This window comes from Rhodococcus antarcticus (genome assembly GCF_026153295.1).
GTDB classification, from domain to species: domain Bacteria; phylum Actinomycetota; class Actinomycetes; order Mycobacteriales; family Mycobacteriaceae; genus Rhodococcus_D; species Rhodococcus_D antarcticus.
Map to the genome: position 1 here is coordinate 1,254,002 of NZ_CP110615.1, position 115,343 is coordinate 1,369,344.

Here is a 115,343-nt window from a genome sequence, read left to right on the forward strand (position 1 = left end):
GACCACCCGCCGGGCTTCTGCGCGATGCCCCGACCGTGCAGGTAGGTGCCCTGGATCCCGTTGGCCACGATCACCGCCGACGCCAGGGGCAGCGCGGTCTTCGCCATGCGCTCGCTGAAGAACCCCGCCACCCCCGCGACGGCACCGACCGGACCCAGAGCCACCGGGACGTACATCATCTTGTTCCCGAAGCTGGCGCTGTCGTGCTCGAAGAAGATCTCCACCGCGGTGACCAGCGACCCCACTGCCGTCAGCGCGGCGAGGCTGCGCTCGAAGCGACCGGTCCGCACGTTGCGCACCATCCGGTCGATGCCGTGCTCCACCCCGTCTGCCGTGTCCCGTGCTGCCATGGTCGCCTCCGGTGATCGCTGCTGGTGGGTTCGGTCCGCGTCCGGCGCACTCTATCCGCAACGGTTGCGACTACGCAATGATTGGTCGCGACCCAGCGCGACCCAGCGCGACCCAGCGCGACCCCCCGTGGGCAGGTCGGGGCCGGGTGGTCGTGAGTGGCAACGGCCCATCCGTGCAGTGGTGCCCCCGGGCCGCCAGGGGAGCGTCCCGTCGGTGAGCCCTCGGGTCACGTGTCGACCATGCGCAACGATTGCGCCAGCGCAGTGCTATGTTGCCGATATGTCTGGTCCTCCCTCTCGGCCTCGCCGGGCGAGCACAGCCGCGCGCCGCACGGAGGAGGTGGATGCGGTGATGCTCGCTGCTCGCGCCCTCGTGGCCGTGGCCGCCCGCTCCGTCGTCGAGGTCGAGGCGATCGTCTCGATGTCCCAGCTGCGGATCCTGGTGCTGGTGGCCACTCGCAAGCAGGTGAACCTGGGTTCGGTCGCCACCGAGCTGGGTGTGCATCCCTCCAACGCCTCCCGCGCGTGCGACCGACTGGTGGAGGCCGGGTTGCTGCAACGGCGGGACTCCACGGCCGACCGGCGCAACCTCGTCCTCGAGCTCAGTCTCCGGGGCGAGGCGCTCGTGAGGTCGGTCGTGGAGAACCGGCGGGCGGCGATGCAGGCGATTCTGTCCAAGATGAGCACGCAGGACCGCGTGGAGCTGACCCCGGCCCTGCGGGCCTTCGCCGCCGCGGCGGGCGAGAACCCTGCCGACGCCGGCGATGCACGGCTCTGGCTCACCTAGCCCGGACTGCTCTGGTGCCCCACGGGGCACCCTGCTCGACCGTGCACTCTCAGTGCGGCCGGGCGTGGCGTGCGCCGACGGCGCCGGCCACTGCGAAGGCTGCGGCGATGGCAGCATCCAGCAGCGCAGCCGGTCGGCGACGGGTGTCGACGGCGGCGAGTGCGAGCATGCTGGCTGCGTGCAGCCCGTCGACGCCTGCGCCGACGCCCAGCACCGCTGGAGTGGGTGAGCGCATCAGGAGGCCGGCCTGGAGCACCTGCCGCGCGGCGAGGACCCGGGCGACCACCTCGGCGCGGTGGTCCAGGGGCTTGCGGAGGATCCGGTCGGCCACCAGCCCAGGGGCAGCCAGCTGCAGCAGCCCCCACCCGGCGCGGACCACCTGCAGCACCTTCACCGGCGCGCCAGGGCCACACCCACGGCGGCGGCGGCTGCCCCCGCGACCGCCCCGATCACACCGTGGTGCTGGGACAGCCACAGCTGCTCGCTGCGCGAGACGGCCTTGTCGTCGAAGGCACCGTGGGCGCCGTAGTCCTTGCCGTCCGGGCCGTCGGCGGGCTCCCAGAGGTTGACGGCCTGTTCGGGGGAGCGGTCCTGGTCGGTCTGCTGGGAGCTGTACCCGGTGCGGGCGAGGTAGCGGTCGAGCAGGCCGGGGGCGATGGCGTTGGCGACGAGGGTGCCCATCGTGCTGGCTCCGACCCAGTACTCGCGCCGCTGAGGGTGGTCGGCGGCGTGCAGCACACCCCGGGCGGCAACCTCGGGCTGGTAGATCGGGGGCACGGGCTGCGCTCGCTTGGGCATCCGGTTGAGCACCCAGGAGAACTGGGGGGTGTTCACCGCGGGCATCTGCACCATGGTGACGTGGACGTTGGACTTGTCGTGCAGCAGCTCGCAGCGCAGCGCCTCGTGGAAGCCCTGGATCGCGTGCTTGGACCCGCAGTAGGCGGTCTGCAAGGGGATGCCGCGGTAGGCCAGCGCGGACCCCACCTGCACGATGGTCCCCTTGTCGCGAGGGGTCATCCGCTTGAGGGCGGCCATGGTGGCGTAGACGAAGCCGAGGTAGTTGACCTCGGTCACCCGCTTGTACTCCTCGGGCGTGATCTTCTCGAACGGGGAGAACACCGAGGTGAACGCCACGTTCACCCAGACGTCGATGGGGCCGAGCTCGTTCTCGACGCGCTCGGCAGCGGCCTCCACCTGGGCGGGGTCGGCGACGTCGGTGGGCACGACCAGGGCCCGGCCGCCACCGGCCTCCACGTCGCGGGCGGCACCGGCCAGACCGGCCTCGCCGCGGGCGAGCAGCGCGACCGAGGCGCCGCGGGCGCCGAACGCGGCGGCAGTGGCGCGGCCGATGCCACCGCTGGCTCCGGTGACGACGACGACCTGTCCGTGCGGGGGGGTGCTCATCGGTACGTGCTCCTCAGGAGGTGGGATCGGGAAGGGGCGTGGTGCTCGGGTCAGGAAAGTGGTGGGGGAGTGGGCACCCGTCCGCCGGTCAGATGCCGGCGGCGTTGGCGTAGAACTGCTGGTCCTCGCGCCACCCCCCCATGCCCATGCCCACCTGGTCGATGTCGTGGACGAGCTCGATCCCGACCACCCACTTGACCATCTTGAAGCCGAGCTGGGTCTCGACCCGCAGCCGTACCGGGGCGCCGTGGGCGACCGGCAGCGGCTCACCGTTCATCTCCAGGGCGAGGATGGTCTGGGGCTGCTGAGCCAGGTGGATCGGGATGGAGCCGTAGAAGAATCCGTACCGACCCTCGGCCTCGGTCAGGCCCTTGTCGTCCATCGCGTAGAACACGATGTGGCGGGCCTCGGCGGTCGGCCGGACGTGCGCGAGGACATCGGCCATCGGCACCCCGGCCCACTGGGCCACCGCCGTCCAGCCCTGGATGCAGTTGTGCTTGACGGTCTGGCTGGTCTCACCCAGGCCCCGCAGCTCCTCCAAGGAGAGGGTGGTGGGGTTCTCCACCAGGCCGCCGACGGCCAGCCGGTAGTCCCGGAACTCGGTGGTGACCATCTGGTCGTAGTCCTCGCCGACCGGGGGGTAGCCGTTGACCCGGTGGTAGGGCGAGATGTCGGTGGCTGCGAGGTGCTGCCGCGACGTGAGCGAGCGGGAGATGACCTTCTCGAAGGGGTTGACCACGAACCCGAGCAGGCGTTGCGTCCTGCGCCGGTACCGCAGGGAGAACCAGGTGATGACGACGTGGAACAGCAGGACCAGGAACAACCCGGCCAGCCCGACCCCGACCGTGAGGGCGCGGCTACCGTGCCCGGCCAGCACGATGAGCACGAACTCGTCGGGCAGGTTGTGCACGATCACCATGAACACGTGCAGCACGGTGAACGCTGCGAACGCGCACAACCCCAGGAAGTGCACGCTCCGCGCGCCCTGCTTCCCACCGAACAGCTTCCCGAACCACGGGAAGCGGGCGAGCACGGTCGGGGACATCGCCGCACCAGAGGCGATCTGCAGCGGGGCCAGCACGAAGATGAGCAGGAAGTAGGTCAGCTTCTGGGCGGCCTCGAACGGCTCACCCGGAATCCTCGGCGGAATCTGGAAGCTCAGGTAGGTGCCCACCGCACGGAGCGAGTCCGGAACGATCGACCAGTGGGTGGGGACGAGGTAGTGCCAGTAGCCGGTGGCGAACACGAGCACGACGTACACCAGCCCGGTGAGGATCCAGAACTGGACCGTCATGAAGTGCCAGTGACGCCCCAACCCCAGGTTCTTGCGACCCGGCAGCGCCACCACCGGCGACCAGGACTCCTCCTCGTCCAGGCTGGACCACGGCTTGCGTGAGTCCGCCCCGTACATCTTCTTCGAGAACCGTGCCCATTCCCGCCCCGGCGGACAGTTGTCGTCCCAGTACAGCTTCGGGAACGCGGAGAGGACCTCCAGGCCCGATCGCATCAGCAGCAGCAGGAAGAACAGGTTCAGGAAGTGGGTCACCACCACCCACCACGGGAAGAACGACGGCACCGCAACCTCCTCGTCCGGGCACCGGTCCGTGATCCGCGGCCCCGCGTGCTGACGCCCGCACCGACTCGATCGAGCCGCAATGGTTGCGCCATCGCACAGTGTGCCACACACTGTTCGAGACGCGGGAACGAGACCGCGGTCGTGGACGGCGGAGAGGACAACGGCATGACGCACCACCGCAGCACTGGCCCGACCGCGGTGCAGCAGGACCCGCTCAGCGCCGACGCCCGGCTCACGCAGCTGCGGGCGGACCTGCTGGGCGGGTTCGGTCAGGGCGCTGACACCGAGCAGGTCCAGGCGCACACCCGCGACCGCCCACCGGCGGACGCCGCACCCCCGCTGTTCGAACGGGCACGAACGGCGACGACGGAGGCCCCGATGACCTACGGCGGGGGATCCGGCGGCCGGCGCGTCCGCTCATCACCCAAGGCTGCGCTGGGTGGGTTCCTCCTCGGGGTGCTGCTGACCCTGCGCCTGCGGCGGTCCGCCTCGTGACCCCACCACCCTCGGGCCAGCAGCTCGAGATCACCCACGGCGACCAGCGGGCCACGATCGTCGAGGTCGGGGGCGGGGTTCGCACCTACACCGCCGGCGGCAGGGACGTGCTGCACCCCTACGACCTGGACGCCATGTGCGACGGGGCGCACGGCGCCCCACTGATCCCCTGGCCCAACCGCCTGGCTGACGGGCGCTACACCTTCGACGGCAAGGACCACCAGGTCGCGCTCACCGAACCCGACAAGCACAACGCGATCCACGGTCTGCTGCGCTGGCGCTCCTGGCAAGCCACCGAGCGCGCCGCCGACCGGGTCGTGATGGCCACCGTCCTGCACCCCATGCTCGGGTACCCGTTCACCCTCGCCGTGCAGGTCGAGTACGCCCTTGGTGCGCACGGCCTGAGCGTGGTCACCACGGCCACCAACGTCGGTGACACCCCCTGCCCCTACGGACACGGCCAGCACCCCTACCTCTCACCCGGACGGGGCACCATCGACGCCTGCACGCTGCAGCTCAGCGCAGACACCCGGATCCTGACCGACCGGCAACGGCAGCTGCCCATCGGCAGCGAACCCGTTGCCCGCACCCCCTTCGACTTCACGACCCCGCGACAGCTGAAGAACCTCGAGGTCGACTCCGCGTTCACCGGGCTGGGTCGCGACGCCGAGGGGAAGGCCTGGGTGAGGCTGACCGGCACCGATGGCGCCACCGCCGCGCTGTGGGTGGACGAGACCTATCCCATCCTCGAGCTCTACACCGCAGACACCTTGGCGCCGGCGCGCCGTCGCACCGGTCTCGGTGCCGAACCCATGACCTGCCCGCCCAACGCGTTCCAGACCGGCCAGCACGTCATCCGGTTGGACCCTGGACAGTCGCAGACCACGACGTGGGGTGCGAACCTGAGCTGAGGTCGCTCGACCTCGGCCTCCCCGTGGGCGCGGGGGCTGTCACTGTCGGTCGGCTGCTCCTCCGTCAGCGGCTGTGCACCGGCGGCGCTCTCGTGAGGCCTCGGCCAGGTACCGGAAGTGCACGTCCTGAGCAGAGGGGACCGGGACGGTCACCGAGCGGGTGCCGTCGTCCTGGGTGCGAGGCCGGTGGGGTTCTGCCCACCGAGAGCTGCACGATGGTCTGCGGGGTGGGCGTGTCGTGGTGTGCTCACCCCGCGGCGCCCTCCAGGACGGCAGCGGCCATGCACCCCTCCGACCCGGGTGCGGGGGGTCAGGCGGGCAGCGAGTACCCGATGACGGTGTTGAGCACGACGGCGACGGTCAGGTACATCAGCCACACCCCGGTGACGGTGTGGAAGAAGCCGATGGCGCGGACCGCGACGGGGCCGACCTGCAGGGCCACGAAGAGCTCGGCGAGGTAGACCAGGAACAGGCCGGTGAACAGCAGTCCGACCGGCCACGCACCCCCGTGGTAGAACACGAACGCACCTAGCGCACTGAGCACCATGAATGCCACCGACATGCCCGCGTTCGGCCGGTCGTCGTTGCCGCGGTAGCGGTTCCAGCCCAGCACGAACCAGTGGATGCCGTAGGCGCTGAACGCCAGCGCAGCCATGTAGAGGGCCTTGTCGTTGGTGAACACCGGGAACCAGGTCAACCCGACGAACAAGATGACCCCGGTGACGAGCTGGCAGAACCCGGCCAGCCAGATGCCCCAGAAGCCGGCGGCTCGGTCGACGGCCGCGTCTCGCGGCGGGAAGCCGAGCAGCTCCATGGGCCCCCAGACGAGGTAGCCCGTCCCGAGCCCGAAGAACCCCAGGGCCAGGGGCGGGAACATCGACGTCACGAACACGGCAGCCTCCTCGCGGGCCCGTGCGGGCGGCTTTCGCCCGGGCACCACCTCAGGTGTACGACGGTTGTCGCGCCCACACAAATCGGAGCGGCACTTCAGGCGCGGGTGTTGGCCTGGCCGACCATGAAGTGCGCTTCCGCAGCCCCTTCCGCAGCCGCAGCCGCAGCCGCAGCCGCAGCCGCAGCCGCAGCCGCAGCAGCTGCGGTGGCGGTGGGGACCCTTGGGCGGCTGACGGCTCGCACCGGGTCGGGATGGGCGATGTCGCAGGTCACACGGCCCGGAGGGACCTTTCCCGGCGTGTACGTTGATCTTGTTGAGACCTCAGCCAGACCCGGACCACGTTCGTCCTCGCGGACTCGTGGGAGCACTTGCTCTGAGCCCGGGCGTGATCGGTGACCTTCCCCTGGGGAGTCACCTTGAACACCAGCTTGATCACCACCGCACCTGTCCGTGTCCTGGTCGTGGACGGTTGGGAGGTCTACCGCCGCGGGGTCGTGCAGTCCCTCGTCCACGACGACACCGTTGACGTCGTGGGCGAGGCGGGCACCGTTGCCGAGGCCGACGTGCTCGTGCGGTCGCTGCAGCCGGACGTCGTGCTGCTCGACGCCCGCCTGCCCGATGGCAGCGGGGTCGAGCTGTGTCGCCGCTTCCAGGCGACCGCGCCGGCCACCCACTGGCTGTTCCTCACCTCCGACGGGGTGGGCATGGTCGGGGCGGCTGATGCCGGCGCCATCGGGCACCTGTCCAAGGACGTGCACCGCGTGGAGCTGGTCGCGGCGGTGCTGCGCGCGGCGTCGGGAGGGTCGTGGGACCCGGTGTGCGGCGGTGTCCACACCGTTGCCGAGGTGGTCACTGCGCTCGAGGTGGCCGTGGCGTCGCTGACGGGGAGGGAGTCGGCGGTGCTGCGGCTGATCACCGAGGGGATGACGAACCGGCAGATCGGGGCGGAGCTGGTCCTGTCGGAGAAGACGGTGAAGAACTACGTCTCCTTGGTCCTGTCCAAGCTGGGGGTGGCCCGGCGAACCCAGGCCGCGGTCCTGGGGGCCGACGCCCGCCAGCTGCTGCTCGCCACCGCCGGCTAGCCAGCCCGACCAGCGCACCGACGGGCGGGCCTGCTCCGGCCGCCAAGGCGGGGGCGGGTGTTGTCGGCCCAGGTCGTGGTGCCTCGGTCGACGGGCAGGGCGGCCCCGAGGACGAGGACGCCGAGGACCCCGAGGTCGAGGACGACTCCGGTGGCGGCGGAGGGGCCTGCCCACAGCAGCACGGGTGTCGAGGTGAGGGCGGCGAGCAGGGCGAGGGTGCGCCAGGTGCGCAGCCGGGCCTCGAGCAGGGCCCCGGCGCTGATGTAGGCCAGGCCGGCGACCACGGATAGTCCGGCGGTGACCACACCGGTGACCGACCCGGTCTCGGGGTGCAGCCCGGCGTCGTGCAGGGGGCCGGGCTGGGCAGTGCTCCAGAGCAGGCCCACCGCGGCCAGGTGGGCGGTGCCGAGCAGGACCAGGGTGGTCGCGGAGGCGGTGACGACGATTCGCCACCGTGGGGTGAGGACGGGCCGGAGGGTCGCTGGGTCGGGGGTGGGGTTGGTGCCCCGCAGCGTCACCGTCGGTGTGGTGGTCATGGGGTGCGCGATGGGGTGGTGAGGTAGCGGGTGGGGTCGCTACCGGCGCGGGTACCGCTGGCGATCCAGGCGGCGAACCCGGTGGGGGTGGCGTTGTGGTGGTGCTGCAGCTGGGTGAGGGTGGTCTGCCATGCGCGGCCGAGGTCCGGGTCGCTCCAGCGGGCCAGCGACGATGCCTCGGGACTCGGGGGCAGCACGAGCAGCGACCCGGAGGGGGTTGGTGGGCCGGTAGGGGTGTCGGGTCGGGGGCGGGCGGCGTGCACCTCGTGGCCGACGACGGCAACGGTGGCGCCGAGCAGCAGCAGCGGGAAGACCGCCCCCGGCCCCCACAGCACCAGGATGGTGAGCCCGGCCAGGACGCCGGCGGTCACGGCCAGCACGTCCCGTCCGTGGCTCACAGCCCGGACCGGGTCGAGGTCGACGTGGTGGTGGCCATGGGTGCTCCTTGGCTCGGTGTGTCGTGCGGGGTTGGGGCCGTGACGGAGCCACGTGGCTGCCGGGCAAGGGGGGTGGCCCAGCGGGGCGGGGCTCAGCGGGGGCCGGCGGGGTCAGGCTCCTCAGGGGGTGATGTGCAGGAGGTTGTGGACGTGGGTGACGCCGGGGGTGGAGTAGGCGGCGTCGTCGGTCTGGCGGTACTCGGTCCAGGAGCTGACGTGGCCGGTGAGCTCGATCGTGGTGCCCTCGGTGGTGACGGTGATGGTGCGGGCGTCGGTGGTGGCGTTGCGCTGGAGGGTGGTGGTGATGTGGGCGGTGGCCTTCTCGGCGATGAACGGCTGGTCGGGGGTGAGGGTGACGAGGGTGCGGACCCCGGTGACTCCGGCGATGGCTTCCACGGCGAGGACCGCGGCCTGGCGTTGGTAGTGCCAGGTGGTGGTGCCGGTGAGGGTGATCCAGTGGTTGGTCACCTCGGCGTTGATGTTGTCGGCGCCCGGGGAGTGGGTGAGGGCCGTGGTGGCGTCGCGGGCGAGGTCGGTGTCCGGGCGTGTCCCGTGGGGGTGCTTGACGACGATCTCGTCGAGGATCTCGGACGTCAGCTGGTGGGCGGTGGGGTGCGGGGGCCGGGTCATGGGTCCACCGTGGTCCGGGGGGATGGTGGACGGCAGTGCCGTGCGGTCCCTTCCGGGGGTCCACAGGTCCCGTTCCGGGCGTTCACCGCCCAGCGGTGACCTGCTGGGGGTCCGAGGACCCTGGCCGGGGCGACCGCACGCCAGCCACCGTCGGTGCACCGTGGAGGGGGTCCCGACCCGGGGACGGATGTCCGGGGTGTCGGGGCCGTGGATCGGGGTCTTCGTGGGGATCGTGCTGAGCCTGGTCGACGGCCGGCGACCACCCCCGACCCGCTCATGCCGATGCGGTCCGGCGAACCACCGGGCGGCGGGGGAAACGCCTACTCCGTGACGGTCCACCCGCCCCAGTCGTGGCGTGGGGGCACGGGCATGTAGAGGGTGTTGCCGAGGTGGTCCCGGGCCGGTCGGTGGGCTCGGATGTCGTGCACGAGCCGGTACTCCATTGGTCCGGTCCGGCCGGGCAGCACGACCCGCGCGGGCCACGAACCGTTCTCCACGCGCCGCCACGTGTGCCCGTGTGCCGGCCCGCAGTAGGCCTTCGCCCACCCCGTGCCGGCGGTGGACCCCTTCCGCGGGCGATCAACGGCCGGGGCGTCAGCATCGGTGCCCGGCCGGGAAACGTCGAGGATCGTCACGACGCGCTCGACCTCCGACGGTGTCGCACAGGCTGGGTGCGGCGACCGAGAGCCTCGCCGAGGGGCTGGGGGGCCACGACATCGCGGCAACCGGTGGGCATGAACCAAGCCTGGTCGCGGCGTGGGGGAGCGGGTCAGGGGCCAACGTCCCGGACACACGGGACCACAGGGCAGTCACCCACCCCGGCAACCGCCCGAACTGAGGCACGTGGTCGACACCGAGGTCGCGCTCCAGAGTGCGGAGGGGCGTCAGGGCCTCGCCCCGTTGCCGTGGAACGAGCGGCCCGCGACGAGCTCGTGCTGCTGGTCGCCCTTCGGGCGCGGTGGGTCATCGCGGTTGTGGGCTGTCGGTGGTGGCGTTCGCCTGGGGGTGTGGGCGAGCCCGGCTCGGAGGCTGTGTTGCTCGTTGCGGAGAGCGGGCCGTGGACGGTGGTCGTGGTCCGTGCAACCCTTCGGGGGACCCCGACGACCGTGCAGGGCTGAGCGAGAGCGGCGGCACCTCATGGCGCACCCCCCGAACGACGGCACGCCCGGGCACGACGGACCGGAGCCCGGCAACGCCGAGGTCGAGCCCGTGGAGCGGACCGAGCAGGATGCTGCGCAGGAGCAGGGTGAGGACGACGACCTGCGGGCGGCGACGGCGGGGCTTGCGGCCCTGGCGTCGGGCCGGATGAGCCTGCCGGCGCTGCTGACGCGGGTGGCGGAGTTCGCGGTGCGGGCCATCCCCGGTGCTGACGGTGCCGGGCTGACCCTTCTGGAGGCGGGCAAGGCCGACACCATCGTGGCCACGGCGGAGTTCGTGCGGGCGGTCGACGCCATCCAGTACGGGCTCGGTGAAGGCCCGTGCATCCTGGCCGCCGCGAGCGGGGCCACCGTGCGGTCGGGGGCCTTGGGTTCGGACCCGACGTGGCCCCGGTTCGGGCCCCGGGTGAGCCACCTCGGGGTGCACAGCGCCCTGTCCCTGCCCCTGGTCGGGTCGGAGGGGGTGCTGGGGGCGATGAACATCTACGCCCACCGCCCCGACGCCTTCGACGACCGGGCCGCCGAGCTCGGCGAGCTGTACGCGGTGCCGGCGGCGATCTCGGTGCAGAACGCGCAGGTCCTCGCCCAGGCCCTGGCCCTGGCCGCGCAGCTGGAGACCGCCCTGCGCAGCCGGTCGGTCATCGACCAGGCCATCGGGGTGCTCATGGCCCGCTCCGGGTACAACCCTGCCCAAGCCTTCGCCCGGCTGCGGGCGATGAGCCAGCAGGAGAATCGCAGGCTGGCGGTCATCGCGCAGGGCATCGTCGAGCAGGCCGCCAGCCGGGCCCGCGCCCAGCACACCGACGACTGACCACCCCCAAGCCTGACCACCCCCAAGCCTGACCACCCCCACGTACTGAGCACCTCGCTGGCTGAGCCCCGTCACCCCGGGTTCACCCCTGCGCACCCCTGGTGGGTGGTCGGGCGTACCGTCGCGGTCCTGAGTCCGGTGGTGCGGGTACCGACCCGCACCGGGACTCGTACCTTGCATCCCGCGGTCTGCCGGGTGCGGGGACCAGGCACCACGATCACGGCGTCGTCGGAGCGTCTCCCGAGGTTCCTCGTGGATCTCTCCCGTGCCCTGGCCAACGAGCTGGCCGTGCTGACCGGAGCCCTGGACGACCCCGAGGTCGACCTGCAGGAGCTGGTGCACCGTCTGGGTGCAGTGGTCGGGGTGTCGGTGTCCTCGTTCCAGGGGCTGCGCCTGACCGTGGTCGTCGACGGGTACCCGTTCACCCTCACCGCCATGGGTCGAGGCGCCGGTGGCACCGGCCCGGTGGTCGGGGCGTCGGTCCTCATCGCCTTGGCCACGGCGACCCGGCCGGGTCCCCGCAGCAGCGTGGTGTTCTACGCGGGCACGCCCGGGGCGTTCGTCGACCTCGCCGCGGACGCCGCCCGGCAGGACCCAACACCGGGGGCGGTGATCCTGGACGCCCACCTCGATGATCCTGACGGGGAGCACCCGGTGTCGGGTTCGTCGGGGTGGGCGGAGATCTCGGTGATCAACCAGGCCCTCGGGGTGGTCATGGGTGGGGGGCGCACCCTGGCGCAGGCCCGGGTGGTCCTGGACGCCCGGGCGGCGGTGTCCGGGCTCGGCATCGTGGTGACCGCGGCGGCGGTGGTGGCCGCGGCGGCGACCGCGCCCCGGAATTCACCACACGACGTCGACGGCGGCGGGGGTTCTGACCGTGCGGACCTCGACGACGACGACCCCGACGGGGTCGTCGCGGGACAGAGCCCGGACCCGCGTTGATGGGGTGCTCGTCCTCTTGCGCGGCACCATCGATCTGGCCACCCCGGTCGGACGTGGTGGGTTGCTCTGGTGAGGTCATCTCGCGACGAGATGATCGACATCGGAGGGTGTCGCAGCACCGGTGCCTCACGGGCGACCCAGCGACCGCGTCGCCTGGTCCTCCCGGGGGTGACCGTTGCACGACGGGCTGCCTCGCGGGCGTGGTGCGAGCAGCGTCAACCGCCCCCGATCCGAGTCGTGAGGGCCGGACGTCCACCGGCCCCGTCCGGCCGCAGAAGAACCGCCCGGAGGCCGTAGCTGTGCTCGGTCGGCCTCGGCACCCGCGGAGTCCGTGCCCACGGTCCCGTCGGCCGGGGACCTTCGGCCCGGGACACGACTGCCCACCCTGCCTAGCGTCGGTCTGGTCGGGGTACCCGCCCCGTACCGCCCCAGCCCAGGAGCAGCCGTGCACACCTCGCCCACCCCGATCCGGTTCCTGCGGTGAGCCGGGCCCGGGTCGTCGCGACCGTGGTGGCTGCTGTCCTCGCTGGGCTCGCTGTCCTGGTCCTCGGGGGGGTGCGCACGTTGGCGCCGTCGGTGCTGCTGGGTGTCACTTTCGCTGTCGCGCACGAGATGCGGTTCGCTCGCACCACACCGTCGGCCCACACCGGCCCGGGCGCACTGCCCGAGTCACCACCGCCCCCGCCGCTGGCAGGGACGTCGCTGGTGCTGACGGGCGGTGTGGACGTGCTGTCGCTGGACCGGTGGAGCGAGCAGGAGCTGTGCCAAGCCTGGCAGCGCACCTACGTCCAGCTGCAGCGGCACACCGACGCGGCGTGGACCGAGCACCTGGCGCAGACCCGGTGCACCTACCTCGACGAGCTGCAGCGCCGCGACCCCAATGGGTTCGCCGCCTGGATCGCCAGCGGTGCCCGCGCGGCCAGCGACCCGATGCGCTACCTCACCACCAGCCCACCCCGCAGCCCATGAGCACCCGGTGGCGACCCTCAGCGGGGACCTCGTGGCCCGCGCGGGCCGCCGCCCGCACGTCCCACTCCTACCCGCACGCTGAACGGAGCTCATTCTCATGACCCACCTCCTGGTGCTCGTGATCCTCTGGGCGACCTACACGGTCGCGAGGCTGGTGCTGCGCGCTGAGGACAAACCCACTCCCACCCCCGCGCCCGCACCACGCAGGGGTGCAGAACGGGGTGAGGAACCCGCCGAGGCCGCCAGCCCGGGCGGGCTGGCGTGGACCGCGGTCGATGACCGCCAGCTGACCCGTCTCCTGAGGAGCTCCGCTGCGCGTTCGACCAGGACCGGGAAGCGCGCATGAGCACCCGGAGCGAGATGTTCACCGCCGCCCACGCGGAGCTGGAGTACTCGATGTCCCTCGGTGTCTTCGAGCGCTACGCCGCGGCGCAGCGCGCCGTCGACCACCTCGCCGATGAGGGCTTCCCGGTGCAGAACGTGGAGATCGTCGGTACCGAGCTCCGCTCCATCGAGCGGGTCACCGGGCGGCTGACCCGCGGCAAGATCGCCGCGGCCGGTGCCCTGTCCGGGCTCTGGATCGGACTGTTCGTGGGGATCGCGTTCAGCCTGTTCAGCACGCAGAACCAGCTCGGCTTCCTGCTCACCACTCCGCTGCTCGGGGCGGTGTTCGGGTTGGCCTGGAGCCAGCTCGGCTACAGCACGGCCACCCGGCACGGCACCCGCGACTTCTCCTCGGTCAACCAGGTCGTCGCCACCAAGTACGAGGTGCGCGTGGAGCACGCGCACGCGGCCCGCGCACGGGAGGTCCTGGCGGCGATGCCGCGGGAGCCGGCGACCTGACACCTCCCACCCCCATCGCCGGACCCCGCCCACGGCCGGGTCGGCCACCCGTCCGGCGCCCACCAACACCAGGAGACGATGTTCCATGACGAGCAACGACGACACTGCCACCCTGTACACCCTGGGTGACCGCGGCCAGAGTGTCGATGGACTGGTCAACGACGTCCGCGGCCGCAAGGTCACGGACGCCGACGGTGAGGGCATCGGCAGGGTCGCCGACCTCCTCGTCGACGACCAGGAGCGCAAGGTCCGGTTCCTGGTCGTCGAGCACGGCGGGTTCCTCGGCTTCGGGGAGACCACGACCCTGATCCCGGTCGACGTCGTCACCAGGATCACCGACACCGAGGTCACCATCGACCAGTCCCGTGACCGGGTCGCAGGGGCGCCGGGCTACGACCCGGACCTCGTCGACGACCGGCCACATCACTCCAGCGTCTACGGCTACTACGGCACCACCCCGTACTGGGGGGCGGGCTACGCCTACCCCGGCACCTGGATGTGACGCGGGGTGGGGCGCCTCGTGACGAAGTCTCTGGCCTGGGCACGACGACGGTGGTCAGGGCCCTCCCCGTCGTCGACTCCGCGGTCCGAGAGAGATGTTGGAAAAACGACCCGGCCGGTGGGACCGACCCACGAGTGCGGTGTGGACCTGGGGTGCGGCGACCGCGGCGGGTAGACCACCGGGCAGGTCGCTGAACAGTCGGGCCAGCTCGGCGGTGGTGCGGGCGGTGGCGGCCCGCCCGGAGCGTTCCTCCAGCTCGGTCAGGTCAAGGCGGCCCTCGCTGAAGTGCCGACCGAGCGCGCTCACCGCGCGGTCCCGGTCGGTGGTGCCGATCCGCATCCCGGCCGCGTCGTCCACGCCGTTCACGCTAGCGCGGCCTCCGTGTCCTGCTCAGGGTCCTTCGCCTCTACGTCCGGGACGTGGTGGTGAGACAGGACTTCGGCACTGTCGCGCGGACGCCCCTGTGGGTCGCCTCGCCCCGTTTGGTCTGCGAGCTACCAGCCGAGGGTGCGCAGGTGCTCGTCATCGATCCCGAAGTGGTGACCGATCTCGTGGATCACGGTGCGGCGCACCTGCTCCACGACCTCGTCCTCGGTGCGGCAGATCGCGCAGATCGCGTGCCGGAAGATCGTGATGCGGTCGGGCATCACCGCCGAGTACTGCGACGTGCGGGCGGTCAGCGGGACGCCTTGGTAGAGGCCCAGCAGCTCCAGTGCGGTTGAGTCCTGGTCGACGGTGACGGCGACGTTGGTCATGACGGCGCCGAGGTCGGCCGGGAGCCCGTCGAGGGCGTGGCTGACCATCTGCGCGAACGGCTCGGGGTGCACGAGGACCACAGGTCTAGCGCCTTTCGGTGTGTCCGGATTGCAGCTCGTCGGGTCGGGCGTGCCGATGACTCAGCACCGCCGCCGCCGGTACCACCTGGGTCAGGACGGGGTTCGAGCTGGATGCGGGCGTCACCCTCGGGGTGTGCTGGCCGACGACCTTGCGCAGCGTGGTCTGGGCGATCTGGTCGATGGCGGAGTGGACGTTCTCGGTGGCGACCACGGACTTCACGGCGTCGACGACGCGGAAGTAGGCGACGGCGGAGACGTCGACGCTGACGTTGTCCCGGGTGATGATCCCCTGGGACTGGATGGGCATGGTGACGATCCGCAGCGAGACCCGGTGCAGCACCGGACGATCCGCACGGCCAGCGCCAGCACGACGACGACGAGCGCGATGACGACGATGGTGGAGGCCGTGGTCATGGTCCGACCCTGCTCCCGGGGGGCCGGTGCCGGCAGAGGACAACGTCCCGGCGGTGGGCGTCACGTTGTCCTCCAGCTCGAGCAGCGTCAGTCCCGTCCCGGCGGGGCAGTGACGGCGCACGCATCCCCACACACCCGTCGGGGTAGATGTAGCCCGGCCCCAGTACGGCTTGGACCTGGGACGGGGTTCGCTGGGGGGTGCGGTGTGGTCGGATACCTCGTGAACAATCCCCTCGTGTCCGGTTCGTCCGCGCTGCTGGTGGCCCAGTCCGACCCCGGTGCGCCACGGGTGTTCGGGGTGACCCTCGTCGGGTTGAGCGAGACCACGGCGGTGAAGGTGGGCTTCACCGCCGTGCTGGTGGCGGTGGTGCTGGCGCTGCGGTGGATGGTGCTGCGGCTGTTGCGCCGCACCCTGGGTGGGGATGTGGGGGATCCGCGCCGGTTCTGGGGTCGCCAGCTCGTGCAGGTGGGGGTGGCGGTGGTTCTGGTGCTGGGGGTGTTCTCGATCTGGGTCACCGCCGGCACCAATGTCAGCACCGGTCTCGGTCTGGTCAGCGCGGGGTTGGCGTTCGCGCTGCAGCAGGTGATCACGTCGTTGGCGGCCTACTTCGTGATCCTGCGGGGCGACACGTTCGGGGTGGGTGACCGGATCACCCTGGGTGGGGTTCGGGGTGACGTGGTGCGGTTGGGGTTCCTGAAGACCACGATCATGGAGATGGGTCAGCCACCGGCGGTGGCCGGTGGGGACCCGTTGTCCTGGGTGCACTCCCGGCAGTACACCGGCCGCCTGGTGACGGTGACCAACGGGGTGATCTTCACCGAGCCGGTCTACAACTACAGCCGCGAGTTCCCCTACCTGTGGGACGAGATCGTGGTGCCGGTGGCCTACACCGACGACCGGGCCGCTGCGGAGGACGCCCTGCTCACCGCGGCCCGCACCCACGCCCTGGTCGAGGACGAGGTGGCCGCCCGGGCGTGGTCGGCGCTGCGCGCCCGGTACGCGGTCGCGCCGGCGTCGATGGAGCCCGCCGTGTACTGGCGGATCACCGACAACTGGCTGGAGCTCTCCGTCCGGTTCCTCGTTCCGGCCCGCGGTGTGCGCGAGGTGAAGGACGCGATGAGCCGGGACATCCTGGGTCGCCTCGACGCCGCCGGGGTCGGTATCGCCTCGGCCACCTACGACATCGTCGGCGTGCCACCGCTACGGGTCCAGCGGGCACCGCAGGCAGGCTGACTCCGCGGCGCTGCTGCTCCGCGGTCGCACCGGCCGCTGGGCTCAGCGCTGGTGGGGGCGTGAGCGAGCGAGCTCCTGCGCCAGCACGCGGTACACCTGCGCGTTCCAGGCGAGGGCGATGTGACCGCCCCGGACCTCGATCGTGCGTGCGCCGGGCAGGGAGCACGCGGTCGGCGCCACGATCCCGTCGTCGGGGGTGAGCACGCAGGTCAGGGGTACGGCCCGCGACTGCTGCGCCGCCACCCCCCGGGCGTAGGAGCAGTCGCAGGCGGATGTGAAGCAGCCACGCCGACGCGACTCCGGGTGCAGGCCGTACTCCAGCCGCCGGGCGCCGGTCACTGCGAGATTGGTGAGGACGGAGATGTCGTTGTTGTCGGCGAGTGGACTGCCGAGGGTGATCACCTGCGAGACCCGCTCGGGACGCAGCCCGGCGAGCGCGTTGCCCAGCAGCCCGCCGCGGCTGTGGCCCACGACGGCCACCGGCTGCCCGGTCCTCTCGTGAAGCCGGTCGAGCCGAGTGTGCAGGCCGTCAAGGATGCGGTCCGCACAACCCACGTTCCAGCGAATGCCCGAGAGCTCTGCTCGGTAGCCCCGCCGCCGGAGCCAGCGCGCCATCGTGCCCAGAGACGCGTCTCCGGCCATGAAGCCGGGGATCAGCAGCACCGGCCGGCCCTCGCCGTCCGCAACGCCCTCGCCTCGCCACACCGGGTCGGCGAGGAGCGCGGCGAACTCGATGGGCCAGCCGTACTCGCGCAGGGGATGGCCCCACCACCGACCAGCGGGTGAGGTCCCGGGTGCCGACCCAGCGTCTCGGGGTGTGGACCCGGGCCTGGCCACCTCCTGCGGTTCAGCGTCGTCGACGCCGACCGTGTTCATGATGGGGCACCGGTGGGCTTGGTGATCGCGCGCTTGAGGATCTTGCCGGTGGCGCCCTTGGGCAGGTCGTCGAGGACCCAGACCGCCCGCGGGTACTTGTACGGCGCAACCCGGGCCTTCACGTACTCCCGGAGCTCGTCAGCGCTGACCTCGGCTCCGGGGCGCAGCGAGACGGCCGCACCGACCTCCTCCCCATGAGTTGGGTGGGGGAGTCCGATGACCGCGGCCTCGCGCACGGCAGGGTGCTCGTAGAGCACCTCCTCGACCTCCCGCGGGTAGACGTTGAAGCCACCGCGGATGATCAGCTCCTTCTTGCGGTCGACGATGAAGTAGAAGCCGTCGTCGTCGACGGTGCCCAGGTCGCCGGTGGCGAACCAGCCCTCGGCGTTGATCGCCTCGGCGGTCGCCTCGGGGCGGTTCCAGTACCCCTTCATCACGTTGTGGCCGCGAATGCAGATCTCGCCGACCTCGCCGGGGGGCGAATCGGAGCCGTCGTCGTTGACGAGCTTGAACTCGACGCCGGGGATCGGGGTCCCGATCGAGCCGACCTTCGCCTGCTCGACGCGGTTGAAGCTGGCCACCGGCGAGGTCTCGGAGAGCCCGTAGCCCTCGATGATCTTCGCGCCGTAGGTGGCCTCGAACGCGCGCACCACCTCACCCGGCAGTGCCGCACCACCAGAGGAACACAGCCTGAGGCTGGCGGCCTTGTCGGGGTTGGCGCCCGGGAGGTTGGCCAGAGCCGTGTACATCGTCGGTACACCTTCGAGGATCGTCACCTGGTTGGCGGCGATGGAGTCCAGCACCACCTGGGCGTCGAAGCGCGGGATCAGAACTAGCAGTGCGCCGGCGGCCACGCTCGCGTTCAACCCGCAGGTGAGCCCGAAGACGTGGAACAGCGGCAGGCAGCCCATGATCACGTCCTGCTCACCGATGGTCATCAGGTCCTCGACACAGACGCGCAGGTTCCTGTCGAGACCGCCGTGGGTCAGCTCTGCGCCCTTGGGTGTCCCGGTCGTGCCGGAGGTGTAGAGGATGACCGCGGTCTCGTCGGGTTCACGCTCGAGGATGGGCGCCGGCTCCTGGCCGAGGAGCCCGGGCAGGACCGAGGCGTCGACGACCTCGACCCGGCAGCCCTCGCTCGCGTGGGCGGTGTCCTCCGCCGAGGCCGACTCGTGCGCCCAGAGCAGCACCATGCCGGAGTCAGCCGTGTAGTGGGTGATCTCCCGTCCCTTGAGCAGCGGGTTCATCGGCACCACGACGGCACCCAGGCGCAGGGCCCCGTAGAACAGCACCGGGAACTCGAGCAGGTTCGGCACCATCACACCGACCCGGTCGCCCGGCTGCACACCGAGGGCGGCCATCTTCCCGGCGGCACGGCCGGCCAGGTCGTCGAGCTCGCCGTACGTCAGGGTGGTCGCGCCAAGCCGTAGCGCTGGGCGGTCGGGGAACGTCGTGGCGCTCTGCGTCAGGTTCTCGGCGAGGTTGGTCATCGCGCTGCTCCGTCTGGTTGTTCGAGTATCGCGAGGGGGGACGGTCCGGTGATCACGTGGCGAGCACGCCGCCTTCGACCGGGAGAGTGATCCCGGTCACGTATCCGCCGGCGTCGCTGGCGAGGAAGAGCAGGGCGGCGCCGATCTCCGCGTGCCTGCCGAGGCGGCCCACCAACGTGCGCGGGATGACCACCTGCTCGACGTACTCGTCTCCGAACTGATCGGTCATCTCGGACTCGAAGTAGCCCGGCGCGAGCGCGTTGACCCGGATGCCCTTGCGCGGGCCCCACTGCTGGGCGAGGTCGCGGGTCAGCCCGATCAGGCCGGCCTTGCTGGAGGCGTAGGCCGCCTGGGGAAGGCCCATCGTGGTGAGGCCGAGGACGCTGCTGATGTTGACGATCGAGCTGCCTGGCTGCATCACCTTGCCGGCGGCCTGGGCCATCCAGTAGCAGGCGTTGAGGTTCAGCTCGATGACCGAGCGGAACTGCTCGGGGGTCTCCCGGGTCGCGGGTACGGCGGTCCCGACGCCCGCGTTGTTCACCAGCACGTCAACCCGTCCGAAGGCGGCCATCGCCGCGTCGATGAGCCCCTGGCAGTCCTCGGGGCTGGTCACGTCGGTGCGGACGGCGATGGCCCTGCCGCCGAGGGCTTCCACCTTGGTCACGGTGTCGGCGAGCTTGTCCTCGCGCCGCGCGCCCAGGGCGAGGTCGGCGCCGGCCTCGGCCAGCGCGAGTGCGAAGGTCACACCCAGACCGCTGGATGCGCCGGTGACCACCGCGACCTTGCCGTCGAGCCGGAAGCTGTCCAGAAAACTCATGTCAATCGTCTCCCATCATGTCTGCCATGCCGACTGCGCTCAGCGCGTCAAATGTCTGCTCAGAGAGGTACGCCAGCATGATCAGGTCCTGCAGCTGGCCGTTCAGGTCCCGGAAGTGGTCCCGCAGCAGGGCCTCACCGGTGAAGCCGAGGTCCAGGAACATCTCCGTGATCCGCTCCTGCGCCGCCGGCACCTCGACGACCACCTTCAGCAGGCCCGACCGCACGGCGTGGGCGACCGCGTGCTGTGCCAGCTTGCGTCCGATGCCGCGCCCCCGCGTCGCGGGGTCGACCACAAGACGGAGCTCGGCGACGTGGTTCGACCAGCTGGTCAGTCTCAGCAGGGCCGCAACACCGTTGACGGTGCCGTCGTCGTCGACGTCGACCCAGCGCTGACCTGGGGCGGCGGGCCAGGCCCCCAGGGCCGCAGGCGTGACGTCCTCCTTGATGAAGGTCAGGTCGCTCTCGGGCAGCCGCCCGAAGAAGGCTGTGAGCTGCTCGACGTGCCCGGGGGTGAAGTCCTGGATGCTCACGACCTGTCCTCGCTCTGCTTCTTGAGGAAATCGATGATGACGGGGAGCGTGTTGCGGGCTGCGCCGCGACCGACCATCAGGCCGACGTGGCCGGCGTCCAGCCGTAGCTCCTGCTTGTCCTCGGACCCGATCAGCCCGAGGAGGGGGGTGGCGGCGGCCGGCGGGATGATGTGGTCGCGCAGCCCGAGGACGTGCAGGAAGGGCACGGTGATGTCCGCGAGTCGTACATGGTCACCGCCGAGGAAGACTCGGTCGTTGATGAACGCGTTGTCGGTGACCAGTCGCTTGAACTGACGGGCGACTCCGCCGGGCAGCGGCACCTGGTCGCTGCCCCATCCGGCCATGGCCTGGTAGGCGGTGACGAACTCGTCGCTCCACAGCTTCTCGAGCAGGTTGACCCGGGAGGTCACCTCACCCACAGGAGCGAGCGCGCGAAATCCCTGGGCGATCACCCCGGCCGGGACCATGCCGTCGACGCCCAGCACGTCCTCGAGGTCGGTGCGAGCCAGGATGTCGGTCATCGGTCCGCACTGCTGCAGGTCCGCCGGCGTCGTCAGAACGGTGAGGCTACGCAGCGGCGAGTCGGGGTGGTGCGCGGCGTACAGCGCCGCGAGCACGCCACCGAAGCAGTAGCCGAGCAGGTTCACGCTGTCGCCGCCTGACAGCTCGCAGACCCGCTCGATGGCGGCAGGAATGTAGGAGTCGACGTAGTCCTCGAGCTGGTTGGCCGCGTCACGCTCGTCAGGGACGCCCCAGTCGAGCATGTACACGTCGAAACCGGCCCCCACCAGCTGTTCGATGACGCTGTTGCCGGGGCGCAGGTCGAGGATGTAGCTCTTGTTGAACAGGCTGTAGAGGATCAGCAGCGGGGGCTTCAGGGAGTCCTGCTCGCTGCGGTAGTGCCACAGCTCGGTGCGGCCGTGACTCCACACCACGTCCTTGGGGCTCAGCCCGACGTCGGTCCGCTGGATGCCGGTCGCCATCCGGATGCCGTTGCGTGCACGCAGCGCGTTGCGCTCGACCTCGCGGCGGACGCGGTCAATCGTGCTCAGGCCGGGAATCGACACCATGTCGCTTCGCCTCCTTCCGTGCTCGCTGGAGCTCGAGGGACAGCAGCCGCACCTCGCGGTCGAGGGAGCCGACCTGCTGCTTGAGGCGCTGCATGTCTGTGCCCGCGGGGAGGTTGACCGCGTGCCAGGCCCGTGCAGCGACCTTGTCCAGCTCGGTGCGGACAACCTTCTGCACACCGGTGAGCAGCGCAGCTGCTTGGGCGAACCCCTCGGAGTGGGTGAGCTCGTTGGCCAGCGGTGTGGCCAGCTTCTCGACCTTGTCGAAGAGGCCACGAGGTCCCGGAAGACCCATCACGCACTCCTGCGATGAAGGTGGGCCGGCCCACCGGCCAGTCCGGCGTGGTTCGGCTCGTGCCGAGCTCGAGGTCGGGCTCGAGGCTCTCCAGCAGCTTCCGCGCCGCGGACGGGCTCTGAGCGACCCGGAACGCGGCCAGCGGGTGGGCATGCGTCTGAGGCTGTTCGGCGAGCAGGGGGAAAAGCGGTGTCTGACCCAGGACGTGTCTCACTGCCGCCAACGGATCGCATCCGGAGGTTCCCCGCCTGCCGGTCGGCTGAGGTGTCGGGACGTGACAGAGGTCTCATGGGATGCGACACTAACCTCTCGCGTCATCGAGTTGCCGCCAATCCCGTACTCCGGTTCCTCGCATCATGGTGGACCCGGCCCTCTCCCGAGTCGCCGAGGAATTGATGGAGGGTTGCATGGCCCACCTGGGCAGCTCGGGGCCGCAGTCGTGCCGGTGAAGGTGCTGTGGAAGGAAGGCAGGACGATCCGCGACCTCGTGGAGCTCCCGAGAGGTCCGAACGGCATGATCGTCGAGCGGGCGACCACACCACCGAAGGCAACGTCATGACCGGCCGCGACAACATCGGGCGTTCACTGTTCACCGACTACCTCGGCTTGCAGGACGAGCTCACCGAGCAGGAGCTCGACTATCTCGAGCGGACCCGCCGCTTCGTCGACCACGAGGTGCTGCCGGTGATCGGCGACTACTGGCAGCGAGCCGAGTTCCCGTTCGAGCTCATCGCCAAGATGGCCGAGCTCGGTATCGTCGGTGACGGGATCGAAGGCTACGGCTGCCCCCAGATGAGTCCGACCGCGTCGGGGCTGATCAACATGGAGCTCAGCCGCGGCGACGGCAGCCTGGGCACCTTCTTGGGGGTGCAGTCCGGGCTTGCGATGCGGTCGATCGCACTGCTTGGTTCGCAGGAGCAGAAGCAGCGCTGGCTGCCCGGGATGGCCGCCCTCGAGGTGATCGGGGCCTTCGCCCTCACCGAACCCGAGCACGGCTCGGACTCGGTCGGCCTCGAGGCCTCGCTGCACCGCGACGGCGACGCCTACGTCCTCTCCGGCCGCAAGCGGTGGATCGGTAACGGATCGATCGCCGACGTCGTCGTCGTCTGGGCCAGGGACACCGAGGATGGTGCCGTCAAGGGCCTGCTGCTGGAGAAGGACACCCCGGGCTTCCAGGCCGAGGTCATGCTGGGCAAGGGCTCGGTCCGAGCTGTCTGGCAGGCCGATCTCACCTTCACCGACGTCCGTGTCCCGCTGGACAACAAGCTGCCTGGTGCCAACACGTTCAAGGATGCCAGCGTGGTCCTGGCCTCGACCCGGAACTCGGTGGCCTGGGCCGCGCTCGGGCACGCTGTCGCGGCGTACGAGGTGGCGTTGACCTACTCCAAGGAGCGGATCCAGTTCGGCAAGCCACTTGCGACCAAGCAGCTCGTGCAGGACAAGCTCGTCCGGATGCTGGCCGAGGTCACCACCATGCAGCTCTACTGTCTGCGGCTGGCCAAGCTGCTCGAGGCCGGCAAGCTGACCGACACGATCTCGGCTCTGGCGAAGATGAACAACACCCGCAAAGCCCGCGAGGTCATCGCGATGGCCAGGGATCTGCTCGGTGGCAACGGCATCCTGTTGGAGAACCACGTCATCCGGCACATGGCCGACATTGAAGCGATCTACACCTACGAGGGAACCGCCGACATCCAGACCCTCATCGTCGGTCGGGAAATCACCGGGATGAGCGCCTTCACCTGAGGTGACGGCAACATCCGCGAGCCGCCATCCACAAGGGAGTCCTGCCATGTCGAACCGCGAAGGCCGAACGGCGGCCGTGATCGGCGCCGGAACGATCGGGCTGTCCTGGGCCACCCTCTTCGCCGGTCACGGCCTTCGGGTGCGGGTCAACGACCCGAGAGCCGACCTCGAGGACACCGTGCAGGAAACCGTCCGGCAGTTCGCGGCTACCTTGCCCGGCGGACCCTACGACCCAGAGGTGCTGCTGGGACTGATCGAGGTGCAGCCCGACCTCGAGCAGGCTGTTCGTGGTGTCGACATCGTGCAGGAGAACGGCCCCGAGGACATCGGCGTCAAGCGCGAGCTGTTCGCCCGTATCGAGCGGGCCGCGCCACCCGGGGCGATGCTGCTGTCGTCGACCTCGGGACTGATGCCCACCGACATGAGCGCCGACATGACCGACCCCGGCCGGCTTCTGGTCGGACACCCGTTCAACCCGCCGCACGTCATCCCGCTGGTCGAGATCGTGCCGGGACAGCACAGCTCGACCGCGGCGGTCGATGCAGCGGTCGCCTTCTACACCGAGCTCGGCAAGCAGCCGGTCGTGCTGCACAAGGAGATCGGCGGCTTCGTGGCCAACCGGCTGCAGTCGGCGCTGTTCCGCGAGAGCGTCAGCCTGGTCCTCAAGGGGGTCGTCACCGCCGAGGAGCTGGACCTCGTGGTCACCTCGTCGGTCGGCCCACGGTGGGCGACGGCCGGGCCGTTCGAGAGCTACCACCTGGGGGGCGGTCCCGGTGGGCTGCGGCACCTGCTGGAGCACCTCGGCCCTGGAATGGCCCGCCGGTGGAAGGACCTCGGCGAGCCCGAGCTCACCGCCGAGACCATCGACCTGCTCAGCACCGCTACCGAGGCACGCTTTCGTGACCAGAGCTACGAACAACGGATGGCGGTGCGTGACCGCAAGCAGCTGGCCGTGCTGGCCGCCAGGGACGGCACCGAACCCGTCGCCGAAACGACCCCAGCGCGCCCCGTGTCAGCCGGCATCCCGCAGCTGCTCGGCGACTTCTACGGTTACGAGCAGCTCTTGCCGGCCGCCGACCAGGAGGTGCTCCTGCGGGTCCGCGAGTTCGTCCAGCGCGAGATCGCCCCGATCGCCAACGACTCGTGGTCCCGATCAGAGTTCCCGCACCACCTGGTTCCGAAGATCGCCGAGCTGGGGATCGTCGGTATCGGCTACCCCCGGCCGGACCGCCCCACCGCCAGCCGGTTGCTGACGTCGTTCATCAGCCTGGAGTTCTCCCGGGTCGACACCTCGATGGCGACCTTCTTCGGCGTCCACAACGGCTTGGCGATGGGCAGCATCGTCTTCTGCGGATCGCCGGAGCAGCAGGAGCGCTGGCTGCCGAAGATGTCCACGCTGGAGACGATCGGTGCTTTCGCCTTGACCGAACCCAACGGTGGTTCGGATGTTGCCGGCGGGCTGGAGACGACCGCTCGTCGCGACGGCGACACCTGGGTGCTCAACGGCGCCAAGCGTTGGATCGGCAACGGGACCTTCGCCGATGTGGTCGTCGTCTGGGCCCGCGACACCGCCGACGACCAGGTGAAGGGCTTCGTCGTCGAGCAGGGGACACCCGGATTCACCGCGACCAAGATGGAGGGCAAGCTCGCTCTGCGTACCGTCCAGAACGCCGACATCACCCTGACCGACTGCCGCATCCCCGAGGCCAATCGCCTGCAGGGAGCCAACTCCTTCCGCGACACCGGCAAGGTCCTGCGGCACACTCGCGGCGGGGTGGCCTGGAACTCCGTCGGCTGCATGATGGGGGCCTACGAGGCGGCCGTCGACTACGCCAAGACCCGCGAGCAGTTCGGCCGCCCGATCGGCAAGTTCCAGCTGATCCAGGACCACCTGGCCAAGATGCTCGGCAACATCACCGCCTCCCTCGCCATGGGGGTGCGGGTGGCACAGCTCCAGGATGCGGACCTGTGCACCGACGAGCAGGCTGCCCTGGCCAAGTTGTTCGTCACGACCCGGATGCGGGAGACCGTGGCCAGCGGTCGGGAGATCTTCGGCGGCAACGGAGTCCTGCTCGAGTACAACGTCGCGCGCTTCTTCAACGACGCCGAGGCGCTCTACTCCTACGAGGGCACCCGGGAGATCAACACGCTGCTGGTCGGTCGCGCCATCACGGGCTTGGGCGCGTTCGTCTAACGTCCTGCGTCTCCGCTCGACGACGGACTGATCACGCCTTCTGCTTCCAGGGAGGCAATCTCGGCCTGGCTGAGCCCGGCTTCGGTCAGGACCTCGACGTTGTGCTGCCCGAGCTCGGGGCCGACGCCGCGCGGACCGATGTCGGCACCCCTGATCCGGATCGGCATGGCCACCGTGCGGAACCGCCCCATCGTCGGGTGCTCGATCTCAGGAAACATCCCTACGGCCTCGGCGTGCGGGTCGGCCGCCACCTCGGCGACGGTCGCGGCGGGGCCCCAGACGAAACCTGCCTCGTCGAACAACGACCCCCAGTCGGCGAGGGTCCTGGTCGCGAACAGCGCATCCATCAGGTCGGTGATCTCCGACATGTGCTCGACGCGGGCGGCGACCGTCTCGAACCGAGGGTCGGCCGCCCACTCGGGTCGACCCACCACCTCGCTGAACCGCGGCCACCAGCGCGCCTCCGGCATGAACAGCAGCACCCACCGCTCGTCGGAGGTCAGGAAGCTCTCCTGCAGTGCGTGCAAGCGCTCGCGGCGCCCCGTCGTACGCGGGTTCTCCGCGTCGATGAGGGTCGCCGACAGGTCCGTGGCCATCGTCCAGGCAGCGGTGGCGTACAGGTTGACGTCGATCACCTGACCCTCGCCGGTGCGGTCGACCATCCGGAGCGCGGTGAGGACCGCGGCGAGCAGGGCCAGCGCCGCACTGTGGTCGCCCTGGGCGGGCCGGGCCCGCGGGGCCTGCGTGCCCGGCGGGGTGATCGAGTGGGTGATCCCACCGCGTCCGAAGAATGCCGTGATGTCATAGCCAGGTCGGGCGGTGTCGGGGCCGTCGAGTCCGTAACCGGTCAGGGTGGCGTGCACCAGCCGAGGGTTTCGGGCGTGCAGCGTCTCGGCGTCGAGACCGAACTTCTGCTGCCGCGTGGGCAGCAGGTTGTTGACGAAGACATCAGCGCCGGCTGCCAGTGTCTGGACCAGCGCGCTGCCCTCCGGGCGGTCCAGCGCGACGGCGACTCCCCGCTTTCCGCGGTTGTCCAGATGGAAGCTGGCGTCGATGGCCGGCACACCCTCGGGCATCGTGGGCTGCCGGGTGATGCCGCGCAGGGCATCTCCCCGCAGCGGCTCGACCTTCACCACGTCGGCGCCGAGGTCGGCCAGCATTGCGGCTGCCCCCGGGGCAGCCATCCAGTTGGCGACCTCGACGACGCGGATCCCGGAAAGCGGTGCGACCACGACGATCTCCTTCGAACTAACGGCCGGTCCACCGTGGTGGCCGCTTCTCGGCGAAGGCGCGTGGGCCCTCCTTGGCATCCTCAGTCTGCTTGATCCGCGCGGACGTCGCTTCGCTGCGCGACCAGCCCTCGTCCTCGTCGATCTCGAGCGCGGCCCGGGCGATCGCCAGGCTCTCCCGGACGGCCAGCGGTGCGTTCGCGCAGATCCGCTCACCGAGCGCGCGAGCGGTCGGCACGACCTCGTCGGTGTCCACCACGTGGTTGACCAGACCCAGCCGGTGCGCCTCCTCGGCCCCGAACCGGTCCCCCGTCATGATCAGCTCCCGGGCCCGCGCCGCACCGATGGCGCGGGGCAGCCGGAACACTCCGCCGCCGACGGCGACGATGCCCCGGGTCACCTCGGGGAGTCCGAAGGCGGCATCCCGGGCCGCCACCACCAGATCGCAGGCGAGCACCAGCTCGGTCCCACCCGCGAGGGCGAAACCGTTGACCGCCGCGATGACCGGTTTGCTGCGCGGGTAGCGCACGAACCCCGCGAAACCCCCTTTGGCCGAGGAAAGCTCAGGACCCCGACCGGCGGCGATGACCTTGAGGTCGGCCCCTGCTGAAAAGACCGAGCCGGCGCCGGTCAGGATCGCCAGCCACACGTCCGGGTCAGCCTCGAACCGCTCCATCACCGCATTCATGGCAAGGGTGAGCTCAGGGTTGATGGCGTTGCGTTGCTCCGGTCGGTTGAGCGTGATCGTCGCGATCCGGCCATCGACCTCGTAGCGAACCTCGTCAGTCATCTGCGCTCCGTCTCAGCGAGGTAGTCGTGCACCATCTCAGGGCGTCCCAGGGTGAGGTCGGTGAGGATGTGGGTGGCCGACAGCACCTCGAGCACCGGGAGGTCGGCCAACGGCGCCAGCGCGTGCTCGAACAGCTGGAGCCGGGCCGGGCCGCTCCAGGCGCCCTTGATCGTGATGTCGGTGATCTGAGAGCGGACCAGCTCCAGGATTCGCGGCCGGCGGTCGTAGCCGGGCAGGATCTTCAGCCCGTACGTGGGCTGCCCGATCTCCTCGCGGGCGGCAGCCTCCTCCACCTGGCCGTGCTTGTACCCCATCGTCGCCGTAGCCACCCGCAGCGAGCCGTAGTCGAGAGTGCCGACCAACGTGTCGGTGTCGACGTAGAGCGCAGGCGCCCCCATCTTCTTCGGGAACGCGCTGATCTCCCGTCCACTTGCGATCGAGCTGAGGCTGTCGACATACATCGCGTGCAGGTAGTCGGCGGGCTCCCCGTCGTACTCGACCCGCAACACCTGGCCGGATTCACAGAACGCACCGAGACCGGTCACGTCGGGCATCTTCATGACCTCGAAGCGGACCAACGGCTCGGCGACGGTCAGCGGCTCGGGCACCAGCTTCCGCATCGCCTCCGGGTCGGTGCGATAGGTGATGTTGAGGTACTCCCGGTCGGTGAACCGATAGGGGCCGCCCGGCGGATAGGCAGGCGCTCCGAGGGGCGTCGTCAGCTGGCGCCGGACGTCTTCGATCCGCATGTCGTCTCCCTGGCTAGAGCGTCGCCGAAGACTAGCGGTACAAGGGGTGCAGCGGTGTGGGACACCGGAACGACGCAAGGCCGTCCACGCGACCCTCCACCGGCCTCGGAACCAGGTACGCCGGTGTCACTCGTGCCGGTACTCGTGCCCGATCGGGTCACGAGGGCAGAAGTTCTGGACCACATCCGTTCAGCCGACCGCCGCCAGGAGCGGGACGTGCTTCACGGGCCGGCGGAGCCCGAGGGCCAGGGCGACGCCCGCCGCCGCCAGCGCCGCCAGCGCCCCGCCCTGGAACACCGTGTGCACCTGGACGAGCGCAGTGTCGAGCAGGGCACTGGCGTCTCCCTGGTCGGGCAGCGCAGCCACCGCCCGGTAGTAGCGGTGCAGCCCGACCGTGGTGAGCAGCGCGAGGCCCACCACCATCCCCACGGTGCGCGCGACCACGACCAGCGCACCCGCCACCCCGTGCGCCTCCGCGGGCGCGACCTCCAGGGCGGCAGCGTTCACCGGGGCGAGGGCGAGCCCCAGCCCCAGCCCCACGGCCGCTAGCACCACGGTGGCCGACACCGTCGACGCCAGGTCGGCCGCACCCCAGCCGGACATGACGAACAGCCCCACCGCGGCGAGCAGCAGTCCCGATCCCGCGACCACCCCACCGCCGAGCCGTCTCAGCGCCCACCCGCCCAGCACCGCCCCCACCGGGACCGCCACCAGGAAGCGCACCAGCACGAGCGCGGCCGTGGTCTGCGAGCTGGTCAGCGTCAGCCGGGCCAGGAGCGGGACGTCCACCACCACCGCGACCAGCGCGGCCCCCACGAGCAGGCTCACCACCACCGCGACCGCGCCGCGCCCGCGCAGCACCCCCCGCGCCACGAGCGGTGCCGCCGCCATGCGCTGCCGCAGCACCAGCGCCACCCCGGCGACCCCGCCCAGCGGCAGCAGGTACACCCCGAGGGGACCGACCACGGCCTGGGCCGGGTCCGCGGAGGAGAAGGTCAGCACGAGCGAACCGAGCGTGACGGCCAGCAGCGCGGCGCCGGGCAGGTCGGTCCGCAGCAGCACCGGCAGCCAGCGTCGGGCGGTGCCTGCGGCGAGCAGCAGCAGCCCCACACCGGTGGCGAGGCCGATGGGGGTGAGCACCCGGGAGGTCCCGCTGAACGGCACGAACGGGACGCCGAGTGTGACGTCGGTGGCGAGCACCTCGGGGGCGGCCAGGGTGAGCACCCCCAGCGCTGCGACCACGACTCCCAGCACCGGGACCCCGAGACGGAGCAGCGGCGGACCGGCCGCCCGCTCCGGGCGCGCGAGCACCCGCACCACGAGGAACAGGACGGCACCCGCGGCGGCGTTGAACCAGAAGATCGCCCGCCAGCCCGCGACCGCGAGGATCACCGCCCCCAGCACCGGACCGAGCACCGCTCCCAGCTCCTGCACCGCACCGACCACGCCGAGCGGGGTACCCCGTCGGTCCGCGGGCCACAGGGCCGCCACCAGGGCGAGCGTCGCCGGGACCAGCCCGCCGCCGCCGACGCCCTGCACGAATCGACCCACGACAAGGACGTCCAGCTCCACGGCCAGCGCCGTCACCACTGAGCCCACGACGAAGATCGCCAGGCAGCCGAGCAGGACGCGGGCGCTGTCGAGCACGTCGACGATCCGCCCGGCCAGCGGGAGCGCCGCGAGGTAGCCGAGCAGGAACCCCGAGATGATCGGGGTGCCGCGCTGCAGGGCCTCGATGCCCAGCCCGACGCCGGCCATCATGTCGGTGAGCGCGAGGACGACGACGTAGGTGTCGGCCGCGGCGAGCAGGACGGCGATCGAGCCCGCCGCGAGCAGCGCCCTAGGGCTTGCTGATCTCAACCGCTGCGCCGTACTGGTCGAGCACCAGGTCGTAGGTCGAGGTCGACCCCGGGTAGAACGGCCCCGTCAGCTCCACCGTCCGCAGCTGCGACCCGTCGGGGACCACCCCGAAGGTGACGGTGAAGGTGCCGGTGCGGTCACCGACCACGAACAGGTCCGCGACGGCCGTGCCCGGGAGCGAGCCGGAGTAGGTGCTGAGTACCTCGCTGCCCTTGCGGGTGGAGCTGCCCGCCACCGGGTCCTTGGTCGCTGTCAGCAGCGATGTGAGACCGGTGCCCTGCGCGAAGAGGCGGGCGGGGTCGGGCGCCCCGAACGTCGCGGGGTCAACCACCGAGGGCGTTGAGGCGAAGGGCAGCGTCGCGTAGACCTTGCCGTCGACGGCCACCACCTTCGACGACGCCGTGGTTCCGGCGAGCACCAGCTGCAGCGTGCCCTGGAAGGCGGGGGCGTGCGTGCCCACGCCGTCGGCGCTGACCACGCCGGACACGGTGGAGGGCAGGTTCTTGCTGGTGAGCACGAGGTGCACCGACGACGCCGCGTCCACCGTGCCGGCAACGGTGGCCAGCTCCTGCGCGGGGCCCACCCCCGGGGCAGGGGACGACGTGGAGCCGGAGCAACCGGCCAGCGCGGCGCAGGCCAGGACCAGCCCCGCCCCCACCGACGCGACGGAGGTCCACCGGGCAGCCATGTCCTCAGCCTAGGGGTCGAGGCCGGGGCCTTGCGCCGATATTGCCGGGCTGTCTCGGCAACGGTGTTTCCGGCGGTTTCGATGAAAACGTTCCGGCTTGCGGCCAGCGGTCAGCGGTCGGCGGGGGTGTGTCCGGTGTTTCCCACATGGTGAGGGTGCATGTTCATGCAGCTGTGGGATGAGGTCGTGCTCCACCGGTCGAGCTGCACGGCGTGTGGTGAACCACGAGTTGCGGCGCGGGCGAGCGGCTGTTCGCACCAGGCAGTATTTCGTGGCATGAGGTATTGCCACGGAAGTAGCGCAGGGGGATGCTCCTGGGTGTGACGCGGCCGTACACGATGCGAGCCCGGGCAACCGCGGTTGCGGAGACCCGGGACCGGATCGTGGCCGCGGCGCTCGCGCTCGCGGAGGCGACCCGGTCGGCAGACCTCACGTTGGATGCCGTGGCCGCCCGGGCGGAGGTGGGAGTGCGGACAGTGCTGCGGCACTTCGGGAGCCGTGACGGCCTGCTGGAGGCGGTGTTCGCGGCTGGTCGCGTCGAGGTGGAAGAGGAACGGCTCGCCCCCGAGGGGGATGTCGACACAGCCTTGACGGCGCTGGTGGCGCACTACGAGCGCCGGGGTGACCTCGTCATGCACCTGCTCGCCCAGGAGGGCACCGAGCCCCCCATCGACGGGTTGCTCTCGGGTGGACGCGAGCTGCACCGGCGGTGGGTGAGGGGGGTCTTCAACCCGTGGCTGGTGGGCCCTGGTGCGGAAGGCGTGGTGGACCTGCTGGTCGTGGTGACCGACGTCTACGCCTGGAAGCTGCTCCGCCGCGACCGCGCGCTGTCCGCGGCCGACACCACAAACCGGCTGCGTCGTCTCGTCGACGCAGTCCTAGCCCACGAGGGAGAGCGCGACCACCATGTCTGACACCCGCACAGCGCGCGTGCTCGTCGCCACCGCGGACCTGGGGGGCAATGCCCCCCCGGCCTTGGGCATCGCTGCCCGCCTCGCCGCGGACGGGGCTGACGTGCACGTCATCGGCCACGACCGGCAGCGGTCGGCGGTTGCCGCATTGGGACTGGGATTCACCGCCTACACCCACCCCCGTGGGTACGACGCGCGGAAGCCCCGGTCAACGCCGTCGACCATTCGGGGTCTCGCCGGGCTGTCGTGCGACAGCGGCGTCGGGGTGGACCTGCTCGAGACCGCGGCGACCCGGCGCAGCGAGGTGCTCCTGGTCGACTGCATGCTGCTGGCAGCCCTGCGAGCCGGTGCTCGGTCGGGCCTCCCCACCGTTGCGCTCGTCCACACCTTTCCCGAATTCTTCACCGGGCCGTGGGCGCACGGTCCGATCGGCGCCCTGGCCACGCTGCGGGGGCTGCGGCCGGCGACGGTGTGGGCGGAACTGGCCGGCGCGGTGACGGTGTGTCTGCCCGAGCTGGTGGGGGCGAGCACGGCCTTGGGTGGCCCGGTGGTGGGCCCCGTGTGGCAGGGCACGCCGAGGCGCGCGACACCGTCCCCGGTCCGACCGGTGGTGTTGATCAGCCTGAGCACCGTGTGGTGGTCGGGCCAGGACGCCGTCGCGCAGCGGGTGCTCGACGCGGTCGGCGGCCTGGACGTCGACGCCATCTTCACCACCGGGCCGGCACTGGATCCTGCGGCGTTGACCGCTCCTGCCAACGTGGAGGTGCACCGCTGGGCCGACCACGCCGATCTGCTGCCCGGGGTCAACGCGGTCATCGGTCATGGTGGGCACGCCACCACGATGCTGGCGCTGGCGCACGACCTGCCACTGCTGATGCTGCCGATGCACCCCCTGGTCGACCAGCCGACCGTGGCCCGAGTCGTCGCCGAGCACGGCGCCGGCCTGAGGCTGCGCCGGAGCGCCCCCGTCGAGACGATCCGGAGCGCCCTCGACCGCCTCGTCACCGACCCCAGCTACCGCATCGCCGCCGGCGATCTCGGGGCCCGGATCCGTGGTCACGACGGGGCCGCCGCTGCCAGCCACTACCTACGCGGTCTCGGCCACAACCAGGACGCGGTCCCGAACACCACGTAGTTGGTGCAGAGCAGGTGTCTCGGCGTGAGCGCACGCCGAGCGCGTGCTGCCAGCAGCCCGTTGTGAGCCGCGTGCGGGCGCCGGTTCGCGGACACCTTCGAGGGACTGCGTGTGAACCTCAGGCGCGTCAAGGTGGGCCGCGGAACCCGTTGATTCCCTTCGCGTTACGGCGGCGCTGATCGTGTGCCTCTCATCCATGGGCGACCTCGCCCAGCGCGGTCCGCGGCTGCGGGCCGCTGGTGCTGACGGGTCGGAGTTGGTCGGTGAGGTAGTGCTGGAGGGTGGCGCCGAGGATGGGCGCGAGCTCGTCGGCGGCGGCCGAGGTGATGGGTTCGAAGCGCAGCACGTAGCGCGTCATGGCGAGGCCGACGACCTGGGAGGCCACCAGGGCGGCGCGGCGCTCGGGCTGGTCGGCTCCGATGCCCTCGACCAGCGGCCGGAGGATGACGCGCAGCAGCAGGGTGCGCAGCCGGTCGGCGGAGTCCTCGTGCGACACGGCGCCGCGCAGCATGGCGAGCATTGGCCCTTGCCCCGGCGCCCCGTCCCAGACCACCAGGAACGCGCGGACGATGCGCTCGCCGAGCCCGGCCACGCCCTCGGAGAGCAGCGCGCCGACGAGGGTCGCGGGATCCATCGGCAGCTCGACGGCCGCGTCGAACAGGCCGGACTTGCTGCCGAAGAAGTGTGTCACCAGCGAAGGATCGACCCCGGCGGTACGAGCGACGGCGCGCAGCGACGTGGCGGTGTACCCCTGGGCGCTGAAGGCTTCCCTGGCCTCGGCGAGGATCGCGTCGCGGGTGCCGCTGTCACCGGGTCGTCGGCCGGAGGGCTTCACGCGGAACGCCGCCGCAGCGTGGCTGCGCCCAGGGACAGGGCCAGCAGGGAGGCGCCGGCGACCACGGCGAGGTCGAGGGCGAGGTGGCCGCTGAGGGAGGAGGTGCGGGTGAGCTCCTGCATGCCGTCGACGGCGTAGGTGAGCGGAAGGAGGTCCGCGAGCCACTGCAGCGGCGTCGCCATCTCCTGGCGCGCCGCGAACAGACCGCACAGCAGCAGCTGCGGTAGGACCACGGCGGGGAGGAACTGCACGGCCTGGAACTCGTTGCGCGCGAAGGCGGACAGGAACAGCCCCAGGGCCATCCCCAGCAGGGCGTCGAGCACGGCGAGCAGGACGACGAGGACAGGGCCGGCGCTGACCTGGAGGCCCAGGGGGCCGAGGGCGACCGCGGAGGCGATCACGGTCTGCAGCACGGCCAGCGACCCGAAGGCGAGGGCGTAGCCGAACAGCAGGTCTCCGCGACCGAGGGGAGTGGTGAGCAGCCGCTCCAAGGTTCCGCTGGTGCGCTCGCGCAGCATCGCCACCGACGTCACCAGGAACATCGTGGTGAACGGGAACAGCGCGAGCAGTGGGGCGCCGATGTGGTCGAACACCTGGGGGACGTCGTTGTAGACGTACCGCAGCAGGGTGAGCAGCACCACGGGCACCACGAGCAGCAGGGCCAGGGTGCGGTGGTCGCGGCGCAGCTGGGTGAGGACCCGACGGGCGGTGGCGAGGGTGACCGTCAGCGTCATGCGGGGGCTCCTTCGGCGATCGCGAGGAAGGCGTGCTCGACGTCGGCGGTGCCGGTGCTCGCGAGCAGCCCGGCCGGTGAGTCGTCGGCGACGAGGCGACCTTCACGGAGCAGCAGCAGCCGGTCGCAGCGGCTGGCCTCGTCCATGACGTGGCTGCTGACCAGGATGGTCGTACCGGCGCCCGCGAGGTGGCGGAACAACCCCCAGAGGTCGCGGCGGAGAACAGGGTCGAGGCCGACGGTCGGCTCGTCCAGGACCAACAGGTCGGGGGTCCCCAACAGGGCGGTGGCGAGCGATACGCGGGCCCGTTCACCGCCGGAGAGGGACCCGATGAGCTGGCCGGACCGGGTGGCCAGGCCGACCTCGGTGAGCACCTCCGAGATGCGCCCGGCCGACGCGCCGAGGATGGCCGCGAAGTAGCGGAGGTTCTCCGCGATCGACAGGTCGGTGTAGACCGCCGGCGCCTGCGTCACGTACCCGACGCGGTGGCGCAGGGCGGCCGACCCGGCGGGCAGACCCAGGACCGTGACCATGCCGGCGACTCCGCTCTGCACCCCTACCAGCGCCCGCATGAGGGTGGTCTTGCCGGAGCCGGACGGCCCGAGCAAGCCGGTGATCCGGCTGGGCTCGAGGGTGAACGACACCTCGTGCAGCACGTCGGCGCGACCTCGCGTCACGGTGAGGCCTTGAACCTCCACTGAATGCATCACACGTTGAGTTGTACACCCGTTGAATTGGCCGGGCAAGCGACACCAGCATGTTCATGCGTGACTGTCGATGACGTCGCCACCAGTGCCGGCCTCGCCCGGGCGGTGCGGACGGGCCCATCCACCAGGTCGTGGCGGTCACCGCGGCGGCGGGGGCGTCATCCGGGAGGGCCGGGCAGGCGATGGACACAATGTCACCGCCGAACCGACCCTTGTACGACTCGGTACCGCACGACTGCACGGTGGCGGTCACTGGGTTGGAGGCGTGGATGTTCAGCGCCCAGGCCCCGTGGAGGGCAGCGGCGAGCGACCATGCAACGGCCCAGCCCCAGCGGCTGCGTGTCCACCAGCGGGGCCGCTGCACCAGCTCCCTGGCGCAGGACCTTCACCCGGCCCGGCCGTTGCCCGGCGCGAGCTCGCCGTCGACGGAGGGCGGACCGGCAAGCTGCCCGCCGGGGCAGCACGGCGTCGACCTGCGGGCCCTGCTGTGCACGCCTGCGATCGTGCCAGCCGAGCGTTTCGTGGCTACGACCAGCCGGCGCCATCGGTTCTCGCCGTTGCGGTTGCCAGTCCTCAGCGCTGGCGGGTCCGGATGGTGTCGATGCGGACATCGAGCTCGAGGTCGGACCAGAGGTGCTCGGCGGTGACGGCAGGAGCCTCGAGCCTGCGTGCGAGGGCGAGGCAGACTCGGTCGCCCAGGGAGAGCCCGCGGGCGGACACCTGGGGGTACAGCTGCGCGCTGGTGAGGGCGTCCGCGTCGGTGAAGGGGAGGACCTCGACCTGGGCACGGAGCGGGTCCAGGACGGTCCTCGGGTCCCGGTCGTTGCGCACGAGGACGGTGGCGACCTCGGCGAGGTTCACGGTGCTGATCGCGGCGCCGGAGGCGATGTGCTCGACCACGGCCTCGGCCCCGGGTTCACCGAACAGCAGGGCAAGCACCGCGGAGGCGTCCAGGACCGCAGTCACGCCGACCCGGTCTCGACCGCATCGGTCGCGGTGTCACGTCGTCGATCAGTGCGGAGGTCGTCGACGGCTGAGTGCTCGAGGCGCCCGGCGAGACCGAGCAGGGCGTGGGCGGCCGACCGGCGGCTCTGCAGCCGCACGGACCCGCCGGGTTCCTCGGTGATGACGAGCTCATCGCCCGGTTGCATCTCGAGGCGGCGCCGCAGGTCCGCGGGCAGGACGACCCGTCCGCGCTCATCGAGACGTGCTTTCCCACCCGATGCGGCCATGTGGGCAACTCTACGGATTGCCCCAACCATGTTGCTAGTGGGTGACGTGGTGAAACATCATTCGGGTCCGCAGGCCACCCCGGGGGGTGGTCCCGCCGCCTCGTCGGTCGTGCGGACGTTCAGGGGCGGGCCGGGGTGGCCACGTGAGATCTGACGGCGAAGGACAGGGTCGGGTCGCTTCCCGGGTCACCGGGCCCGGGGGTTTACGAGGATCTTGACGTGGTGCTCGTTGTTCGTGATGAGCTGCTCGAACCCTTCGGTGATCAGGCCATCCAGCCCGATCCTCGCGGTGATGAACGGGGCGAGGTCGACCTTCCCGTTCTGCACCAGCGCGATGGCGGCCGGGTGGTCGTTGGCGTACCCGATGGTGCCGCGCAGGTCGATCTCCTTGAGCACCAGCGCCGGCAGGTCCACCTCGGGCTTGTGCCCCCAGATCGAGACGTTGACGACCACCCCGCCAGGGCGCACGGCGTCGAGGAGCATGTCGAGCACCGGTGCCACCGAGCTGCACTCGAACCCGACGTCGGCGCCCCGACCGCCGGTGAGGTCGCGGACCTTCTGCGCCACGTCGCCGTCGCGGGGGTCGAAGACATCGTCGGCGACGCCGGTGTCGCGGGCCATCTGCTTGCGTGCCGCGCTCAGCTCGGAGACGTAGACGGTGAGGCCCGACGCTCGTAGCACCGCCGCGGTGAGCAGCCCGATCGGCCCGGCGCCGCCGACGATCGCTACGTCACCAGCCTTCGCCCCACTGCGCACGAAGGCGTGGTGGCCGACCGAGAGCGGCTCGATGAGGGCTGCCTGGTCCAGGGGCACGTCGCCGACGGGGTGGCCCCAGCGACGCTGCACGACGATCTTCTCGGCGAGGCCGCCGCCACGGCCACCGAGGCCGATGAAGTTCATGTCCTTGGAGAGCTGGTACTCCTGGCCCGGCCCGGTGTCGACGTCGTCGCGGACGATGTAGGGCTCCACCACGACGCCCTGGCCCACCTCCAGTCCCTCGACGCCGTCGCCCAGAGCCGTGATCGTCCCGGAGAGCTCGTGGCCCAGGGTCACCGGCGCCTGTTCACCCGAGATCGGGTGGGGCGAGCCAGCAGGCGGGATGAAGATCGGCCCCTCGAGGTACTCGTGCAGGTCGGTGCCGCAGATCCCGCACCAGGCGACGTCGATGGCCACCGTCCCGGGGCGAAGCTCCGGCTCGGGGACCTCGTCGATGCGGATGTCGTGGCGGGCGTGATAGCGGGCAGCTCTCATGGCTGGTTCCTCCGGACGCGGGTGGATCATCCACGCTAGGGCTGTCCGCTGGCCGGGGCCAAGGCCCTTAGGTCCCGTGGTTTCCTGAGGCCCCACAGGTCCCCGGATGGTTTCGCTCGGCCTCCAGCAGCGACAGCAGGCGGGTGCCCTGACCGCTCGGCAACGTTGAGGACGTCGTTGTCGTAGGAGTACATCCTCGGCCTCGCGTGGTGGGTGCGGTGAGATGCCCACGACGGCCGCCAGGTGGATGTGGTGAGGGTGCCGCCCTGGTGATCCCGGTGGGCACGAGCCGTCGGGTCGTACGGACGTACGAGCATCTCGTGAACGGCCAGCTCTGGAACGCCGCGCGGGCCCGGCGGCAGCGGAAGGCGTTGGCGGAGGTGGCGTGCAGCTTCGTACAGGGGGATCAGCTTGTCGCCAGCACACCCACATCGTCGGCGAAGGTGAGCCGCGCCGCGGTGAGCTGCTGCAGCTCGTCGGCGGTGAGCCCGGGCGCCATCTCACGGACGACGAAGCCCGCGGGCGTCACATCCAGGACGGCGAGGTCGGTGAAGACCCGGTCGACCACACCGGCCGCGGTCAGCGGGTACGAGCACTGCGGCAGCAGCTTGGGACGTCCGTCCCGGGTGACGTGCGTAGTCATCACCAACACCCGCTTGGCCCCGACGGACAGGTCCATGGCGCCGCCCACGGCCGGCGGGTGCGTGAGGACGTCGGTGATCCAGTTCGCCAGGTCGCCGTGCTCGGAGACCTGGAAGGCGCCGAGCACGGTCAGGTCGATGTGGCCCCCGCGCATCATCATGAAAGCGTCGGTGTGGTGGAAGAACGACCCGCCGGGCAGCAGCGTGACCGGCTGCTTGCCGGCGTTGATCAGCTCCGGGTTCTCCTCGCCGGGTGCCGGGGCCGGCCCCATGCCGAGGATACCGTTCTCGGAGTGGTAGATGATCTCCTTGTCCGGGCCGACGACGTCGGCCACCAGCGTCGGCATGCCGATCCCGAGGTTGACGTAGGACCCGTCGGGGATATCAGCGGCCACCCGCCGGGCGACGTCTGTGGCGGACAGTGGCTGGATCACGGCATCTCCACGCGGACGACCCGGTCGACGTAGATGCCCGGGGTGACGATGGCCTCCGGGTCGAGGTCGCCGAGCTCCACGAGCTCGTCCACCTGGACCACGGTGAGGGCGGCGGCTGCCGCCATGGTGGGCCCGAAGTTTCGTGCCGCGGTCCGGTAGACCAGATTGCCCCAACGGTCGGCCCGGTAGGCCTTGACCAGGGCCACGTCGCCGGGCAACGGTTCTTCGAAGACCTGCCGCCTTCCACCGAGCACGCGCACCTCCTTGCCCTCGGCGAGCAGGGTGTCCGCCCCGGTCGGGGTGAAGAACCCGCCCAGCCCCGCCCCGGCGGCCCGCATCCGCTCGCTGAGGGTGCCCTGCGGCACCAGCTCCAGCTCGATCTCCCCGGCCCGCCAGAACTCCTCGAACCAGATCGACCCCGCCGAGCGGGGATAGGAACAGACAATCTTCCGGACCCGGCGATCTCGGATCAGCGCGGCGACGTCGCGCTCACCGCTGCCGGCGTTGTTGGTGACGATGGTCAGGTCGCGGGCGCCCTGGTCCAGCAGGGCGTGCACCAGCTCGACGGGCACCCCGGAGTCACCGAAGCCACCGACCAGCACCGTGGCGCCGTCCTTGATGCCGGCGACCGCGTCGGCCAGTGTCGACACACGCTTGTCGATCACCGTGCCTCCTGCTCCTGCTCCCACTCGGCCGGTACCCCCTCACGGCCGAGTCGAGCAGCTACGCGCGGACGTCGGGAGGGGGGTCGTCGGGGCAGCGTCTCACAACCCGGCAGCTCGGATTCCCCTGACCCGCGCGGGGATCAACGAAAGTGACGTGAGGCGGGTGTCCTCCGGTGCCCATCGCGACGTCGTGGGGTAGGGCTGGAGGTCTTTGCACCAGGCCGGTGTCGGTGCTCCCAACGGAGACAAGCCCTGGTAGCGCATCCCTTCCAGAACACACTGAGATCACTCGACGGACGGGTTACCGTTGCGACGAGGTGTTCCCCGCCGCTTCCGCGTTGGAGGGTCGTGGTGGTGTTCGGTGGAGGGTTTCGTGCATGCGGACCGCGACGAGCAGGCCTGAGGTGGCGGTGATGATGGCGACGACTGTGATGGCGGTGCGGAGCCCGAAGCTGTCGGCGAGGATCCCGCTGAGGACAGCTCCGACGGCGAAGCCACCGTCACGCCACAGCCGGTAGACGCCGATCGAGCGGGCGCGCCAGGTGGGGTGGGCGACGTCGCCGATGGCGGCGAGCAGGGTGGGGTAGACCAGGGCGGTGCCCGCCCCGAGCAGGACTGCGGCCATCGCCCAGGGCCAGAAGGTGGTGGCCGTGGCGAACAAGACGAGTGCAGCTGCTTGCAGCAGCATTCCGCCGACGATGAGCCACTTGCGCCCGTAACGGTCGGAGGCGGCCCCGGTGACGAGCTGGCCGGCGCCCCAGACTGCGGGGTAGAGGGCGGCGAGGACCCCGATCCTGCTGACCGACAACCCGGCGCTGGCGAACAGGATGGGAAACAGTCCCCAGGCCAGTCCGTCGTTGAGGTTGTTGACGAGCCCGGCTTGGCTGACCGAGGACAGGGCCCGGTCGCGGAAGCTGGTGAGCAGGAAGACCTGCCGGGTGCTCAACCCCGCGGTCAGGACCCCCCGCGGTCCGTTGTCGCTGGTGTTGCGGTCGCGGGCTTCGAGCTGGGCGTGGCCGAGGGTTTCGCGTACCCGCAGGGTGGACAGGCCGAGCCCGAGGGCGGCGAAGGCGATGCCGAGGTAGAACGGGGTGGGGCGCAGGCCGTAGGTGGCGGCGAGGTAGCCGGTGGCCAAGGCGGTGCCGGCGACGGCGAGGTAGCCCGAGGCTTCGTTGAGACCCATGGCGAGCCCGCGGCGGGTGGGCCCGGCGAGGTCGATCTTCATGATGACCGTGGTGGACCAGGTGAGGCCTTGGTTGACGCCGAGCAGGACGTTCGCGGCGACGATCCAGCCCCAGGACGGAGCCCAGATGAGCAGCAGCGGCACCGGTATGCCGATGAGCCACCCGGCTACCAGCACGGGTTTGCGTCCGTGGCGGTCGGCGAGGCTGCCGGCGACGACGTTGGTGGCGGCCTTGGTGAGTCCGAAGGCGACGATGAAGGTCAGGGCCGCGGTGTAGCCGGTGAGGTGGAAGACCTGCTCGCCGAGCAGGGGCACCACGGTGCGTTCCTGGCCGAGCATCCCACCGACCAGGGCGTTGACCGCGACGAGCAGCGTGAACTGGGCGAGGTTGGCGTGCAGCCCGAGACGGAGCGGGGTGCTGTTTGACTCCTCGGCTGGGTGGGTTGCCGTCCTTGGGTGGTTCATGGTCCGGTTCGCAGGGGGTTCCCGGTGGTCGCTGACCACTCGTCGGGACCGCCGACGACCACGGACACCGGTCGGTGGTTGGTCCGCTCGAGCAGGCTCGCTGCGGTCATGGCCCGTTCCCCGTGGCCGCACATCACCACCTCAGGGGTTTCGGTGACCGCACCGGTGGGGCTGTGGGGGATCTGGTCGGCCAGCTCACCGAGCTCGAGGTGGGTGGCGGTCGGGATGTGTCCGGTGACGTACTCGCCGTGCTGGCGGACGTCGAGCACGGTGCGTGAGTCGAGGTCCTCGGCGGCGAGCAGGGTGGTGGTGGTGACCGGCAGTCCCGCCTGCACCCAGTCCTGCATCCCACCGTCGACCTCGCCGGCCAGCTGCTCGACGCCGACCTTGAGGGCCTGCCAGAGGATCTCCTCGGGGTCCTGGTCGGGGTCGCGGACGAACAGCACCGGGCGCTGGGCGTCCAGGACCCATCCGAGCCACGTCGCGAACTGCGGGCGCAGCGCTATGGACACCGCTCCCGGGATGTGTCCGGCTGCGAACGCGGACACCGGGCGGACATCGACCAGCTGCACCCCGTCGCGTAGGAGCATCTCGGCGTCGGTCACCGGGACCGGGCGCAGGTGCGGGGTGGGGCTGAGCAGGCGGGGACCACGCCGGTTCAGCTCGGGTAGCCGGCCGAAGTACGGGGGGTAGGTGCCCAGACGGGACACCAGCTCGGTGACGAACGTGTCCTCGTCGGGGACGGCGAGCAGCGGGTTGGTGGCCTTCTCCCGGCCGATGGTCGAGGTTCGTTCGGCCCCGGGCGGGGCCGCGCAGAACGACCCGGCACCGTGGGTGGGCCACACCGCGGTGGCGTCGGGCAGTGCGAGCAGCCGCTGCAGGGAACGCCACTGGGCCCGTGCGAGCTCCTCGGTCCGCCCTGGCCCGGACAGATCCGTGCGGGCGGCGGAACCCACGATCAGTGAGCCCCCGGTGAACACCCCGACCACGGTCGACCCATCAACGAGCTCGAACGCTACGTGCTCGTCGGTGTGCCCTGGGGTGCTCAGCGCCCGCAGGGTGAGCCCCCCGAAGTCGACCTCGTCGCCGTCGGCGAGGCCTTCGTGCGGGAACTGCCGCCCCCCGGTGGCCGAGGCCACAAGCCGCGCCCCACCGGCAGCGAGATCCCGCGCCCCGGACAGGAAGTCGGCGTGCAGGTGGGTGTCCGCGGCGAACGCCACGGTCAGGCCCCGCCGCCGGACCGCCTCGTGCAGGGCCCGCAGGTCCCGGGTCGCATCGACGGCCAGAGCACGCCCCTGCCCCAGGTCCACCAGATAGGCGCTGTTGCCCAAACCCTCATCCACGAGTGGGATGACCAGCTGTCCGCCGCTCATCACACCTCCAATCCTCAAGTAAGTTCTTGAAGAGTGCTCCTGCCGGAGTGGTAAAGTCAAGAAAATTATTGAGGAGGTGTCGTGGTGGGAGACCGCCCCGCGAAGAACGACCTGTTCGATGCTCTGGCGTCGGCGGGCAAGGCTCTGGGCAACGGACGACGCGCCGAGCTGGTCGATGTCCTTGCCCAGGGGGAGCGGTCGGTGGAGGAGCTGGCGGCGGAGATCGGGCAGAGCGTGGCGAACACCTCGCAGCACCTGCAGGTGCTGCTCCGCGCAGGCCTGGTTCGCACCCAGCGGCAGGGAACCCGCATCTACTACTCCCTGGCCACCCCGGAGGTGGGCACGTTGTGGGCGGCACTGTGTCAGGTCGCCGCGGACCACGTCGGCGAGCTCGACGCCCTGGCCCGCGCCTACCTGGGCGACCGCAGTGAGCTCGAGACCATCAGCCGTGACGAGCTCGTGGACCGGCTGGCCGCCGGGGACGTGATCGTGCTCGATGTGCGCCCGACCGCGGAGTACCACGCCGGGCACATCCCCGGGGCCCTCTCGGTGCCGATCACCACCCTGGACCAACGGTGGCAGCAGCTGCCCGCCGACACCCAGGTGGTGGCCTACTGCCGGGGCCCCTACTGCGTCTACGCCGACGACGCCGTCCGGCTGCTACGCCAGCGCGGCTACCAGGCCGCCCGCCTCGACGACGGCTTCCCCGAGTGGACCCACGCCCGGCTGCCCGTGGAGACCGGTGCCGCGTGAGCACCCTGACACAAGACGCCCGACCGCGTGCCCGGCGCGTGGCACCGGGCACGCTCACCACCCGGGAGAGGCCACGGCTTGATGATGAACGCCAGCGGATCCTTCGGACTCCTCGGGTTCTCGATGATGCCGGGCGTTGTTGTGGTCGTGGTTCTCGGTGGGATCTGGCTGTACCGCCGCCTCGAGGTAGGACCCCCACAGCGCGGGGCCCTCGACGGCTCCTGGGACGCGAGCACCTCCTCCGGTGACCCGGCGGTGAGCCGGCTGCGTGAGCGCCACACCGCCGGCGACATCGACGACGAAGAGTATGAGCGGCGCCTGTCTGCACTGACCTACTGGCGGTGACCTACCGGCATTGGACGGCCTCGGGGTCATGCCGGCGCCGCGTCTGTCCCTGCTGCACTGTCGACGGCCAGGTCACGGTCGGCGCTCGGCCACTCAACATGCACCCACGGGAACGACCGGAGACCGTACGTGTTCCGCTGTTGCGGTCCCATCGGGCCAGGAGCAGGTCGCGGGGGCCGGGACGCCACCGGCTGGGTGGGGTGTGCGTTCACTGCATCTTCACCGCCTCGATCTAGCGTCGGTGCGAGGTAGGGCAGCTGGACGGAGCTTCGGCTCCCCGAGCGGGGTGCTGGTCGAGTTCGGGGACCGCTCCTGACGGGCGGGGCGGCCGGGGCAGGAGAAGGGGTGGGTGACGGTGACGGCACCGGTGGTGTTGGTGGTTGATGACGAGGCGAAGATCCGTCATCTGGTGCGGGTCTACCTCGAGCGCGAGGGCTATGTGGTGGTGGAGGCTGCCACGGCGGTGCGGGCCATGGAGCTGGTGGGCACCGCTGATCTGATGATCCTGGACCTCGGGCTGCCGGACCGGCCGGGGGAGGACGTGGCCCGCGAGGTCCGCCGCGACCGGGACATGCCGATCATCATGCTGACGGCAAAGGCGGGGGAGGCGCAGCGCATCGCTGGGCTGCGGTTGGGTGCCGATGACTACGTCACGAAGCCGTTCAGCCCACGGGAGCTGGTGGCCCGGGTCGCGGCGGTGCTGCGCCGCAGCGGCACCGGTGCTGACCCCGCCGCAGCGCAGCAGCCCGTCTCGTTCGGTGCTGGTGTGTTGCGGATCGACGGTGAGCGTCGGGAGGTGCGTGTCGACGACAGCGTTGTGGTGTTGACCCGCACCGAGTTCGATCTGCTCACCGCGCTCGCCGGGCGCCCGGGTCGGGTGTGGTCGCGCCCGGAGCTTGTTGCCCGGGTCCAGGGCGGGGGCGGGGAGTATGGCGCTGAGTACGACCCGGCTGATCGCACCGTCGATGCGCACGTGAAGAACCTGCGCCGCAAGCTGGGTGACAGCCCGACCGTCCCACGGTTCGTGGCCACCGTGGCCGGGGTCGGCTACAAGCTGGTGGTGGACCGCGATGGGTAGAGCTGGGTTCCGCCCGGCGCGTTGGCTGCTGCTGGGGGGCCGCTTCGCCCGCCGCCTCACCCTTGCCTTCGCCGTGACCGCGCTGGCCGGTGCCGCGTTGACAGCGATCGTGGTGAACCTGGTCTTCGGTGCCCGGTTCGGCACCTACGTCGACAGCCAGCGCCAGGCCCGCGAGGACCAGGTCGTGGGGCTGCTGACCGGGGAGTACCAGCAGGCTGCGGGCTGGCAGGTCGCCTCGTTGGACCGGCTGGGGTCCGGGTTGGTGATGTCGGGGGTGGACGTCTCCCTGCTCGGTTCGGATGGCACCCCGATCTGGTCGCTGTCCCAGGCTGGTGCGGACCCGGCCATGCGAGCCATGCACAACCAGATGATGGGGGTTTCCGCCCTCGGGCCCGCCGTCGCGCGGCCGGTCATCGTGAACGGCCAGCAGGTCGGCACGGCGCTGGTGCGGGTGCCGCAGGCTGTGGTGCCGGCCGCTGACGCGGCGTTGCGCACCTCGGTCAACCAGGCGCTGCTCGGTGGGGCCCTGGCCGCGGGGGTGGTCGCGCTGGGCGCCGGGTTGCTCATCGCGCGGGGCATCACCGCCCGGGTCCTGGAGCTGACCGCGGCTGCTGACGAGCTCGCCGCCGGTCATCGTGACCGGCGTGCACGGGTGTCCTCGGGCGATGAGATCGGTGGGCTCGCCGCGTCGTTCAACACCATGGCCGAAACGGTGCAGCGGGAGGAGGAGCTCCGCCGCGCGTTCGCCGCGGACATCGCCCACGAGCTTCGGACCCCGCTGAGCATCCTGCAGGGCCACCTCGAAGCCGTCCAGGACGGGGTCGTCGCCCCGGAACCCGAGGTGATCGACTCGCTGCACGAGGAGGCGCTGCGGCTGGGTCGCCTCGTCGCGGACCTGGAGACCGTCGCCGACGCCGACGCCGCCGGCTTCACCCTGGACCGGCGCGAGGTGGCCCTGGCCCCGCTGGTCGCCGACACCCTGGCCGGGCTGGGAGCTCATGTCGCCGAGTCGGGCCTACAGATGCGCAGCGACCTCGCCGAGGTGAGCGTGGTGGCCGACCCGGTGCGGCTGCGGCAGGTGGTGACCAACCTGGTGACCAACGCGACGAAGTTCACCCCGACCGGTGGCACCATCACCGTCACCTTGGAGGTCCGCGACGGGCACGCCGAGCTCGTGGTGGCCGACACCGGGGTGGGTATCCCGGCCGAGGACATTCCCCGGGTGTTCGAGCGGTTCTTCCGGGGTGCCACCTCGACCGGTCGCGGCTCGGGCATCGGGCTGGCCGTGGTCGCCGGACTGGTCGCCGCGCACGACGGGGAGATCTCGGTGACCAGCGACCCCGGACACGGCAGCCGGTTCCTGGTGCGCCTGCCCGTGATCGCACACAAATCCCATCTCAGGTTCACAGGATCTCCATGACCGGGACCTACCGTCAGGGGTGTTCGAGCACCACCCCCAATCGATGAGGAGTGACCACCATGAAGAACACGCGGACACGCACAGGTCTGGCGGCCGCAGCAGCGACAGCAGTGCTGGGCCTCGGCCTGATCGCCGGCGCCACGAGCGCCTCGGCGTCCCCGGCGCCTACCCCGCCGAGCTCGACGGACACGCAGCAGCAGGCCCAGATGGACACGCTGATGACCACGATGATCGCGAAGCTGCCCGCCGACCAGCAGGCCGCCGCCCAGCAGATGCACGACCAGATGTGTCGTCAGATGACGAAGATGATGTCCGGGGCCGGCGGCATGAGCGCCATGATGAACGGCCAGCACGGAACCGGCGCCATGATGGGCAGCGTCGGCGGCAGCAACAGCGGCCCAGGAAACAGCGTGGGCGGCAGCAACGGCTGAACCCGTCAGGTCCCGAGCTCAGCAGTGCCACCCGGGTGAGACAGTCGCACGCACGAGAACGTGCAGGTCGGCGGGTCGGCGGGTCGGCGGCAGAGGGCAGCGAGGCCCGGATCACCAGTCCGGAGGGGTCGTTGCTCGGGTTCGAGCACTGGCACAGGGTTCAGCGGACCACGCGTTCCGCTGCCGCATCGTACTGGTGCTGCGGACACCGTGGTGCGTGGCCAGCCGCGATCAACGGTTGTAGGCGAGTTCGGTAGCCCCCAGGGTGCTGTCGAGGAGGAGGTTCGATGATGTTCTGGTACGGCAATGATGGTGGCGTCGGCAACGGGTGGGGCTACCTGCTGATGGGTGTTGGCATGCTGGTGTTCTGGGGGCTGGTCATCGCGGGTCTCGTCGTGGTGTTCCGCCAGCCCGAACGCCGTGACCGGGTCGCGGGGGGCATGGTCGCATCGCATCGCACCGCCCAGCAGCTGCTCGCTGAGCGATTCGCCCGCGGGGACATCGACGAGACCGAGTTCACCGGTCGCCTCGCGGCCCTGCACGGTCAGAAACATCTCTGACCCGTCGCGCTGGACCGAACCAGGACCGCTGCACCACGGGCGGCTGAAACCAAGGTTCAGGCTGGGGTTGCCGTCGGGGTCAGTGGGCGGCGTGGTAGGCCCGCGTGACGGTGGTGGACAGTCGGCCGCGGTCGGACACGGTGTGTCCGTTGGCCCGTGCCCACTCCCGGATGGTCGTGGTGGGGCGAGGTCCTGGTGTGGCCCCCGGTGTGGGCCGGCGGGTCCTGCTGGTCCCCGCAGTGTGGCTGCGGCGGTGAGCTTGCTTCACCCAGGGGGCGAGGTCGCCCCGGAGCGCGGCAGCGTTGTCGGGGGAGAGGTCGATGCTGTAGGCGGTGCCATCGAGGCCGAAGTGGACGGTGTGCACCTGGTCGGTGGGGAGCACTGCACCACTGACGTCGTCGGCGAGCTCCGGGTGGGGTCGCGGACGCCCGCTGGGGGTTCCCCGGTGGGGGTGGTTGCTGGTGGTCGGGAGGATGACCGTGGCCAGCGTCGTGGCCAGCTGCCTCACCGCGGACAGGCCTATGGCGGCAATCGTGTTCATGAGAGGAGTCTCCCAGGCCACAGCGCCGGCCGTGACCGGCGGGGATGTGGAGCCCGGCTGCGCCCGTCGGTGGTCGTCGGCGCCCCCGCGGGCCCCTTCCCGCCGGGGCTCTCAGTGTGGCCGGCACTCCCCACCCTCGGCTGTGGAACGTCGCTGGTGCTTGTTGTCCTCGACCTGTACGCGGGTCCTTCTTGCACCTCGTGCGGCGTGTGGTGGGCGCGGGTCGGGTCAGGTGACGCGAGGGCTGGTCTTGGTGGTGCGTGCAGTGCGTAGGTGGACTCGCAGGGCGGTGGCGCTGTCACCGAGGGCGGTGACGATGTTGGTGCATGCCTGGTCGGTGGCAGTGGTGATGGTGGTGAGGTCGGCGTGCGGGTCGAGGATGATGGTGAGGGCGATGGTGCGCCGTCCGCGGTCGTTCAGGGCCCTACCGCTGGTGGTGCGGACCCCGGGGGTGTCCTGCACCGAGGCGGCGGCAGCGGTGGCGAGGGCACCGAGGTCCACGGTGAGGCGTCCGGCGGTGGTGCTCCCGGCCATTCGGACGTCGGCGACCTTGCTGCTGGTGATGTGGGCGGTGATCCATCGCAGCGCCAGGATGACCAGGACGACACCGGTGGCGCCGGTGGCCCATGGCCACCATCCCGCGGTCGTGGCGGCGGTCAGCCAGGGGGCCCGCAGGGTTCCGTGCAGCTGGCTGAGACGTCCGCTCTGCCAGACCACCGCGGTCACGCCGAGGGCGACAAGGGCGAGGGCGAGGACGAGGACGAGGACGCGGTCCAGGACGGTGAGGGTGCGGCTCACGTGTTCCCTCCGGTGTATCGGGTGGTGACCTTCACTCGCGGCGGGGGCTGCAGGGTGCGGAGGCGGTGGTGGAGGGCGGCGGTGACGGCGTCGGCGGTGGGGGTGCCGTCCTGGGCGGTGGTGGCGACCCGGACGGTGACCGTCCTGCGGGTGGCGGTCGCGGTGGCGGTGACGACCCCGTCGATGGTGTCGGCGGCGTCGTGGGCGAGCTTCGCCACGTCTGCCGGGCGCATCCATGCCCCGGGTGTGCCCTCGACCCGCACCTGGGTGCGTCTGCGGGGGCGTAGCGCCCCGAGCAGGACCCAGAGCCCGAGCAGGGTGGCGGCGAGGCCGGCGGGCAGCATCCACCCCTGGGCGGTGAGCCCGTCGAGGTAGCTCGCAGCGGTGCGGGTGTAGGAGCTTCCGTGCAGGGCGCCGGTGGCGAGCAGGGCGTCCCGGATGCCCACGACGCCGGCGGCGAGGACGAGCACGGCGAGCAGGATCGCCCACCGGGACACCGCGGGGGCGCGGGTAGGGGTGCGCCCCGCCCTCGGCTGTACACCGTCGGCTGTCGGGGACGCGGCTGCGTGCCGGGGTGGGGTGGGGGTGCTCACTGGACCCTCCTGCCCTGGTGGGGCTGCTCGGCGGGGACGATGGTGGTGATGCCGACGTCGATGGCGTCGACGGTGAACCCGACCAGTGTGGTGAGCCGTTCGGTGACGGCGTCGCGGACGGCGGCGGCGACGGTGGGCAGGGACTGTGGCCAGGTGACGGCGATGTCGATGCGGGCCCGGATGTGGCCGCCGGCGACGGTGACGTCCGTGCGGGGCAACCCTCGTCCGGTGACCCGGTCGAGGCCGCTGGTGTGCCGCTGCACGCCGGGGATGGAGGTGGCGGCCACGACGGCGATGCGGTCGATCACCTTGTCCTTGACCACCAGGGACCCGCGTTGCCCGGGCTCACGCCGCGCCAGGGCGTCGGCGGTGTCGGTGAGCTCAGCCACGGCCCTTGCCCCGCAGCAGGGCGTTGAGGTCGATGTCACCGTCGCGGGAGGCGCCGATGACGTAGCCGACGGTGCCGAGGACCAGGGCGAGCAGGAAGCCGGGGAACCCGCCGATGACGGCGGCGATCGCCAGCAGCAGACCGGCGATGAGCCCAACGGTGGAGGAGGTCATGAGGTAGTCCTGTCTGTGGGGAGGGGGAAACGGGGGCGGGTGGTCCTCGGGGTCATCGGGGCGCTGGGCGGCGGGTTGTGCTCGGGGGCAGCCCAGCCACCTCGGCCGGCAGACCCGGACCGTGTTGACAGCGTCGAGGTTGGCCTCGGTGGTGCCACCCCGGGTCGGGGTGGGTACGCGTCAGTGCGGCCCGACGCTGCGCCCCTGGCTTGGGACTGGGTGTCCCTCGATGCCCGCATCAGCGTTGTGTCGAGGGTGTCGACCCGGCGGGGGCCTTGTTCTCGGCGGGGGCGATGTCCTCGACGGTGACGTGGATGGGGGTGGGGACCATGCCGGTGAGCGCGGCCCGGACCGCGGCGGCGGTGAGCCGCACGTCGCTGCCGTAGAACACGGCGAGGTGGACCTCGGTGCTGTCGTGCTGGAGCCGGATGCCCCGCACCCGTCGCCCGGGCAGGTACGTGGCGGCCTCCCCGAAGAGCCCCCCGTGCAGTCCGGCAACACCGGGCACGGCGAGGACCACGGCAGCGACCTGGTCAACCAGCTCCACCCGGACGGGTGCGGGTGGCTGGATGCCGTAGGAGGTGGGGGTGGCACCCGCCGGTGCCGGCACCACTCCCGTCGGGACGGGGCCCGGTGCGCTGCGCGGGGGGTGGGGGTCGGTCACTGCACCCGCGCGGGGGCGGGGGTGGTGTCCTCGTCGCTGCTCTCGTCGGCGAGGAAGATGTCGTTGACGGTGACGTTGACCTCGGTGACCTGCAGCCCGGTCATCCGCTCGACGGACTCGATGACGTTGCGGCGGATACCGGCGGCGAGGTCGGCGATGGACACCCCGTAATCGGCGACGATGTCCAGGTCGATCGCGGCCTGCTTCTCCCCGACCTCGACCGACACGCCCTGGGAGTGGTTGACCCGGGCCCCGGGGATCCTCTCCCGCAGGGCACCGACCGCCCGGGAGGTGCCACCACCGACGGCGTGAACACCGGAGACGTCGCGGGTCGCGATCCCGGCGATCTTGGAGACCACGGTGTCAGCGATGGTCGTCTTGCCCTGGGCGCTGACCAACGCCGAGCTGGAGGAGGCGGACAGATCCTTGGTGGAGGACGAGGCGGGGGTGGTCATCAGCGATGAACCTTCTCTCTGGGCTGTCGGTGGGGACGGGTCGGCACGCCACCGGCCACTATGATCCACACCACTTCTTACGGTGTACCGGTTCCAGGTCGTCCCTGCCCAACGATGGGCCACGGGGCCGGTAACCGGGGGGTCCTGCCCAGACGGGTGTGCTCGCCGGTGGCGGGTGCTGGCGGCGGGGCACGGCCTCGGCGAGGCGTTACCCCTGGTGGGGAGTTGCCCCTGGTGGTCGTTGCCCCTGGTGGTCGACGTCCTCGGTGCAGGCCACGGGGTGGTCCTGGCCGCGGGAGGTCACGTCGTCGTTGAGGGCGTGGGTGAGCAGTTCGTGCTCGTGGCTGGGGATCTCCCGTTCCTCGCGCAGCACCTCGGTGAGCCAGCCCATGGTCATGGTCGCGCCGACGACCGCACCGTTGAGCCCGGTCCCCCTGCCCACCGCGGAGTCGTTGCGCCCCTGTGGTCCCGTCCGGGAACCTCAGCGGCGTTCAGCCTCCGTACAGGTGGGGGCGGGCACGGTCGTTCTCAACGGCCTGCAGAGCGTGGGTCGGTTCGGGAAAGGACCCCTTCATGAAGCTCAACAAGCGGATCGCTGTGGCGGCACTGGGTGTGCTGGCCGTGGGGGGCATCGGGGCGGGTGTGGCGAACGCCGCCACCACGACCTCGCCGGCACCGTCGACGAGCGTCTCCGGCACCGCCACCCCTGGTGACACCGCCGACGCCCTGGGTGGTGCCGACGTGCAGGAGGGTGACCAGAACGGCCCTGACGTCGCCGGTGCGGCGGACATCCCGGAGGCCGGGGACACCGCCGCCGCCCCCGGTGCGGTCGATGGTGGCAACACCCAGCAGGGTGACCAGAACACCCCGGACGCCCCGGGTGCGGCCGAGACCGCGGACACCCCGGGCGCCTGAACGTCACAGGTCACCTACCCGGGTGAGTCGACGATGTCCTGCGCCGGCATCGGTACCGGGTGGGTGAGTGGCCAGCAGAAGGGCCGGGCAGCGGATGCTGCCCGGCCCTTCTGGCTGTCCGGACGGTGGCCCGTACATCCAGCAGGAACACACCACCGGGCCTGAGACCCTCGGGCGGCCGCGGCTCAGCGTCGGGGTACCTCGACGAGCTTGAGCGTCGCGACCCCACCCGGACCTGGTTGTTGAGGCGACGGTGAGGACGGGTCGGGTGTTGGGTCAGTCGTCGGTGACGGGGTTGAACGCCTCGGTGGTGAGGTTGCCCAGGAGGGTGTGCGCTTCGGAGGCGCGGGAGCGTCGGTGTCCGCCGGGGGTGCGGTTGGAGCCGAGGCGGCCGGTGCTGGCCCAGGGGAACAGCGCTCAGCGGGCTGAAGGGTGGCGACCAGACGTGGCCAACCGCCGGAACCGCGCCGGGTGGCCGGCGGGGGCGAGGACGCGCAGCCATCGAACTGAGGAGTGGTCGTGACCGGCGGTCGTCGCGACGCACCTTCGGTTGGACCCGCCGCTGCTGTCAGCGCAGCCCGTCGGCCCGTTCGGTGGTGGGTTCCGCCGCCGGTAGGGGTCCGAGTCGGGTGAGCTGGGTGACGTGGGCTGGGGTGAGCTCGTCGAGGGTGGTCACGCCGAGCAGACGCATGGTGCGGGCGACTTGGTCGGAGAGGATCTCGATGGTCCGGTCGACGCCGTCGCGGCCGCCGGCCATCAACCCGTAGAGGTAGGCCCGGCCGATGAGGGTGAAGCGGGCGCCGTGGGCGATGGCGGCGACGATGTCGGCGCCGTTCATGATCCCGGTGTCCAGGAGCACTTCGGTGTCGGCGCCCACCTCGCGCACCACGTGGGGCAGCAGGTGGAACGGGACCGGTGCCCGGTCGAGCTGACGGCCACCGTGGTTGGACAGAACGATGCCGTCCACCCCCATCGCGGTGAGCTGTTGGGCGTCCTGGACGTTCTGCACCCCCTTGACGACGAGCTTGCCCGGCCACTGCTCCTTGATCCACGCCAGGTCCTCGAAGGTCACGGTGGGGTCGAACATGGTGTCGATGAGCTCGGCGACCGTGCCGGACCAGTGGTCCAGCGAGGCGAAGGCGAGCGGCTCGGTGGTGAGGAAGTTGATCCACCATGCCGGGCGGGGGATCGCGTTGAGGACGGTGCGAGGTGTGAGCGCGGGCGGTATCGACATGCCGTTGCGCTTGTCGCGGAGTCGGGCGCCGGCGACGGGGACGTCGACGGTGACCAACAAGGTGTCGAAGCCGGCGTTGGCGGCCCGGTCGACGAGGACCATCGACCGGTCGCGGTCCTTCCACATGTACAGCTGGAACCAGTTTCGTCCGTCAGGGTTCGCTGCCTTGACGTCCTCGATCGACGTGGTGCCCATGGTGGACAGCGCGAACGGGATGCCCGCCGCGGCGGCGGCGGTGGCGCCGGCGATCTCACCTTCGGTGTGCATCATCCGGGTGAACCCGGTGGGGGCGATCCCGAAGGGTTGGGCGACCGGGCCGCCGAGCACGGTGCGGCTGGTGTCGACGGTGGACACGTCGCGCAAGATCGAGGGTGTGAACTCGATGTCCTCGAACGCTTGACGGGCACGGGCGAGGGAGATCTCGGCCTCTGCTGCGCCCTCGGTGTAGTCGAAGGCCGCGCGCGGGGTGCGACGTCGGGCGATGTCGCGGAGGTCCTCGATCGTCAGTGCGGCCGCCAAGCGCCGCTTCTTCGCATCCAGCTCGGGGACCTTGAACGTCAACAGCGGCGCAAGGTCACGGCGGTTCGGGAAGCGACGCTCAACCATGACCTCTTCCTATCACCCCGAGCTGCCCGGCAGCACCGAGGTCCCTGCTCGACCAGGTCGGAGGGGCACCGACCTTCGAGACGGGCACCGATCGCGACCTTCACACCGTGTGGGTGTGTGCTTCCGCCTCCGGGTCCTCCCGTTGGGTGTTCAGGAGCAGCTCCTCGACGACACCAGCCTGAGGACCAATGATCCCCTGCACCCTCGGGTGCCGTGAGACCACCGAGGGCCCGACGTTGCAACGAGACGCGCTTGGATCCCGGTTTGGCCCGGCCCTCTACGACCTGTTCTCGGAGCAGCTCGCCTCCCTGTTCGAGGTGGTTCAGAAGACCCACGAACGGTGGTGCGACAAGGACGAGCCTGCCGAGCACGAGCGGGGCCGTACCTTGCGTCGCGCCCGGGAAGCGGAACGCCTCGCGGAGATCGCCTCCCAACAGGCAGCACTCATGTCCGTGCAGGCAGGACGGTCAGAGTCCATCGCAACGCAGGATGCAGGACTCGACCGGATGACGTCCCGCAAGATGCTCGCTGAACGACGAACCAAGCGAGGCCGCGCCTGGGCGGGGGTGGTTATTGGCTGGGTTGTGGGACCTGACAGTCGGTGACCTGTGGGTTGACGCCGAGGTAGTTGAGGGGGCCGGCGAGGATGGTGATGGCGATGGTGCCGGCGGTGGCGCAGTTGGTGGGGGCGTTGTCGAAGTAGTGACGTTGGCCCGCGGCAGCTGCGCCGATGATCAGCCAGATGATGACCAGCAGGCCGAGGAGTCCACCGCGTCGCATGATCACCCTCCATGTTCGGGCTGTGTCCCCGGTGCGGACGCACGGCGTGGGTCCGCACCCGGGGCTGAGAACATAGTCGCTGGGAGGTAGCGGCGGAAGTGGGTGGGGTCGCGCGTGAAGAGTCCTGCCGCGTGCGGGCCGTGGCCAACCATCGGTCGTCACAACCGAGGGTTCCGACGAGGACCTGTGGAACAGGTCGTAGCTGCGGCTGGGTGCTCGAGCAGCGCGCCGGTCCGGGCATTCAACCCGGGTGGGAGTGAGCGGGTCTCCCGTTGCGCCCCTGGCCGCGGTGATGTCACCGGGCGGTTGCAATCGCACCTTGGTGGGCTTGTCGTTCTATACCTCAGGCGTCCGAGGCGGTAGGAAGATCCTCACCAACCCGCACCCACGGGCTGGTTCCTGAACGGAGGGCACCTCAATGATCACCCTCGGTGTGATCCTGCTCGTGGTCGGGTTCCTCATCAAGATCCCGATCCTCTACACGATCGGCATCATCCTGCTCGTCATCGGACTCATCCTGCTCGTCCTGGGGATGGTCGGTCGTGAGGTCGGCGGGCGTAAACACTTCTACTGATCGGCCGGGCGATCCCCAGCACCCCAAACAGCCCCACCCCGACGACCGGGGTGGGGCTGTCCCGTGCTCGATGGCCCGCGCAGGGCGCCGTGCCAGCAGAAGTACGGCACGACGTTCGTCGACACCATCAACAACCAGACCAACCCCGCCCTGGTCAACACGTTGTCCGCGGTCCGCGCGAAGGCCCCGCACGCCAAGGTGGTCATCCTCGGCTACCCGCAGATCCCACCTCCACCACCTCCGCCGGGCATGACGCCTGCGCCGCGGCTGGGACACGGTGGATGGAGCCCGTGACCAACCCCGCCCGCTTCGGCCACCGCCGACCCGAACCACCCGCGCTACCCACAGCGGCCTGGGTCAACCAGCCCAGCCGGGAGGCCCTCGTACAGAACGACTAGACCCCGACTGTCTCACCGGCCTTGACACGTTCCGCCCGTGCAGGGCCTTAGGCGTCGTAATCGCTGAGCGGTAGTGACACATGGCCCTGTCCGGTGGAGTCCGGTTGACCGATCGTGTCGGGTGAGGGTGTAGCAGGGAGGGGATCGTGGATGGCCGTGACAATCGCCGAGCAGCTCGTCTCGGTGCTGGTACAGGCAGGGGTGCAGCGGGTCTATGGACTGGTAGGCGACAGCCTGAACCCGGTCGCGGACGCGGTGCGGCGCAGCGGGGGCAGCGGGCGGGGCGGTATCGACTGGGTGCACGTCCACAACGAGGAGTCGGCCGCGCTCGCGGCAGCGGCCGAGGCCCTGCTGACCGGGCGGTTGGCGGTGTGTGCGGCCAGCTGCGGGCCGGGCACCATCCACCTTCTCCAGGGCCTGTACGACGCGCATCGGACCGGTGCTCCTGTGCTGGCGATCGCCACTCACATCCCGCAGGCCCAGATCGGCAGCGGATACTTTCAAGAGACCCACCCGGAGGCGCTGTTCGCCGAGTGCAGCCACTACTGCGAGCTGGTCAGTTCGCCCTCTCAGATGCCGCGCATCCAGCGGATCGCCCAGCAGCACGCCCTGGGCCTGGGTGGTGTGGCTGTGCTCGTGTTGCCCGGCGATGTTGCGGCCATGACGGCTGCGCACCCCACGGGGTCCAGCGACGTGGTTGCCGGTCGCGGCCGCACCGTGCCCCTGCCCGGGCAGGTCGTCGAGCTGGCCCGCCTGATCGAGGAGGCGGCCTCGGTGACGCTGTTCTGCGGTGCCGGGGTGCGGGACGCCCGTGAGGAGGTCCTCGCGCTCGCCGAGCTGGTCGGCGCCCCGGTGGGTCATGCGCTCGGGGGCAAGGAGTGGATCCAGTGGGACAACCCGTTCGACGTCGGGATGAGTGGGCTGCTCGGCTACGGCGCCAGCTACCAGGCGTGCCACGAGGCGGAGCTGCTGGTGCTGTTGGGCACGGACTTCCCGTACGGCGACTTCCTGCCGCAGGCGCGCACGGTGCAGGTGGATCGGGATCCGAGCCGGCTGGGGCGGCGGACGGTGCTGGAGCTGGGGGTGGTGGGTGACGTTGGGGAGACGCTGCGCGCGGTGTTGCCACTGATCTCCCGCAAGCCGGACCGGAGCTTCCTGCACGGCATGCTCCGCCGGCACGCGAAGGCCCTGGAGCACGTGGTGAGCGCCTACACCCAGCACGTCTCCGCCCGCAGGCCGATCCACCCGGAGCACGTGGCGGCCGAGCTCGACGACCTGCTCGGCGAGGATGCCGTGGTCACCGTGGACACCGGCATGTGCAACGTGTGGGCGGCCCGCTACATCACCCCGTCCGCGCGCCGCCGGGTCATCGGGTCCTGGAAGCACGGGACGATGGCTAACGCGCTGCCCCACGCGATCGGTGCGCAGTCGGCGTTCCCGGGCCGGCAGGTAGTGGCGATGTCCGGTGACGGGGGTCTGGAGATGCTGCTCGGTGAGCTGCTCACGGTGGTGCAGAACGGGCTCCCGATCACCGTGGTGGTGTTCAACAACGGATCGCTGGGCATGGTCCGGCTTGAGATGATGGTCGCGGGGTACCCGTCGTTCGAGACTGACCACGGTCCGGTAGACCACGCGGCGATTGCCCGTGCGTGCGGTTTCCACGCGGTGCGGGTCGACCACCCAGATGATGTCCGAGCAGCCCTGCGCGAGGCGTTGGCGCACGACGGGCCGTCGCTGGTGGACGTGGTGACCGATCCCGACGCCTTGAGCCTGCCGCCCATGGTCACCGGAGAGCAGGTCAAGGGGTTCGCGCTGGCCGCGGGCAGGACGGTGCTCCAGGGCGGGGTGGGCAAGATGCTGGATGTGGCGCGGGCGAACCTGCGCAACATCCCGCGCCCGAGCCAGCTCGGACGATGAGCGGCCCGGACTCGGCGCATCGAGTCATGGTCCACGGGTGAGGCGCAGTTGGGGCGACCCCCCGGGCGGAGGGTCGGGATGGTCGGCGAACCACTGGTCGAGCCACGCAGCGAGCTGCAGGTGCACAACCGTGCGGGGGGGTACGGCTACTTCTTGGTGGCCTTCTTCGCCGTCGCCTTGGTGGTGGTGCTGTCGGCGACCTCCTGCTTGAAGGGAGTCCCGACCTTGAAGCCCACCACCCGGGTCGCGGGCAGCTGCACCTTGTCTCCCGAGGCCACCGCGTCCCGTACCTCGGAATGGGTGGCGCTGAGGGTGGCCTCGACCTGTGCGCGGGGGAGGTCGGTCGCGGTGGCCACGGCGAACGCATTCCGGGCGACGGCGCGCCCGGTGGTGTCGGTGAGGGTGGCGAGACCGCTGAGCGTGGAGGGTCCGTCACCATGAAGGCGCGTGAATGGCATGAGGACGGACGACGCGACCCGGGTGTCGCCGACGATCGGAGAGAGCCATCCCGGCAGCGAGGCACCCCGGCTCGGACGACCGGGGTGAGGACGCCATGACAGATCAGGTGGCGCCGTCCGTCCCAGCTCTCGTCACCCCGCCGGCGGGGCTGACGGCGGACCAGGTCGCCGATCGGGTCCGCGGCGGGCGGACGAACGCCTACGCGGTGAGGACCAGTCGCACAGTGGCGGACATCGTGCGAGCCAACGTGCTCACCGTGTTCAACGGGCTGCTGCTGGTGCTACTGGTGGTCATCCTCGCGACGGGGCGCTGGCAGAACGGGTTGTTCGGCCTGGTGATCATCGCGAACTCCGCGATCGGTGTCGTGCAGGAGCTGCGGGCGAAGCGGACCTTGGACCGCTTGCAGGTCGTCACCGCACCGACAGCCCGAGTGGTGCGGGCGGCCGTGGTGCAGGACATCGCGGTGAGCGCGGTCGTCCTTGACGACCTGCTGGAGCTGCGGTCGGGTGACCAGGTACCCGTGGACGGCGTGGTCACGGTGTCGGCGGCGCTGGAAATTGACGAAGCGCTGCTGACCGGCGAGTCCGAGCCGGTGACCAAGCAGCGTGGTCACGACGTCCGGTCGGGTTCGATCGTGGTCGCGGGACACGGCCGAGTCCAGGTCACCGCGGTCGGGGCAGACACCTACGCGGCGGGGCTCGCAGTCGAGGCGAAACGCTCGACACTGACCCACTCCGAGCTGGTCGCGGGAACCGACCGACTGCTGCGGTGGATCTCGGTGGTGATGTTGGTCGTCGCGCCGATCCTGCTGTTCAGCCAGCTGCGCAGCCCCGACAACCACGGCTGGCAGGACGCGGTCACCGGGACCGTGGCCGCCCTGGTCGGCCTGGTACCCGAAGGACTGGTGCTGCTGACGAGCCTGGCGTTCGTGCTGGCCACGGTGGCCCTCGCCCGGCAGCAGACACTCGTCCAGGAGCTGCCCGCCGTGGAAGGTCTGGCCCGGGTCGATGTCGTCTGCCTGGACAAGACCGGCACCCTCACCGAGGGTGAGCTCACCGTGGAGCGGGTGCAGCAGCTGGATGACACAACCGCGCACGACGTCCAGCAGGCGCTGGCCCTGGCCGCCGGTGATCCCGAGACCAGCGCGACGTCCAAGGCGCTCGCGGCGCACGTCGGGACCTCGACCTGGGCACCGCTCGGTTCCATCCCGTTCTCCTCGGCCCGCAAATGGGGCGCCGTCACCGTCCGCGGTCATGGGACCTGGGTGCTCGGCGCCCCCGAGATGGTGTTCCCCGACCCGCTCGACGAAGCGCAGACTCTGGCCCGGTCGGCCTCCGACGAGGTCGCCGCGCAAGGCCGGCGGGTGCTGATGCTCGCCCACTCCGAGACGGCGCTCCACGGGCCCATCAACGAGAGCGGCGAGCCCGACACGAGCGTGTCGCGCGACCCCGGGCAGCTGCCCTCAGGTCTACAGCCCGTGGCCCTGGCGGTGCTGACCGAACGGGTGCGGTCCGACGCCGCGCAGACCCTGCGCTACTTCACCGACCAAGGTGTCGCGCTCAAGGTGATCTCCGGTGACAACCCGCGCACCGTCGGAGCTATCGCGGTGGAGGTAGGAGTCCCCGGGGTGCACTCGGCGGCCGACGCCGTGGACGCCCGCGGGCTGCCCGAGGACCTCGACCGGCTCGGTGACGTCCTCGGGGAGCACAGCGTGTTCGGGCGCATCTCGCCGCAGCAGAAGCGCAACGTGGTGGCCGCGCTGCAGCGCCGCGGGCACGTGGTGGCGATGACCGGCGACGGGGTCAACGACACCCTGGCCCTCAAGGACGCGGACGTCGGGGTGGCGATGGGCAACGGGGCACCCGCCACCCGCGCTGTCGCGCAGCTCGTGTTGCTCGACAGCGCGTTCTCCCACCTGCCCGAGGTCGTGGCGCAGGGCCGGCGGGTCATCGCCAACATCGAGCGCGCCGCGAAGCTCTTCGTGGTCAAGAACGTGTATTCGCTGGTGCTGGCGGTGGCGTCGGTGGCCACGTCGAGCGCGTACCCCCTCGCCCCGATCCAGCTCACCCTGATCTCGACGATGACGATCGGGGTGCCCGGGTTCTTCCTGGCACTAGGACCCAACCAGCGCCGCTACGTTCCCGGCTTCCTGCCGCGGGTGCTGGCCTTCGCCGGTCCCACCGGGCTCATCGTCGGAGTCGCCGCCTACACAGGTTTCGGCGTGACCCGGCTACTCGACCCCGCCGCGGGGGTCGACGGTGGCCGCACGACCGCTACCCTCACCGTCCTGATCACCTCGCTCTGGATCGTGACCGTGCTAGCCCGGCCCTTCACCGGGTGGAAGATGCTCCTGGTCGCATCGCTCGCGGGGGTACTCGTTCTCGTCGTCGCGATCCCGGCTCTCGGCACGACCATCTTCCTGCTCCACCCGACCCCCAACCGGGGTCTCCTCGCCGCCGGTATCGCCGCCCTCGCCTGCCTCCTCGTCGAGGCCACCCACCGAGTCCTCGCACGACGTGTCCCGGAGCGGCCGCAGCGATCCGAGTCAACTGTCGACAAGGGGTGATGCCGTCGCCCGCTGTCGGCAGACAAGACCGGCACCCTTCTAAGGGTGGTACCGGTGCTCGAACCACCGCGGCGGGGCCATTCTGGTCACTTCGGTCCCGGGGGATGCTCCTGACGTCATCGTGGACCACGAGCGTCGACCACGGAGGAACCTAGGCTTTCGTCGAGGAAGTGATGGACGTCGCGCTCGTTGGAGCTGGTCGGCTCTGCCGCCCCGACGTCCGGCCGGTTGGGCAGCATGTGCAACCACGTGGGGGCAACAGCACGACGGAGGACCTCGACGAGTCCGGCCGGACCATCCAGCTCAGCATGCTGAGCACAGTGCTCGGCTGTCGTCCCGGTAGATTACCGGCCAGGTCATCGCGGTGGACGGTGGGCTGATGGGCCGGAGCCCGATCGCCGAGACGCGATGCCCCACGCTCCCGGCCTGAGTGGTGCTGAACCGCCGAGCACCCGGACCCGAGGACGAGCCGCAGCCACTCGCTGGGGGCCGCGGCGCCGCGGTGGGCACGTCCGAGTCCGAGCGGCCGAACCGCGGTAGGGGTGGCTTTCGGCTGCACCCCGTGGGGCTGGCGGTGGCCGCGCTGTTCGTCGCGTGGGCCATGACGCCGTCGCTGATCCCTCGCGACTGGTTGTTCCAGGGGCTGGTCAGCGGGGTCACCGGGGTGCTCGGCCACGGACTCGGGGTGGTGATCGCCGTGCTCAGCCGGCGCACCCGTCTGGCCGCGTGGCTGCGTGGCCGGCCGCGGTGGCTGCGGGCCACCGGGTGGGGGGTGCTGATCGTCGGCGTGATCGCCACGGTCGTGGTCATGACGGTCGCCGCGGCCCGCTGGCAGCGTGCCCTGGGCGCCTTGATGGGGGCCGACATCCCCACCACACCGGCCTACCTGCGCTGCGGGGCGATGCTGGTGGCGGTGTTCATGCTGCTGCTCCTCACGGCCCGCGGCCTGCGTGTGGTGGCACGCCTGCTGGCCCGAGGGTTGCACCGCTGGGTGCATCTGCCCCGGCTGCTCGCCGGTGGGGTAGCGGTAGGTGCACGCGGTGGCCTTGGACGCGCTGGTCGACGCGGCCGTCGTCGCGTACGCGAGCTGGGCGCACGGTTCGCCGACCATGCTCGTGCACGCCGCGACCGCGCCCAACGCCGTGGCCGCGGTGCTTCCCTCGCTGCCGCAGGCACTATGGCTCAGCAGCTTCGACGCCGCCTGGTCGGCGACGGCAGCAGTGTTCGCCGCCTACCGCCCGGCCGCCCCCCGACAGGTGCGCACTGAGGTGACCACCCCCGCGGACGTGCTCGCCCGCGCCGTTGCCCACGGCGGGGAACACGTCATCAAGCTCGCGGACACCGCCCTGGGCTCGCACGAACGCACCAGCTCACCCCGCGCACTGACCGCCGCGCCGGCCGCCATCGAGCTGGACGCCTGAGGCCCGCCGATCACCCACGTGCTCACCTGCGCCGAAAGGACCGGCTCCGCGTCGTGGTCACAAGGCGATCGTCACGCGGAGCGTGAACGTGTGACCGATGGGACACCGGGCACGTGTCGGGGCTGGAATCTTGCGTCGCGGCGGCTCTGGCGAAGCTCGGGTTTCGCGAGACGGGTGGGGCTGCGCGCGATGCCGTCCAGGTGACAACCTGCTCACCGTGCGAGAGTGCTGAACTGAGCACGTCGCCCACCGGAGACCCAGACGGGGGACGGCGCCACCCCCACCCCGAATGAGGAGAGCTTTGATCTACATCACCGTCAAGAAGAAGCTCAAGCCTGGCACCGCGGACGCCTACCTCGCGGCGAGTCAGGCATACACCGACGCGACCCGCGCCGAGCCGGGCAACAAGTGGTACGAGCACTACCGCAGCGTCGACGACCCCGACACGATCCTGACGATCGAGGCCTTCGACGACGCCGCGGCCGGCGAGGCGCACGTCAACTCGGAACACTTCGAGCAAGGGGTCGACGGCGACGCAAAGCAATACATCGCCGAGCGCCCTGACATCCTCTACATCGACGCCGCGGACCGCGACGGCTGGGACAAGATGTCGGAGTTCTGAGCTGATCGATGGGCGCATCGTAAGCGGCATCCCGCTCACCACGATCTCGCCACCTCCCGAGCGCCCCGGCACGAGGCCGTGTCCCCGAAGGTGCGGCAGCAGGTGATGCGGCGTGCAGAACGGCGGCAGCCCGCTGTCCTGAACCACCGGACCACGCAGGATCGCGTCGAGGTCACGGCCAGCGCGGGCCCGGTCGCCCGCCCCATCTTCTGGCTGCTTCCGCTCAGCGTCTCGGTCTCGGCGGCCAGTGACGGCTTGATCCTTCGCGACGTCGACCGGGTTTTCCTGTAGCGCACGATCGTCAGCTGAAGGGTGACGGTCGAGGCGAAGGGCTCCAACACAATTCGCCTGCACCGAGAAGCCTAGGCGAGTTGTGAAAGCCCGCTGGTGCAGCCCCGGACGTTCACGGATAGTTCACGGCGACGTACCTACGCTACGAAATATGGCTCCGGCCTGCGCCGATACCGAGCCAGTTGTGCGCGGCTTTCGAACTCTGGACACGAGTGGACGTTGGTGGACACGTCCTGACTCCTGTTCTGCACGTATTCTGCACGCTGGGCCTGCGGGCGGGTGTTCCTGACTTTTGGCGGGGCGGTCACCTTGTGTTGTGGTCAGCCGGGCTCACCCAGGACGAGCTCCCAGAGGTCGCTCTACGCCGTTCCTGGCCCGAGTCAGGGGCCGTGCGCTCGCGAACCTAGGGCGGTCGCCTGACCTGTACGCCTATCCAGCCTGCTCGTGCGTCACGTTGCTGGGTGTCGGTGATCGTTCTTGGACGCTCTGATCACGGCCGCGGAATGGTGTCTACCTGGGCGGTGTGCGACGGCCCGGTGTCCGGCGGGGCGTTGAGTGTTGAGGCGGCTACCACGTGATTCGCCCGCTGGTCAGCCTGCTGCTGACCGGAGGTGGTCAGGCGGGACGGCTTGTTCGGGGCGCCCACCAGTACCGGGCCCGAGGCCAGCGTGACTGCACCGTCCTGCAGGACTCACCCGGGTGGAACGAGCAGGGGCCGTCGGTGAGTCCTTCCTGTACGTCGATGTCCGCGCCGACGCCGCTCCCGACGTTGCCACCGCCTGCCGTCTTGCAGCAGGCTCTCATCGGCCCTACACCGTCCTCACAAACAGCACCCGGAGAACCACCATGGACCAACCCCGATGACCGCCCCGGCACCCCAACCGCTGGCCCGGGGTGAGGCTCCCTTCGACATGTCCGGCATCGAGCGGGACGCGACGGGTCTGGCCCACTACACCGGTCTGCCAGCATCGTTGACGGCGATGCTGCGTGCCAGCGTCGACCGCAACCCCGACGGTGAGGCCCTGGTCGAGGTGGTCGGCCCGCGGTTGACCTACCAGCAGCTGTGGGACCGCGCGGCCCGGGTCGCCGGTGGCCTCGTCGCCGCAGGGGTAGGTCGGGGCGACCGGGTGGCGAACTTGCTGCCCGCCGGTGTCGACTGGGTGCTGGGGTTCCTCGGCACCCAGCTCGCTGGGGCGGTCGCGGTGCCGGTGAACACCCGCTTCGCCCCACCGGAGGTCGACCACGTGCTCACCGACTCCGGTGCGGCAAGCGTGCTGCGGGTGGGCGAGCCGCTACCCGACGGGGAGCCGTTCGTCGCCGAGAATCAACAGCCCGGTGACCTTGCCGCCATTTTTTACACCAGCGGCACCACGGGGTCGCCCAAAGGGGCGATGACCAGCCACGAGAACTTCCTGTCCAACGTGGAGACCGCGATCCGGGTCATCGGGGTCAACCGGGCGGAGGGGTCCACGACCCGGAACCTGGTGTCGGTGCCGTTGTTCCACGTCACCGGGTGCAACAGCCAGCTGCTCGTCCAGCTCGCCCTCGCCGGCACGACCGTGGTGCTGCCCACCTTCACCGTGACAGCGTTCCTGCGCACCCTGGTCCAGGAGCGCATCGACACTTTGGTCAGCGTCCCCGCTATCTACGCCCTGGCCCTGGCCCACAGCGACCTCGCGACGGTCGACGTGGGTGCGGTCCGTCAGCTGACCTATGGTGGCGCCCCGATCGCACCGGCCCTGGTGCGTCGCCTGCAGGACACGTTCCCGGCCGCATCGGTCGGAAACGGGTTCGGGCTCACCGAGACCGCCTCCATCGCCACGTTCCTGCCCCACGACTGGGCCGCCGACCACGCCGACTCGGTCGGGTTCGCCGCCCCGGTGGTGGACCTGGCCCTGGAGGCGGTGGACCCCGACACCGGGGTGGGTGAGCTCCTCGTCCGCGGCCCCAACGTCGTCCTGGGCTACTGGAACAACCCCGACGCCACCGCGGCGGCGTTCGACCACGGGTGGTTGCACACCGGGGACCTGGCCCGCGTCGAGGACGGGCTGGTCCACGTCGTCGACCGGGCCAAGGACATCATCAACCGGGGCGGTGAGAACGTGTACTCGGTGGAGGTGGAGAACGCCCTCGCCGGGGCACCCGGGGTGGCCGACGCCGCGGTCGTGGCGGTACCCGACGACGTCATGGGCGAGAAGGTGGGCGCCGTGATCGTGACGGCAGCGGGGACACCGTTCGACGCCGAGGTGGTCGTCGACTACCTGCGCGAGCGCCTCGCCGAGTTCAAGGTGCCCCAGTTCTTCCACGTCCGCACCGACCCGCTGCCCCGCAACGCCGGCGGCAAGATCCTCAAGCGCACCCTGCGAGACACCACCCCGTGGGGACCACCAGTGCACGGCCGGTAGAGGTCGGGAGAAGCTGGACAGGTGGGCTGCGGCCCCGGCAGGACTGAGGTGCACCCCATCGACTTCTCCACCGGGGTGCGCGATGGTGGCACGACGATCGGTCCCCAGGGTGGTGACCGACTTCCTGGAGGAGGTCGCATGGCGCAGGTTGCTTCGGTTCGCGGTCCGGTGGACACCGCTGAGCTGGGTTCCACGCTGATGCACGAGCACGTGTTCGTGCTGAGCACCGAGATCCTCGAGAACTACGGCGGCGACTGGTGGGACGAGGAAGCCCGGGTGACCGACGGGGTGGAGAAGCTGACGGCGCTGGTCGAGCGCGGGATCACGACGATCGTCGACCCGACCGTGATCGGCCTCGGCCGCTACATCCCCCGCGTCCAGCGCATCAACGAGCAAGTTCCCGGGCTGAACATCATCGTCGCCACCGGGCTGTACACCTTCGACGAGCTACCGCACTACTTCGGCTACCGGGGCCCGGGCACCCTGCTGGAGGGCCCTGAGCTGCTGGCGGACCTGTTCATCTCCGACATCCGCGAGGGCATCGCGGACACCGGGGTCAAGGCGGCGTTCCTGAAGTGCGTGGTCGAGGAGAAAGGCCTGACACCCGGTGTTGAACGGGTGGCGAGGGCGGTCGCGGCGACCCACCGCGAAACCGGTGTGCCGATCACCGTCCACACCAACGCCGCCCATGAGACCGGAACCATCGCCCTGGACCTGTTCGAGGCAGAGGGGGTGGACCTGACGAAGGTGGTGCTCGGCCACAGTGGTGACTCCAACGACCTGGACTACCTGCGACGGCTGATGGACCGGGGGGCCACGATCGGCATGGACCGCTTCGGGCTGGACATGTTCAACCCGACTGCCGAACGGGTGGCGACCATCGCCGCCCTCGCGGCGGCGGGGTACACCGACCGGATGGTCCTCGCCCACGACGCGGCCTGCTACATGGACTACTTCAGCGGGGCAGCCGCGCAGGACCTGCTGAACCAAGCCGCCCCGAACTGGAACTACAACCACATCTCCGACCACGTGCTGCCCGCGCTGCGGCAGGCCGGGGTCTCCGACCAGGACATCAACGCCATGCTTGTAGACAACCCACGCCGCTACTTCGGCGGCTGAGCCACCAACCTCAGGGCTGGGCGCTCAGGTGTCCCACGGGAGGATCGTCCACCGGTCAGATCGGCGTGGACCAGCTCGCCAGACGTTCGGCGATCTCCGGAACGAGGAGGGATCCATCGACCACGTCCAGGAAGAATCGTTCGCCGACCTCGGGTGAGGGTGCGCGCAGCGCGAGGTCGTTGAACCGCAGGAACAGCTTGGTAGCCGCCCACTCCATGCGCTTGTTGCCGTCCACGAGAGCGTGGTTGCGGGTCAGTGAGTGCATCAGTGCCGCTGCCTGCACCAGCACCGTTGGGTAGGCGGGTTCGCCGAAGACGCTGGCCTGTGGCCGCATCAGCGCGGAGTCGAGCAGGCCGGCGTCGGCGATCAAGAAATCTGTGTCCTCCTCGGCCATCAGCGCAATACCGAGCTCGGTGACGTCCTCCAGGGTGAGGAAGTAGGTCACTGGGCAAGGCGGTGCAGCAGCTCGCGGTCCTCGTCGAGGATGTGCCGGATGAGCCGGGCACGCCGCTCGCCGTGCAGCATCTGTCGGATCCCGTCGATGGCGGCCTGCTGCATCGACGTGCTGTGCACAGTGGCGTAGATACGCAGGGCTTCCGTGTCCTCGTCGGTGAGCCGAAGATTCATTGCCATGTACCGACGGTACCACCCGCGGTACCATAGTTGGCTCGCGTTTCGCGCGCACACGTCATCCCTGCAGGACGTGACAGGAGTCGGCTCAATTCGCGCGGCGGTGCCACACGATGCTCCGGCCTTGGGCGATGTCCACGTGGCCTGCTGGCGTGAGGCTTACGTGCACCTGCTCTCCCCGGCCTTCCTCGCGGCACAGGATGTCCACCAGCGCCGCCGACACTGGGCCCAACGCCTGGCGGCCCCAGGCCCCGGCCTTGCCCTCGTGGCTGTGGTCGACGACCAGATCGTTGGCTCGGCGTCGGCCGCCCCCAGCCGCGACAAGCCACCCGTCCGCGAGGTGGAGCTCGTCGGCCTCTACCTGCTCGCCGCCCACCAGGGCACGGGCCTCGGCCAAGCCCTGCTCTACGCCGCACTCGGGGACCAACCCGCCTCGTTGTGGATGGCCCAGCACAATTTACGCGCCCGCGCTTTCTACGCCCGCAACGGCTTTACCCCCGACGGTGCCCACAAGGTCGAACCCTCACGGGAGCACCTGGACGGTTACCTGCCTGCACCTCACGGAGACCGGCCGCGGGCTCGATCATCGCCAGCCCGAGGCCTGGGCTTGCTCAGCGGTGAGGTCGATCGGATCGCCGTCGGCGTGGGCCCAAATCCGCACACTGACGGGGGCCCGACCCGCGTCCGGGACTGGGGCTTGTGCCGCCACCTCCAGCGGCTCCAGATGTGGAGCGTCACAGTTGATTTTCACAGGTCGAGCGCTGCAATCCGATTGCAAGCCGACCACGTCACCGTAGGTCGACCGAGGCGCTGTCCGACCGGGCTGCGTCCGACCGGGCTGAAGGAGCGCAGATGCGGGCCGTCACCGAACGTCGTGAGTTGTCGAGCATCGCCTACGGGTTCATAGCCTCGAAGGCGTTGTTCGCCGCACTGGGGGTCGACCTGTTCACCCACCTGGCCGCTGGGCCGCGCACCACCGCCGAGCTGTCAGAGGCCACCGGTATCGCGGCGCACCGGCTGGAGACGCTGCTGCACGCGCTGTCGTCGATAGGCGTGATCGTCGCCGAAGGGCAGTCCTTCACCAACGCGCCTGCGTCCCAGCGGTACTTGGTGCGGGGCGCACCTTCCGACTTCGGCGAGTACTTCCGCCTCCAGGTCGCCCAGCAGATCTACCCGGCGCTGGTGCACTTGGACGCCGGACTGGCTGGCACCGGAGTGGCGTTCGACACGTTCGCCGACCTGCTGTCGCGGCCCGAGGAAGCCCGCACGTTCACCGCCGCTCAGCACGCCGGGTCGCGCGCCGCGGCACGCGTTCTTGCCGAACGGACTCCGCTGGGGGGCGCGCGCACGATGCTCGACGTGGGGGGCGGCAGCGGGGCGTTCTCTATTGCCCTGTGCGCACGTAACCCGCGCCTCACGGCGACTGTCCTGGACTTCCCGGCCGTGCTCGACGTTGCCAGGACCTACCGTGACGAGGCCGGCCTCAGCGCGCGCATTGACCTGCTGCCCGGCGACGCCGTGCAGACGCCGTGGCCGTCTGACCAGGACGTCGTCCTGCTGTCCTACCTTCTGAGCGCGCTGGGTGACGCCGAGATCGACGTCGTGCTCGCGAGAGCGCAGACCTCGCTGGCACCTGGCGGCCTGCTGATCGTCCATGACTTCATGCTCGACGACGCCGCGCCAGGGCCCGAGTTCGCCGCACTCTGGTTCCTGCAGTACCTCGCGTACCGCAGCGACGGAGTCTCATTCTCCGCCGACGCCCTCTCCGGGCGGCTGCGCGACCACGGCTTCGTGCCTGCGCCCAGCGAGGTGCTGATCCCCGAGACGACCAAGACGATCCTGTCCAGCAAGGCATCGACATGAGACTTGCCGTCGGCCTGACCCCGCTCGAGACCAGGCGCGACGTCGTGCTGCACGTCGCCACCCGCGCCGAATCACTCGGCTACGACGCGTTCTTCCTGGCCGAGGGGTGGGGGCACGATGCGTCGGTGCTGCTGGCTGAGGTCGCCACCCGGACCAGCCGGATCTGGATCGGGACGGGCGTGCTGAACGTCTGGGGTCGCAGCGCCGCGCAGATGGCCATGCTCGCGACAAGCTTGCACGAGATCTCGCACGGACGGTTCGTCCTTGGCATGGGTGCGGGCAGCCCGGCGCTGGCCGAGGGCCTGCACGACGTGCCGTTCCGCGCGCCGGTGCTTCGGCTCGCGGCGGTGGTCCGTCAGGTACGCGCGCTGCTCGACGGCGAGCGAGTAGCGCCGGCCGGCGGTGGGCGCGGGCTGCGGCTGGCTGTCGGCCCGTCCCCGGTCCCGATCATGCTGGCCGGGCTCGGGCCTGCCGCGATCCGAGTGTGCGGCGAGGTGGCGGACAGCTGGGGACCGTTCCTGTTCCCGGTCTCCGCGCTGCAGGACGGGGTCCAGCTGTTGGAAGACGGCGCCATCGGCCGGACGCTGCCGCAGGTGTGTCCGTTCATTCCGGCGGCGGTGTCACCCGACCCGGCAGAAGCCAGGGCGCTGGCGTCATGGTGGGTCCAGTTCTACCTGACCAGCATGGGGCCGCTCTACGCCACCCGGCTGCGGCAGCTCGGATTCGCCGCGGCCGTCGACGAGGTCATGTCCGGGACCGGGCACACGCCGGAAGTCCTGCTGGACGAGCTGACGCTGTGGGGCGCCGCCGCCGCCGCCCGGCAGGGACTGGAACGCTGGCACGCTGCAGGCACCGACATGCCGATCGTCACCCTCCCGCCAAACCAGAGCGTCGACGAGCTCGACTACATCCTCGACGCCTTCGCCCCCGCCGTCGGGCCGAGCCCCTGATGTTTGGTGTCGTTCGCCGAGGTGATGGTTTTCGCGTGATCTTGGTGTCGGGTCAGGCGCTGAGCGTCGGCACAGTGGTCGGGGTGGGCACCTCCTGCTCGGTGGCGGGTCGGGGTCGGCTGCGGGTGAGGACGTCGCGGCCGAGGTAGCGGCGGCCTTCGGTCCACTCCTCGTGCTGCTCGGCCAGCACGGCGCCCACGAGGCGGATGAGGGAGTCGCGGTCGGGGAAGATACCAATGACGTCGATACGGCAGCGGATCTCCCGGTTCAGGCGTTCCTGGGTGTTGTTGGACCAGATCTGGCGCCAGATCTCCGGGGGGAGGTTGGTGAAGACGAGGGCGTCGGCGCGGGCGGTGTCCAGGCGGCCGGCGACCTTGGGCTGCTTGTTCGACCAAGGCGTCCAGGACCCTGTTGTTCTGGGCCTTGACCGAGGCTGCGTCTTGTTGGTCGTAGACCGAGTGCAGCAGTGCCCGCACCCACGGGCAGGCGTCTCCGGTGGAGCCGGATCCGGTTTTCGGGCCCGTGGGTCTGAGAACCACGCCGCGATAGTGGGTCGTGCCCCCGGATGCGTCGAGCGACCGGCGGAGATTCAGCTCGGTTACGAGGCGAAATAGCGGGCCAACGGATCGCACGGTTCCATGGGCGCTGGCTCAGACCAAGCAACACATCGAGCAACATCCGCCGGTCGTCACCTGCAACGCGTTGATTGCGATCACAGGCGATGGTTCTGCACGCATTCTGCGTAGACGACGGTGCCTGCGGATCATCACTGCAGGTCAAGCGTGGTGCGCGATACTGGGATTGAATCAGGACCCGGCCTGTTTACGGTTCTGGTGTCTGACCTGCAGAAACTGCCCCTGATCAGGCATAACGCCCCGTTGGTCGTGGTGACACTGGTGGACATGGGGTGACTCGGTTGTTCCCTCGGATCGCACGTGGATCGCACGAGGCGAGGAGTGGTGGTGGCCGGGAAGGCGAATCACCGGGGTTTCGGTTACGTCCGAAGGTTACCGTCGCGCCGGTTTCAGGCGTCTTACGTGGGTCCTGACCTTGTTCGTCACACGGGTCTGGAGACGTTCGCGGCGAAGCTTGATGCGGAGGCGTGGCTGGGTGGGGAGCAGCGGCGCCTGGCCACGGAGACGTGGGTGGCGCCGAGCCTGCGCACCGCGGAGGCGTGGCTGGGTGGGGAGCAGCGGCGCCTGGCCACGGAGACGTGGGTGGCGCCGAGCCTGCGCACCGCGGAGGCGCTGGTGGTGGTGGTGCCGGTGACGGTGGGGGAGTACGCGGCGTCGTGGTTGGCGCGGCGGGATCTGAAGCCGAGGGCCCGGGTGCACTACCAGTCGTTGCTGGACCGGCAGATCCTGCCGACGTTCGGGCGCAAGACCCTGGCGCAGGTGACACCGCGGCAGGTCGCGGACTGGCACCACACCCTGGACGAGTCCCGCCCGACGTTGCGGGCGCATGCGTACGGGTTGTTGAAGGCGATGTTCAACTCCGCGGTCGCCGAGGACGAGTGCACGGTCAACCCGTGCCGGGTCCGCGGGGCGAGCGCGACCAAACGGGTGGCGGCGGTGCGTCCGGCGTCCTTGGAGGAGCTGGGTTGGCTGGTGGCGGCGATGCCAGCGCGCTACCGGGTGATGACCTTGTTGGCGGCGTGGTGTGCGTTGCGGTTCGGGGAGCTCACCGAGCTCCGCCGCAAAGACGTCGACCTCACCACCGGGGTGCTCCGGGTGCGTCGGGGGGTGGCCCGCGCCGACGGCGTCATCGTCGTCGGCACACCGAAGTCCGACGCCGGCAAACGGGACGTCGCCATCCCCCCACACATCATCGGACTCCTCACCGACCACCTCGACCAGCTCCAGGACCGGGGGCAGAACGCCCTGCTGTTCCCCTCCGCCGGGGACCCGACCAAGCACCTCGCCCCCGCCACGTTGTACCGGGTGTTCTACACAGCAAGGGTGGCCGCGGGGCGCCCTGATCTGCGGTGGCACGACCTGCGCCACACCGGGGCCGTCCTCGCCGCCGCCACCGGCGCCACCCTCGCCGAGCTCATGAGCCGACTCGGACACTCCAGCCCGGCTGCCGCGATGCGCTAACAACACGCCGCCGCCGGCCGCGACCACCAGATCGCCGCCGCCCTGTCCGCCCTCGCCGCGGTCGAGCGGTAACGAACCGCGGCAAAGCACTCCCGGCTCAGCCCGTTCGTTTTAGGAGCAGCCTGCCCGTGTCGTGAGGCACCCTCTTACCGGACACCAAGCCGGACAAGCGCTAGAGGAAACGCGCTGATGCGCAGTCACCTTTAGGCGTCTGCTGCCCGCCCGGGCAAGCAGGCCCACACCGATTATCTACACCGAGGGCCAGGTCGGCGCCCTGCTGGCCGCCGCCGTCGAGCTGCGGCCACCAATCCGGGCCGTCACGTTTGCGGCTCTGCTGGCGCTGCAGGCCGCCACCGAGATCCGCACCGGCGAGGCGCTCGACGTCGACGTCGACCTTGGCGCCGGGTCCAGGCAGGCGACGTTGACCGTCACCTGGAAGTACGGAAGGACCCGCCTGCTGCCCTTGCACCCGACCGTCGCCGCCGGCCTGAACGGCTACCTCACCACCCGCGCGGCGCTGCTGCCGGCCGCCAAATGCCAGCACTGCTCATCAACACCCACGGGAGGCGTCTGGGCAAGGGCAGCGCCCACCCCACGTAGGAGATTCAACGGCCGCGTCGAGCACCTGCGTGGCTCAGCCCTCGGGTTCCGCAACCTCACCCACTACATCGCCCGGTCGCTGCTGAAAGCCGGCGTTCGGGCCCGTCCTGCCCTCTCGATTGTGAAGAGCCTCTGACCCGAATCCGCGAGTAGTTCGCCGAGCAGGTAGTTGATCAAGATGTTGGCCTGGTTGGGGGTCCGGGCGTGGGGGTGCTGCGCGGTGTCGCCCCGGGTGGGTGGGTTCCGGTTCCTCGGGTCGCTGGGATGGGGTGAGGGGTGTCAGCCGCTGGGGGCGGGTAGGGCCTGCAGGGTGGTCATGACCTGGGGTAGCAGGGTGTGGCAGGGGGTAGTCGCAGGGTGAGGCCGCGGGCGTGGCGAAGGGCCCGGGCGGGCACTCGCAGCAGCTGGTGGCGCAGCCGGTCAACGTGGGCGCGACCCTGCTCACCGGTGTCGATGCCGGTGAGCGCTTGCAGCAGGGTGGGAAGGTTCCCGGCGAGCACCGCGGCCCACATCCACACGGTGTTGTTCTCGGGGTGCCCGGGGGGGAGGTGGAGCCGGTCCATCAGCTCACCGACCGCGAGCACCCCCGCCGATCCGGTCAGCGAGGCATCCGGCGCCCCGAACCGCACCATCCGGCGAGCCCGCTTCCGTGGCCCGCGACTACGCCGAATCTTCGTCACCTCGGGGGTGCCTCCCCGTTCGGTCCAACCATGGCCTCAGCAACCATGATTGTCCCACCGGACAGGCACTCTCGTCATCTCACACACCGACCACGACCGCCACAGACAGCCCTGCTCGCAGATCAGGCGTGAACCGGGCGTGGCGGCCCTCGATGCGTAGTCGATCTTTCTGATGAGCATCGCTGTTGGGCGCTTGTCACACACCGACTGCGGCGGCTACGCTCCGCAAACTCGGTTCGATCGCAGTCGAAGATCGGCTCGTGCGGGGTATCTCGGGAGCGGGACATGGCGCGTCCATTTCTGGTGCCGTTCTCGGGTGCTCCAGACCAGTTTGCGGGGTCGCTTAGCTCGGCTTTCCCCGCTCGTCCCGTAGAGATCACCACCTCGGGAGATTTTTTCGACGGCACATGAGTTGACGGCACATGAATTGACGGCAGATGAATCTGAGGCATCTCGGCGCGCGTCGCCTGGGGTTTACGAGTCCGGGACAGTGGTTCCCGCTCTCGTCCCGTCGGTGCGCCCTGGCCCTGGTCGCTTCGGTCGCTACAGCACTGACCGTCGTCACCCCGGTCCAGCTGGCCGCCGCGCAGCCAGCGAACCCTGCACCGGCGCCGCAGATCACCGCCCCCGCGGCGCCCCCCACTTCACCCGCTGCGGCCCCCCAGCTGGCCCTGCGGATCGAGCCCGCCGTCGCCTTCGCGAGCAACACCACCCAAGCACAGCAGCGGCTGGATCAGCTCGTCGGAGCCCAGGTTTCTGCCCCGCAGACCGCTGTCGGGGCCGCGCCCGGTACTGCCGCTGCCGGGGCGACGTCCGGTACTGCCCCAGCCGGTCACTCGGGCCTCACTGAGGGCAGCGCCCAGGCGGCCGGATCCGCGGCCGGCCTCACCGACGCCCAGCTGACTCAGCAGCGGGTCGACGCGGCCAAGGCTGACGCGAACCGTCAGCTGCAAGACGCCCTTGAAGCCCTTGCTCGGGCGCTGTCGACCAAGAACTGCACGACCGTCAACGCCGGCCAAGGCCAGCAGGCGTCGGTCTCCTGCCCGGTCGACACGGCCGGCGCCGGCAGCTCCGGATCCACGACGGGGACCGGCATGACGGGGACCGGCACGACGGGCACTGGCACGACGGGCACTGGCACGACGGGCACTGGCACGACGGGCACTGGCACGACGGGCACCGCCACGACGGGGACCGCCACGACGGGGACCGCCACCACGGGGACCGCCACCACGGGGACCGCCACGACGGGGACCGCCACGACGGGGACCGCCACGACGGGGACCGCCACGACGGGCACTGGCACGACGGGCACTGGCACGACGGGCACTGGCACGACGGGCACTGGCACGACGGGCACTGGCACGACGGGCACTGGCACGGAGCCGATCGCCGCCGCCGCCGCCCCGGCCGCGGCTGCGACGGGTGCCTCCCTCACCGCGGGTCAGCTGGCCAGCGCGCTGGCGCAGGCAACGTCGGACTGGCAGGCGGCTGGTGGCAACACCTCGGGCATCAGCGCCAGGATCGGCGACCTGGACGGCCTCACCCTCGGTGCCACCACCGGTACAAGCATCGTCATCGTCCCGACCGCCGCAGGCTGGGGCTGGAGCGTCGACTACCCGGCCGACCCGGCGTCTGCCCACATGAGCCTGATCACCGTGCTGCGTCACGAGGTCGGGCACGCGCTCGGCCTCGATCACACCGCAACCGGCCTGATGGCCGAGTCCCTCGCGGCGGGCGACGTCCGCACCGTTGACAGCGCCCCGGCCCTCCCTGCTCCGGCCCTCGCGACTGTCCCGGCACCACCGACAGCCGCCCCCGAGACTGTTCCGGCACCAACGGCAGCCGCCCCCGAGACTGTCCCGGCACCCGCCGCCGACCCGGCCCCCTCGACCGACCCCGGCACCGGCGCTCCGGTAACCGCGATCGCCGCGGCGGACACGACGACGCAGCCCGCAACGCCGGACGCCACGACCACGGCCGGTTCCGCGACGCCCCCGGCCAGCGCCGCCACGACGACGACGACCAACTCCGTGGCGACGCCGAACACGACGACCACCAGCACGAGCACGCCGGCGACCGGCCAACCGGCCGCTCCGGTGTGGACGGTGCAGGGTGGTACTGCGACGTTGGCCGCCGCAAACGACGCCCCGATCCGCGGGACGCTCTCCTGGGCCCAGGGCGCCAACGTCGTCGTCTTCACCTCCTCGACAGGCGAGGTTGCGACACTCGGCCTCCCCGGCATCTCCGCGGTGGCCGTCCAGGGTGGTGCCAGTGACGACGCCGTCACGGTCAACCTCCAGGGTGCGCCGAGCGCGGTCGCGATCACGGTGCACGCCGGTACTGGCCTCGACTCGCTGGTCATCGGCGGAGCAACGGCAGCCGCCGCGTACCGATCGACGGCAGGCCTGCTCGAACTGCTCCGCGGCGGGCTGTCGATCACCTCCGACGGCTTCGACCAGGTCAGCGATCTCGGGTCCAGTCAGCTCACGCTGACGAGCGACGGGTCCGACCTTCACGTGGGAACCGGTGGCCCAGGCGCCGCCATGTCCGTCTCCGGGCTCAGCGGCGGCACCGTCCTCAACTTCGCGGCACCATCGGATCAGGCGCTCATCGACGCCGGCACCGGAACGATCACCGTCACCGGCGGACTCGGTTGGGCCGGCGGTTCGGCCGGGCTCACCCTGCTCGGACGTCATCTCGCGGTCGGCTCCGGAGCGAGCATCGACGTCGGCACGGGTGACCTGACGCTGTCGGCTGCCGACAGCACCGACGCGATCCGAACGGATGCGGACGCATCCGTGACCGTCACGGGCGCGAGCCTGCACGGTGGCACCATCACCCTCTCCGCGACCTCGCTCGCCGACCTGGTCGCTGCCGCTCAGCTGGCCTTCGTCCATGGTTCATCGAGCGCGCGAGCCGAGGTCATCGACTCGGTGCTGCGCGCACTCGGGGCGGTCAACGTTCTGTCCTCCTCCTGTGCGAAGGGATCGGCGATCGCCACCGGTCTCAGCGGGCACCTCGATGCCGCGCTCGACGCGGCCGTAGCCCAGGCGACGCTGCGCAGCACCTCCATCGCGCACATCGGTGGGACGAGCACCGTCGATGCGGGTGGCGCCCTGACGATCCGCGCGGTGAACCAGACCGACGCCACGTCGAGAGCGGACGCGTCCGCCGCCGATGCTGGCGCGGCCGTCGCCCAGGCACTGGTCGACCGTCTCACTCGGGCGATCCTCGACGGCCTCGGGCCGGACGGGGTTCGCGCCGCCGGTCTGGACGTGCTGGCCTCGGCGTCCGGATCAGTGGCCGCGACCTCGGTGGCGAGCCATGGCGGCGCGACCGGCAACGGCGGGTCGCTCGCACTGCTCACCGGCGGCGCCCTCGGATCCACGGCCGGGCTGCTGCCGGTCGCGGCCGTGCTGTCGCTCGGCCGGCTGAGTGGCAGCACCGATGCGACCCTGGGCTCGTCGCTCGGTCAGCTGGTCAGCCTCTGGGGTCTCGCGAGCCAGACCGTGCGCGCCATCACGAGCGACGACGTGCTCGCCGACGCCGACAGCTCCAGGTCCTCGGGTCCCGGAGCGGCGGGCGCCTTGGCGCTGGCCGATGTAGACACCGTCGCGCAGGCGGTCGGCCGCCTGCTCCTGGGAGCGCCCTCGGTCGAGGTGTCGGCCGACAACTCCGGCTCCCGCACGCGTTCGCTCGCCCAGTCCGGTGGAGGCAACGGCGGGCTCGCGATCGTCGTCAGCCGCTCGCGCACCAGCAGCAGCGTCGGGGCGAACACCACGATGAGCTCGGCATCCGGACCACTCGACCTCCTGTTGAACGCGACCTCGGACGGACGCTCCGACGCCCGGGCGAGTAGTGGCAGCACCGCCCCGGTGCTCGTCGTCCTGGTGCTCAACCGTGACACCGAGAGCGTGCTGGGCGACGGTGCGTCGCTCGCCGGGGTCCGGAACCTGACCCTGCGCACGACCACCACCGATGCGTCTACCGCCGATGCGACCGGGACAGCGTCCGGCTCAGCGGTGACGCTCTCGACGGTGAGCAGCCGAGCTCTCGTCGGATCTGGTGGTGACACGACGCTCACCGGCGACCTCACGCTGCAGGCAACGCAGGACGCGGAGGCCCACACCACCGCCTCGCAGGTGGCGGTCACCGACGCGGAGCACACCACCGACGCCCGGATCGAACGGGTGATCTCCGCCGCGGGCGCCGTGCAGATCGCGGCGACCGGCAACTCCGTCACCTCCGCTGTCACCAGCCCATGGGCGGGCGGACCACGTGTGGCAGCGGCGCTGGCCCTGCCCGCGCTCCGTTCGCTGGCCGACGCGATCGCTACCGCGCAGGGCGGGCAAGGACGAAGCTCCACCGCCCTGCCTGAACTCGGCACGGCGCCGGTCGGCTCGGTCGCGGTGAACATCGCGACCACGACGACGACCGGTGTGGTTCCCGAGGGCGTCGGGCTCTCCGGCGGTGGCCCGGTCTGGATCCCCGTCGGCAGCTCGGTGAGTGCCGCGGCCAGCGCGGGGTCCTCGGGTTCGGGCGCGGCGAACGCAGCCGGCTCGTCGATCGCGATCAACGTCGTTAACGGCCTGACCGAGGCCCGTGCCTCTCTCGAGGTGTTCAGCGCCCAGAACCTAACGGTCCACGCCGGTCGTGGACCCCCCGGCGACGACCTGACCTCGGCAACCGCGACGGCCTACCCCGGCTCCACCGCACTGAACCTCGTCAGCTCCCGCACCACGACCACCGCGCACGGTGTGACCACCACCACCGCCGACGCCGCTGGTTCGCCCGTCCCGCAGATGCCGGCCTTCACGCCGCCTGCCGGATCGGTCCTCATCTCCGCAGCACACGGTGGCACCGTCCACGCAGGCGCCGCGACCCTCAGCTTCGCAGCCGGCTCGCTGCCCTCGGACGCGTGGATCCTGATCCGCGTCCGGCCGGCGTCGCAGATCAGCATCCTGGCAACGTCCGACGTCTACGAACTGCTGGCCTTCGATGCCGCGAGCGGCGCACCGATCACCCAGTTCGCAGTGGCGCCCCGCCTGACCATCAACGTCGGTGACGCCGCTGCCTACTCGACGATCTGGTACCTGGACCCGGCCGCCGGACCGCGGCTGATCGCCTCGGGTCCGGCGGGCGCCGGTCTGGTGAGCGCCGCCCTGCCGCACTTCAGCGAGTACCTCGCCGGGTTCGTCCCGCCGCCCGCCGACGTCATCACCGCGATCGGCGCCCAGCTCGCCGCCGCGGCCGGCGCCTTCCCGTACACCAACGTGTTCGCCGCCAACCTCAGCATCGCCGGCGTCTTCAGCCTCACGACGCCGACCCTGACGATCACGTCGATGTCGGCCGACACCTCCGGCCCGACCACGCTGTACACCGGCACCGTCACCCTCACCTCCGCGGGGGCGACGATCGGTGGTGGCTTGACGCCCGCGGGTGCTCTCGGCGCGGTCACCCTGACCTATGTGCTGGCCGGGCAAGCGGCCGGCGCCGGCACGCTGACGCTCACCGCGTCCAACCTGAGCCTCACCCTCGGCTCGCTCGCCACCCTCTCCGCACCCACGGTCACGGTGACGGCGAGCTATGTCGGGACCGCCCGGCAGCTGACGATCGGGGCAGTCGGTGCGACCCTCACGGTCGGCACGGCGGCCGGCACACACGCCCAGCTGAGCAACGCGACCGTTGCCTTCGTCTCCAGGCAGACCGATCCCGCCTCGGCGGCACTGATCGCCCTGCAGGTCACCGGCACGGTGAGCCTGGCCAGCGCCGACTCGGTGACCGTCTCGTCGCCGGACTGGACGTTCGCGGTCAACGAGCTCACCGGCCTGGCCGACGCCCCGGTGAGCGTGTCGACCGGCAGCGCGACTGTCACCCTCGGACTGCCGGACACGGCGAGTGGCCTGAGTGGTTCGGGAACGTTCAGCCTCGGCAGCGGCGGCAGCATCTCGGGCAACGTCACGATCGCGGCGAGCGCCAGCGGCTTGACCGTCACGGCGAGCAACGTCAGCGCCCAGGTCTCCCTCGGTACCGCGACGCTCACGCTCTCCGGCGCCAGCGGCAGCCTGGCGCTGACCGGCAGCTCGGTCACCGGCTCCCTGACGGGAACGCTGAGCCTCACCGGCGTCGCCGGCCTGCACCTGAGCATGACCGGGTCATTGACCTTCGGCGGTGACCTGGCCACGGCCAGCACGGTCGGGGTCACGATCACCTCGGCCACTGCCACGCTCGGTGCAGGCGGCGCCTTCCTCGATGTCACCGGCACCGCGGGCACCATGACCAGGTCCGCGAATGGCGTCACCGGCAGCCTCACCGGTCAGTTCTCCCTCGGCGCGGTACCCGGTGTCGGCGCGAGCGGCTCCGGCACCGTCACACTGACCGTCGACACCAGCATCCCGTCGGTCGTGCTGAGCGTGACCGGAAGCCTGTCCGTGTTCGGCGCGCTGACGATCGCGGGCACGCTGGGCGTCACCGTCGGCTCGGGCGTCACGATCGCGGTCACCGGCCCCGGTGGTGGCAGTGGCAGCCTCACAATCGCAGCCGACGGGACGATCTCGGCCACGGCGTCCGGCACCCTGACCCTGCCGGTCACCGTCCCGGGCCTGTCCTTCACCGGCACCGGAAGCGTTGCGGTCACCTCGGGCCAGCTCCAGATCACCTCGACGGACGGCGTTCTGGCGACGCCGGTCGGCTCGGTGAGCGGATCCTTCACCGTGACCCGGGTAGCCGGCATCATCACGATCCTGGGCAGCGGCCTGCACCTGTCGGTCGGCTCGGCGTCGATCGGCGTCCAGCTGACGCTCTCCAGCTTCGAGGGGAGAATCCTGGCCGACGGCGAGCTGGCCCTGCGCGCGGTCGGCACCGTGGCCGTCCTCGGCGGCTCCGCGTTCACCGTCACCGGCAACCTCGTCGCCCAGTACAACCCGACGGACGCCGCCCTGATCCTCAGCGGCGTTTCGGTCGCCGCGCACAGCACCTCGGTGAGCGGCACCGGGTTGTCGCTGGCGTTCGGCTCGGTCAGCCTCACCGGTGACCTCAGCGTGACGCGCGATGCCAGCGGCGCCACCCCCGTCGTCAGGGTCACCGGCAGCAACCTGGCCGTCTCGATCGGCAGCGGCACCGCGCACCTGACGCTGTCGGGTGGCAGCCTCAGCCTCGTCGCAGACTCCACCGGCACCGCGCTGACCGCGGCCGGCTCGGTGGCAGTGACCGGTGGGCTCGCCGGCGTTGCCGTTTCCGGTGATCTCTCGATCGTGCGCACCACCGCGGGCGCGCTGACGATCAGCGCGACGGCGCTCCAGTTCACCCTCGGCCCCGTGACCGTCGGTGGCGGCGTCACCATCGACACCGCGAGCTCGACCATCACGCTCACCGGGGCGAGCGCGAGCATCGCCGGCCTGGCCACGATCACCGGCGTGAGCGGCACCGTCACCTTCGGCGGAGCGATCAACCTCACCGCGACGACGGCGACCGCCGCCCTCGGTGGCGCGACGCTCACCGGACCCGTCGCGATCAGCTCGACCAGCGGGATCACGATCGGCAACGGCACCACCTCGGCGACGCTGACCGTCGGCTCGCAGACGCTCACCGGGACGGTCACCCTGACGACGACGGCCGGCGTGGTCACCGTCACCGCGAGCAACATCGGCACGAGCTTCGGCGTGGCGACGATCACCGGTGGCAGCCTCGACCTCACCGTGTCGTCCGCCGGGATCGTCGGTGACCTGAGCGTCGCCAGCTGCACCATCACGCTCGGCAACCTGCCGGCCTTCACGACGGCCGCCACCGTGCATCTCGACACGACCGGCGCCGACCTCGTCGTGCGGCTGGTCATCACGGCCAGCTCGATCACGCTGCCCACCAGCCTCGGCACGATCTCGGGCACCCTGGCGATCGAGCACCAGGGCAGCACCACGGCGGTCGGCCTGTCGAACGTCACGGCCACCACCTCGGCCAGCTCCGGCGGCGTGAGGGTCACCGCAGGCAGCGGCGCGCTCGTCGTCACGGACGCCGGCGTGGCGGGCTACCTCACCGGCACGGCCACGATCTCGGGCAATACCGCCACCGTCACGGTCCGCCTGAACACGACCGGCGCAGCCGTCGACACCAGCATCGACGCCGCCGGCACCACGCTGCACATCGTCTTCGGCGCCGACGAGGGCAGCGTCTTCTCGGTCACCGTCAGCGGCAGCCTCGACGTCGGACCGGTCTCGATCGAGGGCATCGTCACCTGGACCACCGTCACCGGCGGCAACCAGGTCTTCGGCGGCACCGGCCTGACCGTGTTCTTCGGCAACGGGCCGCTCACGCTGGCGAACGGCGACCGCAACCCGCTGGCGCAGGGCCTGGTCATCACCGGTGGCACCGTCGGCATGGTCTGGAACGGCACGAGCGGCTACGCGCTGGACGTCAGCGGCGACGTGGCCCTGGTCGGCATCCCCAGCGTCGCGCTCAGCGGTGCGGTGCGACTGCGGTACAACTCGCTCGGCCCGATCACCCAGGCGATCGCGGTCGGCGCCGGGCAGATCTCGTTGACGTTCACGAGCGCCGACCTGGGGACCGTCGTCGCGACCGGCCTCACCCTCACGGTGCTCGGACAGCAGTTCACCGGTGACCTCACGTTCACCCGGGACAGCTCCGGCATCGAGGTGGCGGTGACCCACCTCCGCGCGACGCTGTCGTCGGCGGGGACGCCGTTCCTGTCCCTGAGCGGGATCAGTGGCGGCCTGCGCTTCAGCGCCGCCGGGGTCTCGACGCCTGGCGTGGCCCTCGCCGGAACGGTGACCGCCAGCTTCCCGGGTGCCGCGCTCACCGGCACCTTCAGCCTGTCGCTCGACACAGGCGCTACACCGACGTTCTCCCTCTCGGCCAGCGACGCGGTGCTCACCATCGGCGGCGCCACCCTCGGCGGCACCTTCACCTTCAACCGCCGCACCGTAAACGGTGCGGTGGTCACCGAGCTCACGATCAGCGGCGCGACGGTGACCATGGGTGCCGGCCTGCTCACGCTGAACAGTGGCGCCGGGACGCTCACCGTGGGCTCGGGCGGCCTCGGTGGCAGCTTCACCGCGACGCTCGCCTCGTCCGCGCTCGGCCTCAGCGGCGTGCTGACCGTCGACGTCGACACCGCCACTGGGCACCTGCGGGGCGAGGCGGCCAACACGACGCTGACCATCGCCGGTGGGGCGCTCACCGCCGATCTGCTCGTCGACCGGACCCTCGACGCGCAGGGCGTGGCCCAGCTGACCGTCACCGTGTCGAACGCCTCGTTCAGCGTCCCGGGCGTGGCACTGACCCACGGTTCGGGCAGCTTCACCGCGACCACCGCGGGCTACGTCGGCACCGTGTCGGGGACGGTCGCGGTCAGCATCCCGGGAGTGAGCGTCGAGGGCGCGCTGTCGCTGGCGTTCAACACCACCGCGACGACGCCCTACATCAACTTCGTCGGTACGGGACTCGCGATCGACATCGCCGGCCAGCGCATCTCCGGTGACCTCACCATGGCGAAGGACGGCAGCACCACCACCATCACGGTGGCTGGGGCGGCGCTCGACCTCGGTGGCGGGCTGCTCACGGTCACCGACGGGACGGCCACCGCGGTGGCCTCGGGCACCGCGCTGGTGAGGCTCGACCTCGGTGGCACCGTCGCCCTGTCGCTGCCCGGGTTCACCCTCTCGGGCACGGTGGACGCGAGCGTCGTCGGCTCCACCTTCGAGCTGGGCATCACCAGCGCGACGCTGTCGGCACTCGGCCTCGAACTGCACGGCGACGTCACCGTCATCAGCGGCACCGCCGCCGACGGCAGCCGCACGTTGAGCGTCACGATCAGCAACACCGACGGCGCGGTGGTTGCGGGCGGTACCAACCTGCTCTCGATCGCCGGCGCGGTCACCGTCGCCGACGGCAGCGGCACGGTCAGCCTGTCGTCGGCCGGCGTGGTCGGCAGCCTCACGCTGAGCGGCGTGACCTTCCAGGCCAGCCTCCCGTTCAGCGGTTCGGTGGGCACGCTCGCGCTGACCTTCGCGCCCGGCTCGGTGGCGGTCACCGTCGTCGGCGGCAGCCTGACGGTCGGCGCCTTCACCCTCTCCGGCAACTTCGGCGTGAGCAACGCCGGCGCGTCCACGGTGCTCGGGTTCACCAACGTCACCGTCAGCGACGGCACGAACAACATCATCACCGGCGGAGAGGGGTCCCTCGTCGTAGACCCGGACGCCAACGCCGGTGTGGCGGGCTACTTCACCGGCACACTTCAGGTCACGGGCTCGGGCGTCAGCGCCGGCGCCACCGTCATGGTTCGCGTCAACGCCACGAAGCACGCGGTCGAGAAGAGCATCCTCATCGGCGGCCGCGCCGTCGCTATCAGCTTCGCCGACCCGGGCAACCTCAACGTCTTCGAGTACACGATCTCCGACCTGTCCCTCGACATCGGCGGGTTCCTCACCGTCAAGGGCAACATCACCCTCCAGGACGTGACGCTGGCGAGTGGCCAGGCCGCGAAGGTGTTCGCCGGCCAAGGCCTGCAGGTCTTCATCGGCCAGGGCCCGGCGTTCCTCGGCGGCGGTGCGCTCAACCCGCTCGCCACCGGCGTGCTGCTCACCGACGCGACGATCGGCCTGGTGCAGATCAACGGCGCCACGACCACGTTCGCCTTCACCGCGCAGGGCACCGTCTCGCTGCTCGGCGTCCCGGGCATCACACTGACGGGCACGGCGCAGGCGCGCGTCAACACCACTGGCCTGGCGATCAACCAGATGATCAGCATCCCGGGAAGCACCGCCGACCCGGTCGGCGTGGTCTTCGCTGACACCTCACGCGTCACCACCTTCGCCCTCACCGCCGCGCACATCGGCGTGTTGGGTCAGGTGCTCACCGCCAGTCTCGCCATCGACAAGACCGCCGACGGCCTCGTCCTCGCCGCGCAGAACCTCTCGCTCACCGTGGACGGCTCGGCCTCGCTGACCAACGGTTCCGGGTTCCTCGTGCTCGGCCCGAGCGGTCTCGCGGCCCAGGTCTCCGGCACCCTCTCGCTGACGGTTCCGGGCGTCGGCTTCACCACCGGCCTGAGCCTCGCGATCAACACCACCGGTGCCGCGGTCAGCCGCACGGTGTCCCTCGGGTCGAGCACGGCGCACCTGGACCTGCCCACCGGCCCGTACCTGCGCTTCGACGGCACCGGCATGACGCTGACGGTCCTGGGTCAGACGCTGACCGCCGACATGGCGGTCGAGCGGACCGTCGACGCCAGCAACGTCCCGGTCACCGTCATCGGCCTCTCGCACGTCGGCTTCTCCATCGGCACGGGCACCTACGGCGTGCAGCTCGTCGGCGGCTCCGGTCTGCTCGTCGTCACCGCGGCCGGAATCGTCGGGCAGATCAGCGGGCAGGTGGCGTTGGCGCTGCCCGCCGGTGTCTCCGCGTCCGGTGGGCTGAGCCTCGAACTGAACACCACGTCCGGCGCGGTCCACCAGACGATCAGGGTCGGTGGATCGGACATCACCGTCGACGTCCCCGGCGGGCCGTACCTGCGCTTCGAGGCGGCCGGCCTGACCCTCACCGTGCTCGGCCAGCGCATCACCGGCGACTTCGCCTTCGACAGCGTCACCACCTCCGGCGGCGCCGCGCGGATCCGGGTCGCCGCCACCAACGTCGCCATCGACCTCGCCGGTGCGGTATCGGTGCGCAACGGTTCGCTGCTGCTGCTGATCACCCCGTCCGGGCTCGCCGGCCAGGGCAGCGGCACGATCACGGTCACCGTGCCGCAGGTCGTCGTCACCGGGTCGCTCAGCGTCCAGATCAGCACCATCGGGCACCCGGTCGACGAGACCTTCGTCGTCGCGGGCGTGCCGGTGACCCTGGCGCTTCCGGTCACCGGGCCGTACCTGCGCGTCAAGGGCACCGGGCTCAGCATCAGCATCCTCGGCCAGACGCTCTCGGTTGACCTCACCTTGACGCGGCGCACTGACGCCGCCGGACGGTCGGTGATCGACGTCGTCGGGGAGAACCTGGTGCTCGTCATGGGTGACGGCGCGGCCACGGCGACGTTCACCCAGACCGGTACGGCCACGCTGACCATCGATGCGGCCGGCCTGCGCGGCACCGTCGGGATGACCGCCGGGATCACCCTTCCCGGCGCCTCGCTGACGGGCACGCTGAGGCTCAGCTTCGACACCACGACCGGCGCGCTGGAGGTCACCGGCACGGCCATCACGATCGGCGTGCTGGGTCAGACCTTCACCGCCGACGTGCTCGTGCAGCAGGCGACCACATCGACCGGGCGCGTCGTCACGATCGGGCTCTCCGGCGTCATGGTCAGCCTCGGCGGCTTCGTCTCCCTCAGCAACGGCTCGGGCCTCATCGTCATCGGCGGGGGCGGTATCGCGGGCAGCATCGCCGGCACGCTGTCGGTGACGGCATCGAGCCTGCTCAGCATCTCCGGCCGGTTCGAGCTGGCGATCAACACTTCGAGGACCGAGGCGCAGCAGCACCTGCTCGTCGGCGGCGGGAGTGTGGACCTCGACGTTCCGGCCGGGCCGTACCTGCGCATCTCCGGCACCGGTGTCGTGGCCACCGTCCTGGGCGAGACCCTCAGCGGCGACTTCGTGCTGGAGAACAGCGGCGCGACCGTGCACGTCACCGCGGCCAACGTCCGGCTGCTGATCGGTGACGGCAACCGGGCCCTGGTCCGGCTGACCGGTGGTTCGGCCGACCTGACGCTCGGTACCGCGCTCACCGGGTCGGTGCAGGGCACCGTTGAGCTGGTCGGCATCCCCGGGGTGGCGATCAGCGGCACGCTGCGGGCCCAGTTCGACTCCGCAGCCGTCTCGCCGAACCCGACTGTCGTCATTACCGGCACGAACGTCGTCATCGGCCTCGCCGGCCTCGCCCTGACCGCCGGGCAGATCACGTTCAGCAAGGGCGCCGGCATCGTGAAGCTCGCGGTCGCCAACGGCGAGATCTCGCTCGGGGCGGGCGGCGACCCCCTGGTGCGGGCCACCCACCTCGACGGCCAGCTGACGATCACCAGCGGCAGTGGCGCCGGCGTGTACGGATCCATCAGCGGCGACGTCGCCGTGGACGTCCCGGGCGTGTCGTTCTCCGGTGCGATGAACGTCCAGGTCAACACGACGACGGCCACACAGACGGTCGGTACGGCCATCCTGGCCGCGCGGCTCTTCCAGATCACCGCCACCAACGCACTGCTCGTCATCGGCGGCCAGTCCATCGGCGGCACGTTCACCGTCACGGTCACCCACACGCCCGGCCTGGACGGCACGCTGGGCAACGCCGACGACGGCCGCTCAGTGCTCGTCACGGTGACAGACCTCACCCTGCAGATCGGCGCCATCGTCAACGTCACCGCGGCCCACCACTGGGGCGGTGCGATCCTCGTGACCAACGCGGGTGTCGCGGCCAACTTCACGGGGAACCTGACCGCGGGCGGCGTCAGCATCTTCACGTTGCCCTCGTCGATCACGCTCGCCGGCGCCGTCGCGCTGCAGATCAACACCGGCGCCAACGTGGTTGACGTCACCTACGGCGACGACGCGGCGACGCAGCAGACCCTGTCGGCCCCGGCCGGACCGTTCCTGCGCCTGTCGCTGACCTCGGCCACGCTGACCGTCTCCGGGATCGGGTTCGCCGGGAGCTTCGTCGTCGAGCGGAGTGTGCAGCCGGGCTTCCAGGCTGCCAGCGTCACGGTCACGCTGCACGAGAGCGCGATGGCGACGGGCGACCTCAACCACGACGGCTTCGGCGACCTGCTCATCGGCACGAGCGATACCGGTACTTACCACGTGCTGCTGGGCGGAGCGTCGTCCACAGCAGGCGCACCGGACATGCTGACCTACACCGCGCCGGCCTCGCTGCCGGCGCTCACCGGCGGCGCGGTCGCGGTCGCGGTGGCTGACATGAACAACGACGGCTGGCTCGACCTGATCGTCGTCGGAGCGACCTCCAGCGGCGTGGGCAGCACCTACGTCCTGCGCAACCTGGGCGCGAACGCCTCCGGTGCGTGGCTCGGCTTCGCCAACACCCCGAACGGCACCGCGGCCGGCTCGGCGATGACCCTCAGCACCCCCAACGCGACGGCGGTCACCGTCGGTGACGTCACCGGGGACGGCTTCGCCGACATCGTGGTCGGCATCAACACCACCGGAACCGCGAACGACTCGACGAAGGTGTTCGCCGGCACCGTCACGGCCGCCGCACCGTTCACCTGGACCGGAGTGAGCACCACCGCCGCCGCGACGCTCACCACCGCCACCGACGTGACCGCGCTGGCCCTGGCCAAGGTGAACAACGACGGCCGCCTCGACCTGTTCGTCGGCTCGAGCGGCGGCGACCGCTACTACATCAACCAGGGCGGCGCCGCGTCCTGGTCCGGCTTCGGCGCCAGGATCGACCCGACGACCCCCGCGCACAGCGTCGCGCTCGCCGTGGGCGACGTGAACGGCGACGGGCTCGACGACATCGTCGGCGCCGTCAACGGCGGCCCGTCGGTCGTGTACTCGAACCTGTCTGGCACCGCCTCGGCCGCCCCGTGGCTCGCCGCTCCGGCCGCCCTCGCCGCCACCCCTGCCACTCCCGCCGCGACTGGCATCGCCGTCGGCGACGTCGACGGCGACGGCCGGCTCGACGTCGTGTTGACCACGGCCACCGCGACCTGGCTTTACCACAACCACGGGTGCAACGCCTCGGGGACGAACTGCTTCGACGCCGGCACCCAGATCCTGACCACTGGCGGGCTGGGTGTCGCGATCCGCAACGTCGACACCGACGCCGACGCCGACGTCCTGCTCTTCGGCGGCACCAGCCGGGCCGTCCAGCAGGTGCCGGTCTCCTCCACCGTGATCGGCCTGACCGGCGTCACCGTGAGCCTCACACCGAGCACCGGCGACGGCTCCGGAGCCGGTGCGAGCGCGCTGAGCATCACCAACGTGCGCGGCGCGTTCGTCCTGGTCCCCGCTGTCGGCGGCACGGGCGCCGGCGTCGCAGGTACCTTCGCCGGCTCGCTGTCGGCCACCGCCGGCGGCTTCAACGCCGCCGCCACCGCCGCCGTGCGGTTCAACAGCAGCACCCAGGCGGTCGACGTGACGATCACCGTCGACGGCGACGACATCCCGGTGACGTTCAGCGGCACCGAGGTCGCGGCCAGCGCCAGCAGCCCGTTCATCGCGGTGTCGGGCTCAGGGACGATCGTCATTGCCGGCTTCATCCAGCTGTCCGGCGGCTACAGCGCCGGGACGATCACCGACGGCACGGTGTTCATCGGAAGTGGCCCGCCGTTCCTGGACGACCACACGACGCCGAACCCGAACGCCGAGGGCCTGCTCATCACCGGCGTGAACGGCACCTACGACAGCACGACGCACGCGCTCAACGCCGCGGGCACGATCAGCATCGTCGGGATCAACGGGCTGACCTTCCGCGGCACCGTCCAGCTGAGGTACGACGGCACGAACGCGAGCGTCGCAGGCAACCTGACGTTCGGCGTGCCGGGCCTGAGCCTCTCCGGCAGCTTCGGCATCACGCACAGCGCAGCGACCGGTGTCTTCACCCTGACCCTGGGTACGGGAGTGACGGTGCCCGGCGGCACGTCGCAGGCGGTGGTGCTGAACCTCGGCACGCCCGTCGGCGGCGTCCACCCGGTCGCGGTCACGATCACCACCGGCACGCTGATCTTCAATCGGGACGGCGTCATCGCCTCGCTCACCGCCTCGGTCGACCTGAACCTGCCCGGGATCATCCAGGCCGGCATCGCCGCATCGGTGCAGCTCAACACGACAGGCAGCGACGACCCGACGACCGGCGTCGCAGCCGGCACCGTCCGTGTCGTCCTCGGAACCACGCTGCACCCGGTCACCCTGACGGTCAGCACCGAGTCGCTCGTGGGTGTCTTCGCCTTCGAGCAGGTGACCGTGCCGCCGCCGGCCGGCTCGGCACCTGGCACGGCGGCGACCAAGCAGATCCGCGTCGCGGTGACCACCGTGTCGTTGACCCTCGGGCCCGTGGTCCTGACCGACGGCTCGGGCGCGATGGTGGTCACGGCCACCGGTGTGGCGGCGCGGTTCCACGGTCACGTCGCGCTGAACGTCACGGGCGTGCAGATCGACAGCTCTCTCACGCTGTCGATCAACACCGGCACCACTGACGTCTCGGCCCAGGTCGACCTCGGCGCCCAGACCGTCTCCCTCGTGCTACCGGCCGGGCCCTACCTGCGGTTCGAGGCGACCGGGCTGACGCTGACCATCGCTGGCCAGCACCTCGCGGCCGACGTCGTGATCACCAAGGCCAGCGGCACGACGAGCATCGCGCTGAGCAACGTGAGCCTCTCGCTCGGCAGCGGTACCACTCCGATCATCTCCATCACCCAGGGCACCGCGAACCTGACGCTTGCCGCCGCGGGCATCGTCGGTGACGTGGCGGGCACCGTGTCGGTGCTGCTGCCCGGTGTACAGGTGACCGGCATCCTCGCGCTGCACATCGACACCACCGGCGCCGGCATGGTCGCGATCACCGGTACGGCGATCTCCTTCACCATCGCCGGCCAGAGGCTCACCGTCGCCACGTTGTCGTTCACCCAGGCCACCGACGCGACCGGCGCGAAGACGGTCACCGTCTCGCTCACTGGTGCGGTGCTCTCGCTTCCCGGCCTGGCCGACATCACGCTCGGTGGCACCCTCGTCGCCTCGCCGGCGGGCGTGGCCGGGGTGCTCACGCTCACCCTCGGCAGCATCACCCTCGGCACAGCCACCCTGACGGGCAGCTTCAAGGTCGAGGTCAACACCGGCGCCCAGGCAGTGCAGATCGGCTCGGATCGCCTGGAGGCGGGCCCCTACTTCCGCATCGACGGCTCGCCGCTCACGCTGACGATCGGAACGGTCACCCTGGTCGGCTCCTTCGCGATCCAGCGCACCGCGTTCGGCGGCGCCAGCGAGACCGCGTTCGCGGTGTCGGGTGTGGCGCTGACGATGGGCGGCGCCGCGCTCATGAGTGACGTCCACGGGCTGCTGGTCATGGTGCCGGCGAGCGCAGGCTCGACGGGCGGCCTGGCGGCTGAGCTGTCGGGCGCCGTCAACCTGTCGTCGCTGCTGCCCCCCAGCGTCCAGATCAGCGGCACCTTCTCCCTCGCGATCAACCAGACGTCGGCGAGAGTGCAGCAGCGCCTGACCGTGGGCGACGAGACGGACTCGATCGACCTGGTCGGCGGACCGTACCTGCGGGTCGAGGCCACCGACGTCACGCTGTCGATCGGCGGGCAGACCCTGACCGGCAACGTCTCGTTCGAGCGGGCGACCAGCGGCTCCGGCGCCAGCGCAACCACCGTGACCGTGCTCGCGGTGTCGAACTTCGCGCTCAGCCTCGGCGGCGTCCTGACGCTCGCCAATGGCCAGGGCGCCTTCGTGATCGGCGCCGCGGGCATGGCCGGATCGGTCAGCGGAACCGTCGAGCTGAACGTCCCCGGCGTGGACCTGTCCGGCGACCTGCGGCTGGAGCTCAACACCGGCACGGCGACGGTCACGGTGCCTGACGTGACCCTCGGCGGTGTGGTCATCGCCGGGGGCGACCTCGACGCCGCCCTAGCCTTCCGCGGTACCGGAGTCGCGCTCGTCGTCGGTGGCCAGCGTATCGGCGGCGACATGTCCTTCAGGCGGACGGGCACCGGCGCGGCTGCGGTCACGACGCTCTCGATCACGAACCTCGACGTGTTCTTCGGTGACGACGGCGGTACGTCGGTGACCACCGACGACAAGGGCGTCGCGCTCACCGGTGGCGGAGACATCAAGATCACCGCGGCGGGCATCGCGGCCAACTTCACGGCGAACGTCGAGCTGCGGGGCATCGATAGCACCGTCCTCGCCCTCACCGGCCTCTCCGGGACGCTGGAGATCAACACCACCGCGGCCCCGGCGACGGTGGGAACCGACCCGAACACGGTGACCCTGCCGGCCGGCCCGTACGTCCGGTTCCAGCTCGGCACGATCGCCACGCCGGTCACGATCGGTATCGGATCCTTCCTGTCCGTGCAGGGTGTCTTCTTCTTCGAGAAGTCGGCCACGCCGGGTGTGGACGGCAAGCTCGGCACCACCGACGACGGTTCGCAGCTCAAGATCGGCGCGGTCGACGTCTCGGTGTTCGTCGGTGACGACAACAACACCCACTTCACCGGCGCGAACCCGACCGCCAAGAACGACGACACCGGCTTCTGGCTGACCACCGGCAGTGCGCTGCTGCTGCTCGGCGGCACCGGTTTCGCCGGGCACATCTCGGCCGGCGCGGCGCTGTTCCTCGGCAGTGGCGTGGCCGCCTCGGTGGACGAGATCAGCCTCGACATCAACCAGCGCACCGTCGCGGTCAACGAATTGTTCGTCGTGGACGGCACGACGTTCGCCCTCCACCTGCCCGCGGGCAAGTACCTGGAGGTCGCGGCCACGGGAATCAACATCACGATCGGCGGTCAGAGGCTGCACGCCGACGTGAGCATCGAGAAGATCAGCACCAGCTCGGTGAACACGCTGACCATCTCGTTCGCCAACGTGAGCCTGGCCCTCGGTCCGCCGGGCGCTCCGGTCGTGTCGATCAGCAACGGCGCGGGAACGTTCACCGTCCTGCCGGGTGGCATCGCGGGCAGCATGTCCGTCGACCTCGCGCTGAACGTCCCCGGCGTCACGCTGTCGGGTACCTTCGCGCTCGAGCTGAACACGACGGCGACCTCGCAGCTGGTGGGCAGCGTGACGATCGCGCGGGGCATCAAGATCATTGCCACCAACGTCGTGCTCGGCATCGCCGGGCAGCGCCTCACCGGTGCCTTCACCGTCCAGCAGGACCCGGTGACGAAGGAGATCGCACTTGCCCTGAGCGTCAAGCTCGAGCTCGGCAACGGCGCGCAGACCCTGCTCAGCGTGGCGATCAGCGGCGTCGTACTGGTGACGCCCAGCGGTGTGGCTGCCGACCTGACCGGAACGCTGACGCTCGGAACGTCGCTGGCCACGACGCTCGGCACCAACGTCGGCCTGGGCAGCGGGCTGAGCGTCCGCGTGCAGATCAACACCGGCAACAGCGCCGTCACCAACCACCTGATCACGCTCGACGGCGCGCCCTACACGATCAGCGTCCCGGTGGGCCCGTACCTGAACATCCAGGCCGGGACGCCGAGCTCGCCGGTGTCGCTGACCATCTTCGGCCAGCAACTGGGCGGCGTCTTCACCTTCGAGCAGAAGACCACCGCTGCCGGCACGAAGGTCGTGACGATCGGATTCACCGGCGTCACGCTGTTCCTCGGCCAGCCCGCTGATGCCACGGCTTCTCCGGCCGTTACCCAGATGGGGCTGCAGCTCAGCCACGGCCACGGCGCCTTCATCCTCCAGCCCGGTGGCCTGGCCGGCTCCATCACCGCGGACGTGGCCACCATCGGCATGCCGTCCGACTTCCCGACCGTCAGCGGCACCGTCGCCCTCGAGGTCAACACGACGACCCGGGCCGTCAACCAGACCGTCGACGTCGGCGGCACGCCGGTAACCGTGAACGTCCCGGCTGGTCCGTATCTGCGGGCCAGCGCGACGAACCTGGTTCTTGAACTCGGCAGCTACCGCCTCAGCGGCAACTTCCTGTTCGAGCAGGCCACCGACTACGGCGCCGACAAGCTGGTCGGCGGCACCGGCCTCAACGCTGACTCCACGGTGCTCACGGTCGCGGTCACCGACCTCGCGTTCCTCAAGCAGGACTCCGGCGCGTCGACCTACAGCACGATCGTCGACCACCTGAGCGGCGCGATCCTGGTGATCTCGGGCGCAAACGCCGGTGTGGCAATCACGCTCACCGGTCACATCAGCCGTGCGTTCAACACCTTCAGCGCCGGCGCGACGGTCGGCATCGTGGTCAACACCTCCCACGCCGCCGTCGACCGCACCATCGAACTGAACGGCTCGGCTCTGCACATCACGTCCGCCGCCGCGACCGCAGCCGGCCCGGCCATCACGTTCACCGCGCAGGACGTGAGCCTCGACTTCGGTGGCGTGCTCGAGATCGAGGGCAGCTTCTCCCTCGACACCAGCGGCAACTTCGCCGGCACCGGGTTGGGCGTCTTCGTCGGCTCCGGACCGGGCCGCATCAACAACCAGCCGAACGCGGACGCGGTCGGCCTGCGAATCATCAACGCCAAGGTCGAGGTGCACCGCTTCGCCGACGGCACCTACGTGCTCAGCGTGAGCGGCGGCGTCGCGCTCGTCGGCCTGGACGGGCTCGGCGTCAGCGGCTCGGTCGACTTCCGGATCAACACCAGCACCATCGACTGCTCGTCGTCGGCGAACACGGCCACGACGTGCGGCGGGGTCAGCGTCGCCGCGCAGACATTCACGCTGCTGGTCACCAGCCTGCACATCTACATCGGTGGGGTCATCGACATCACCGGCACGCTCGCGGTCACCCGTGAGCCCAACGGCACCCTCGACCTCACCATCGGTGGCGCGCACATCCTCGTCGCGCTGAACGGCACGGGGATCATCGACCTCCAGGGCTTCGCGTCCTTCAGCATCTCCCCGCTCACCGGCTTCCGCCTGTCGGCGTTCAAGGTGACCGACTTCTCGCTGTTCCCCGACATCTCGGCGGCCACCTTCGGTCCGCCGGCGACGCCACCGATCACCCCTGGGGCCGCCACCACGCCGCCGCCCCCGCCGGTGCTCTTCCCGACGGTCAACCTGGCGAACCCGGTCAACGGCGCGACGGTCGTGCGCTCGGACCTGCTCGCCGGCGGCGGCGACTGCGGCAACTCCGCCTGCCTCGAGGTCGTGTACAACGACCTCAACGCGGCAGGCTTCACGAGCGGCCGCTTCGCGACGGCGCCGTTCGAGGTATGGGAGAACGGCACCAAGGTCACCACCATCACGTTCGGCGCCGGTCACCAGGTCGCGGGCAAGGTCAACACCTGGACCTACTCGTGGTCGGGTTGGACGCCGAGCGCAACCGGTGGCGCGGTCGAGGTGCGCTTCATCGCCGGCCGGTTCCAGGACAACAGCGGTATCGGCAACATGGCGCAGATCGAGCGCTTCTACATCGTCACCGCGCCGGACCAGAAGCCCGGCCCGGTCGCCGCACTCGCCAGCCCGCTCGATGGCGCCACCTTGACCGCGGCCGACCTCAACGCGCGGGGCTACCTCGACGTCACCTACACCAGCCTCGACGGCAGCGCGATCGACAAGTCCTCTATCGAGGACGCCGCTGCGGAGTTCACCCTCACCGGCACCGGCGTCCTGGACGTCCAGCGTGACGCCAACGGCGCGCCGGTGCTGGTCGGGCTGCCGCTGCTCATCAGCGGGCGCGCCGCCGACGCGAAGACGGTCACCTACCGGTACTTCCTCAAAGACGCCAACAAGGCCAACACGATCGACCTGTTCGGCCCCGGCAACGTCCAGGTCACCTTCCTCGGCTGGGGCACGCCATCGGTCGCCTTCCCGCACGGCCGCCCGGCGTGGTCGACGGTGGCCAGGACGTCCGACCCGACGAACACCTCGGGCTGGAACGTGCCGAACCTGAGCTCGACCTTCACCCTCGACGTCAGCGCCGCGGGCGCGACCACCACCGGCGGCAACATCTCCCTCGGCCCGCTGGCGTTGCAGGGGCCGAGCATCGGCCTCGGCGACGTCGGCTTCAGCGACGGTATGCTGGTGCTGACGATCGTGCTCCGCGTCAACCGGGCCACCCTGGCCTTCGGCAGCCGGCCGGCCACCAGCGGAACCGGGGCCCCGAGCACCGCGACGCCGTCCGGCGCACAGTCCGGGTCGGGCGTCACCGTCGACCTGATCGGCCTGGAGGGGTCGTTCGGTCTGTCCGTCGATGCGCTCGGCCTGCTCAGCGGCAACTTCCGGATCGCACCGACCGGCGGGTGGAGCATCCAGGTGGCCTCGCTCGAGGCGACCATCCCGAACGTCGCGACGCTGACCGCCTCCGGCGTCGTCATGCACTACGACCCCAGCCACGACCCGAAGGACGGACCACAGGAACTGCTGCGGATCGCGTCGGCGTCGATCACCTTCCCGACCCTCGGGGTAACCGGCAGCATCCGGCCGTACGACCCGAGCGCCGGTCACAACATCGACGCGCCCACCGACGGCAGTGACCTGGCCAGTGGCGTCATCCCGGGCCTGATCGTGTACGACAACGGCTTCAAGATCGGTACGGCCGAGCTGGCCTACGGCTTGCCGCCGCTGCCGGCAGGCCAGACCGTGCAGGCCGGCAACAGCCTGACCTCGACGCAGTCGACGGCCGACCCGAACATCAACCTGTTCGGCATCCTGGTGCTCGACGACCTGCGCGTCGGCGTGCAGGGGCTGAGCGTCACCTTCGGTACCAGCACCGTCTTCACCGGCACGATCTACATCGCCACCGGCGGGGCGACCCTGTTCCCCGGAAAGTCGTTCTCGGCCAACATCACCGACCGCACGACCGCCGACGACGTCAACTCCGACGGCACGCCGAACACCGAGGCCCTGCATGCCCAGCTGGACTTCGACACCTCCGGGCGGGTCAAGGCGTTCAAGCTGGTCGTCGACACGCTGTCGGTCAAGCTCGGCAACTTCGTCACCCTGACCGCGGTCGACTTCGAGCTGGACACCGGCGCCGGCGCGAACGACTTCCTCGCCCAGTTCCGGTCCGCCGGGGCCAAGATCACCATCGGCTCGCTGCTGCTCACCGGTGAGGCGCGTCAGTTCGGCTTCAAGGGCGATGGCACCTTCGCCGTCAAGCCGGGCTTCGGCGTCTTCATCGGGGTCGGCTCGGCGAGCGGCGACAGCTTCAAGTGGCCGTCGTTCCTGCCGATCCGGATCGACTCGATCGGAATCCAGTGGGACGACCCCACGAACCACCCTGCGGACTTCGTCCTGATCCTGTCGGCGAGCGTCACCGGCATCAAGGGCATGAGCGGGCTGGAGTTCAGCGGCTCGATCCAGGGCCTGCGCGTCGCTCCGGCGCTGCTGGCCGCGGGCCAGTTCCCGATCATCGGGCTGGACTCCATCGGGGTCTCGGTCAAGGGCAAGATGTTCGGCGGCGACATCGACGCCGCGCTGGTCGGCGGCATCCTGCGCCTGGACTCGAACTACAACAAGATCGGTGACCTCGACCAGACGACGCCCGTCTTCAAGAGGGTCTTCTACCTGGGCATCCAGGGCGGCTTCTCGATCGCCGGCATGGCCGGGTTCACCATCCGGATCGGCCTGTCGGATCTCGGGCCGCTCCAGGTGTTCATCAACGTCGAGCTGCCCACCGGCGTCATGATCGTCCCGCCGATCGGGCTGACGCTCAACGACTTCAGTGCGGGCGTCGAGTTCTTCAAGAGCCTGCCGAGCCTGGACGACCCGTTCGCGCTGCGCAGCGCGGCCTTCGACCTGCCGACGGCGCAGACGGCCGACACCTGGCTGACCAGCCTGCAGTCGCAGGTCGCCGTGCAGGCCAGGCAGATCGCCGCCAACCCGTCCATGAGCGGGTTCGAAGCCGCCTTCACCTCGCCGATGACCATCACTGGTTCCGCGCGGATCTACTCGGCGTTCACGTCGCAGGACGTCTTCAACGGCCAGGTCACGGTGATGATCTCCACCGACGGCAAGATCCTGATCAAGGGCACCCTGAACTTCGCCGCCAACCAGCTGTCGGTCTCCGGACGCCTGTACGTCGACCTGTCCCACGTCGAGAACGGCAAGGTCGTCGTCCTCTTCCTCGCCGACATCCCGGATCAGGTCCGCATCCTGACCCTGTACGGCAAGATCGACATGGGATTCCGTGACTCCTCCGGCCAGGAAGTCACCTTCACCGTGCCGACCGAGGTCGGCGTGACCGGTTCGACCGCACCGACCGTGCAGCTCGCCGCACCAGCCGGCGACGGCGGCAGCGTCGGCTACGACACGCTGGCCAGCGCCACCGACGGCGGCAGCCACTACCTCGACGTCCTGTACCACGCGGGCACCGGCACCACGCTCGACTGGACCCGGGTGCTGACGACGTCGGCCCTGACCGTCACGACGGGCGGCACCACCCCGGGCACCGGGACGGCGCTCGCCGCGTCGGCCGTGCACGCAATGGTCGCGGTCAGCGAGACCGACGGCGTGCACTACTACCGATTGCAGGTGCGAAGCAACGGCTCGAGCAGCAAGGAGGTCTACTACCACGACTCCGCGGGCGCCGATGTCGTCGTGCTCGACTCGTCCGCCGTCACCGACATCGCCGACCCGAACGACGACGCGCAGATGCTCGCGGCCGGCATGCGCGCCACCGGCTCGACCCGGGTGCGGTACCTGTTCGCGCCCGCGGTGGTCATCCCGCTCGGCGTGGTGATCCTGCACTTCAGCGCCGGAGCCTTCACCAACATCGCCAACGGCTCGGTAGCCGGGGCGGGCAACCTCGACACCACGCTGAGCTTCACCGTCACGGGCGCCACCGTCGCGGTCACCGACCCGGGCAACGGCAGCAGCATCGACATCAACGCGCTCAACGGCCGCAGCTGGATCGACGTGGTCTTCACCAAGCCCACCAACGGCAGCGTCATCGACCTGCGCTCGATCACCGACGCGGACCCTGAGTTCGTGCTGAGCGGCCCAGGGCTCGGCTCCATCGTGCTCGACCCGGCCCACGCGCCGCTGCTCATCACCGACGCGACCGGGTCCCTGACCTACCGGTACTGGCTCACCGGCAGCTTCGCGGCGACCGGCAGCGTGGCACTGACCTTCCTGCCGAACAGCTGGTCGTACTACGTGACCCCGGCCGCGGCGACCTCGGTCACCGTCACGACCTCCGGGCTGACGAGCACCACGGTCACGCTGAACGGCGGCACGATCCCCACCGGCTGGAGCCTTGCGCCGGCGTCGCTCACCTTCCTCGGCGACCTGTTCACGGACGCGGACGCCACCATCGACGGTCTCCAGCTGTACGTGACGACCGACTGGGTGGTCACCGTCGAGACGTCCGGCATCGCGCAGGCGACTGATCAGCCGAACCACTTCTCCATCCCGATCCGGGTCACCTATCGCGGTTCGGCCACGACCGTTCCCGCGCCGAGCCTGACCTTCACCCCGTTGCTGGAGTCGCGATCGCTCAGCTACGTGGCCGGCACCGGCACCGCGCCCACCACCGCGAGCAAGGCCGGCGACGTCCAGGCCGTCACGGTGCCCACTGGTCACCACACCTTCCTCGACATCCACGTGGGCTCGCTGCCCGCCGGTGTCGTGCTGCCGACACTGCCGGCCGGCTGGCTCACCCTCACCGGTAGCGGGGCCAACGGCGTCACGCCCAACCAGGTGCTCGACCTGCTCAACGGTGACTACCGGATCCTGCTGGACGGCGCGTTCTCACCCGGCACGGTGAACATCACGTTCAACCTGTCGACGCTCAACACGAGCGCCACGTCCCCGCGCGGCCCCCCGCCGGCCAGCTGGACCGAGATCCAGAGCTTCGGCGTCGTCGGTTCCACCGCAGACCTGGTCCGTACCGATCCGGACGGCGTCGACGGCCTGACCGTCAGGGCCATCGGCGGCAGCTCCGTCGGCCAAGGCTGGATCAACGGCCGCCACTACCTCGAGGTCCAGTTCCAGGGCACGAACGGCTACCAGATCGACCCCACCAGCATCAACGGCAACGAGCTCCGGTTCGTCAGCCCGGACGGCACCGTCATCACCCTCGGCGCCCCGACCCGCGTGACCGGCACCAACGTCTGGCGCTACTCCTTCACCGGGGCGCTCGCCGTCGGCACGTACACGCTCACCTTCCTCGCCGGCAGCTTCAGCGACAGCAGCGGCACCGCGAACCAGGCCGAGACCGAGACGCTGATCGTCGCGACCACCTCCAGCGGGCTCTCCAGCCCGCCCAACGGTGGCCAGGTCAGCCAGATCGACTTCAACAGCCGCAGCTGGATCGACGTCAACTTCCCCAACGCCGACCCAGACTCTGTCCTGGACAACCAGGCCGAGTTCACCCTGACCAGCAGCGCAGGCACCGCCGTCGTTCTGGTGGGCAACCCGGTGCGCCTGCCGGGCACCGACACCTACCGCTACTTCTTCGTCGGCTACACGGCCGGCACGCTGAGCTTCGCGTGGGCAACCAACGGCTGGACCGATCGGGGCGGCGTCAACCACGGGGGCACCGGTTCAGGCGTCATCAACGGCACGCCGGAGACTGCGCGGACCACCTCGCCGACGTCGGACGCGACGGTCATGGCCCGTACCTGGATCGACCTGCGGTTCACCGCGGCCGGCGGCACGGTGGACGCGACCACGATCACCGGCAACGAACTGGCGGCCATCCCGGGCCTCACGGCCGACGCCGCGCCGGTCTTCCAGGTCCACCCGAACACGTTCCGCTACCTGTTCACGGGCGACCTGAACCCCGGCGTCGTCACGGTCACCGTGCTCGCCGGCTCGTGGAGCGACACCGACGGCAACGCCGGCGCCGGCAGCACGTCCACCTTCACGCTGCTCCAGCCGGCCCAGTCCTTCTACATCACCATCTCGGGTGGCCTGCTGCTGAACCTGCCGGGCCTGGACGAGCCGCTCGTCGACCTCAAGGCGCAGGTCACCTTCGAGATCGACACCCGGCGCAGCCTGTTCACCCTGACCTTCGACGGGCAGCTCAAGCTGATCAAGCTCGGGACCGTCGGCTCGACGTCCGGCCGCTTCGTCCTCGACCTCAGTGACGGCACCACCAGCACGCCCGGCCTCTGGGGCGTCGCGACGCTGCAGACCAACTTCTCCTCCCTCGAGCAGTACGGGCTGTACCTCTCGGCCTCGGGCACCCTCCAGATCAACACCACGGGCGTCGAGAAGGACGAGACGATCACCCTCAAGGGGATCGGCCCGGGCGGAACCGATGTCACGAAGGTCTACAGCCTGGCACCGGGCAGCTTCTCGCTCTCACTCGTCGGCCAGGCGCGCATCCGCCCGACGGGCACCACCACCGACCTGCTGCGCCTACAGGGTGGCTTCCTGCTGAAGATCCAGACGCAGGGCGGCTTCCAGCTGACCATGTTCGCCACCGCCGAGCTGTCCTTCGGTGTTGGCGATGCCCAGCTCACCTACGGCAAGGCCACCGCGCTGCTGATCATCAACACCGACGGCATCGCCGGCTCGATCAGCATCGGGGCCGGTGGCGGCATCGGCTTGCCAGACCTCGGCAGCGTCTTCAGCGCGAGCGGCACCGTCACCGTCATGTTCAACACGATGCTGCACGACATCACCTTCGTGCTGCCGGACGAGTTCAAGATCCTGCTCGTCAACGGTGATCCGGGCGAGATCACGATCTTCGGCGCCGCGCCAGGTTTCGACGGCAAGCGCAACCCCAGCGCCCCGCCGGGCGGCGAGGTCTACCTCAAGGCGATCGTCCGAGCGCACCTCATGATCGGCGGAGTCGTCTCTCTCGACGGCTTCATCGCGATCACCGCCGCGGTCGACACGTCCCTCAATGCGTACTTCAAGATCGACGGCGCGCTCGGGGCACAGATCCCGCTGCTGGGCGGGTTCACCAGCACGATCAACCTCGCGGTGTACGTCGGTGTCGGTCATACGGGTGTGGTGGGCCGCATCCAGCTGATCAGAGGCAGCAGCTCGGTCCCGGGCATCAGCTTCGGCGGCCAGTTCCTGCTCGAGATCAACACCTTCGCGAGCGAGCAGCCCATCGAGACGTTCGGCATCTCGGTGATGCAGCCGACGCACCTCGACGGCACCAACGACGGGCCGCCGATCTTTGACGGCTTCATGCACGATGCCGCCGGAAACCTCGTCGTCGTCACCGACACGATCCACATCACCGGCGGCTTCAAGATCTACTTCGCGGGCGGTCTGCGCATCGGTGACGTCCTCACCATCGACGCCAACGTGCTGTTCGAGGTGAGCCTCGCCGGCCCGAACCCGCACCTGACCTTGACCGTCTACGGCTCGATGGACCTCACGCCGATCGGGCACGTGACCGTCTCCGGCGGGTTCACCGTCAACGCGGCCGGGCTGGTCGCGTACGTGCAGGTCGGTCTGCACGTCGACCTCCCGGGTCTGGCCGTCGGTGCGTCCGTCAACGCCTTCGTAGGGATCAACACCACCGGCGTCACCGACAACAGCCTCGGCACCGCGGTCGATCCGGGCTTCCGGCTGCACATCGACGGATCAATCACGCTCCTCGGCATCAACGCCACGGGCCTGCTCGACATCACGATCAACCCGACCGGTTTCCAGCTGATCTTCGCGATCAACTTCTCGGTCGGCGGCCTGTCGTTCGGCGCCAACGGTGCGGCCGGCGTCTACTCCGACGGCTTCGTGCTCAGCCTGAACGTCCATGCGACCGCCGACGCGACGATCTTCAGCATCGACGCCAGCGGCACCATCCAGATCAACACGACCGGCAGCGTGCGGCTCGGCGTCGCGCGCGGCTTCCTGCTCGACGTCCACGGCACCCTGTCGCTGCTCAAGGTGCTCAACATGGACGCGCACCTGCTCGTCCAGTTCAACCCGGACGGCACGTGGCACCTGCACGCCGACGCGTCGGTGAGCTTCTTCGGTATCGCCACGCTCTCGGGCACCGTCGACGTCTACTCCAACGGTGACTTCGACGTCATCCTGCACGGGCGGATGGTGTTGGGCAGTGACGACTACGGCCTCGTCGGCGACTTCAGCGTGCAGGTGCACTCGCACCACTACACGCGCACCAGCGACAGCACGGACCAGTACGTCTTCAGCCTGAGCGGGTCGGCCAGCGTGAAGGTGCGCGCGTTCGGCATCACCCTCGCCGGTGTGTCGATCGGCTTCACCTTCAGCATCGACACCGGAACGGCGGACTCGTCGGGCCGGGTGAAGATCGAGCTCAGCGTGCACATCTCGATCGACTTCGGCCTGTTCAGCATCGGTGGCACGGTGCACCTGACCATCGGCTACCTGCAACTGCCGCCGGCGGTCTACATGGGCTCCGACGGCGCCCTTCCGGGCGGCGCCACCTTCTACCGGCACTGGGACAACACGGACACCACGGCCCGCGTGCTGTACCTCAACGTCGGTTCGCGTGCCTCGTCGCGCAACATCGGGGTCGATGACGCCGACGAGTCGATGATCGTCGAGCAGACCGGCGGCACCGCCGGCGACGCGACGATCAAGGTCACCGCGTACGGGCGCAGCAACACCTACCAGCACGTCAGCGCGATCAGAGGTGACTTCGGCGGCGGCGACGACTCGGTGTTCATCAAGCCGGGCGTGCTGGTGCCGGTCACGATCCACGGCGGCGACGGCAACGACGTCATCGACTACGCCGGTACCAACCCCTGCAACGTCAGCACCGAGACCGGTTGCAGCATGCTGTACGGCGACGCCGGCAACGACATCATCACCTCGGTGGGCGCGGCCGTTCTCGACGGTGGGGCCGATGACGACATCGTGCGGCACACGGGCTCGGGCGCGGCGTCGCTCAAGGGCGGCACCGGCGACGACCAGCTCGTCGGCTCCGACAACGGTGACCTGCTCGACGGTGGCGACGGCAACGACGTCCTGCAGGGCCCGGGCCGCAGCTACCTCGGCGGTAACGGCAACGACACGATGATCGTCTCGTTGACCTCGCCGCGTCCGCTCACGCTCGACGGCGGCGCTGGCACCGACAAGCTGCTCCTCACGTTCGGCCCGACCAACGACTCGATCGACCTGGCCAAGTCCACCAGCTCCACGCTCCAGCTGACCTACGGCCTCGTCGGCGGCAGGCCGGCGGACGCCACGGTGCAGAGAATCTCGAACGTCGAGATCCTGTCCCTGGACGGCGGCGCCGGTGCCGACGCGTTCGTCGTGCACAACCTGTCCGGCAGCCCGGTCACCACGCTGCTGCTCGACGCGGGCCGCAACTCGACCACCAACGGCACGGTGCTGCAGAGCATCACCGTCACGAACCCGAACAACACCACCTCGACGTACACCATGGAGGTACCGGACGTCCGGTACTCAGCGGACCGCAGCGCCGACACCGTCGGGATCGAGGGCTCAGCGGGTGACGACACCTTCACGGTGACCACCGGAACGTTCCTGCAGAGCCTGATCGGCGACGGCAGCGTCGACATGCACGTCGCGACGTCCCTCGGCTACTCGATCGACCTCGGCCACGGGGTGCGCAGCGAGGGCGACGCGCTGACGATCAAGTCCCTCGGCGGCGGCGACACGATCAACGCCAACTGCAGCACCGTCACCCTTGCCTGCCTGACGGTGGACCAGTTCGCGCTGACGCTGAACTCCGGCGACGGCAACGACACCGTCATCGGCTCGAGGTTCGATGACGCCATCGACTCCGGCGACGGCAATGACACCGTGACCGGCGGCGATGGCCGCGACACCTTCACCGACTCCGGTGGCACCGACACCCTCGTCGAGAACTTCGACCGCGACTTCGTGCTCACCGACACCTACTTCGTCGTCGGTGTCGCGGCGAGCCAGGCCGCCGGCGTGAACTTCACCAGCGGCACCGTCGAGAACCTGAACGGCATCTTCGAGAACGCCCAGCTCACCGGCGGGGCCGGAAACAACACCTTCCTGATCGGTGACGCCGACGGCTCGCTGGTCGTGGGCGCGACGACCTACACCGTCCCCGGCTGGTCCGGGCACGCGACGCTCGACGGCGGCAACGGCAACGACTTCTTCGGGGTCGCGACCCGTGACTCGTTCGGCTCGCTCGATACCGTCACCGGTGGGGGCGGCACCGACCAGCTCGTGGTCGACGGCACCAGCCTGCGCGAGGACGTCGTCGTGGGCCGCAACGCCTCGGGCGTCGACGAGATCACCGCGACCGAGTGGGCGCCGGCAAAGCGGACCTCCTCGACGACGATCGACCACACCGGCATCGACTCGGTGCGCATCAACACCTACGCCGGTGGCGACCGGGTGCTGATCCACCGGATCAACGTCCCGCTCACCCTGGACACCGGTATCGGTGACGACCAGGTCGCGGTCGGCAGCAACGCCGCGTTCGCCGACACCACCGTCGCGGGCAAGGTCGTTCCCGCCATCACCAACGCGGGTGGCGTCCTCGACCAGATCCAGGCCGATCTGGAGATCACCGGCAATGACGGCAACGACTCGCTGTGGTTCGACGACTCGGGTGACGGTACGAACAACACCGGTTCGCTGATCGCCGTCCGGCTCACCGGCCTGGGCACGTCCGCCGGCGTCGGCTACCTGGCCTTCGAGTCGTTGCGCATCGACGAGGGTGCCGGCAACGACACCTTCACGATCAGCAGCACGCATGCTGGCGCGACCCGCACCACCAGCCTGAACACCGGCGCTGGCAACGACACCGTCTACATCCACTCGGCAAGTGGCCCGACCGACGTCAATCTGGGCCTCGGCAACGACGCGGTCCGGATCAGCACCACCGACTCCGGGCCGGGCAGCCTGCGGGGCATCGCGGCCTTCCTGTCCCTGGATGCCGGTGACGTCGCTGGCAACGTGGGCACCGACGTCCTCACCGTGAACGACGCGGCCACCGGCGCGGGGACGGACCGGATCGGTGTGCTGACCTCGGGCAGCATCGCGGGCCTGGGCATGACGCTGAACGGCTCGCACACGCGGCCGAACCTGGTGCAGACCGTGACGGCCGCCAACGCCTTCGCCGGACGGTTCACGCTCTCGATCGACCTCAACCACAACGGTGTCATCGGCGCGGGCGAGACAACGATCGAGCTGGACTACGACGCGAGCGCGAGCGCTGTCCAGCACGCCCTCGAGACGCTGCTCGGTGCCGGGAACGTCGTCGTGACGGCTGCCGGTGGCCGCTGGACCGTGGCCTACACGGGTGCGATCGCCGGTGCTGCCGGTTGGCTGCTGCCGATCTCGGCGCTCGCCGTGCCGCCGCTGCACCTGCTCGTCGGTTCGCCCGAGACCGGGGCGCTCGCGGTGGTGACGGGATTCGCGGCGATGACCGACGGCGTGATCACCTACGCCGGCTTCGACACCCTGAGCCTCGCGCTGGGTGGCGGCGATGACGTCCTCAACGTCGACAGCACCCTCGTCGGCGACACGACGGTGACGACGGGCGCGGGCAACGACCGCGTCGTCGTGGAGTCGATCGGCGGCCACACGATCGTCCGCGGGGAGGCCGGCGACGACTGGCTGCTGCTCAACGCCGTTCCCGATGACCCGGCAGCGCCGAACCCGATGGCCGGGCTGACGCTGAACCTGGACGGTGGCGTCGGCAGCGACAACGTCATCATCGGGCTGTTCGGCAAGGGCACCTCGCTCGTCCAGGTGACCGACACCCTCGCCGACGGCGGCACGAACAACCTCGTCGTCAACGGCTCGGACCTCAACGACACGATGCTGCTGCGCCGCGGCATGGTGGCGCTGCTCTCCGCCCCGGTTGCCGGCCTCTACACGGCCGCGGAGAAGGTCTCCTACACCTCCGCGATCACCGGCAACTTCATCGTCAACGGCGGTGCCGGTGACGACCACATCGCGCTCGACGACAACTCCGCGGTCACCACGATCAATGGTGGCACCGGCAGCGACACGTTCAGCGTCGGCCAGCTCTACACCAGCTACACCGCTGACGCGGCCTTCGGTATCCCGCCCGTGCAGTTCTTCGACTCCACGCGCGGGTTCCTGTCGAACGGCGTCACCTACGCCACCACGATCAACGGCGGCACCGGCGACGACAACTTCGACATCTTCCGCAACCTGGCCGTGCTCACCCTCAACGGTGACGCCGGCGATGACACCTTCCTCATCCGCAGCTTCGCCGCCGAGTCCGAGACCAGCCGGGTCAACTCCGGTGAGGGTCGCGACTACATCGAGTACGCGATGGACGCCCCGGTGGCGATCGACGGCGGCGCCGGCTTCGACACCGTGGTGGTCATCGGCACCGAGTTCAACGACAAGTACGTCATCACCAAGGACGCCGTCTACGGCGCCGGGCGCTACGTCACCTACACCAACATCGAGCGGCTCTCGATCTATGGCATGGAGGGTGACGACACCTTCTACGTGCTGTCCACCAACCTCGACGTCCAGACGACGATCTTCGGCGGCCTCGGCAACGACCACGTCGAGATCGGCGGCGGCGCCCCGGCCGTGCAGTCCAACGACCTGCTCGGGCACACCGGCCTGATCGGCGACAGCGTCGAGGCGACCGGTGACCTTAGCAACGCCTGGACCGGCATTCCGGTCAACGGTGTCGCCGCCGAGATCATCGACAACGACGCGCCGGCGCTGGTGATGGTGCCGGTCGGTGGCATCGCCACGGTCAGCGAGTCCAGTGGTGCGGCCGTGACCCAGCAGATCAGCATCCGGCCCACCTTCGGCCCGGACACGACGGTCTACGTCACGCTCTCGTCCGCCGTGCTGTCCGACAACCCGAGCCGCACGACCTACCTGGAGCTGTCGACCGACAACATCCACTGGCGCCCGAGCGCGACCCTGGTGTTCGCCGCGGGCTCCGTCACCGCGCAGCTGCTCTGGGTCCGGGCCGCCTTCGACCTGCTGCCCGAGGGCACCCAGCTCGCCCCGCTGCAGACCACCGTGGTCGGCGCGATCAGCGGCACGGTCACCTCGGCGACGAGCACCACCCTGACGGCCACCGGCGCCTTCGGCACGCGCAACCTCAGCGGCCTCACCGTCCGAATCATCGCTGGCGCCGGCATCGACCAGGAGCTGGTGATCCTGAGCAACACCGCCAGCACGCTGACCCTCGTCACGCCGTGGGCAACGCTGCCGGACGCCACCAGCACGTGGCAGATCCTGGGCGTCGGCAACTACGACAAGCTGGCCGTCAACAACGTCATCGAGCGCATCATCGATGACGAGGCCGCCGTCGTGGTGGTCACCCCGACCGCCAGTGGCGTGGGCGTCATCGAGCAGGACACCTCGGGCAACGGCGGGACGACCAGCACGTTCACCCTGCAGCTGCCGCGCGCGCCCGCCGGCCCGGCCGTCACCCTGCACGTCACCGCGCCGGCCGGCCTCCAGATCCGGCGGCTGGGCACCACCACCTGGTACTCGGCCATCGACATCACCTTCAGCACCGCCGACCTGGTGACGATCGAGTTGCGGGCGATCAACGACGCAGTGGTCACCGGCCAGCGCTTCCTGAGCATCACGACCACGATCACGAGCACCGACCAGATCACCGGGGCGGTCTTCGGCGGCACCGGTCGCGATGACGAGTTCACCTACGGCACCACGGCGGCCACGACGAACTTCGTCGGCTACCAGGTGCGCATCCTGACCGGCAAGGGCGCGGGCGAGGTGCGCTGGGTGCTCGGCAACGTCTTCGAGAACGGCCACAACGCCGTTCAGGTCAGCGTGCCCTTCGACGTGCTGCCCGACAGCACCAGCACGTTCGAGATCTTCGGCTACCAGGCGCCGGTGAGCACCGACCAGGTCGGCGGGTTGGTGAGCGCGCTCAGCGCCGACCGGCTCACGCTCACCGTCGCCGACACGCTGCCGACCGCGAACGGCGGCCTGGCCGGTGCGCTGGTGCGCATCGTCGGCGAGACCGGCGGGTTGTACTACCGCACGGTGGCGTCGAACACCGCGCACACCATCACGGTCACCGAGGCGTGGGGTTTCGATGTCGCGAACGTGTCGGTCATCGTGCCGAACACGACCGCCGTCGTGGTGGTCGGCGTGCCCGGTGTGACGGTCGACCCGGTGCGGGTGCTGGAGCAGGACTCGGACACGCCGGGCGTCGTCATCACCGAGACGGACGGCAACACGCGCCTCGTCGAGGGCGCCACCGGCAGCCAGTACGGCGCGACCGACACGTTCACCGTGCGGCTCACGCAGAACCCCGGGTCGATCCTCGTGACCGTCCGGTTGCGCCCGCTCATGACGCCGAGCCTCGACATGAGCGCCGGTAGCCACGGCTGCGGCCCGGACACGGTCCCGCAGGGCTGCAACCAGGTGCAGGTCTACTTCCTCCGGGGCGCCAACCAGACCCTCAACCCCGACGGCAGCCTGACGATCCTCTTCGACTCGAACAACTGGTCGGTGGCGCAGATCGTCACGGTCGTAGCCATCGAGAACACCATCGTCGACGGCAGCGACCTCCAGGAGTTCGCCGACGCCCCGCGCCGGGTGACGCTCATCCAGGGCCCGCTCACCGTCAACGGCGGCGACGACCCGAACCCGCCGGTGCCGCTGTCGCTCGACAACTACCTCCCGGTGCTCCTCCCGGGCGAGGCGTCCGGCCACCCGACGCCGATCGGTGCCACCACCGCGCAGGCGATCGAGCCGGCGCAGGTCGACACGCTGCTCGTCCACAACGAGGACAGCCCGGCCGCCGACGTCGGTTCACTGACCGTCGACCCGATCAGCGGCCTCGACCAGATCGCCGGTCTGGGCATGTCGACGGGCGCGGTGCTCTCCGGTGTCCCGTTCGCGGGCGGCGTCCTCTACCGCGACGTCGAAGACCTGACCGTGCTGCTCGGGTACGGCAACGACACCTTCGCCATCGCCTCGACGCACAAGGGCACCACCACCGTCGACGCGGGCGCGGGCAATGACACGGTGACCGTCCGGACGCTCGACGGCCACACGCGGATCCTCGGCCAGGCCGGCAACGACACCTTCCGGATCGGCTCCTCGACGCACCTGCTCGACCAGCTGGAGGCGCTGCTCGTGCTCGACGGCGGCAGCGGCACCGACACGGCGTGGCTCGACGACGCCGGTGACCTCAGCGACAACCTCGGGACGCTGACGCAGACCACGGTCACCGGCCTCGACATGATCGCGCGTACCGGCCTGGACAGCCTCGGCCGGCCGCTCGACCAGGTCTTCTCGGTGACGCCCGGCGCGTCGTCCTTCACCATCGCGCTCACGGTGACGCGCAACGGAGTGACGACCGGCCTCGGCGCGGTGACCTTCGCGCTCGGCGCCACCGCAGCGGCGATCCAGACTGCACTGCAGGCCCTGCTGTTCCCCGACAGCGCGGGTGCCAACGCCGGTACGGCGCTGCGGTGCGGCCGGAACCAGCTCACCGCCTGCGCCCCGAGCGTGTACGTCTGGCAGGTCGGCGGCCGCTACCTGATCGGCTTCCGCGGTGAGGTCAACGCCGACCCGGCGCACGCGGTCACCGTCGGCCTGACCGCGCTCGGCACCAGCTCACCGGCGGCGGACGTCTCCCGTCGCGACGGCATCGACTACACCGGCCTGGAGACGCTGAACGTGGCGCTCGGCTCCGGTTCGGACGTCCTGAACATCCAGGGCACGTTGCCGCAGACGAACGTCTCGATGGGCGGCGGCGACGACCGCGTGTACGTGTCGTCCCTGGCGCGGGTCGGCACCCCCGACAAGCCCGAGTTCCTCCCGGGTGACCTCAACACGATCGTCGGCACGCTGAACCTCGACCTCGGGACGGGCCGCAACACCCTCGAGATCAGCGACGAGGCCACCGCGGTCGCCGACACCAACGTCCTCATGACCGACGTTCGGGCTGCTGCGGTGGCGCGCGATGCCGCCGTCACCGCGGCCGAGGGGGCGTCGCTCTTCGGTGCGGCGCAGGAGATCTACCTCGTCGGGCTGGCGCCGGCCAGCATCACCTGGCGGGCTGCGCCGACCGGCAACCTCGCCGACGGCGTCCGCATCTGGGCGGGCTCCGGTGCCGACACCTTCACCATCGACGGCACGCACAACCGGACGGGTGTCCGCACCACGACGTGGCTCAACACCGGACTGGGCAACGACAACGTCACGGTGAACCTCACCAACGACGTCGACGGGTTCTTCGTCCTCAACACCCAGGGCCCCGAGGACAACGTCCTGAACCTGACCACCCCGTTGTCGACCGGTGACAGCCCGGTGCAGCCGTCGGCGGTGTCCATCACGGTCAACGGGGTCGCGCTGGACCTGTCCCGGTTCGTCGTACACAACCAGCTGAACACCGTCGGGCTGTTCGACTCCTTCAACCCGGGTGACACGGTCGTGGTCACGGTCGCCGGCCGGGTCGTCACCACCTCGCGCGGCTCCGGTGCGCTGAGCGTCAACATCGGCGCGGCGCTGGCCGCTGGCGAGTCGGTCCGGGTGCTCGTCAACGGTGCCGAGCTGTGCGGGCCGACCACGTCGACCTGCTCCGTGAGCGGATCGACCCTGACGTTCAACGCCGGCACCCAGCACGACCTCGCGAGCCTGACGGCCAACGACGGGGCGTCCTACATCGTCATCGAGGTGACCCGCCTCACCCGGCAGACGTTCGTGCTGTCGCAGGTCGCCCCGAGCGACGACGACACCGTCAACGCGCAGTCCTCGACGCTGCCGCTGATCATCTTCGGTGGCCAGGGTGCCGACACGATCAACGGCGGTACCGGCGGCGACATCGTGCTCGGTGACCGCGGCTACGTCCTGTGGTTCACGCCGGGGACTGTGCCGGTCGCCGGTCTGGGTGGCCAGGTGCTCACGACCCAGCAGCTCGCCGCTCTCGCGGCCGCCGCGGTCGCGGTGTCCGGCAACGGCGGTACCGGTGACAAGACCAACGGCGTCAACCAGCTCGTCGGCCTGGTCATCAGCGTCGACCCGACGGTCGGCGGCAACGACACCATCACCACCGGCAGCGGGCGCGACACGGTGCTCGCTGGCGCCGGCGCCGACTCGGTCACGACGAACCGCGGTTCGGGCACTGACCTGAGCGACATCGTCCTGGGTGACAACGGCTTCGTCGACTACGTCCTGCTCGACGGCAATGCGGCCGACATCGACCGCATCTGGAGCACGGACCCGGCCCTCGGCGGTGCCGACACCATCGTCACCGGCCTCGGCGATGACGTCGTCATCGGTGGCGTCGGCGGCGACACCATCAACGCCGGCGACGGCCAGAACGTGGTGCTCGGCGACAACGGCCGGATCACCTCCGCTGTGTCGGACCTCGGCCGCTGGGGCCAGCTGCCCATGACGCTCGGCCGCGTCGAGACGAGCGACCCGACCATCGGTGGCAGCGACACGATCACGACAGGTATCGGCGACGACGTGATCCTCGGTGGCGCGGCGGGCGACCTCATCACCGCCAACTCCGGTGAGACGAACCTGCGACCGGACGGCCGCGACCTCATCCTCGGGGACCACGGGTTCTTCGACTGGACGGCCGCTGACGCCGGTCGCGGTTACGCCGTGGTCATGGGCGGTGACGACGCGAACCCGCTGGATCTCGACCGGGTGTGGAGCACCGACCCGTCACTGGGCGGCGCCGACACGATCACGACCGGCCTCGGCGACGACCTCGTCATCGGTGGCGTCGGCGGCGACACCATCAACGCCGGCGACGGCCAGAACGTGGTGCTCGGTGACAACGGCCGCTACACCTCGAGCAACAACGTCGACACCGCGCGCTGGGGCCTGCTGCCGCTGTCGTCGGGCACCCTGACGACGACCGATCCGCTGATCGGCGGTGCCGACACGATCGTTACGGGCAGCGGCCTCGACATCGTGGTGGGCGGCGCCGCGGGCGACGACATCCGCTCCGGCGCCAGCACCGACTTCGTGGTGGGCGATCACGGCATCCTGACCTGGGCCGTCCGCAACGCCACCTTGCAGATCGTGACCATCGACGTCATCGACAACGGCATCGGCGGCGATGACACCATCCGTGGCGAAGCCGGCGAGGACGTCCTGATCGGTGGCACTGGCGCCGACAGCATCGACGGTGGCACCGAGCGCGACCTGATCTTCGGCGACAGTGCCAACCTCGACCGCAGCGCGACGTACGGCAACTACACCAGCCCGCGGTTCCAGACGCTGGCCGGCACGCAGATCTACAGCACTGCGCAGGACGCGACCGCCGGCAACGCGCAGGACGACGGCACCTGGCGCCTCGACCCGACCGGCTCGGCCGTCTGGCTCGACTTCCGGATCGTGTTCGAGAACCACGACCTGGCCAGCCAGAGCGATGCCACGGTGTACGGCAACGACTACATCGCCGGTGGCGCCGGTAACGACATGATCTTCGGCGAGTTGGGCAACGACACCATCCAGGGTGACGGAAGCATCGACGCCAGCGGCGTCAACAGCTGCACCGGCGCGGCGAACCTGCGCGTACAGGCGTACCGCACTACGGCGGGGCTGTGCATCGTCGCGTCGGTGGTCTCCGCAGCCGATGGCGATGACTACATCGAGGGCGGCGGCGGCGCCGACACGATCTTCGGTGGCCTGGGCCGCGACGACATCATCGGTGGCAGCTCCAACCTCTTCAGCCTGACCACGATGACGCAGCGGCCCGATGGCAGCGACATGATCCTGGGTGGTAGCGGCGCGGCCATGCTGCGCAACGACCTCACGGCTGGACACACCGCCGACTCCGACACGATCGTCGGTGACAACGGCGACATCATCCGGCTCGTCGGCATCAACCACATGGTGAGCGCGACCGGCTACCTGCGCTTCACCTACGACAACTACGCCGAGGCCCTGGCGCTGCTGCCGCGCGCGGTCACCTTGCTCGACTACACCCCCGGTGGACCGGACCGTCAGCCCGCGCTGTTCCCGGGCATGACGCAGGTCGCCGCCGTGGTCGCCGGCAGCGCCACCGTCGACGTCTGGGGTGCCGACGAGATCCACGGCGAGTCCGGTGACGACACCATCTACAGCGGCGGCGGCAACGATGTGATCTACGGCGACGCCGGTGACGACGACCTGATCGGCGGCTGGGGCCAGGACTGGATCTCAGGCGGCGCCGGCACCGACGGCGTGCTCGGCGACGACGGCCGCATCTTCACCAGCCGCAACGGCTCTACCGAGGTGCTCAACGGCGTCACCGTCGCGAACGTCCAGACGGCGCTGGCCAGCCCGGGCAATGCGCAGACCGCGACGGCCTACGCGACCGGGATGCTCGACAAGTACGTCGACGAGACGCCGTTCGGCCTGAACCCGGCCTCGCAGGGCTTCGACGACCCGCTGGCCAACCCGGCCTACGCCAACGACGTGATCTTCGGTGGCCTCGGTGACGACTTCCTGCACGGCGGCTCGGGCAACGACGCCATCTCCGGCGCCGAGTCGCTGCCCACCTCCTACGCGCCGACCTACGCCGGTGGGCTCGTGCAGACCGACTGGAACCACCCGCTGAACGTCGGCAACCTGCTCGGCTGGGACAATGCCGCGGGTCAGTTCATCCTGTACGACGAGTACGACCCGCTGCGCAAGATCACGCTGAACGCCGACGGCAGCCTGAACAAGACCGGGCTCGCGACCTTCCAGTGGTTCCTCAACAGTGTCAACAACGAGGGCCCGCTGGTGACGGCCTGCACCGCCACGAACAACAAGGGCGCCTGCACGATCACGACATCGACGCAGAGCGACGGCGACGATGTGGTGTTCGGTGACTTCGGCAACGACTGGCTGGTCGGTGGCACCGGTCGCGACACGCTCTGGGGCGGCTGGGGCAACGACCTGCTCAACGCTGACGACAACCTCGACACGCACGGCGGGCTGAACGACCAGCCCGACGGTCCGAACTCCAGCTACGAGGACCGCGCCTACGGCGGTGCGGGCCTGGATGTGCTCATCGCCAACACCGGCGGCGATCACCTCATCGACTGGGTCGGCGAGTTCAACAGCTACCTGGTGCCGTTCGCGCCGTTCGGTCTGGGCACGGTCAGCCGCCAGCTGACGCCTGGCCTGTTCGACTTCTTGTACGCGCTGAGTGCGGCGCAGGGTGCCGACCCGACGCTCGGTTCACCCGGCGACCCGCGTCACGGCGAGCCGTTCGGTGAAGCCGGCATGGTGATCCAGCAGGACGCGGCGTGGGGCGACCAGACCGGCGGCCCGCGTGACCCGCAGCCCGGCAACGTCCCGGGTGGCAAGCGTGACGTGCTGCGCGGCGCTGACTTCAACAGCTCGACGACGCTGAACGGGTTCTTCGTCGACAGCGGTTCGTTCGCCATCGCTAACGGTGCGCTCCAGGTCGGTGCGACGAGTCTCGGCAAGGACGCCGACGCCGTCTTCTACGTCGACCAGTACCTGCCGATCTACTACGAGGTCGCCGCCTCGGTGATGTCGCAGAAGCCCACGGCTGGCTGGAACGCGAACGCCTACATCACCTTCGACTACTTCAGCGCGACGGACTTCAAGTTCGCCGGCATCGACGTCTCGACGAACAAGATCGTGATGGGGTTCCGCGACGAGAGCGGCTGGCACCGGCTGTCGCAGACGCCGAAGCTGCTCAAGGCGGCGACGTACTACAACCTGCTGCTGTCGGTGAACGGCACGACCGCCACCCTCACCGTGGACGGTGCGACGGCATTCACCTACACCTTCGCGCCGCGCGTCATCGACGGTGTTGCCTACGGTCTCAACCAGGGACTCGTCGGCATGGGCTCCCAGGATGCCCAGGGCGTCTTCGACAACGTCGCGGTCCAGGTGCTCGCGCCGCAGGTCACCTACGACATCACGACGGCGCTGACCTCGAACACGGCCCAGCTCGACACGCCGGCCACGGGGACCTGGACGTCGAGCGCTGCCGGATACCAGGGCACGCCGCCGACCGGCGGGGTCGCGCTGACCCCCGTCCTGATGTTCGGCAACACCTCGCGGCTCACGTCGTCCGATTGGCTGGAGGTCACGACCACCGTCGCCACCGGGGGAGTGGCCGGCCTGGCGTTCGACGAGTACGCGCCTGACGAGTTCAAGTTCGCCGTCATCGACGTCCCGGGCCAGAAGGTGTCGCTGGGCCACTTCACGCCCCGCGCGGGTTGGGTCATCGACTCGTCAGTCGCGTGGAGGCTGACCGCTGGCACGGCCTACACGCTGATGCTGACGCTGAAGGGCACCTCGGCCAGCCTGACGGTGAACGGTGGCTTCGCGGTGAGCTTCGGGTACAACGCCGGGGTCGTCGACGGTCGGTTCGGCACGGTGTCCAGACAGGCAGCGGCTACCTTCTCGTCGTTGCGGATCCGGAACAACGACGCCGCGTTCACCTCGGCCGCCGCCGGCGTCGGTGTCTCGGCCGGCTCGGTGACCGTCACCGAAGGCAGTGCCGGCTACACCGACGTCGTGGTCCCGGTGACCCTGTCGGCACCTTCGACCTCAACAGTGACCGTGACGGTGGACCTCGTCCCGGGGACCGCGACGGCGGGCACCGACTACCAGGCGTGGGCGGCTCCGGTCACCCTCACCTTCGCGGCGGGGCAGACCGCCATGACGGTGACCGTCCGGGTGTACGGCGATGTCCTGAGCGAACCGAGCGAGTCCGTGCTCGTGCAGCTCTCCGCAGCCACGGGGGCGAGCCCGGGGGTCATGACCGGCACCGTCACCATCGTCGACGACGACACGAAGCCCTAGGTGCGCGCCGTCGCTCCGGCCGGCTCTGAGTCGCCCGGCTATCCTGCTCAGGTGAGAGGCCGCTCC

Annotated in this window: 84 protein-coding genes and 3 pseudogenes (2 of these 87 running past the window's edge); 38 read left to right on the forward strand and 49 right to left on the reverse strand. The window is 70.3% G+C overall.

The features are described from left to right. A protein-coding gene (locus tag RHODO2019_RS06110; RefSeq protein ID WP_265384108.1) for a hypothetical protein crosses the window boundary here: on the reverse strand, window positions 1-350 show its 5' portion. 109 nt of this gene lie to the left of the window's left edge; only the first 350 of its 459 coding nucleotides appear in the window; it begins with the start codon at window positions 348-350; its stop codon lies off the left edge, out of view. 352 nt (window positions 351-702) lie between these two features. Here RHODO2019_RS06110 and RHODO2019_RS06115 point away from each other — a divergent pair, with 352 nt between their 5' ends. After that, the gene (locus RHODO2019_RS06115) at window positions 703-1,137 is read left to right on the forward strand and encodes a MarR family transcriptional regulator (RefSeq protein WP_265384646.1); all 435 of its coding nucleotides are present in this window, start codon (window positions 703-705) and stop codon (window positions 1,135-1,137) included. Between the two features lie 49 nt (window positions 1,138-1,186). On the opposite strand, the gene RHODO2019_RS06120 is transcribed toward RHODO2019_RS06115, so the two are convergent. The 3 genes from RHODO2019_RS06120 to RHODO2019_RS06130 form a co-directional block, all read right to left on the reverse strand. Continuing rightward, window positions 1,187-1,531, reverse strand: coding sequence for a hypothetical protein (locus RHODO2019_RS06120; protein ID WP_265384109.1), 345 nt, complete (start codon window positions 1,529-1,531; stop codon window positions 1,187-1,189). After that, the gene (locus tag RHODO2019_RS06125) at window positions 1,528-2,541 is read right to left on the reverse strand and encodes an SDR family oxidoreductase (RefSeq protein WP_265384110.1); all 1,014 of its coding nucleotides are present in this window, start codon (window positions 2,539-2,541) and stop codon (window positions 1,528-1,530) included. The genes RHODO2019_RS06120 and RHODO2019_RS06125 overlap by 4 nt, the downstream gene beginning before the upstream one ends. 88 nt (window positions 2,542-2,629) lie before the next feature. Then, window positions 2,630-4,117, reverse strand: a complete 1,488-nt coding sequence (locus RHODO2019_RS06130) for a molybdopterin-dependent oxidoreductase (RefSeq protein ID WP_265384111.1) — start codon at window positions 4,115-4,117, stop codon at window positions 2,630-2,632. 165 nt (window positions 4,118-4,282) lie between these two features. Between RHODO2019_RS06130 and RHODO2019_RS06135 the strand changes: the two genes are divergently transcribed. Further along, entirely contained in the window at window positions 4,283-4,612 is a 330-nt protein-coding gene (locus RHODO2019_RS06135; protein WP_265384112.1) for a hypothetical protein, read from the forward strand. Continuing rightward, a complete protein-coding gene (locus RHODO2019_RS06140; protein WP_265384113.1) occupies window positions 4,609-5,523 on the forward strand; it encodes an aldose 1-epimerase family protein in 915 nt (304 codons plus the stop codon). The genes RHODO2019_RS06135 and RHODO2019_RS06140 overlap by 4 nt, the downstream gene beginning before the upstream one ends. A 310-nt stretch (window positions 5,524-5,833) precedes the next feature. On the opposite strand, the gene RHODO2019_RS06145 is transcribed toward RHODO2019_RS06140, so the two are convergent. Further along, the gene (locus tag RHODO2019_RS06145; protein ID WP_265384114.1) at window positions 5,834-6,415 is read right to left on the reverse strand and encodes a hypothetical protein; all 582 of its coding nucleotides are present in this window, start codon (window positions 6,413-6,415) and stop codon (window positions 5,834-5,836) included. 416 nt (window positions 6,416-6,831) lie between these two features. Here RHODO2019_RS06145 and RHODO2019_RS06150 point away from each other — a divergent pair, with 416 nt between their 5' ends. Next, entirely contained in the window at window positions 6,832-7,497 is a 666-nt protein-coding gene (locus RHODO2019_RS06150; protein ID WP_265384115.1) for a LuxR C-terminal-related transcriptional regulator, read from the forward strand. On the opposite strand, the gene RHODO2019_RS06155 is transcribed toward RHODO2019_RS06150, so the two are convergent. The 4 genes from RHODO2019_RS06155 to RHODO2019_RS06170 form a co-directional block, all read right to left on the reverse strand. Then, the gene (locus tag RHODO2019_RS06155; protein WP_265384116.1) at window positions 7,494-8,033 is read right to left on the reverse strand and encodes a hypothetical protein; all 540 of its coding nucleotides are present in this window, start codon (window positions 8,031-8,033) and stop codon (window positions 7,494-7,496) included. The two genes, RHODO2019_RS06150 and RHODO2019_RS06155, sit on opposite strands and share 4 nt — an antisense overlap. Beyond that, window positions 8,030-8,431: a hypothetical protein gene (locus RHODO2019_RS06160; protein ID WP_265384117.1), complete on the reverse strand. Its 402-nt coding sequence runs from the start codon at window positions 8,429-8,431 to the stop codon at window positions 8,030-8,032. The genes RHODO2019_RS06155 and RHODO2019_RS06160 overlap by 4 nt, the downstream gene beginning before the upstream one ends. Before the next feature lie 159 nt (window positions 8,432-8,590). Next, complete coding sequence (locus RHODO2019_RS06165) at window positions 8,591-9,100, reverse strand: BON domain-containing protein (RefSeq protein ID WP_265384118.1); 510 nt, start codon at window positions 9,098-9,100, stop codon at window positions 8,591-8,593. Window positions 9,101-9,420: 320 nt separating this feature from the next. Beyond that, the gene (locus RHODO2019_RS06170; RefSeq protein WP_265384119.1) at window positions 9,421-9,735 is read right to left on the reverse strand and encodes a hypothetical protein; all 315 of its coding nucleotides are present in this window, start codon (window positions 9,733-9,735) and stop codon (window positions 9,421-9,423) included. A gap of 502 nt (window positions 9,736-10,237) precedes the next feature. On the opposite strand from RHODO2019_RS06170, the gene RHODO2019_RS06175 reads away from it, so the two are divergent. The 5 genes from RHODO2019_RS06175 (at window position 10,238) to RHODO2019_RS06195 (ending at window position 14,324) form a co-directional block, all read left to right on the forward strand. Continuing rightward, window positions 10,238-11,068: a GAF and ANTAR domain-containing protein gene (locus tag RHODO2019_RS06175; RefSeq protein WP_265384120.1), complete on the forward strand. Its 831-nt coding sequence runs from the start codon at window positions 10,238-10,240 to the stop codon at window positions 11,066-11,068. Window positions 11,069-11,320: 252 nt separating this feature from the next. Then, the gene (locus RHODO2019_RS06180) at window positions 11,321-12,010 is read left to right on the forward strand and encodes a hypothetical protein (RefSeq protein WP_265384121.1); all 690 of its coding nucleotides are present in this window, start codon (window positions 11,321-11,323) and stop codon (window positions 12,008-12,010) included. A gap of 480 nt (window positions 12,011-12,490) precedes the next feature. After that, a complete protein-coding gene (locus RHODO2019_RS06185) occupies window positions 12,491-12,979 on the forward strand; it encodes a hypothetical protein (protein ID WP_265384122.1) in 489 nt (162 codons plus the stop codon). A gap of 342 nt (window positions 12,980-13,321) precedes the next feature. Beyond that, window positions 13,322-13,822, forward strand: a complete 501-nt coding sequence (locus RHODO2019_RS06190; RefSeq protein ID WP_265384123.1) for a YflT domain-containing protein — start codon at window positions 13,322-13,324, stop codon at window positions 13,820-13,822. 85 nt (window positions 13,823-13,907) lie between these two features. After that, complete coding sequence (locus RHODO2019_RS06195) at window positions 13,908-14,324, forward strand: PRC-barrel domain-containing protein (RefSeq protein WP_265384124.1); 417 nt, start codon at window positions 13,908-13,910, stop codon at window positions 14,322-14,324. Between the two features lie 54 nt (window positions 14,325-14,378). On the opposite strand, the gene RHODO2019_RS06200 is transcribed toward RHODO2019_RS06195, so the two are convergent. The 3 genes and pseudogenes from RHODO2019_RS06200 to RHODO2019_RS06210 all read right to left on the reverse strand — a co-directional run. Further along, the gene (locus RHODO2019_RS06200) at window positions 14,379-14,681 is read right to left on the reverse strand and encodes a DUF1707 SHOCT-like domain-containing protein (RefSeq protein WP_265384125.1); all 303 of its coding nucleotides are present in this window, start codon (window positions 14,679-14,681) and stop codon (window positions 14,379-14,381) included. A gap of 137 nt (window positions 14,682-14,818) precedes the next feature. Next, a complete protein-coding gene (locus tag RHODO2019_RS06205) occupies window positions 14,819-15,127 on the reverse strand; it encodes a metallopeptidase family protein (RefSeq protein ID WP_265384647.1) in 309 nt (102 codons plus the stop codon). A gap of 163 nt (window positions 15,128-15,290) precedes the next feature. Further along, a pseudogene (locus RHODO2019_RS06210) lies at window positions 15,291-15,497 on the reverse strand (SPFH domain-containing protein); the annotation flags it as partial. Between the two features lie 312 nt (window positions 15,498-15,809). Here RHODO2019_RS06210 and RHODO2019_RS06215 point away from each other — a divergent pair. Continuing rightward, the gene (locus RHODO2019_RS06215) at window positions 15,810-16,808 is read left to right on the forward strand and encodes a mechanosensitive ion channel family protein (RefSeq protein ID WP_265384126.1); all 999 of its coding nucleotides are present in this window, start codon (window positions 15,810-15,812) and stop codon (window positions 16,806-16,808) included. 42 nt (window positions 16,809-16,850) lie between these two features. On the opposite strand, the gene RHODO2019_RS06220 is transcribed toward RHODO2019_RS06215, so the two are convergent. Genes RHODO2019_RS06220 through RHODO2019_RS06245 form a run of 6 tightly spaced genes read right to left on the reverse strand, consistent with a single transcriptional unit; the run spans window position 16,851 to window position 21,885 of the window. Beyond that, window positions 16,851-17,684 (reverse strand): esterase/lipase family protein, encoded by an 834-nt coding sequence (locus tag RHODO2019_RS06220; protein ID WP_265384127.1) that lies wholly within the window; start codon window positions 17,682-17,684, stop codon window positions 16,851-16,853. Beyond that, the gene (locus RHODO2019_RS06225; RefSeq protein ID WP_265384128.1) at window positions 17,681-19,174 is read right to left on the reverse strand and encodes a long-chain-fatty-acid--CoA ligase; all 1,494 of its coding nucleotides are present in this window, start codon (window positions 19,172-19,174) and stop codon (window positions 17,681-17,683) included. The genes RHODO2019_RS06220 and RHODO2019_RS06225 overlap by 4 nt, the downstream gene beginning before the upstream one ends. A 52-nt stretch (window positions 19,175-19,226) precedes the next feature. Next, entirely contained in the window at window positions 19,227-19,991 is a 765-nt protein-coding gene (locus tag RHODO2019_RS06230; RefSeq protein WP_265384129.1) for an SDR family NAD(P)-dependent oxidoreductase, read from the reverse strand. Window position 19,992: 1 nt separating this feature from the next. Next, window positions 19,993-20,523, reverse strand: coding sequence for a GNAT family N-acetyltransferase (locus tag RHODO2019_RS06235; RefSeq protein ID WP_265384130.1), 531 nt, complete (start codon window positions 20,521-20,523; stop codon window positions 19,993-19,995). Beyond that, window positions 20,520-21,593, reverse strand: a complete 1,074-nt coding sequence (locus tag RHODO2019_RS06240; protein ID WP_265384131.1) for an alpha/beta fold hydrolase — start codon at window positions 21,591-21,593, stop codon at window positions 20,520-20,522. Before RHODO2019_RS06240 ends, RHODO2019_RS06235 begins: the two co-directional genes overlap by 4 nt. Beyond that, on the reverse strand, window positions 21,562-21,885 hold the full coding sequence (locus RHODO2019_RS06245; RefSeq protein WP_265384132.1) for a hypothetical protein: 324 nt from the start codon (window positions 21,883-21,885) through the stop codon (window positions 21,562-21,564). Before RHODO2019_RS06245 ends, RHODO2019_RS06240 begins: the two co-directional genes overlap by 32 nt. Before the next feature lie 555 nt (window positions 21,886-22,440). On the opposite strand from RHODO2019_RS06245, the gene RHODO2019_RS06250 reads away from it, so the two are divergent. Together RHODO2019_RS06250 and RHODO2019_RS06255 are read left to right on the forward strand one after the other, a co-directional pair. Next, entirely contained in the window at window positions 22,441-23,631 is a 1,191-nt protein-coding gene (locus RHODO2019_RS06250) for an acyl-CoA dehydrogenase family protein (protein ID WP_265384133.1), read from the forward strand. 46 nt (window positions 23,632-23,677) lie between these two features. Further along, entirely contained in the window at window positions 23,678-25,825 is a 2,148-nt protein-coding gene (locus tag RHODO2019_RS06255) for a 3-hydroxyacyl-CoA dehydrogenase NAD-binding domain-containing protein (RefSeq protein ID WP_265384134.1), read from the forward strand. Here the strand turns inward: RHODO2019_RS06255 and RHODO2019_RS06260 are convergent. The 5 genes from RHODO2019_RS06260 to RHODO2019_RS06280 form a co-directional block, all read right to left on the reverse strand. Then, on the reverse strand, window positions 25,822-27,135 hold the full coding sequence (locus tag RHODO2019_RS06260; RefSeq protein ID WP_265384135.1) for a CaiB/BaiF CoA transferase family protein: 1,314 nt from the start codon (window positions 27,133-27,135) through the stop codon (window positions 25,822-25,824). The genes RHODO2019_RS06255 and RHODO2019_RS06260 overlap by 4 nt on opposite strands. Continuing rightward, window positions 27,074-27,844: a crotonase/enoyl-CoA hydratase family protein gene (locus RHODO2019_RS06265; protein ID WP_265384136.1), complete on the reverse strand. Its 771-nt coding sequence runs from the start codon at window positions 27,842-27,844 to the stop codon at window positions 27,074-27,076. Before RHODO2019_RS06265 ends, RHODO2019_RS06260 begins: the two co-directional genes overlap by 62 nt. Further along, window positions 27,841-28,593, reverse strand: coding sequence for an acetoacetate decarboxylase (locus tag RHODO2019_RS06270; protein ID WP_265384137.1), 753 nt, complete (start codon window positions 28,591-28,593; stop codon window positions 27,841-27,843). Before RHODO2019_RS06270 ends, RHODO2019_RS06265 begins: the two co-directional genes overlap by 4 nt. 189 nt (window positions 28,594-28,782) lie before the next feature. After that, complete coding sequence (locus RHODO2019_RS06275; RefSeq protein WP_265384138.1) at window positions 28,783-30,453, reverse strand: MFS transporter; 1,671 nt, start codon at window positions 30,451-30,453, stop codon at window positions 28,783-28,785. After that, window positions 30,434-31,141, reverse strand: coding sequence for an LppX_LprAFG lipoprotein (locus RHODO2019_RS06280; protein ID WP_265384139.1), 708 nt, complete (start codon window positions 31,139-31,141; stop codon window positions 30,434-30,436). Before RHODO2019_RS06280 ends, RHODO2019_RS06275 begins: the two co-directional genes overlap by 20 nt. Window positions 31,142-31,524: 383 nt before the next feature. Between RHODO2019_RS06280 and RHODO2019_RS06285 the strand changes: the two genes are divergently transcribed. After that, the gene (locus RHODO2019_RS06285) at window positions 31,525-32,055 is read left to right on the forward strand and encodes a TetR/AcrR family transcriptional regulator (protein WP_265384140.1); all 531 of its coding nucleotides are present in this window, start codon (window positions 31,525-31,527) and stop codon (window positions 32,053-32,055) included. Next, window positions 32,048-33,187 (forward strand): glycosyltransferase, encoded by a 1,140-nt coding sequence (locus RHODO2019_RS06290; RefSeq protein ID WP_265384141.1) that lies wholly within the window; start codon window positions 32,048-32,050, stop codon window positions 33,185-33,187. Before RHODO2019_RS06285 ends, RHODO2019_RS06290 begins: the two co-directional genes overlap by 8 nt. Before the next feature lie 190 nt (window positions 33,188-33,377). On the opposite strand, the gene RHODO2019_RS06295 is transcribed toward RHODO2019_RS06290, so the two are convergent. The 10 genes from RHODO2019_RS06295 to RHODO2019_RS06340 all read right to left on the reverse strand — a co-directional run bounded on the left by RHODO2019_RS06295 (window position 33,378) and on the right by RHODO2019_RS06340 (window position 42,707). Beyond that, complete coding sequence (locus tag RHODO2019_RS06295; protein ID WP_265384142.1) at window positions 33,378-34,022, reverse strand: TetR/AcrR family transcriptional regulator; 645 nt, start codon at window positions 34,020-34,022, stop codon at window positions 33,378-33,380. Then, on the reverse strand, window positions 34,019-34,756 hold the full coding sequence (locus RHODO2019_RS06300; RefSeq protein WP_265384143.1) for an ABC transporter permease: 738 nt from the start codon (window positions 34,754-34,756) through the stop codon (window positions 34,019-34,021). The genes RHODO2019_RS06295 and RHODO2019_RS06300 overlap by 4 nt, the downstream gene beginning before the upstream one ends. Then, window positions 34,753-35,433 carry an ABC transporter ATP-binding protein gene (locus RHODO2019_RS06305; RefSeq protein WP_435532182.1) on the reverse strand — a complete coding sequence of 227 codons (681 nt, stop codon included), beginning with the start codon at window positions 35,431-35,433 and terminating at the stop codon, window positions 34,753-34,755. The genes RHODO2019_RS06300 and RHODO2019_RS06305 overlap by 4 nt, the downstream gene beginning before the upstream one ends. A 603-nt stretch (window positions 35,434-36,036) precedes the next feature. Beyond that, window positions 36,037-36,429, reverse strand: coding sequence for a type II toxin-antitoxin system VapC family toxin (locus RHODO2019_RS06310; protein ID WP_265384145.1), 393 nt, complete (start codon window positions 36,427-36,429; stop codon window positions 36,037-36,039). Further along, window positions 36,426-36,695, reverse strand: a complete 270-nt coding sequence (locus RHODO2019_RS06315) for an AbrB/MazE/SpoVT family DNA-binding domain-containing protein (RefSeq protein ID WP_265384146.1) — start codon at window positions 36,693-36,695, stop codon at window positions 36,426-36,428. The genes RHODO2019_RS06310 and RHODO2019_RS06315 overlap by 4 nt, the downstream gene beginning before the upstream one ends. Before the next feature lie 186 nt (window positions 36,696-36,881). Then, window positions 36,882-37,946 (reverse strand): 2,3-butanediol dehydrogenase, encoded by a 1,065-nt coding sequence (locus RHODO2019_RS06320; RefSeq protein WP_265384147.1) that lies wholly within the window; start codon window positions 37,944-37,946, stop codon window positions 36,882-36,884. 406 nt (window positions 37,947-38,352) lie between these two features. Next, window positions 38,353-39,018 (reverse strand): 3-oxoacid CoA-transferase subunit B, encoded by a 666-nt coding sequence (locus tag RHODO2019_RS06325; protein ID WP_435532203.1) that lies wholly within the window; start codon window positions 39,016-39,018, stop codon window positions 38,353-38,355. Continuing rightward, window positions 39,018-39,686 (reverse strand): 3-oxoacid CoA-transferase subunit A, encoded by a 669-nt coding sequence (locus tag RHODO2019_RS06330; RefSeq protein WP_265384149.1) that lies wholly within the window; start codon window positions 39,684-39,686, stop codon window positions 39,018-39,020. The genes RHODO2019_RS06325 and RHODO2019_RS06330 overlap by 1 nt, the downstream gene beginning before the upstream one ends. Before the next feature lie 301 nt (window positions 39,687-39,987). Then, complete coding sequence (locus tag RHODO2019_RS06335) at window positions 39,988-41,334, reverse strand: MFS transporter (RefSeq protein ID WP_265384150.1); 1,347 nt, start codon at window positions 41,332-41,334, stop codon at window positions 39,988-39,990. After that, the gene (locus RHODO2019_RS06340) at window positions 41,331-42,707 is read right to left on the reverse strand and encodes an MBL fold metallo-hydrolase (protein ID WP_265384151.1); all 1,377 of its coding nucleotides are present in this window, start codon (window positions 42,705-42,707) and stop codon (window positions 41,331-41,333) included. Before RHODO2019_RS06340 ends, RHODO2019_RS06335 begins: the two co-directional genes overlap by 4 nt. A gap of 84 nt (window positions 42,708-42,791) precedes the next feature. Here RHODO2019_RS06340 and RHODO2019_RS06345 point away from each other — a divergent pair, with 84 nt between their 5' ends. From RHODO2019_RS06345 to RHODO2019_RS06370, 6 genes are all read left to right on the forward strand, one after another. Further along, a complete protein-coding gene (locus RHODO2019_RS06345; protein WP_265384152.1) occupies window positions 42,792-43,460 on the forward strand; it encodes an ArsR/SmtB family transcription factor in 669 nt (222 codons plus the stop codon). A gap of 81 nt (window positions 43,461-43,541) precedes the next feature. Then, the gene (locus tag RHODO2019_RS06350) at window positions 43,542-43,805 is read left to right on the forward strand and encodes an SHOCT domain-containing protein (RefSeq protein ID WP_265384153.1); all 264 of its coding nucleotides are present in this window, start codon (window positions 43,542-43,544) and stop codon (window positions 43,803-43,805) included. A 349-nt stretch (window positions 43,806-44,154) separates the two neighbouring features. Continuing rightward, a complete protein-coding gene (locus tag RHODO2019_RS06355) occupies window positions 44,155-44,883 on the forward strand; it encodes a response regulator transcription factor (protein ID WP_265384154.1) in 729 nt (242 codons plus the stop codon). Further along, window positions 44,876-46,303, forward strand: coding sequence for a sensor histidine kinase (locus tag RHODO2019_RS06360; protein WP_265384155.1), 1,428 nt, complete (start codon window positions 44,876-44,878; stop codon window positions 46,301-46,303). The genes RHODO2019_RS06355 and RHODO2019_RS06360 overlap by 8 nt, the downstream gene beginning before the upstream one ends. 50 nt (window positions 46,304-46,353) lie before the next feature. Then, entirely contained in the window at window positions 46,354-46,734 is a 381-nt protein-coding gene (locus RHODO2019_RS06365) for a hypothetical protein (protein ID WP_265384156.1), read from the forward strand. 287 nt (window positions 46,735-47,021) lie between these two features. Further along, window positions 47,022-47,294 (forward strand): SHOCT domain-containing protein, encoded by a 273-nt coding sequence (locus RHODO2019_RS06370; RefSeq protein WP_265384157.1) that lies wholly within the window; start codon window positions 47,022-47,024, stop codon window positions 47,292-47,294. A 79-nt stretch (window positions 47,295-47,373) separates the two neighbouring features. On the opposite strand, the gene RHODO2019_RS06375 is transcribed toward RHODO2019_RS06370, so the two are convergent. The 8 genes from RHODO2019_RS06375 to RHODO2019_RS06410 all read right to left on the reverse strand — a co-directional run bounded on the left by RHODO2019_RS06375 (window position 47,374) and on the right by RHODO2019_RS06410 (window position 51,348). Beyond that, window positions 47,374-47,835: a histone-like nucleoid-structuring protein Lsr2 gene (locus RHODO2019_RS06375; protein WP_265384158.1), complete on the reverse strand. Its 462-nt coding sequence runs from the start codon at window positions 47,833-47,835 to the stop codon at window positions 47,374-47,376. Window positions 47,836-48,063: 228 nt separating this feature from the next. Beyond that, window positions 48,064-48,633 carry an Asp23/Gls24 family envelope stress response protein gene (locus tag RHODO2019_RS06380; protein WP_265384159.1) on the reverse strand — a complete coding sequence of 190 codons (570 nt, stop codon included), beginning with the start codon at window positions 48,631-48,633 and terminating at the stop codon, window positions 48,064-48,066. Continuing rightward, window positions 48,630-49,130: a DUF6286 domain-containing protein gene (locus RHODO2019_RS06385; RefSeq protein ID WP_265384160.1), complete on the reverse strand. Its 501-nt coding sequence runs from the start codon at window positions 49,128-49,130 to the stop codon at window positions 48,630-48,632. The genes RHODO2019_RS06380 and RHODO2019_RS06385 overlap by 4 nt, the downstream gene beginning before the upstream one ends. Window positions 49,131-49,222: 92 nt before the next feature. Then, window positions 49,223-49,615, reverse strand: a complete 393-nt coding sequence (locus RHODO2019_RS06390; RefSeq protein ID WP_265384161.1) for an Asp23/Gls24 family envelope stress response protein — start codon at window positions 49,613-49,615, stop codon at window positions 49,223-49,225. Beyond that, complete coding sequence (locus RHODO2019_RS06395; protein ID WP_265384162.1) at window positions 49,608-49,787, reverse strand: DUF2273 domain-containing protein; 180 nt, start codon at window positions 49,785-49,787, stop codon at window positions 49,608-49,610. The genes RHODO2019_RS06390 and RHODO2019_RS06395 overlap by 8 nt, the downstream gene beginning before the upstream one ends. 238 nt (window positions 49,788-50,025) lie before the next feature. Continuing rightward, the gene (locus RHODO2019_RS06400; protein WP_354005585.1) at window positions 50,026-50,451 is read right to left on the reverse strand and encodes an Asp23/Gls24 family envelope stress response protein; all 426 of its coding nucleotides are present in this window, start codon (window positions 50,449-50,451) and stop codon (window positions 50,026-50,028) included. Further along, the gene (locus tag RHODO2019_RS06405) at window positions 50,448-50,906 is read right to left on the reverse strand and encodes an Asp23/Gls24 family envelope stress response protein (RefSeq protein WP_265384163.1); all 459 of its coding nucleotides are present in this window, start codon (window positions 50,904-50,906) and stop codon (window positions 50,448-50,450) included. Before RHODO2019_RS06405 ends, RHODO2019_RS06400 begins: the two co-directional genes overlap by 4 nt. Before the next feature lie 208 nt (window positions 50,907-51,114). Next, window positions 51,115-51,348, reverse strand: a complete 234-nt coding sequence (locus RHODO2019_RS06410; protein WP_265384164.1) for a hypothetical protein — start codon at window positions 51,346-51,348, stop codon at window positions 51,115-51,117. A gap of 131 nt (window positions 51,349-51,479) precedes the next feature. Here RHODO2019_RS06410 and RHODO2019_RS06415 point away from each other — a divergent pair, with 131 nt between their 5' ends. Then, the gene (locus RHODO2019_RS06415; protein WP_265384165.1) at window positions 51,480-51,821 is read left to right on the forward strand and encodes a hypothetical protein; all 342 of its coding nucleotides are present in this window, start codon (window positions 51,480-51,482) and stop codon (window positions 51,819-51,821) included. A 276-nt stretch (window positions 51,822-52,097) separates the two neighbouring features. Here the strand turns inward: RHODO2019_RS06415 and RHODO2019_RS06420 are convergent. The 3 genes and pseudogenes from RHODO2019_RS06420 to RHODO2019_RS06430 form a co-directional block, all read right to left on the reverse strand. After that, window positions 52,098-52,226: pseudogene (locus tag RHODO2019_RS06420) on the reverse strand (BldC family transcriptional regulator); the annotation flags it as partial. A 163-nt stretch (window positions 52,227-52,389) separates the two neighbouring features. After that, window positions 52,390-53,661: an alpha-hydroxy acid oxidase gene (locus RHODO2019_RS06425; protein ID WP_265384166.1), complete on the reverse strand. Its 1,272-nt coding sequence runs from the start codon at window positions 53,659-53,661 to the stop codon at window positions 52,390-52,392. A gap of 570 nt (window positions 53,662-54,231) precedes the next feature. After that, window positions 54,232-54,441: a hypothetical protein gene (locus tag RHODO2019_RS06430; protein WP_265384167.1), complete on the reverse strand. Its 210-nt coding sequence runs from the start codon at window positions 54,439-54,441 to the stop codon at window positions 54,232-54,234. 418 nt (window positions 54,442-54,859) lie between these two features. Between RHODO2019_RS06430 and RHODO2019_RS06435 the strand changes: the two genes are divergently transcribed. From RHODO2019_RS06435 to RHODO2019_RS06445, 3 genes are all read left to right on the forward strand, one after another. Then, complete coding sequence (locus tag RHODO2019_RS06435) at window positions 54,860-55,015, forward strand: DUF6131 family protein (RefSeq protein ID WP_265384168.1); 156 nt, start codon at window positions 54,860-54,862, stop codon at window positions 55,013-55,015. A gap of 63 nt (window positions 55,016-55,078) precedes the next feature. After that, window positions 55,079-55,309, forward strand: coding sequence for a hypothetical protein (locus tag RHODO2019_RS06440; RefSeq protein ID WP_265384169.1), 231 nt, complete (start codon window positions 55,079-55,081; stop codon window positions 55,307-55,309). Window positions 55,310-55,563: 254 nt separating this feature from the next. After that, a complete protein-coding gene (locus RHODO2019_RS06445; RefSeq protein WP_265384170.1) occupies window positions 55,564-57,330 on the forward strand; it encodes a pyruvate dehydrogenase in 1,767 nt (588 codons plus the stop codon). A gap of 146 nt (window positions 57,331-57,476) precedes the next feature. Here RHODO2019_RS06445 and RHODO2019_RS06450 read toward each other — a convergent pair whose 3' ends face one another. Beyond that, a complete protein-coding gene (locus RHODO2019_RS06450; protein ID WP_265384171.1) occupies window positions 57,477-57,788 on the reverse strand; it encodes an HU family DNA-binding protein in 312 nt (103 codons plus the stop codon). 236 nt (window positions 57,789-58,024) lie between these two features. Here RHODO2019_RS06450 and RHODO2019_RS06455 point away from each other — a divergent pair, with 236 nt between their 5' ends. From RHODO2019_RS06455 to RHODO2019_RS06485, 7 genes are all read left to right on the forward strand, one after another. Beyond that, on the forward strand, window positions 58,025-60,355 hold the full coding sequence (locus RHODO2019_RS06455; RefSeq protein ID WP_265384172.1) for an HAD-IC family P-type ATPase: 2,331 nt from the start codon (window positions 58,025-58,027) through the stop codon (window positions 60,353-60,355). A 562-nt stretch (window positions 60,356-60,917) separates the two neighbouring features. Next, a complete protein-coding gene (locus tag RHODO2019_RS06460; RefSeq protein ID WP_265384173.1) occupies window positions 60,918-61,622 on the forward strand; it encodes an alpha/beta-hydrolase N-terminal domain-containing protein in 705 nt (234 codons plus the stop codon). A 1-nt stretch (window position 61,623) separates the two neighbouring features. Further along, a complete protein-coding gene (locus tag RHODO2019_RS06465) occupies window positions 61,624-61,776 on the forward strand; it encodes a hypothetical protein (RefSeq protein WP_265384174.1) in 153 nt (50 codons plus the stop codon). Window positions 61,777-62,065: 289 nt separating this feature from the next. After that, entirely contained in the window at window positions 62,066-62,398 is a 333-nt protein-coding gene (locus tag RHODO2019_RS06470; protein WP_265384175.1) for a putative quinol monooxygenase, read from the forward strand. Between the two features lie 78 nt (window positions 62,399-62,476). Then, on the forward strand, window positions 62,477-62,689 hold the full coding sequence (locus tag RHODO2019_RS06475) for a hypothetical protein (RefSeq protein WP_265384176.1): 213 nt from the start codon (window positions 62,477-62,479) through the stop codon (window positions 62,687-62,689). An 860-nt stretch (window positions 62,690-63,549) separates the two neighbouring features. Beyond that, window positions 63,550-65,094, forward strand: coding sequence for a class I adenylate-forming enzyme family protein (locus tag RHODO2019_RS06480; protein ID WP_265384177.1), 1,545 nt, complete (start codon window positions 63,550-63,552; stop codon window positions 65,092-65,094). 138 nt (window positions 65,095-65,232) lie between these two features. Beyond that, entirely contained in the window at window positions 65,233-66,213 is a 981-nt protein-coding gene (locus tag RHODO2019_RS06485) for a phosphotriesterase family protein (protein WP_265384178.1), read from the forward strand. 55 nt (window positions 66,214-66,268) lie between these two features. On the opposite strand, the gene RHODO2019_RS06490 is transcribed toward RHODO2019_RS06485, so the two are convergent. Then, window positions 66,269-66,658, reverse strand: coding sequence for a type II toxin-antitoxin system death-on-curing family toxin (locus tag RHODO2019_RS06490; RefSeq protein ID WP_265384179.1), 390 nt, complete (start codon window positions 66,656-66,658; stop codon window positions 66,269-66,271). Then, a complete protein-coding gene (locus tag RHODO2019_RS06495; protein ID WP_265384180.1) occupies window positions 66,655-66,846 on the reverse strand; it encodes a hypothetical protein in 192 nt (63 codons plus the stop codon). Before RHODO2019_RS06495 ends, RHODO2019_RS06490 begins: the two co-directional genes overlap by 4 nt. On the opposite strand from RHODO2019_RS06495, the gene RHODO2019_RS19320 reads away from it, so the two are divergent. From RHODO2019_RS19320 to RHODO2019_RS06510, 3 genes are read left to right on the forward strand one after another with little or no spacing between them, the layout of a single operon-like run. Continuing rightward, window positions 66,845-67,750, forward strand: a complete 906-nt coding sequence (locus tag RHODO2019_RS19320) for a GNAT family N-acetyltransferase (RefSeq protein ID WP_354005586.1) — start codon at window positions 66,845-66,847, stop codon at window positions 67,748-67,750. The two genes, RHODO2019_RS06495 and RHODO2019_RS19320, sit on opposite strands and share 2 nt — an antisense overlap. Continuing rightward, window positions 67,696-68,706, forward strand: coding sequence for a class I SAM-dependent methyltransferase (locus RHODO2019_RS06505; RefSeq protein ID WP_265384182.1), 1,011 nt, complete (start codon window positions 67,696-67,698; stop codon window positions 68,704-68,706). Before RHODO2019_RS19320 ends, RHODO2019_RS06505 begins: the two co-directional genes overlap by 55 nt. Window positions 68,707-68,750: 44 nt before the next feature. Next, window positions 68,751-69,656, forward strand: a complete 906-nt coding sequence (locus tag RHODO2019_RS06510) for an LLM class flavin-dependent oxidoreductase (RefSeq protein WP_265384183.1) — start codon at window positions 68,751-68,753, stop codon at window positions 69,654-69,656. Window positions 69,657-69,708: 52 nt separating this feature from the next. On the opposite strand, the pseudogene RHODO2019_RS06515 reads toward RHODO2019_RS06510, so the two are convergent. Then, window positions 69,709-70,138, reverse strand: a pseudogene (locus tag RHODO2019_RS06515) (transposase); the annotation flags it as partial. A 474-nt stretch (window positions 70,139-70,612) separates the two neighbouring features. On the opposite strand from RHODO2019_RS06515, the gene RHODO2019_RS06520 reads away from it, so the two are divergent. Then, on the forward strand, window positions 70,613-71,752 hold the full coding sequence (locus tag RHODO2019_RS06520; RefSeq protein WP_265384184.1) for a tyrosine-type recombinase/integrase: 1,140 nt from the start codon (window positions 70,613-70,615) through the stop codon (window positions 71,750-71,752). Window positions 71,753-72,173: 421 nt separating this feature from the next. Continuing rightward, window positions 72,174-72,488, forward strand: a complete 315-nt coding sequence (locus tag RHODO2019_RS06525) for a site-specific integrase (protein WP_265384918.1) — start codon at window positions 72,174-72,176, stop codon at window positions 72,486-72,488. 178 nt (window positions 72,489-72,666) lie between these two features. On the opposite strand, the gene RHODO2019_RS06530 is transcribed toward RHODO2019_RS06525, so the two are convergent. Further along, window positions 72,667-72,984, reverse strand: coding sequence for a hypothetical protein (locus tag RHODO2019_RS06530; RefSeq protein WP_265384185.1), 318 nt, complete (start codon window positions 72,982-72,984; stop codon window positions 72,667-72,669). Window positions 72,985-73,469: 485 nt separating this feature from the next. Between RHODO2019_RS06530 and RHODO2019_RS06535 the strand changes: the two genes are divergently transcribed. After that, window positions 73,470-115,277 (forward strand): FG-GAP-like repeat-containing protein, encoded by a 41,808-nt coding sequence (locus RHODO2019_RS06535; RefSeq protein WP_265384186.1) that lies wholly within the window; start codon window positions 73,470-73,472, stop codon window positions 115,275-115,277. Between the two features lie 51 nt (window positions 115,278-115,328). Next, on the forward strand, window positions 115,329-115,343 hold the 5' end (the start) of the coding sequence (locus tag RHODO2019_RS06540; protein ID WP_265384187.1) for a right-handed parallel beta-helix repeat-containing protein. It continues 1,323 nt past the right edge of the window; the window shows 15 of its 1,338 coding nt (coding positions 1-15); it begins with the start codon at window positions 115,329-115,331; its stop codon lies off the right edge, out of view.

Coding starts and splice junctions, on each gene's coding strand:
- RHODO2019_RS06205 (WP_265384647.1), bottom strand. CDS start 15,127: ATGGTCAGCCACGCCCTCGACGGGCTCCCGGCCGACCTCGGCGCCGTC.
- RHODO2019_RS06320 (WP_265384147.1), bottom strand. CDS start 37,946: ATGAGAGCTGCCCGCTATCACGCCCGCCACGACATCCGCATCGACGAG.
- RHODO2019_RS06425 (WP_265384166.1), bottom strand. CDS start 53,661: ATGGTTGAGCGTCGCTTCCCGAACCGCCGTGACCTTGCGCCGCTGTTG.
- RHODO2019_RS06135 (WP_265384112.1), top strand. CDS start 4,283: ATGACGCACCACCGCAGCACTGGCCCGACCGCGGTGCAGCAGGACCCG.
- RHODO2019_RS06370 (WP_265384157.1), top strand. CDS start 47,022: ATGATGTTCTGGTACGGCAATGATGGTGGCGTCGGCAACGGGTGGGGC.
- RHODO2019_RS06340 (WP_265384151.1), bottom strand. CDS start 42,707: ATGAGCGGCGGACAGCTGGTCATCCCACTCGTGGATGAGGGTTTGGGC.
- RHODO2019_RS06240 (WP_265384131.1), bottom strand. CDS start 21,593: ATGGTGTCGATTCCCGGCCTGAGCACGATTGACCGCGTCCGCCGCGAG.
- RHODO2019_RS06290 (WP_265384141.1), top strand. CDS start 32,048: ATGTCTGACACCCGCACAGCGCGCGTGCTCGTCGCCACCGCGGACCTG.
- RHODO2019_RS06225 (WP_265384128.1), bottom strand. CDS start 19,174: ATGACCAACCTCGCCGAGAACCTGACGCAGAGCGCCACGACGTTCCCC.
- RHODO2019_RS06300 (WP_265384143.1), bottom strand. CDS start 34,756: ATGACGCTGACGGTCACCCTCGCCACCGCCCGTCGGGTCCTCACCCAG.
- RHODO2019_RS06125 (WP_265384110.1), bottom strand. CDS start 2,541: ATGAGCACCCCCCCGCACGGACAGGTCGTCGTCGTCACCGGAGCCAGC.
- RHODO2019_RS06415 (WP_265384165.1), top strand. CDS start 51,480: ATGAAGCTCAACAAGCGGATCGCTGTGGCGGCACTGGGTGTGCTGGCC.
- RHODO2019_RS06445 (WP_265384170.1), top strand. CDS start 55,564: ATGGCCGTGACAATCGCCGAGCAGCTCGTCTCGGTGCTGGTACAGGCA.
- RHODO2019_RS06155 (WP_265384116.1), bottom strand. CDS start 8,033: ATGACCACCACACCGACGGTGACGCTGCGGGGCACCAACCCCACCCCC.
- RHODO2019_RS19320 (WP_354005586.1), top strand. CDS start 66,845: ATGTACCGACGGTACCACCCGCGGTACCATAGTTGGCTCGCGTTTCGC.
- RHODO2019_RS06115 (WP_265384646.1), top strand. CDS start 703: ATGCTCGCTGCTCGCGCCCTCGTGGCCGTGGCCGCCCGCTCCGTCGTC.
- RHODO2019_RS06505 (WP_265384182.1), top strand. CDS start 67,696: ATGCGGGCCGTCACCGAACGTCGTGAGTTGTCGAGCATCGCCTACGGG.
- RHODO2019_RS06405 (WP_265384163.1), bottom strand. CDS start 50,906: ATGACCACCCCCGCCTCGTCCTCCACCAAGGATCTGTCCGCCTCCTCC.
- RHODO2019_RS06485 (WP_265384178.1), top strand. CDS start 65,233: ATGGCGCAGGTTGCTTCGGTTCGCGGTCCGGTGGACACCGCTGAGCTG.
- RHODO2019_RS06190 (WP_265384123.1), top strand. CDS start 13,322: ATGAGCACCCGGAGCGAGATGTTCACCGCCGCCCACGCGGAGCTGGAG.
- RHODO2019_RS06495 (WP_265384180.1), bottom strand. CDS start 66,846: ATGGCAATGAATCTTCGGCTCACCGACGAGGACACGGAAGCCCTGCGT.
- RHODO2019_RS06165 (WP_265384118.1), bottom strand. CDS start 9,100: ATGACCCGGCCCCCGCACCCCACCGCCCACCAGCTGACGTCCGAGATC.
- RHODO2019_RS06480 (WP_265384177.1), top strand. CDS start 63,550: ATGACCGCCCCGGCACCCCAACCGCTGGCCCGGGGTGAGGCTCCCTTC.
- RHODO2019_RS06315 (WP_265384146.1), bottom strand. CDS start 36,695: ATGGCCGCATCGGGTGGGAAAGCACGTCTCGATGAGCGCGGACGGGTC.
- RHODO2019_RS06195 (WP_265384124.1), top strand. CDS start 13,908: ATGACGAGCAACGACGACACTGCCACCCTGTACACCCTGGGTGACCGC.
- RHODO2019_RS06280 (WP_265384139.1), bottom strand. CDS start 31,141: ATGGCTGCCCGGTGGACCTCCGTCGCGTCGGTGGGGGCGGGGCTGGTC.
- RHODO2019_RS06335 (WP_265384150.1), bottom strand. CDS start 41,334: ATGAACCACCCAAGGACGGCAACCCACCCAGCCGAGGAGTCAAACAGC.
- RHODO2019_RS06175 (WP_265384120.1), top strand. CDS start 10,238: ATGGCGCACCCCCCGAACGACGGCACGCCCGGGCACGACGGACCGGAG.
- RHODO2019_RS06350 (WP_265384153.1), top strand. CDS start 43,542: ATGATGAACGCCAGCGGATCCTTCGGACTCCTCGGGTTCTCGATGATG.
- RHODO2019_RS06395 (WP_265384162.1), bottom strand. CDS start 49,787: ATGACCTCCTCCACCGTTGGGCTCATCGCCGGTCTGCTGCTGGCGATC.
- RHODO2019_RS06435 (WP_265384168.1), top strand. CDS start 54,860: ATGATCACCCTCGGTGTGATCCTGCTCGTGGTCGGGTTCCTCATCAAG.
- RHODO2019_RS06450 (WP_265384171.1), bottom strand. CDS start 57,788: ATGCCATTCACGCGCCTTCATGGTGACGGACCCTCCACGCTCAGCGGT.
- RHODO2019_RS06360 (WP_265384155.1), top strand. CDS start 44,876: ATGGGTAGAGCTGGGTTCCGCCCGGCGCGTTGGCTGCTGCTGGGGGGC.
- RHODO2019_RS06255 (WP_265384134.1), top strand. CDS start 23,678: ATGTCGAACCGCGAAGGCCGAACGGCGGCCGTGATCGGCGCCGGAACG.
- RHODO2019_RS06530 (WP_265384185.1), bottom strand. CDS start 72,984: ATGGTGCGGTTCGGGGCGCCGGATGCCTCGCTGACCGGATCGGCGGGG.
- RHODO2019_RS06470 (WP_265384175.1), top strand. CDS start 62,066: ATGAGGAGAGCTTTGATCTACATCACCGTCAAGAAGAAGCTCAAGCCT.
- RHODO2019_RS06375 (WP_265384158.1), bottom strand. CDS start 47,835: ATGAACACGATTGCCGCCATAGGCCTGTCCGCGGTGAGGCAGCTGGCC.
- RHODO2019_RS06430 (WP_265384167.1), bottom strand. CDS start 54,441: ATGCGACGCGGTGGACTCCTCGGCCTGCTGGTCATCATCTGGCTGATC.
- RHODO2019_RS06245 (WP_265384132.1), bottom strand. CDS start 21,885: ATGGGTCTTCCGGGACCTCGTGGCCTCTTCGACAAGGTCGAGAAGCTG.
- RHODO2019_RS06270 (WP_265384137.1), bottom strand. CDS start 28,593: ATGCGGATCGAAGACGTCCGGCGCCAGCTGACGACGCCCCTCGGAGCG.
- RHODO2019_RS06250 (WP_265384133.1), top strand. CDS start 22,441: ATGACCGGCCGCGACAACATCGGGCGTTCACTGTTCACCGACTACCTC.
- RHODO2019_RS06220 (WP_265384127.1), bottom strand. CDS start 17,684: ATGAACACGGTCGGCGTCGACGACGCTGAACCGCAGGAGGTGGCCAGG.
- RHODO2019_RS06535 (WP_265384186.1), top strand. CDS start 73,470: ATGAATCTGAGGCATCTCGGCGCGCGTCGCCTGGGGTTTACGAGTCCG.
- RHODO2019_RS06260 (WP_265384135.1), bottom strand. CDS start 27,135: ATGCCAAGGAGGGCCCACGCGCCTTCGCCGAGAAGCGGCCACCACGGT.
- RHODO2019_RS06230 (WP_265384129.1), bottom strand. CDS start 19,991: ATGAGTTTTCTGGACAGCTTCCGGCTCGACGGCAAGGTCGCGGTGGTC.
- RHODO2019_RS06265 (WP_265384136.1), bottom strand. CDS start 27,844: ATGACTGACGAGGTTCGCTACGAGGTCGATGGCCGGATCGCGACGATC.